Source organism: Candidatus Thiodictyon syntrophicum, assembly GCF_002813775.1.
GTDB lineage: Bacteria > Pseudomonadota > Gammaproteobacteria > Chromatiales > Chromatiaceae > Thiodictyon > Thiodictyon syntrophicum.
The window spans coordinates 4410984-4526326 of record NZ_CP020370.1; the positions used below are offsets into that span (position 1 = coordinate 4410984).

93 protein-coding genes, 2 tRNA genes and 2 pseudogenes (2 of these 97 cut by a window edge) are annotated in these 115343 nt (G+C 65.1%); 41 read left to right on the plus strand and 56 right to left on the minus strand.

Annotated elements, in window-relative coordinates:
* The 7 genes and pseudogenes from THSYN_RS36040 to THSYN_RS18555 form a co-directional block, all read right to left on the minus strand.
* Window positions 1-397, minus strand: partial view of a hypothetical protein gene (locus tag THSYN_RS36040; RefSeq protein ID WP_236848612.1) — the 5' portion only. The gene continues 77 nt to the left of window position 1, outside the view; 397 of the gene's 474 nt are visible here — the first part of the coding sequence; it begins with the start codon at window positions 395-397; its stop codon lies beyond the left edge, outside the window.
* Window positions 398-829: 432 nt separating this feature from the next.
* The gene (locus tag THSYN_RS18530; protein WP_100920427.1) at window positions 830-2935 is read right to left on the minus strand and encodes a UvrD-helicase domain-containing protein; all 2106 of its coding nucleotides are present in this window, start codon (window positions 2933-2935) and stop codon (window positions 830-832) included.
* Window positions 2935-4683 carry an ATP-dependent nuclease gene (locus tag THSYN_RS18535; protein WP_100920428.1) on the minus strand — a complete coding sequence of 583 codons (1749 nt, stop codon included), beginning with the start codon at window positions 4681-4683 and terminating at the stop codon, window positions 2935-2937. The genes THSYN_RS18530 and THSYN_RS18535 overlap by 1 nt, the downstream gene beginning before the upstream one ends.
* A gap of 54 nt (window positions 4684-4737) precedes the next feature.
* Window positions 4738-7773: a site-specific DNA-methyltransferase gene (locus THSYN_RS18540; protein WP_100920429.1), complete on the minus strand. Its 3036-nt coding sequence runs from the start codon at window positions 7771-7773 to the stop codon at window positions 4738-4740.
* 10 nt (window positions 7774-7783) lie between these two features.
* On the minus strand, window positions 7784-8185 hold the full coding sequence (locus THSYN_RS18545; protein ID WP_100920430.1) for a type II toxin-antitoxin system VapC family toxin: 402 nt from the start codon (window positions 8183-8185) through the stop codon (window positions 7784-7786).
* Window positions 8186-8388: 203 nt separating this feature from the next.
* Window positions 8389-8532 (minus strand): annotated as a pseudogene (locus tag THSYN_RS37370) (type II toxin-antitoxin system VapB family antitoxin); the annotation flags it as partial.
* A gap of 168 nt (window positions 8533-8700) precedes the next feature.
* Window positions 8701-11757, minus strand: a pseudogene (locus THSYN_RS18555) (BPTD_3080 family restriction endonuclease); the annotation flags it as partial.
* 926 nt (window positions 11758-12683) lie between these two features.
* Here THSYN_RS18555 and THSYN_RS18560 point away from each other — a divergent pair.
* The 3 genes from THSYN_RS18560 to THSYN_RS34085 all read left to right on the plus strand — a co-directional run bounded on the left by THSYN_RS18560 (window position 12684) and on the right by THSYN_RS34085 (window position 14746).
* Window positions 12684-13880 carry a tyrosine-type recombinase/integrase gene (locus tag THSYN_RS18560; RefSeq protein WP_216644575.1) on the plus strand — a complete coding sequence of 399 codons (1197 nt, stop codon included), beginning with the start codon at window positions 12684-12686 and terminating at the stop codon, window positions 13878-13880.
* Window positions 13881-14053: 173 nt separating this feature from the next.
* Window positions 14054-14233, plus strand: a complete 180-nt coding sequence (locus tag THSYN_RS37375; protein ID WP_100920433.1) for a helix-turn-helix transcriptional regulator — start codon at window positions 14054-14056, stop codon at window positions 14231-14233.
* Between the two features lie 30 nt (window positions 14234-14263).
* Window positions 14264-14746, plus strand: a complete 483-nt coding sequence (locus tag THSYN_RS34085) for a hypothetical protein (RefSeq protein ID WP_157817773.1) — start codon at window positions 14264-14266, stop codon at window positions 14744-14746.
* Between the two features lie 728 nt (window positions 14747-15474).
* Here the strand turns inward: THSYN_RS34085 and THSYN_RS34090 are convergent.
* The 5 genes from THSYN_RS34090 to THSYN_RS18585 form a co-directional block, all read right to left on the minus strand.
* Complete coding sequence (locus THSYN_RS34090; protein ID WP_157817774.1) at window positions 15475-16386, minus strand: hypothetical protein; 912 nt, start codon at window positions 16384-16386, stop codon at window positions 15475-15477.
* Window positions 16387-16956: 570 nt separating this feature from the next.
* A tRNA-Ser gene (locus THSYN_RS18570) sits at window positions 16957-17046 on the minus strand.
* Window positions 17047-17333: 287 nt separating this feature from the next.
* Window positions 17334-17915, minus strand: a complete 582-nt coding sequence (pgsA, locus tag THSYN_RS18575) for a CDP-diacylglycerol--glycerol-3-phosphate 3-phosphatidyltransferase (protein ID WP_100920434.1) — start codon at window positions 17913-17915, stop codon at window positions 17334-17336.
* A 16-nt stretch (window positions 17916-17931) separates the two neighbouring features.
* Window positions 17932-19788: an excinuclease ABC subunit UvrC gene (gene uvrC, locus THSYN_RS18580; protein WP_100920435.1), complete on the minus strand. Its 1857-nt coding sequence runs from the start codon at window positions 19786-19788 to the stop codon at window positions 17932-17934.
* Window positions 19766-20419 carry a response regulator gene (locus THSYN_RS18585; protein WP_100920436.1) on the minus strand — a complete coding sequence of 218 codons (654 nt, stop codon included), beginning with the start codon at window positions 20417-20419 and terminating at the stop codon, window positions 19766-19768. Before THSYN_RS18585 ends, uvrC begins: the two co-directional genes overlap by 23 nt.
* Before the next feature lie 832 nt (window positions 20420-21251).
* Here THSYN_RS18585 and THSYN_RS18590 point away from each other — a divergent pair.
* From THSYN_RS18590 to THSYN_RS34095, 14 genes are all read left to right on the plus strand, one after another.
* Window positions 21252-21797: a chemotaxis protein CheW gene (locus THSYN_RS18590; protein ID WP_157817775.1), complete on the plus strand. Its 546-nt coding sequence runs from the start codon at window positions 21252-21254 to the stop codon at window positions 21795-21797.
* Window positions 21798-21850: 53 nt separating this feature from the next.
* Window positions 21851-24109 carry a methyl-accepting chemotaxis protein gene (locus THSYN_RS18595; RefSeq protein WP_100920438.1) on the plus strand — a complete coding sequence of 753 codons (2259 nt, stop codon included), beginning with the start codon at window positions 21851-21853 and terminating at the stop codon, window positions 24107-24109.
* 9 nt (window positions 24110-24118) lie between these two features.
* The gene (locus THSYN_RS18600; RefSeq protein WP_100920439.1) at window positions 24119-24571 is read left to right on the plus strand and encodes a chemotaxis protein CheW; all 453 of its coding nucleotides are present in this window, start codon (window positions 24119-24121) and stop codon (window positions 24569-24571) included.
* A complete protein-coding gene (locus tag THSYN_RS18605; protein WP_100920440.1) occupies window positions 24568-27369 on the plus strand; it encodes a hybrid sensor histidine kinase/response regulator in 2802 nt (933 codons plus the stop codon). Before THSYN_RS18600 ends, THSYN_RS18605 begins: the two co-directional genes overlap by 4 nt.
* On the plus strand, window positions 27362-28462 hold the full coding sequence (locus THSYN_RS18610; RefSeq protein ID WP_172965309.1) for a chemotaxis protein CheB: 1101 nt from the start codon (window positions 27362-27364) through the stop codon (window positions 28460-28462). Before THSYN_RS18605 ends, THSYN_RS18610 begins: the two co-directional genes overlap by 8 nt.
* Window positions 28463-28496: 34 nt before the next feature.
* Window positions 28497-29888 carry a CheR family methyltransferase gene (locus THSYN_RS18615; protein WP_100920442.1) on the plus strand — a complete coding sequence of 464 codons (1392 nt, stop codon included), beginning with the start codon at window positions 28497-28499 and terminating at the stop codon, window positions 29886-29888.
* On the plus strand, window positions 29881-33024 hold the full coding sequence (locus tag THSYN_RS18620) for a response regulator (RefSeq protein ID WP_100920443.1): 3144 nt from the start codon (window positions 29881-29883) through the stop codon (window positions 33022-33024). The genes THSYN_RS18615 and THSYN_RS18620 overlap by 8 nt, the downstream gene beginning before the upstream one ends.
* A gap of 172 nt (window positions 33025-33196) precedes the next feature.
* On the plus strand, window positions 33197-34540 hold the full coding sequence (locus THSYN_RS18625) for a GGDEF domain-containing response regulator (RefSeq protein ID WP_100920444.1): 1344 nt from the start codon (window positions 33197-33199) through the stop codon (window positions 34538-34540).
* 485 nt (window positions 34541-35025) lie between these two features.
* Complete coding sequence (locus THSYN_RS18630) at window positions 35026-35436, plus strand: hypothetical protein (protein WP_100918903.1); 411 nt, start codon at window positions 35026-35028, stop codon at window positions 35434-35436.
* The gene (gene tnpB / locus THSYN_RS18635; protein WP_100918902.1) at window positions 35424-35780 is read left to right on the plus strand and encodes an IS66 family insertion sequence element accessory protein TnpB; all 357 of its coding nucleotides are present in this window, start codon (window positions 35424-35426) and stop codon (window positions 35778-35780) included. Before THSYN_RS18630 ends, tnpB begins: the two co-directional genes overlap by 13 nt.
* Window positions 35781-35851: 71 nt before the next feature.
* Window positions 35852-36544 (plus strand): hypothetical protein, encoded by a 693-nt coding sequence (locus tag THSYN_RS18640; protein WP_100920445.1) that lies wholly within the window; start codon window positions 35852-35854, stop codon window positions 36542-36544.
* 11 nt (window positions 36545-36555) lie between these two features.
* A complete protein-coding gene (locus THSYN_RS18645; protein ID WP_100917404.1) occupies window positions 36556-37566 on the plus strand; it encodes an IS1 family transposase in 1011 nt (336 codons plus the stop codon).
* A 59-nt stretch (window positions 37567-37625) separates the two neighbouring features.
* A complete protein-coding gene (locus tag THSYN_RS18650; RefSeq protein WP_100920446.1) occupies window positions 37626-38708 on the plus strand; it encodes an IS66 family transposase in 1083 nt (360 codons plus the stop codon).
* Window positions 38709-39377: 669 nt separating this feature from the next.
* The gene (locus THSYN_RS34095) at window positions 39378-39830 is read left to right on the plus strand and encodes a hypothetical protein (RefSeq protein WP_157817776.1); all 453 of its coding nucleotides are present in this window, start codon (window positions 39378-39380) and stop codon (window positions 39828-39830) included.
* Window positions 39831-40010: 180 nt separating this feature from the next.
* Here THSYN_RS34095 and THSYN_RS18655 read toward each other — a convergent pair whose 3' ends face one another.
* Window positions 40011-41054, minus strand: a complete 1044-nt coding sequence (locus THSYN_RS18655) for a reverse transcriptase domain-containing protein (RefSeq protein ID WP_216644576.1) — start codon at window positions 41052-41054, stop codon at window positions 40011-40013.
* 453 nt (window positions 41055-41507) lie between these two features.
* Here THSYN_RS18655 and THSYN_RS18660 point away from each other — a divergent pair, with 453 nt between their 5' ends.
* The 5 genes from THSYN_RS18660 to THSYN_RS18685 all read left to right on the plus strand — a co-directional run bounded on the left by THSYN_RS18660 (window position 41508) and on the right by THSYN_RS18685 (window position 45931).
* Window positions 41508-42905 (plus strand): IS1380 family transposase, encoded by a 1398-nt coding sequence (locus THSYN_RS18660; RefSeq protein WP_100918249.1) that lies wholly within the window; start codon window positions 41508-41510, stop codon window positions 42903-42905.
* Between the two features lie 615 nt (window positions 42906-43520).
* Window positions 43521-44138: a hypothetical protein gene (locus THSYN_RS34100; RefSeq protein ID WP_157817777.1), complete on the plus strand. Its 618-nt coding sequence runs from the start codon at window positions 43521-43523 to the stop codon at window positions 44136-44138.
* 467 nt (window positions 44139-44605) lie between these two features.
* Window positions 44606-45049 carry a PIN domain-containing protein gene (locus THSYN_RS18670; RefSeq protein WP_100922489.1) on the plus strand — a complete coding sequence of 148 codons (444 nt, stop codon included), beginning with the start codon at window positions 44606-44608 and terminating at the stop codon, window positions 45047-45049.
* A 439-nt stretch (window positions 45050-45488) separates the two neighbouring features.
* Window positions 45489-45686: a DUF4258 domain-containing protein gene (locus tag THSYN_RS37380; protein ID WP_100920450.1), complete on the plus strand. Its 198-nt coding sequence runs from the start codon at window positions 45489-45491 to the stop codon at window positions 45684-45686.
* Window positions 45687-45694: 8 nt separating this feature from the next.
* A complete protein-coding gene (locus THSYN_RS18685; protein WP_100920451.1) occupies window positions 45695-45931 on the plus strand; it encodes a YgiT-type zinc finger protein in 237 nt (78 codons plus the stop codon).
* Between the two features lie 143 nt (window positions 45932-46074).
* On the opposite strand, the gene THSYN_RS18695 is transcribed toward THSYN_RS18685, so the two are convergent.
* Both THSYN_RS18695 and THSYN_RS18700 read right to left on the minus strand, forming a co-directional pair.
* On the minus strand, window positions 46075-49164 hold the full coding sequence (locus THSYN_RS18695; RefSeq protein WP_100920452.1) for an MdtB/MuxB family multidrug efflux RND transporter permease subunit: 3090 nt from the start codon (window positions 49162-49164) through the stop codon (window positions 46075-46077).
* A gap of 205 nt (window positions 49165-49369) precedes the next feature.
* On the minus strand, window positions 49370-50665 hold the full coding sequence (locus tag THSYN_RS18700; protein ID WP_100920453.1) for an MdtA/MuxA family multidrug efflux RND transporter periplasmic adaptor subunit: 1296 nt from the start codon (window positions 50663-50665) through the stop codon (window positions 49370-49372).
* Window positions 50666-50724: 59 nt separating this feature from the next.
* Here THSYN_RS18700 and THSYN_RS18705 point away from each other — a divergent pair, with 59 nt between their 5' ends.
* Window positions 50725-53040, plus strand: coding sequence for a GmrSD restriction endonuclease domain-containing protein (locus THSYN_RS18705; RefSeq protein WP_216644577.1), 2316 nt, complete (start codon window positions 50725-50727; stop codon window positions 53038-53040).
* 31 nt (window positions 53041-53071) lie between these two features.
* Here THSYN_RS18705 and THSYN_RS18710 read toward each other — a convergent pair whose 3' ends face one another.
* From THSYN_RS18710 to THSYN_RS18740, 6 genes are all read right to left on the minus strand, one after another.
* On the minus strand, window positions 53072-54046 hold the full coding sequence (locus THSYN_RS18710; protein ID WP_100920454.1) for an Rpn family recombination-promoting nuclease/putative transposase: 975 nt from the start codon (window positions 54044-54046) through the stop codon (window positions 53072-53074).
* Between the two features lie 359 nt (window positions 54047-54405).
* Window positions 54406-56373: a hypothetical protein gene (locus THSYN_RS18720; protein ID WP_100920456.1), complete on the minus strand. Its 1968-nt coding sequence runs from the start codon at window positions 56371-56373 to the stop codon at window positions 54406-54408.
* Between the two features lie 108 nt (window positions 56374-56481).
* On the minus strand, window positions 56482-56841 hold the full coding sequence (locus THSYN_RS18725; RefSeq protein ID WP_100920457.1) for a hypothetical protein: 360 nt from the start codon (window positions 56839-56841) through the stop codon (window positions 56482-56484).
* A gap of 157 nt (window positions 56842-56998) precedes the next feature.
* Entirely contained in the window at window positions 56999-57907 is a 909-nt protein-coding gene (locus THSYN_RS18730; protein WP_172965310.1) for a hypothetical protein, read from the minus strand.
* Complete coding sequence (locus THSYN_RS18735; protein ID WP_100920459.1) at window positions 57844-58650, minus strand: hypothetical protein; 807 nt, start codon at window positions 58648-58650, stop codon at window positions 57844-57846. The genes THSYN_RS18730 and THSYN_RS18735 overlap by 64 nt, the downstream gene beginning before the upstream one ends.
* 367 nt (window positions 58651-59017) lie before the next feature.
* Window positions 59018-60079, minus strand: a complete 1062-nt coding sequence (locus tag THSYN_RS18740) for a helix-turn-helix domain-containing protein (protein ID WP_100920460.1) — start codon at window positions 60077-60079, stop codon at window positions 59018-59020.
* 438 nt (window positions 60080-60517) lie between these two features.
* Here THSYN_RS18740 and THSYN_RS18745 point away from each other — a divergent pair, with 438 nt between their 5' ends.
* Both THSYN_RS18745 and THSYN_RS18750 read left to right on the plus strand, forming a co-directional pair.
* Window positions 60518-62305 carry an Hsp70 family protein gene (locus THSYN_RS18745; protein WP_100920461.1) on the plus strand — a complete coding sequence of 596 codons (1788 nt, stop codon included), beginning with the start codon at window positions 60518-60520 and terminating at the stop codon, window positions 62303-62305.
* Window positions 62306-62310: 5 nt separating this feature from the next.
* Window positions 62311-63288 carry an alpha/beta fold hydrolase gene (locus THSYN_RS18750; protein ID WP_100920462.1) on the plus strand — a complete coding sequence of 326 codons (978 nt, stop codon included), beginning with the start codon at window positions 62311-62313 and terminating at the stop codon, window positions 63286-63288.
* 256 nt (window positions 63289-63544) lie between these two features.
* On the opposite strand, the gene THSYN_RS18755 is transcribed toward THSYN_RS18750, so the two are convergent.
* The 9 genes from THSYN_RS18755 to THSYN_RS18790 form a co-directional block, all read right to left on the minus strand.
* On the minus strand, window positions 63545-63955 hold the full coding sequence (locus THSYN_RS18755; RefSeq protein WP_100920463.1) for a BON domain-containing protein: 411 nt from the start codon (window positions 63953-63955) through the stop codon (window positions 63545-63547).
* 251 nt (window positions 63956-64206) lie between these two features.
* Window positions 64207-65079, minus strand: coding sequence for a hypothetical protein (locus tag THSYN_RS18760; protein ID WP_216644578.1), 873 nt, complete (start codon window positions 65077-65079; stop codon window positions 64207-64209).
* Window positions 65080-65366: 287 nt separating this feature from the next.
* Window positions 65367-65684, minus strand: coding sequence for a hypothetical protein (locus THSYN_RS18765; protein ID WP_100920464.1), 318 nt, complete (start codon window positions 65682-65684; stop codon window positions 65367-65369).
* Window positions 65685-66064: 380 nt separating this feature from the next.
* Window positions 66065-67042, minus strand: coding sequence for an AAA family ATPase (locus THSYN_RS18770; RefSeq protein ID WP_157817778.1), 978 nt, complete (start codon window positions 67040-67042; stop codon window positions 66065-66067).
* Window positions 67039-68913 (minus strand): hypothetical protein, encoded by a 1875-nt coding sequence (locus THSYN_RS34105; protein WP_157817779.1) that lies wholly within the window; start codon window positions 68911-68913, stop codon window positions 67039-67041. Before THSYN_RS34105 ends, THSYN_RS18770 begins: the two co-directional genes overlap by 4 nt.
* Before the next feature lie 63 nt (window positions 68914-68976).
* Complete coding sequence (locus THSYN_RS18775) at window positions 68977-69381, minus strand: hypothetical protein (RefSeq protein WP_100920466.1); 405 nt, start codon at window positions 69379-69381, stop codon at window positions 68977-68979.
* 321 nt (window positions 69382-69702) lie between these two features.
* The gene (locus THSYN_RS18780; RefSeq protein WP_100920467.1) at window positions 69703-73809 is read right to left on the minus strand and encodes a formylglycine-generating enzyme family protein; all 4107 of its coding nucleotides are present in this window, start codon (window positions 73807-73809) and stop codon (window positions 69703-69705) included.
* 60 nt (window positions 73810-73869) lie between these two features.
* Window positions 73870-74682 (minus strand): Fic family protein, encoded by an 813-nt coding sequence (locus THSYN_RS18785; protein ID WP_100920468.1) that lies wholly within the window; start codon window positions 74680-74682, stop codon window positions 73870-73872.
* 2 nt (window positions 74683-74684) lie between these two features.
* Complete coding sequence (locus THSYN_RS18790; RefSeq protein WP_236848615.1) at window positions 74685-76535, minus strand: autotransporter assembly complex protein TamA; 1851 nt, start codon at window positions 76533-76535, stop codon at window positions 74685-74687.
* Between the two features lie 199 nt (window positions 76536-76734).
* Between THSYN_RS18790 and THSYN_RS18795 the strand changes: the two genes are divergently transcribed.
* Window positions 76735-77514: a bestrophin-like domain gene (locus THSYN_RS18795; protein WP_100920470.1), complete on the plus strand. Its 780-nt coding sequence runs from the start codon at window positions 76735-76737 to the stop codon at window positions 77512-77514.
* Window positions 77515-77518: 4 nt separating this feature from the next.
* Entirely contained in the window at window positions 77519-78691 is a 1173-nt protein-coding gene (locus tag THSYN_RS18800; RefSeq protein WP_100920471.1) for a RuBisCO large subunit C-terminal-like domain-containing protein, read from the plus strand.
* A 170-nt stretch (window positions 78692-78861) separates the two neighbouring features.
* Here the strand turns inward: THSYN_RS18800 and THSYN_RS18805 are convergent, their stop codons facing one another.
* The gene (locus THSYN_RS18805) at window positions 78862-78999 is read right to left on the minus strand and encodes a hypothetical protein (RefSeq protein ID WP_157817780.1); all 138 of its coding nucleotides are present in this window, start codon (window positions 78997-78999) and stop codon (window positions 78862-78864) included.
* A 52-nt stretch (window positions 79000-79051) separates the two neighbouring features.
* Window positions 79052-79414 (minus strand): NAD(P)/FAD-dependent oxidoreductase, encoded by a 363-nt coding sequence (locus THSYN_RS18810; protein ID WP_100920473.1) that lies wholly within the window; start codon window positions 79412-79414, stop codon window positions 79052-79054.
* Window positions 79415-79779: 365 nt separating this feature from the next.
* On the opposite strand from THSYN_RS18810, the gene THSYN_RS18815 reads away from it, so the two are divergent.
* Window positions 79780-80208 (plus strand): CopG family transcriptional regulator, encoded by a 429-nt coding sequence (locus tag THSYN_RS18815; RefSeq protein ID WP_216644579.1) that lies wholly within the window; start codon window positions 79780-79782, stop codon window positions 80206-80208.
* 27 nt (window positions 80209-80235) lie between these two features.
* Complete coding sequence (locus THSYN_RS18820) at window positions 80236-81396, plus strand: extracellular catalytic domain type 1 short-chain-length polyhydroxyalkanoate depolymerase (RefSeq protein ID WP_100920474.1); 1161 nt, start codon at window positions 80236-80238, stop codon at window positions 81394-81396.
* Between the two features lie 266 nt (window positions 81397-81662).
* On the opposite strand, the gene THSYN_RS18825 is transcribed toward THSYN_RS18820, so the two are convergent.
* The 6 genes from THSYN_RS18825 to gvpA all read right to left on the minus strand — a co-directional run bounded on the left by THSYN_RS18825 (window position 81663) and on the right by gvpA (window position 85437).
* Window positions 81663-82427: a GvpL/GvpF family gas vesicle protein gene (locus THSYN_RS18825; RefSeq protein ID WP_100920475.1), complete on the minus strand. Its 765-nt coding sequence runs from the start codon at window positions 82425-82427 to the stop codon at window positions 81663-81665.
* 42 nt (window positions 82428-82469) lie between these two features.
* Window positions 82470-82700 (minus strand): hypothetical protein, encoded by a 231-nt coding sequence (locus THSYN_RS34110; protein WP_157817781.1) that lies wholly within the window; start codon window positions 82698-82700, stop codon window positions 82470-82472.
* A 25-nt stretch (window positions 82701-82725) separates the two neighbouring features.
* Window positions 82726-83118 (minus strand): hypothetical protein, encoded by a 393-nt coding sequence (locus THSYN_RS18830; RefSeq protein WP_100920476.1) that lies wholly within the window; start codon window positions 83116-83118, stop codon window positions 82726-82728.
* Between the two features lies 1 nt (window position 83119).
* Entirely contained in the window at window positions 83120-84103 is a 984-nt protein-coding gene (gvpN, locus tag THSYN_RS18835; protein WP_100920477.1) for a gas vesicle protein GvpN, read from the minus strand.
* A gap of 178 nt (window positions 84104-84281) precedes the next feature.
* Window positions 84282-85052, minus strand: coding sequence for a hypothetical protein (locus THSYN_RS18840; protein ID WP_100920478.1), 771 nt, complete (start codon window positions 85050-85052; stop codon window positions 84282-84284).
* 166 nt (window positions 85053-85218) lie between these two features.
* Window positions 85219-85437, minus strand: coding sequence for a gas vesicle structural protein GvpA (gene gvpA, locus THSYN_RS18845; protein ID WP_020503491.1), 219 nt, complete (start codon window positions 85435-85437; stop codon window positions 85219-85221).
* A 434-nt stretch (window positions 85438-85871) separates the two neighbouring features.
* On the opposite strand from gvpA, the gene THSYN_RS18850 reads away from it, so the two are divergent.
* The 8 genes from THSYN_RS18850 to THSYN_RS18885 all read left to right on the plus strand — a co-directional run bounded on the left by THSYN_RS18850 (window position 85872) and on the right by THSYN_RS18885 (window position 94715).
* Window positions 85872-87527: a DUF4062 domain-containing protein gene (locus tag THSYN_RS18850; protein ID WP_172965311.1), complete on the plus strand. Its 1656-nt coding sequence runs from the start codon at window positions 85872-85874 to the stop codon at window positions 87525-87527.
* 503 nt (window positions 87528-88030) lie between these two features.
* Window positions 88031-88282 (plus strand): UPF0175 family protein, encoded by a 252-nt coding sequence (locus THSYN_RS18855; protein WP_100920480.1) that lies wholly within the window; start codon window positions 88031-88033, stop codon window positions 88280-88282.
* The gene (locus THSYN_RS18860; RefSeq protein WP_100920481.1) at window positions 88275-88775 is read left to right on the plus strand and encodes a PIN domain-containing protein; all 501 of its coding nucleotides are present in this window, start codon (window positions 88275-88277) and stop codon (window positions 88773-88775) included. Before THSYN_RS18855 ends, THSYN_RS18860 begins: the two co-directional genes overlap by 8 nt.
* Before the next feature lie 92 nt (window positions 88776-88867).
* A complete protein-coding gene (locus tag THSYN_RS18865; RefSeq protein ID WP_100920482.1) occupies window positions 88868-90982 on the plus strand; it encodes a hypothetical protein in 2115 nt (704 codons plus the stop codon).
* 189 nt (window positions 90983-91171) lie between these two features.
* Window positions 91172-92356: a pyridoxal phosphate-dependent aminotransferase gene (locus tag THSYN_RS18870; protein WP_100920483.1), complete on the plus strand. Its 1185-nt coding sequence runs from the start codon at window positions 91172-91174 to the stop codon at window positions 92354-92356.
* A 107-nt stretch (window positions 92357-92463) separates the two neighbouring features.
* The gene (locus THSYN_RS18875; RefSeq protein ID WP_100922494.1) at window positions 92464-93027 is read left to right on the plus strand and encodes a GspH/FimT family pseudopilin; all 564 of its coding nucleotides are present in this window, start codon (window positions 92464-92466) and stop codon (window positions 93025-93027) included.
* Between the two features lie 240 nt (window positions 93028-93267).
* Window positions 93268-93343: transfer RNA gene (locus THSYN_RS18880), tRNA-Asn, on the plus strand.
* Window positions 93344-94088: 745 nt separating this feature from the next.
* Window positions 94089-94715: an EF-hand domain-containing protein gene (locus tag THSYN_RS18885; protein WP_100920484.1), complete on the plus strand. Its 627-nt coding sequence runs from the start codon at window positions 94089-94091 to the stop codon at window positions 94713-94715.
* A 358-nt stretch (window positions 94716-95073) separates the two neighbouring features.
* Here the strand turns inward: THSYN_RS18885 and THSYN_RS37015 are convergent, their stop codons facing one another.
* The 9 genes from THSYN_RS37015 to THSYN_RS18925 all read right to left on the minus strand — a co-directional run bounded on the left by THSYN_RS37015 (window position 95074) and on the right by THSYN_RS18925 (window position 103029).
* Entirely contained in the window at window positions 95074-95235 is a 162-nt protein-coding gene (locus tag THSYN_RS37015; RefSeq protein ID WP_335582519.1) for a Thivi_2564 family membrane protein, read from the minus strand.
* 25 nt (window positions 95236-95260) lie between these two features.
* Window positions 95261-96976, minus strand: a complete 1716-nt coding sequence (locus THSYN_RS18890) for a hypothetical protein (RefSeq protein WP_100919025.1) — start codon at window positions 96974-96976, stop codon at window positions 95261-95263.
* 578 nt (window positions 96977-97554) lie between these two features.
* On the minus strand, window positions 97555-98721 hold the full coding sequence (locus THSYN_RS18895) for a radical SAM/SPASM domain-containing protein (RefSeq protein ID WP_100920485.1): 1167 nt from the start codon (window positions 98719-98721) through the stop codon (window positions 97555-97557).
* Between the two features lie 7 nt (window positions 98722-98728).
* Entirely contained in the window at window positions 98729-99550 is an 822-nt protein-coding gene (locus THSYN_RS18900) for a hypothetical protein (protein WP_100920486.1), read from the minus strand.
* A 93-nt stretch (window positions 99551-99643) separates the two neighbouring features.
* Window positions 99644-99937: a hypothetical protein gene (locus THSYN_RS35430; RefSeq protein WP_216644580.1), complete on the minus strand. Its 294-nt coding sequence runs from the start codon at window positions 99935-99937 to the stop codon at window positions 99644-99646.
* 171 nt (window positions 99938-100108) lie between these two features.
* Complete coding sequence (locus tag THSYN_RS18910) at window positions 100109-100861, minus strand: DUF3313 domain-containing protein (RefSeq protein WP_100920487.1); 753 nt, start codon at window positions 100859-100861, stop codon at window positions 100109-100111.
* Window positions 100862-101343: 482 nt separating this feature from the next.
* Window positions 101344-101985: an EF-hand domain-containing protein gene (locus THSYN_RS18915; RefSeq protein ID WP_100920488.1), complete on the minus strand. Its 642-nt coding sequence runs from the start codon at window positions 101983-101985 to the stop codon at window positions 101344-101346.
* A 5-nt stretch (window positions 101986-101990) separates the two neighbouring features.
* Window positions 101991-102542 (minus strand): DUF2202 domain-containing protein, encoded by a 552-nt coding sequence (locus THSYN_RS18920; protein ID WP_157817782.1) that lies wholly within the window; start codon window positions 102540-102542, stop codon window positions 101991-101993.
* A gap of 100 nt (window positions 102543-102642) precedes the next feature.
* The gene (locus tag THSYN_RS18925; RefSeq protein ID WP_100920490.1) at window positions 102643-103029 is read right to left on the minus strand and encodes a hypothetical protein; all 387 of its coding nucleotides are present in this window, start codon (window positions 103027-103029) and stop codon (window positions 102643-102645) included.
* A gap of 397 nt (window positions 103030-103426) precedes the next feature.
* On the opposite strand from THSYN_RS18925, the gene THSYN_RS18930 reads away from it, so the two are divergent.
* Complete coding sequence (locus THSYN_RS18930; RefSeq protein WP_236848616.1) at window positions 103427-103831, plus strand: hypothetical protein; 405 nt, start codon at window positions 103427-103429, stop codon at window positions 103829-103831.
* Between the two features lie 65 nt (window positions 103832-103896).
* On the opposite strand, the gene THSYN_RS18935 is transcribed toward THSYN_RS18930, so the two are convergent.
* From THSYN_RS18935 to THSYN_RS18945, 3 genes are all read right to left on the minus strand, one after another.
* Window positions 103897-104139, minus strand: a complete 243-nt coding sequence (locus tag THSYN_RS18935) for a hypothetical protein (protein WP_100920491.1) — start codon at window positions 104137-104139, stop codon at window positions 103897-103899.
* Window positions 104140-104349: 210 nt separating this feature from the next.
* Window positions 104350-105432 carry a coiled-coil domain-containing protein gene (locus THSYN_RS18940; protein ID WP_100920492.1) on the minus strand — a complete coding sequence of 361 codons (1083 nt, stop codon included), beginning with the start codon at window positions 105430-105432 and terminating at the stop codon, window positions 104350-104352.
* An 8-nt stretch (window positions 105433-105440) separates the two neighbouring features.
* Window positions 105441-105986: a C39 family peptidase gene (locus THSYN_RS18945; protein WP_157817783.1), complete on the minus strand. Its 546-nt coding sequence runs from the start codon at window positions 105984-105986 to the stop codon at window positions 105441-105443.
* A 121-nt stretch (window positions 105987-106107) separates the two neighbouring features.
* Between THSYN_RS18945 and THSYN_RS18950 the strand changes: the two genes are divergently transcribed.
* Window positions 106108-106821, plus strand: a complete 714-nt coding sequence (locus THSYN_RS18950) for a response regulator (RefSeq protein ID WP_100920494.1) — start codon at window positions 106108-106110, stop codon at window positions 106819-106821.
* Window positions 106822-106831: 10 nt separating this feature from the next.
* Window positions 106832-108160, plus strand: coding sequence for a HAMP domain-containing sensor histidine kinase (locus THSYN_RS18955; protein ID WP_100920495.1), 1329 nt, complete (start codon window positions 106832-106834; stop codon window positions 108158-108160).
* A 34-nt stretch (window positions 108161-108194) separates the two neighbouring features.
* On the opposite strand, the gene THSYN_RS18960 is transcribed toward THSYN_RS18955, so the two are convergent.
* From THSYN_RS18960 to THSYN_RS18990, 6 genes are all read right to left on the minus strand, one after another.
* Entirely contained in the window at window positions 108195-108500 is a 306-nt protein-coding gene (locus THSYN_RS18960; protein WP_100920496.1) for a TusE/DsrC/DsvC family sulfur relay protein, read from the minus strand.
* 300 nt (window positions 108501-108800) lie between these two features.
* Window positions 108801-109865, minus strand: coding sequence for a hydrogenase maturation protease (locus THSYN_RS37020; RefSeq protein WP_335582463.1), 1065 nt, complete (start codon window positions 109863-109865; stop codon window positions 108801-108803).
* Entirely contained in the window at window positions 109849-111552 is a 1704-nt protein-coding gene (locus THSYN_RS18975) for a nickel-dependent hydrogenase large subunit (RefSeq protein WP_216644581.1), read from the minus strand. The genes THSYN_RS37020 and THSYN_RS18975 overlap by 17 nt, the downstream gene beginning before the upstream one ends.
* A 72-nt stretch (window positions 111553-111624) precedes the next feature.
* Window positions 111625-112758 carry a Ni/Fe-hydrogenase cytochrome b subunit gene (gene hybB / locus THSYN_RS18980; protein ID WP_100920498.1) on the minus strand — a complete coding sequence of 378 codons (1134 nt, stop codon included), beginning with the start codon at window positions 112756-112758 and terminating at the stop codon, window positions 111625-111627.
* A complete protein-coding gene (gene hybA / locus THSYN_RS18985; RefSeq protein WP_100920499.1) occupies window positions 112751-113764 on the minus strand; it encodes a hydrogenase 2 operon protein HybA in 1014 nt (337 codons plus the stop codon). Before hybA ends, hybB begins: the two co-directional genes overlap by 8 nt.
* Window positions 113765-113782: 18 nt before the next feature.
* A complete protein-coding gene (locus THSYN_RS18990) occupies window positions 113783-114976 on the minus strand; it encodes a hydrogenase small subunit (protein WP_100920500.1) in 1194 nt (397 codons plus the stop codon).
* 355 nt (window positions 114977-115331) lie between these two features.
* Here THSYN_RS18990 and THSYN_RS18995 point away from each other — a divergent pair, with 355 nt between their 5' ends.
* Window positions 115332-115343: the start of a cytochrome c3 family protein gene (locus THSYN_RS18995; RefSeq protein ID WP_100920501.1), read on the plus strand. The gene runs 972 nt beyond the window's last position; 12 of the gene's 984 nt are visible here — the first part of the coding sequence; its start codon is at window positions 115332-115334; the stop codon falls past the right edge of the window.

A 115343-nucleotide genomic window follows, 5' to 3' on the forward strand; every position in this document is an offset into this window, starting at 1 on the left:
TGGCGGAACTACGATTGTCGGGCTGGTGGGCGCATTCATCGCTGGCCGTCAGCGCTCCGATAAATAGGACAAGCCGACCACCCGCGACCGGAATTCCAGGGATCCCCGGAGCATCTTCGCCTACTCTGACGCCGCGTCTTCCCTCATTATCTCCATACAATTGTAGAGTCAGCAGGTTCATGCCATCGCCGATGGCATGGAGCAAGACGCTCGGGTCCCTGAGGCGCGGCAGGTAGAGGTTGAGATCCTTCTGTTCGGTCAGGGTCGACACCCACGCGAGATACTTGCGCGCCGCCTCGTCCAGGTCCTGCAAGCGGGTCTTGTCCGCCGCCAGAAAGACCAGGGTGTTGCGGTAGAGCCGCGGCGTGTTGCCGCGACTCTCCAGGCGAAGTCCCAAACCATTGGCAATGCCTGCCTACCAGATGTCGCTACAATCCGGTCCATTCGGTGTTCCCATAAACATAAGCTTGAATTCCGATTACATGCCTTGCTTTGAGCAAACGCCAAATATACTCCGATCGCCCGAGCATACGCCGTCGCACCAAAACCGCATGTCTCCAAGGAGTGGTGTACCCGGCCGATTGCGCCCGTCGCAGAAATCCCCAGGGCCAAGGCGCGCACCGTTTGACCCGCCGCGCCTGGCGTCAAATAATCCGCTGGATTAGAATTTGCCCATGCCGAACGAAACGAACTGGCCGGCCTGGTCGATACACTGGTGTCGCCTACACTTTTCTTGGTTATTTATGCGTTAGCGTTTGATTGATCTATGAGCTGAAGTTTACGAGTAGCCGCTCGCCGGTGGCCTTTCTTAGGGCGATCTTGGATTCGGTCATAGCGTTCTGGCTGTTACGGACGGCAAAGGGGTTTGAAGATCGTCAAGGAACTCTGACGCCGGCTCGACACCGCTGACCAGCAGATGATCCCGCGCCCGCGTGCACGCGACGTACAGCAGGTGGCGCTCGGTGTTGTAGACCTCTTCCAGATCGCTGTCGTCGGTCACAGTCTCGATGCGTGCCTGCAAGGGAATGATCTCGTCGTCGCAGGCCATGACGGCCACGGCCCGAAACTCCAGACCCTTGGCCAGGTGCATGGTACCGACGCAGAGGTGCCCGTGGCTGGTTTCGACTTGCTCGTCCAGCATCTTGAACGGGAGACCAGCCCCGGCGACGGCCTGGCGGGCGCGGTCGAGTTCCGCCGCGGAGCGCACGAAGACGCCGATCTCGTGCGGGGCGACACCCGCTTGGACACATTCGGCGATCCAGGCACCGACGGCGGCGATCTCCCCTTGCGGGCTGTCGAAGGCCATCACCCGGGGTGTCGGCCCGTTGAACGCGGAGACGGTGCCGCGCCGGTCTTGCGCATTGCCATCGACATCAGACACCTCAGGCCCCAGCAACCGATCGGCCTGGGTCCTGATCTGGTGGGAGGTGCGGTAGTTGACATGCAGGGTGCGTGCGCGGCCCCGGATGTCGACGCCGAGCGACCGCCAGGAGAACGGCGGATGGAAGATGCGCTGACCCAGGTCGCCCGCGAAGAAGAGGCCGCTCGGGCGATCGGCGCCCAAGGCGGCGAGGAACCGCAATTGCGGCACACTGACGTCCTGCGCTTCATCGACGACCACGAAGTCGAAGGGCCGCTGCCGGCGGTTCGCCAGGTCGCTCGCGAGCTGGCTGAACAGCGCCGCGCGCGTCATCAGGCCGGCGTCCCGCAGACCCGCCCGCACGGACTCGAAGATCGCCCAGAGTGCGGCGCGCTGCGCCTCCGGCAAACGGGTCTTGCGACCCAGCCGCTTGACATCGCGATAGGACTCCCAGCGCTCCAGTTGCCAGGCATCAACCAGTTCTTCCCACTCCGTGCGCAGGAAGCCCAGGCTGAACTTGTGGCTCGCCGCGGCCTCACTCGCCTTGGCGAGCAGGCCGGTCGTCAGATCACGCGTGGCGAGGTGCGGGGGGCCGAGGTGGCGCTCATAGAGCCGCTCGCCGATGGCATCCAGGGCCTGGACCTCAAGGCGTTCGGCCAGGCGCGGCTCGTTGCTGATCAGGCGCCGTAGCTTGGTCCGCAGCGCGTTCGCCAGCGTCTCGGAAAAGGTGGTCAGCAGGATGCGGCTGTCCGGGTGTTTGCGGGCGAGGAATACCGCGCGGTGCAGCGCGACGATGGTCTTCCCCGTACCGGCCGAGCCGCAGACACGCGCCGGTCCCGCGAAGTCGCGCTCCACCCATTGGCGCTGGGCCGGATGGAGGAAGACGGTCCACTTGTCCCAGGGGTATTCCAAGGCACGCTCAAGCTCCTCCAGATCGCCCATGAGGCGGAAGCGCCGCTGGGCGTCCGGATGGGCGAAGGGATCGCTGCCAGGAGCGACCAGCGGTCGGGGTGTGGCCGGCTGACCGCCGGTCGCCAGTTGGAGCAGCGCCTCTGCCGCCTCGGCCGGGAGATGGCCGACCAACTCCAGCAGGCTCTCCTCAGTGGCCTGGCGCACGTCGGCAAGCCATTCGGTCGGGACGCCGTAGCCCAACAACTGCGCGTCGGAACGCTGCGCAAACAAGGCGGGCTTGGGCGGTGCCGATGGAGCGACCTCGACATAGCGCGGGACCGCGATCTCTTCGACACGCTCGCGAATCTCCACCAACTGCGCAGCGCCAGTCTGGGGATGGGTCTCAAGCCGGCGCCGCTCGCCCCAACTGTAGGCACGGTCGTGGTGGTCCACGTAGCAGAGCAACAGGCTCGCGGATGACCGGTGCACGATCAGCCGGATGTCACCGCTGGCTCGTACAGACCAGAAGTTCTTGTCCCGCGCGTCATCCAGCTTGTGGAAGCTCAGTCCGGGATTGGCCGGATTGACCTGGAGGTCGAACGCCGTGGTCTTGACAGCCTTTTGCTCCTCGCCGGTCAGGCGGGCGAGACTGTCAGTGAAGGTGTCGGCGATGCGGAAGTCCATCAATGAGTCCCAATCAGTGAGACCAACTTACCAAAGAACTGATGAACGTCTTCGTGAATTTCGTCTGCCAGCATCACCATGGCGACCTCCTCCCGTATCAACTGGACGGGCTCCGCCGCCTTCTTAAGCTGCTGAAAAAGCGAATCATCGTTTTCAAACAATATCCGCTTTCCATCCACAACATTGAACACGTTTGCAGCGACACTGCGCCAAGATTTCCCCGGCGGAAGGGTTAAATTCTCGCCAGCGAAGAAGGCGTCGATAGCTTGTATGGTCGGCAGCGCGAACAATTCGTCGTCAGCGTATCGAAGTTGCGCCAATGCTGCGCGCTTCCAGGCATCAGGCACAAGCAAATAGTTCTCGATGTTCTTGCGCTTCCACTCGAGCACTGATGGGTTGTCAGCTGACGGGTGCCAAGTCGCGTGGTCATCGTAATCGAATATCATCATCCGCGAGACGCCTGGAATGATCTGCTTTAGTGCGGCATAATGTTCATCCGCTTGTCTTTTCATGTTGTCTTTGCCGCCACCGCCCATGCTCTTGAAGCAGATACGATCCATGGCGGCCTGACCATTGCACTGAGCCGCCCACGCCCGCAACATCCGTTCGTCACTCTCGCCCTCCAGATAAAGAATGTAGGGCGATTCCATCAGACGGGTTATTTCCTCATTTGAAACTTCCGCCATTGCGCGCAGCACTTCAGGCGTAGACTGAATTCGGCGGGGAACCTGGCTCAGGAGCGATACAATCTGAGCGGCATCGACTCCGCGTGCAAACTCCTCGGCGTGGGTGGCGATCAGAAACTGCGTGCCCATCTGACTCGCTTTACGCTTGAAGTAATCGAGAATCTCGCGTTGCAGATTGACATGCAGATGCGCGTCCGGCTCGTCGAGCAGCATGGTTGTCGGGTGATAACCATAAAGGAAGGCCAGTAGCGTCAGCGTTTGGTGAAATCCGCTGCCGCCGGCTATAATGTCGTAGTTCTTGCCGTGCTGGCGGTATTCGACGGTAATATAGACATCCTTCGCCGATTCGTATCTTGGCTCGCGAATCTTGACCGAGAACCAACGATCGATAACGGCAGCGACTTCCTGCCAGTCGGCCGGCGGACCCATGTGCTTTTTGCCTTTGTCTTCTCCCGGTTGATCTGAGGATGGGGAGCAAACCCGCAAGAGCAGATTTCGCAGCACGCTGCCGGGCTGCCCCTTGCCTATCTGTTGACGGATGGGCGAAACATCCAGCCACTTCTCCGCCGGCTCTAAACCTGAGAAGGGCGGCACATAGGCGATTCTGGGGAGATGCCCGGATCTCTCGCACTCGCGGAATTTCGACCAGCCATCTCTGGGAATCGCATAAATTGTTTGCGGCGAGTGGTAGCGTAACTCGACACTGAAGGAACCCCCTCCCCCGGGGTCGGTTCGCCACTCGACATCAATGTGAATCAGAATGTACTCCTGCTTCTTCTTTCCATTCACCAATGGCCAACGACGATCTGTACGATCTTTCCATAGCAAATTGAATTCCGGCAATGGCAGCGCCGTAAAGTTGGGGAGTACGACCTGAATGCCCTTGGTTCCACTGCGTTGAGAGCGATGGAACTCATCTACGCAGAACTGCCAGATGGCGAGTGCCTGAAGTACCGTGCTCTTACCGCTGTTGTTGCGTCCGACCAGCAAATCGAACTGAGTGAACTCATAAACTTCCTCCACGACGCTCTTGAAGTTTCGCAGGGTCAATCTTGTGATCATGTAGGCGTCTTCTGGTAGTCGGGCCGCAGCACACGGGATAAGTCGGCATTCATGTCATCCCACCCGAAACACTTTCATCACCTCATCCCCCAGATGGTTGATGATCTTCACCGCGATGCGCCCGGAGGCGGGTTTGGGGAAGGGGCGCGAGGTGTCGCTGTTGAGGGTGGCCCAAGCATCCTCGTTGATTTCCGCCTTGAGGGTGATCTTCAACGCCTTGTAGGGGTCGGCGGCGCCCAGGAAGTAGGCGTGGCGGACGAAGAAGCTCTCCTCGTTGTAGTCGGTGTCGATGAACCAGCAGGCGATGCCCTCGGGGCCGTCGCTGCGGACCTCTCCGGTACTGGGGTGGAAGACATCAACGCCGTTGATCTTGATCCGGACCTGGCCGTCCGCGGCGGGCAGGATCGCGATGTCCGGCTCGCCGAAGATCACGAACAGGTTGCCCTTGCCGGTGTTCTTGAGGTCCTCGGCCATGTGCAGGTCGGCGTTCATCCGCGCCTTGAGCACCGGGATGCGGCCGAGGGTACTGAACTCGGTGGCGTGCGCCTCGTAGTTGAAGGCGCAGGCGATCAGACAGTCGAAATCGGCATCGCCGGCCTCGCGCGCGGCGGCGACCAGATCGGCGCGGGTGACGGTGCCGAATTCGGGGCCGATGAAGATGGCGGCACGCTTCTCGGTACCGATCTCTCCGCCGCCTTCGATATAGCGGCCATCGGCACAGACCAGACCACCGGGCCAAGGTGTCAGCGAGGTGAAGGTGATGCGGTCCTCCTTGTGGGCCTGCTGCACACCGGCTACCTTGAGGTTCTCCAGGATCATCTGCGGGAAGGTCTGCTTCGCCTCGTAGGAGGAACCCGGATCGGCGACCTTTTCCTCGTTGGGATCGATCAGCTCGTCGTTCTCATCCACGCCAAGCACGCGGTGGGGGGACAGACTCTCGACGGTGAAGGGGCCGGCGACGCGGACCTTCTTGTTGTCGGTGTAGGGCTTGTCGTAGAGATATTCGGAATCGGCCTTGGCGGCGATGGAGGCGTCGATCGCTTTCTGGCGGTCGATGCGGGCCTGCCACCAGTCCGCGTGCAGCTTGGCGGGGACTTCCGGCCAGGGATCGACCGGGCGTTCCGGCAAGGTCTCGATACTGTAGTCCCGCTTGAGGACCTTGTTGATCGCGCGCAGGCCGTCTTCGATCTTGCTTGCCCTGGCGTTCACTCCTTTCGCCTGCTCGGCCCTCACCTCGTCGAAGAGTCGCCGGGGCTCGGTCGGCCAAGGGTCTTCGGCCGCGCGCGGTATCTCCCACTCCTGCCACTGCTTCTTCATCGCGGCATTCAGGTCTTCGCGCAGCGGCTCCAGGATGGCCTGCCACTTATCCCAGATGGTATCGATCTCGGTGTTGTTCGCGATGGACTTGAGCGTGATGTGCGGCACACGTTCATAGACGAAGCCATGGCGGATATCGCCGCGGGTCGGCTGGGAGGATGGTGCGGTGCGGGCGACTTCGGCCTCCTTGATCTGGCCGTCGTGGGAATCGGCGAGCAGGTAATAGGGATAGCGGGCGCCCATGATGCGGGCGCGGGCGAGCGCAAGTGCGACGCGCGAGGTGTCGATGGTGATCCAGCGGCGGCCCCATTGCTCGGCGACATAGGCGGTGGTGCCGGAGCCGCAGGTAGGGTCGAGGACCAAGTCGCCGGGGTCGGTTGAAATTAGAAAGGCCCTTTGTACGACAGCCGCGTTTGTCTGAACGACGTATACTTTGTCAAGGGAAAAGCTGCTTGCGGTATCCATCCAGTAAGCCGTTGTCTCAATGACCGGATAGTCTTCGTGCATTCGCACATACATTATTCCGTTTTTCAATACTTGGTAGCGGTTAGCTTTTACAATCCGCTCGATTCCATCCTTCGTTGTTGACCACCCTCGATTGCCTCCTGGAAAGAATTCACGTCCATTAGCAACCACCGGAAAATACATTGCGCTTCCCGGCCCCGCTGCACGCCCTTGGCGTTGGGAACTCAAATCGCCAAGTGCGAAAACTTTGCAGTCAGTCTCCTTACACCATCGCGAGATCCAGTCTTCGCGGCTCATCGCGAAGCGTTCTCCGTTTTGTAGCTGAATGCGGCTATAAATGGTCGCCCCCTGCTCAAACGGTTCTTTTCGCAAAAACGTCTTTCTGAATTTTACATGAGGTTTGCTCTTTGCAAACCAGACCAGGAAGTCGTGAGGCACAGAAAGCAATTCGGAGGTTTGACTACTTGTTGTCGCGAAAGCAATTAAACCACAAAAATTATCATCACCGAAAACCTCATCCATTAACGCCCTAACACGATGCACATTCTCATCTCCAATCTGCACAAAGATCGACCCCGAATCTGTCAGCAAGTCTCGCGCCACGGTCAGCCGATCCCGCAGATAGGTCAGATAGGAATGGATACCATCCCGCCAGGTATCCCGAAACGCCTTCACCTGTTCCGGCTCGCGGGTGATGTGGCCCACATTGCCGTCCTTCACATCCCGGCTGGTGGTGCTCCACTGGAAATTGCTGTTGAACTTGATGCCATAGGGCGGATCGAGATAGATGCACTGGACCTTGCCGCGCAGCCCCTCGCGCTCGGCGAGTGATGCCATCACCTGGAGCGAGTCGCCCAGGATCATGCGATTGGACCAGTTCTGATCGTGCCGGTAGAACTCGGTCTTGTCCACGCCCTTGGGTACGCCGTTGAAGTCGGCGAAGAGGTCGAACTGTTCCCCCTCGCCCCCGGACGGGTCGGGGAGACTGGAGTGGCGCAGCAGGTCGTCGATCAGGACCTTGGGGTGGACCTTCTCCTGGATGTAGAGGGGCGGCGCCTGGACGATGAGATCACTCCAATCCTGCTGATCCTTACCGCGCCAGACGAGTTGCGGGTCCAGGTCGCGGTTGCGCTGCTCCTTCTCCTCTTCAAGTCCGGGCGTGCCGCGGGCATAGGTTACCGGCACCGGGTCCTGCTCGTCCTTCTGCATCACCGACTGATATTCGGCGGTCGGGATGTTCCTGCGGGTGGCCTCGTCGTGGGTGAGGGTTGCGACGGTGACTGACGGGGTCTTTGATTTCGGGGCCATCGTAAGAACCTTATTTCAAGAGACGGCCGGTCAGTTCCGGGTAATGGACAAAGAGACCGTCGATGCTGGCGAGCATGGCGCCATGCTCCAAGGCTGTTGCAATAATCATCCGGTCGAATGGATCGCGATGGGCTGGAGTCAGGTGGACTGCTCGTGTTGCTATCGCGGGTGTCAGCGGGAACAGCTCAACTCCGGCAGGCTCCAGTGCGTCTGAAAACCACTCATCCACCGGACACTTTAAGCTGATTCGTCCGCGCCTTTCCGCCAAAGCGATTTCAAAACAGGAGACGGGCGAAACGGCTACGCGTCTGGCCGTAGCGATACGCCCGACCCAGGATTTGGGATATTGGTCCGTATTGCCGTTGACGTACCAGAGCCAAACATGGGTATCCAAGATAATTATTTCAGGCATTCCCAGTCCTCCTCATCGACCAGCGGAGCCACAATGTCACCAAGAATCTCCACCTTCCCGGCCAGCGATGCGGGGGGAGAACGGCGCTCCGGCTTGCCAGCGTTTTCGATTTGGGGCTCGCTGCCGCCCGAGAGAGCCAAACGTCTGGCACTCTCCCGTGCGATCAATGCCTTCAATCCCTCTTGGATCAAGGCCGCGCGTTGAGTAAGGCCCGTAAGCCGCTGTGCCTCGTTTAGTAAGCCTTCGTCAAGATTAACGGTGGTTCGCATGGTGACCTCTATTGCGCTGGCCCTCGCGCGATGCCGGCTCGCACGGGCGTTCCGGCCGCTGAGCGGCCAAGACTGCATTCCCACGCGGAGCGTGGAAACGAGAAGAAGACCCTGGGGTCGGGGAAATCATCGCTCATTCATCGCTTCCCGCGTGACTGTTCGTCCGCCGGTATCGATCTTTCCGCTCAATACCTCGATAGCGGCCATGGCATCATCGACTAGCCGCTGGCGTTGCGCATAGTCTGCCGGGGTCGGCGCGACTGTCTCGATCATCTTGTTGAACTCGCTCTCGACCTTGGCCTTGAAATCGGCCTCGATCTGATAGACCTCGGTGAACTCCGCAAAGGCCCAGCGGCCATGGCTTCCGAGGTTGTTCACGCCGGGCACCCAGTAGGTGTCCATGGTCGCCTTCTTTTCCTTGGCGTCCTCGCGCCGGTAGCCCTTGATCTCGACGGTCAGATGCAGCAGGTCATCGTCGCCGTGGCCGTCTTCGACCAGGCAGATGAAGTCCGGCAGGTATTTGCGCTGCTCCGATCCGTAGCGGTAGGGCACCTCGAACCCCAGGTTGTGATTCTTCACATAGGCGCGTACCCGCGGGTGGGCCTCCGCCACGCGGCAGAACTCGGCCTCCCAGTCGCTATCCAGGATCACCCAATTGAGGTGGCAGCGACGCGCGTCGGTCTCCCAGCGCTCGGTCTTGCTGGTGTTGAAGCGGACATGGGCGGTGGAACCGACCGGGTTGTAGGGGTCGAGCAGGGCCAGGATCGGGCGTTTGCCGATGAAGGCGCGGGTGATGCCGGCCGTGATCCGCTCGCAGGCCATGTCTGCCAGCATCTTGTACTTGAGCTGCGCCGGGAAGGTGCCGCCCTTACATACCAGATAGCCGTCGAGCCACTGACGGGCGATGCGCTTGAGTTGGCCGAACAGGTTGAGCCGGGGATCGCCGTTGGCATCGCGCCATTTGTTCAGCACCAGATAGGAGGTCAGCTCGTAGACCAGTTGGGATGGGCGGACGTCCCCGGTATGGACAAGGTCGAGGTCGACCATCTCGCCGATGATCCCCGCATTCTGGGTCCTGGTGGCGCCGATCAGGTCGGGCGTGAGTTCGAGCACGGAGTCGTCGTTGAACTCGGCGGTCAGACGCTCCTGCGGCAGCTCGGTGCGGTAGCCGGCGACGCGGGGAAAGCGGATTTCGAGCGCATCGCGGTCGGGGCGCACGGCGCGGACCTGGATCGTCTCGCGCGGCGGCTGAGGCGGCGCAACGACGGGCTTGGCGTTGAAGTCGAAGGGGATGCCGAGGACATCGGCGTATTCCACGTTGAAGAGTCCGTCCTCGTTCAGGTCGTAGGACTGGCGGCGCAGTGCCCGGCCGATGACCTGCTCGCACAGGAGTTGGGTGCCGAAGGCGCGGACCCCCAGAACGTGGGTGACGGTGTTGGCGTCCCAACCCTCGGTGAGCATGGAGACGGAGACGACGCAACGGATATCGGCCCCGAGTCGGCCGGGCTTGCCCACGGTGTTCATGACCTCGCGCAGGAGGTCCTGGTCGGTGAGGTTCTCGGCCTGACGCGGATCGCCGGTGCGCTCGATGATCTCGCGGCGGAAGCGCTCGATCTCATCCGCGGCCATGGCGCGGAAGTTGTCATCCAGGGCCTCGCCGGACTCCAGTTGCTCACTGTCGATCAGGAGGGTGCGGGGACGCGGGAGTGCGTTTCCGTGCTCGTCGTCGTGGTTGCGAAACAGGGGCAGCCGACCGGGCACCAATTCGGTGGTGCCATCCTGCTTCGTGCGGTCGAAACCGGCGATGTAGTCGTAGACCAGCTTGGAGGCGGAGGTGTTGTTGCAGACGACGATGAAGCAGGGCGGTGACGCAACCCCCGCCTGCTGCCAGAGGGCGAAGGTCTTCTCATAGTGCCCGTAAAGGGCTTCCAGCGCGGTTTGCAGTTGTGTCGGCAGGTCCAGAGGGTTGAGCGCTTCCGACTTGCCGCGACCCTTCTTGGGCATCTTGGCGCGGATATGCTCCCACAGGTTGCGGAACATGGGCATCTCGCCGCCGGGAATGTTGTCGGCAACCGGCACACGCGGCAGCTTGACGATGCCGCACTCGATGGCGTCCATCAGCGAGAAGTCGCTGAGCGTCCAGGGGAAGAGGGTCCCTTCGGCATAGCCGGAGCCGCGCAGGAAGAAGGGGGTAGCCGAGAGGTCGAAAACGCGAGCCAGGCCCAGGTTGCGGTTGACGGCCTCCAAGCCGGAAATCCACTGGCGGGCGGCCTCGTTGTTCTTCTCGGCCTCCTTCTTCTCGTCCCCCTTCAGGTCCCCTTCCAGTTCGTGGTCGGGCTTCTCGCGGTAGCAGTGGTGGGCCTCGTCGTTGATGGCGAGAATATTCTTCAGGCCCATCAGGTCGGGCATGACGCGCTGGAGCATCTGACCCTCGGTCTCCAGGGTGTCCAGAGCCTCGCCGCCGCGCCCCTGGAGTAACAGCCGTCCACCCTTGGACAGTTCGATGCGCTCGCGCCGCCGGAAGGCATGGTAGTTGGTGATGACGATCTTGGCACGTCTGAGGTCATCCAGGAGGTCGCCCGGCACCAGTTCGCGGTCGGCGTAGTAGCTGTCCGGATCGTTGGGCTGGAGCACGCGCAGGCGGTCCTTGATCGTGAGCCCCGGGGCGACGATGAGGAAACCGCGAGTGAACTTCCTGGACCCGGGTCGGCGCACGGCGTTGACGGTCTGCCAGGCGATCAGCATGGCCATGACGGTGGTCTTACCCGCGCCGGTGGCCAACTTCAATGCCAGGCGCATCAGCGCAGGGTTGGCGTCGTGGTTGGCGCTCTCCAGGTGCTCAAGAAATCGCTGCCCCGCCTTGCCGAGCTGGGGCGCAACCTCGGTCAACCAGATAGCGGTTTCAACGGCTTCGATCTGGCAGAAGAAGGGGCGCAGGCCGCTGAACGGGTGATGTCGCCAGTGCGTGAGGAGGCGCGCGGTCTCAGGGGTGACACGCCAAGCGCCGGGGTCGGGGATCAAACGCCACTTGTCGACCTCGCGGCGCACGGCGTTGATGATGGCTGTGTGGTCGTAGCGCTGGGCCTCGGTGCTCAGGCCCTTGCCCTCATCGAACAGGAACTCGCCCTGCTTGGGGGCGTCTTTGCGCTTTTTCGGCTTGGGGATCGGGGTGATAAACTCCGCCAGGCGCCGGGCCTCGATGATCGCTTGGGTTGGCTGGCCCGTGTCATCCAACTCCCAGTGGCGCCCCGGGTAGGCGTACGGGGAGTTGAGGATCGGCCGGTCGAAAAACGGGTTGCTCACGGCGGTTCCCTTGCGGTTGGTGAAATTAAGCGACCAAGATCGGCTTCCCGTCGACGTCAGGGCCGCTTGCGTCCCGCACGCAGCGGTCGCGAAGCTGCGCGAGACGAGCGCATCGCACAGGAATCCCCGTCAGACATCGCTCGGGTTGCTCAGGAGGATGCAAGGCTAGAGCATTCAAGCGGACTTGACAAACCCGCCCGCTCTACAGGGGACGAGCACGCCGGCCAAGGGCCGCGGCCTGAACTGTGACGTTTCGCGCCGCCGAGGCGCCACGCAGTAAGCGCACGGAAGCCGCACGGCATCATCCAGGCGCCGACGAGCGCCCGAACCGATCGCGGCTACTCGAAACGAAGACCAGGATTGGACCAGAGAGCACAGAAAAAGGGCCTAGTCTTGCGGCTAAGCCCTTGTCTTTTTGATGAAATGGCGGAGAGGGTGTCCTTAAATCCTTTGTCCAGCTTGGTCCCAAAGCGTGCAGCACGGACATTTTTGCTATTAAATAACAGTAAGTTAGTGCATCTTACGTCCGCGTTTGTCCGGATTTGATCAGCTACATCCGGGAAAAAAATGTAGGCTGGAGTGTAACCAGGATACCGCCCTCCCACAACACCCGCTTCGCCCGGTCCCGCTCGCTCGTCCCCGTCGCTGATAGCCTACCATTTCTGTCTGTTTCGGCGGAACAGAACAGATGCGTTGCAATACCTTATTCGTCTATACGAATGAAAATCTATTGAACTGATGCAGGGCGCCTGTAAACAGTAATTGCTGTCGCGTAGTCGCTGAGAAAGCTGCACATCTGAATATTCGATAGCGTCACTTAAAATGAAGTGAAAGCAAAAATCGTATCGAAAAAAATCCCGTTTGACGTTTGGCGGAAAAGAATGTAACATTACCACACAATTTAAGAAACAATAAGGGGAGCTACATTGAAATTAACAGCCACATTTTGCAAGAACACCAAGGAAAAAGGGATGCATCTGGATGGACACGGTTTGTATTTACGGGTTCAGGCGTCAAAAAAGGACACACTCCAAGTGAGCAAGTCCTGGCTTCTGCGTTGGGGCTCTGGCGGCAGGAATACGATGGGTTTTGGACGTTTCCCGGAGATTGGCTTGGCTGATGCTCGCGCTCTTGCGGCTGATGCCATGCAGAAGGTTGCACTCGGCATTGATCCACGGGCGCAACGAGACGACGCGAGAAGGAAAGTACAGATTCAACAGGACACTTTGACTTTCCGGGAAGCCTGTAAGCAATATATTGAAAAGGAGTCTCCCGCCTGGAAGAACGTCAAACATGAACAGCAATGGAATTCCACATTAGAAACTTATGCCTTGCCGATCCTCGGAGACAAGACTGTTGAAGTTATTTCCCTAAAAGATGTATTGTCCGTTTTGGAACCTATTTGGAACATAAAAAACGAGACTGCTACGCGGGTTCGTTCTCGATTGGAAAATATTCTTGACTGGGCGATTACACATGGTCATCGAACTTCGGATAATCCTGCACGATGGAAAGGAAGATTGGAACATGCACTTCCGGCAATCAACAAGCGACAAAGAGTAAAGCATCATCCAGCTCTTTCATATCGTGATTTGCCCGATTTCTTAAACCAAATCAAAATGATGAATTCGCTTTCCGCAAGAGCGCTAGAATTCACTATACTGACGGCTTGCAGAACGAATGAGGTCATCGGCGCACGATGGGAAGAAATAGACCTTGAAAAAGATGTCTGGACAATTCCAAAAGAGCGAATGAAAGCCGGTGTAGAACAACTTGTTCCAATCTCCAAGCCAGCAAATAAGTTACTGAAAAAGCTGAAAGAATTCTCGGGAAGCAAATATGTTTTCCAAAGCGATTTCATTAGGAAAGAGCAACATATATCCAATATGGCGATGCTTCTTCTTCTAAAAAGAATGAATCGCCAGGACATTACCGTTCACGGTTTCCGATCAACCTTTCGAGATTGGGGTGCTGAGCAAACGGAATTTGCAAGAGAGGTTCTGGAGCACGCGCTGTCGCACAGGCTTGCTGATGGCGCTGAGGCGGCTTATCAGCGGGGGACCATGCTTGATAAGAGAAGAGAATTGATGAATGCCTGGGGTGGTTATTGCTTTAGCAAATAGCTATTGACTGGTGGCAGCCATCAAGTCATCAGCTTATAGGTGAATATCAGGATTTCCCTGGTGAAATGCCGGGGTTGTTGCATATAAAACGGAAGATGAAAAGCCCGTGCTGTCGGGGCATTATAGACATAACGTAAGGACATTTTTAGCAAATACAATAAGAGAGTTTAATTATGAATATCATTCGGATTGGAAAAGTAACTGAGCTGACTAGCCTTGGGCGTTCAACCATTTACGAGATGATCAAGAAGGGTCACTTTCCGGCTCAAAAGAAGATTTCAACAAGAAGAGTCGGATGGCTATTGGAGGACGTAGAAAATTGGATCAGAGATCTTTCAAGCGGTGGAAAATAAAAAAAGGAAGCTAATGAGGAGATCATAATAATGGGTAAAAAATATCATAAAAATCAGCTTATTGAATTCTGCGATGACTGCAAGCGTGGATTTTTCATAACGATCAACAGCAGCATAAGAAAGCCGATAGCTGAGTTAAGCGAAAATCAGTTCAACCAATTTCGCAATGACGTATTGGATATCAGAAAAGCGCTAAACATCTATTGCTATGGAAAACACTTCAAAGAACGACAGAGGAGCTTTAAAGGTTTTACAGCAATAGAAGTCGGTTGGGAAGGTGATTTGCTACATGCGCACTTACTTTTGCTTAATCACTTGGCCACAAACCGAACGACAGAGGATATTGAGCGAAGACTAAAAGATAAGATTCGTCCTTACTGCACTATTGCAGAAAGTAACAACTCAATTCAAGTAAAAAAGTACGACCCGGGAAAGCTGGAAAAATGTGTTGATTATTGTATAAAGCAACAATATTTGTTTATCGAGCGATTTCGCGAAAGTAATATTACATAAATAACAACAGGGATGCCGAAGCGTGGGGTTCGTAAATGAAGACCGCGCTTTTCCCTGTAACGGACAGAATAATAGATGTCAGTTCGGCTGGTCTGGTTAGAAGATACAATGGAAATTTCTTGTCGAAAGCGGTTATCGGAAATTTTATCTTTTTGAATTTGCAATTTTTGAATTTTAAAAATGCGCTGATCCAGGGTGTAGAATTTAGTATTGCCTAAAGATTGATAAATCAATATTAAGAATACAGATCAAAGACGATAGCAAAATGATCAAGATGCACAATTTAGTATTACCTGAAGATCAATAGTACAGATAAATTGATTAGACAGATCAGATAAGGATTTAGACTCGATATCAGAGGGAATAGGAATGTAGACACTACATTATCGAGAACGACATCGACACGACGTTACCGTATCGGGATGGAATTAAGTTTTGTTTGTTCCAGACAAAACTTGAACCAAAAACTGCCATTGGAGTCAGTTCGTAATCGACAACACGAAAACCTCGCAAGATAATGATTTAGCTCTTCACGACGGGATTTTCATTTCTTGTGTTAGTAGCAGTGTCTTGGGTGGTTGAATGGCGATCAACCACCCAAGCAGCGCATAACGCGGCGACACCAGCAGGAAACTCTCGGACGTGGGCAAAGCTAGGCTGCCCCACCTGCACTCCTGCAATCACGCTTAAGTTGCGACTTAACGGCAATACAGTTATCCGTGTTCATTTTACTGAGACACGGTGACATAGATTCCATTATCATCTGTGTACTGTGCCGTGTAATCGATGTCGCTCTCTGTCGCCTCAGACAACAATTTCGCGCTACACTCGCATTTTTTTGCCACATCGTCTTTGCCGTCAGTTCTTATTAAATCCAGCGTAAAGTTCTTACTCGCAGCCGCTTTGGATGCTTCCTGCAAGATACTTTTGATATCTTCATTATTCAATTTCTTATTAAGCGCGCTTAGCGATTTATAGGTTGTCGCACCACTTTTCATCGCCTCCGTTAGCACTGATTCAAGCTTCTCTTGTACCTCTGTAGGCTCGCTATCGTTCTGAGCAAACTTGGCGAGGATTGCAAATTCAGCAAGTGCTACCGTGCCATCTCTATCTCGGTCTTGAAGCAATTTAATCACCAATTCTTTCACCGCGCGATCGGAGCATTGTGGTGCATTCGAGGTATTTGTCGCATTCGAGGTATTTGTCGCATTTGAAGCATTCGTCGCATTTGAAGTTTTTGGCTTGCCATCAGACAGATGGCCAATAAGTATGAGGATAAGAAGCAGTAGCAGCAGTATTGACGCTGCAATTCCCAGAGGTCTTAGCCAAGGCTTTCGGTTATAGTTGTTATTGAGCCTTTCTTTAACATATTTTACCTGAGGTCTCGCATACACAAAATTCCATACCAAAAGATACAAAAGAACAATTACACCCCCCTTATCTAAAAAAAGTGATATGAATGAAACGGCTATCCCGCCGTAAGCCCAATACATTGATAATTTTGCTTTTTCTTCATCGCCAATCTCTGTCCAATTCTTAGAATGTATCCATGCGCCAAATATAGGAGAAAACAATAGACTCCACCACGAAGCAGCATTTGGATTCCAAAGAGATAAGGGGCTTTGGTTTTCGTTGTTCATTGTTTAGCTCCGAAATTCGTTCCTGATGGGGTGCATATGACTTCGGGTCACTTGCACGATTGTTCTTGAATCCGCTACGTTGCCTGTGTTAATCCCATGACGTGACGCCTTGGACAACAGCGAGAAATCAAGTCCACACAGCGTAAGCATCAGAAACTTCCCTGTCAACGTTAGCAAATTAGAAATTCGCCGTTCCGTGAGCGCGGTCACGAAGGCTTTTCATGAGTAACTGCGGAGACGCGCTCCAGAGTCGACCAGAATGGCCCAGGTCGCGTTAGGAGGGTTGGGCTGGGGTTTGCAACCGCTGGGCTGCCACGGACGCATTGTGGAGGCACTGGGCGCCGTTTGGAGCGGTTCAACCAGGACGGGAAGCAAGGACCGCGAAAACCGCGCTCAGTGTAGGTTACCAGAGCGCACACTTTCTGAGTAGAGTGTCTTTGGGTTGCGCAACAGCCCGTCGAGTCCACTGGTGTCCAGGGACAGCCAGCCATTTAGTGTATGCTGGAGTGTATCCTGGAAATTTCAGTCAACAAAAAATACAATGTAAATCAATTACATGGGGCTGTTATTTGGCGGAGAGGGTGGGATTCGAACCCACGGTACGCTCACGCGTACACCTGATTTCGAGTCAGGCCCGATCGGCCACTCTGGCACCTCTCCGGGACTCGCCGCCAGGGCGGCAGCAAGCGACGTAGTTTAGGTCCGGAGCCGGCCTTTGTCCATGTCGAGCAAGTGCGCTTCTAAGGAGTGCGTCGCGTTCGCCCCCAGTGCCGCCACCCGCGATGACTCGAACGTCTGGCGTAGGGTGCGCCGTGCGCACCTTCAAAGGCAGCGGTTGAACGAAGCGACGCGGGTCTTGGCGGCGCCGCGGTGCGCACGGCGCACCCTACGGGTACCGACGATGTTCGCGGGACGGGCGTGACGGCCCGGACCAGGACCGGCTCAACTCAGCGCGGCTCGCCCGGTGCCTGATTCGCCTGCCCGGACAGGCTGGGCCAGGCGGCGCGCAGATACATGACCATCGACCAGAGGGTGAGCACCGCCGCCAGGTACAGGAGCACCAGGCCGAGCCCGTAGACCCAGGGGCCCAGGGCCGAGTCGTGCAGCAGCATCAGGATGATGGAGACCATCTGCGCGGTGGTCTTGAACTTGCCGATCTGCGACACCGCCACCTCGGCGCGGGCGCCGATCTCGGCCATCCATTCGCGCAGCGCCGAGACGGTGATCTCGCGCCCGATGATGACGATGGAGGGCAGGGCCACCAGGGTCCGGTGGTCCTCCTGCACCATCAGGACCAGGGCCGCGGCGACCATCAGCTTGTCGGCGACCGGGTCGAGGAAGGCCCCCAGCGGCGAGGTCTGGTCCCAGCGCCGGGCCAGGTGGCCGTCGAGCCAGTCGGTGGCCGCGGCCAGACCGAAGATGGCGGCGGAGGCATAGGGCGCCCAGGGCGCCTCCACATAGAAGACGCCGACGAACACGGGGATCAGGCCGATCCGCAGCATCGTCAACAGGTTAGGTGTATTCCACATAGCTTCGGGCGACGGTTCAGGGGGCGGGCGCATCTGGATGAAAGGAGTCGTGGACGCGCTGCGCCAGGTCGCGACTGATACCCGCGACCCGGGCGATGTCCTCCACCCCGGCGCTGGTCAGTCCGCGCATACCCCCGAAGGCCTGGAGGAGTTGCTGCCGCCGCTTGGGACCGATACCGCCGATCTCCTCCAGGACCGAGGCGGTGCGCGCCTTGGCCCGGCGGCTGCGGTGGCCGGTAATGGCGAAGCGGTGGGCCTCGTCGCGGATCTGCGCGATCAGGTGCAAGGCCGGCGAGTCGGCGGGCAGTATAACGGGCGTCCCCTGCCCCAACAACCAAAGCTGTTCGGTGCCGGGGCGCCGATCCGGACCCTTGGCGACCCCGACCAGGGTGAGGGTGCCCAGTCCCAGTTCCTGGAGCGCCCCCGCCACCGCGCCGAGCTGGCCCCGACCGCCGTCGATGAAGACCAGGTCCGGCACCGGATACTCGCCCTGCTGCACCCGGGTATAGCGCCGGGTCAGGGCCTGGTGCATGGCGGCATAGTCGTCGCCCGGGGTGATGCCCTCGATATTGAAGCGCCGATAGTCTGACTTGCGCGGACCGGCGTCGTCGAACACCACGCAGGAGGCGACGGTGCGCTCGCCCATGGTGTGACTGATGTCGAAGCACTCCATGCGGGTGGGCGGTTCCGGCAGGGCCAGGGCCTCTTGCAGCGCGGTGAGGCGCAGGCTGTAACCGGCCTGACTGCCGAGCCGGGACTTGAGTGCCACCGCGGCGTTGCCGCGCGCCATCTCCAGCCAGCGGGCGCGCTCGGCGCGGACCCGCGAGCGGATCTGCACGCGGTGACCGGCGTGCTCCGCCAGGGCGGCCTCCAGCAGGTCCAGGTCGTCGGGTTCCGCCGAGCAGATCAGTTCACCCGGCACCTCCTTGTCCGCATAGAACTGGGTGAGGAACTCGGCCAGCAGCGTGCCCTCCTGCGTGTCCGCCGGGGCGAGTGGAAAAAAGGCCTTGTTGCCCAGGTTGCGGCCGCCGCGGATGAAGAAGACCTGGACACAGCACTGGCCGCCCTCCTGGGCGCAGCCGATGATGTCCAGATCGCCGCCCTCCCCGCTCACATATTGACGCTCCTGGATACGGCGCAGGGTCGCGACCTGGTCGCGCAGCACGGCGGCGCGCTCGAACTCCAGGGCGGCGGCCGCCCGCTCCATGGCGACGCCCAACTCGGTGATCACCTCGTCCGTGCGGCCCTCCAGGAACTTGGTGGTGTGGGCCACGTCCTGCGCATAGACCGCCTCGCTCACCAGCCCGACACAGGGTCCGGTGCAGCGCTTGATCTGGTACTGGAGACAGGCACGCGAGCGGGTGCGATAGAAGCTGTCCTCACACTGGCGCACGGGGAAGAGTCGTTGCAGCAGTTGCAGCGTCTCGCGCACCGCCCAGGCGCTGGGATAGGGCCCGAAGAAGCGCCCGGGCCCCTTGCGCGGACCGCGATAGAAGGCGAGCCGCGGGAAGGCATCCTGCGTGCTCAGGCGGATGAAGGGATAGCTCTTGTCGTCGCGCAGCAGGACGTTGAAGCGCGGCTTCAGTGACTTGATAAGGTTGCTCTCCAGGAGCAGGGCCTCGCCCTCGCCGCGGGTCACCGTCACCTCGATGTCCGCCACCTGGCCCACCATCACCAGCAGGCGTTGGTTCAGTGCACGGCTGAAATAGCTCGCCACCCGGCGCTTGAGGTTCTTCGCCTTGCCGACATAGAGCACCGTCCCCTGCGCGTCCAGCAAGCGGTAGACCCCAGGTCCCTCGGGCAGTTGCGCGAGGCGTTCGCGGGGGTCGGAGCCCGGCGCCGGCGCGCCCTCAGAGACTCCCGGGGTCTTCACGGATCAGGCCGTGGCGCATGGCCAGGCGGGTCAGATCGACGTCGGTGTGCACGCCGAGTTTTTCGTAGATCCGCTGCCGATAGGTACTGACCGTCTTGGGGCTCAGGGAGAGGGTGCTGGAGATGTCCTGGGTGCGCTGACCGTCCAGGATCATCACCGCCACCTGCAGCTCACGCGCCGACAACTCCTTGAAGGGGCTGCCCGCCCCGCCATCCCAGTCGGCCAGCATCCGCGCCTGGGCGACCGATGAATCCACATAGGGCCGGCCGCTCGCCACCGTCCGCACCGCCTTCACCAGTTCCTCGGCGGGGCAGCCCTTGGTCAGGTAGCCCATGGCCCCCGCGTCCCGCAGTTGGCCCGGAAAGGGATCATCGCCGAGCACGGTGAGCGCGATGATCCGACAGTTGGGGACCAGGCGCAGCAGCCTGCGGGTCGCCTCGATACCGCCCATCCCGCCCGGCATTTGCAGGTCCATGAGACAAATGTCCGGCTCCAACCGCTTGGCCACCCGCAGCGCCTCCTCGCCGCTCGGCGCCTCACCGACCACCTCGATCTGGTCCTGCTGGGCCAGGATGAGCCGCAGCCCGGCCCGGAACAGGGCGTGGTCGTCGACGATGATGACCTTGATCATGTTTGATTTTCTACTCCGCGGCAGGCGCCCTCGGGGGGGCACCCAGGGGTTGCTGAAACCGGGTCCGGGTCCGGGTCCGCGCCGACCGACCGACACCCGAACTGCCCGCCCCGGACGCCTTCCAGGACGCCGCGCGAGCCCCGCACCTTGGCACGGTCGGCCACTGATCAACACCGGGTCCGCACCCGCCGGTACCGGTTGAGCAGGTCGGCAGGAACCAGCCATTCCCGATAAGGTTTGTCTTCCTCGACAAACTCAAAGTCGGCGATGTCCGGTGCCGAACCTCGCTACCGGTTAGGTGGTGATCAGGGCCCGGGGCGGTGCCGGCCGTCCCCGTGGACCTGGCTGCTTTTCGCTGCGGCAAGGCGTCGCGGCTCGCCCGGTCCAGCGCGACCGACGCCAGTCCTGGACTCACGTCGACAGGCTGGAATTTAACCTGGATAGCCGCACCTTTTTCCCCGCTCCCCGGGCCTGCACTCGCTCTGCTACGGATCGCACAGTCTAGCATTTCTGTCTGTTACGGCGGCAACAGTCCGCCCCCCGGGGTGCGATCAGAACCGTTGTCGTTGTCGTTGTCGTAATCGTGGTCGGATTATTCGATTACGATTACGATTACGATTACGACAACGACAACGACAGCGTACCCGGGATCTCCCGACCGCGCGCAGCGGCCGCGGGATGCCGACACCCCCGCCGCGACACCCCGGGAAAATTTTCCGCGGGCGATCCGCGAATCTGCCGACGGCGCATAATGCACGCCAGCCTGAGAAACTTCCGAGGTCATTGCTCGCTCGGCACTCACTTGAATCCTGCACCAAAACAACCGCCCGCCATGTCCGATCCAGCCGCCATCGCCCCCTCCGCCGCGCCCCTGCCCGCGACCGAACTCGACCATTGGACCGGGCGCTATGCCCAGGCGCTCGACCCCGTGGAAAGTTCTACGGATCGTGTGTTCGTCATCGTGCGGGTCGCGGGTGAACGCTTCGCCCTGCCGATGCAGGCCTTGGATGAGGTAGCGAGTGTCACCACCGGGATCGCGCTGCCGCACGTCAGCGCCCTGGTGCTCGGACTGGCCAATGTCCGTGGCGAGTTGTTGCCCCTGCTCGATACCGGCGCCTTGCTCGGGATCAGTGCCGGCTACCGGCTGGGGCCGGCCAATCGGACCCTGGTGGTCCGCGATCGGCGCGGTCGCCGCACCGGGTTGCCGGTCGACGCGGTAGAGTCGGTGGAGGCGCTGGACCCGGACACCTTCCAGCCCCAGGCAGCGGCGGCCGCGGGTGCGCCGATCCGCCGCGTCGGCGTGGGTGAGCACAAGGGCCGGTCGCTGACCCTGCTGGACCTGGGCCCCCTGCTGGCCGCCGGCTTCAGTCATTTTTGAGTCCCTGGGGCGCGGACCCCGGACCACACCCACATTCACCACGAGGACCACTCATGAGTGCCGACCAGAAGGGCGACCACGCCCGCGACCCGAGCCAGGCCCAGCAGTCCGAGCACGCCGGGGATTTCGTCGTTCCCGAGCCCGACGGGGTCCAGAGCGGGATGCCCTTCCATGGGTCGGACGACGCCGACCCGGGGTCGCGCGCAACGAGCGGCCGGCCGTCTTCCGGGGGCCTGATGAAGGGGTCCGCCGCAGGCGGGCGCGCCGCCGTCCGCGGCCTGAGCCTCAAGCGGAAGCTGAACCTGGCGCTCGGGCTGCTGACCCTGGTGATCCTGGTCCTGGGGGCGGTGTCGGTGCGGACCCTGCACGGGTTGACCGCGGACGGGATCCCGGAACTGGGACACCATGCGGACCTGGCGCGGGTCAGCGAGGAGATCAAGACCGCGGTCTATCGCACGATGCTCGCCCAGAGCGACTATCTGCTGCTCGGCGACCAGGGCGCCCAGGATCAGGTGCTGCGGCTCATGGCCCGGGCGCGGGAGCGGGTGGAGCAGTTGAAGCCCCTGGCCGGGCAGATCACCAGCTCCGCGGGGACCAACGTGACCACCCAGCACCGCGCCCTGACCGAGGCCTTGGACGAGTTCGAGACCCGCTTCACCTCCCAAATCAAAGAGATCGATGTCTTGCGCAAGGCCCTGGCGGAGCAGGACGCGGCGCTGCAAGGCAGCGAGCGGCAATTGGCCGGTCACCTGGATGCGGTCATCGCCGGCGCCCGGGACCTGACCGCCGCCGCCTGGCCGGAGCAAGGCACCGCCAGTCCCGGCCAGGTGGCCTTGGGGCGGACCCTGGATCGACTGACCCGGGAACTGCTCACGGAGCGCGTCCAGCTCGAGACCTTTTTCGCCTCCCACAGCCCGGCGCTCAATGACGCCGCCCGCACCAGCGCGGCGGAACTGGCGGCCCAACTCGAGGCCTTGCGGGCGGATGCTGCTGCCGCCGGACTGGCCTCGGGTTTGGCCGACCTGCGCAAGGCGCTGGGCCTCTACACCGCGCAACTGCGTGAGATCGGGACCAGACTGACCCAGGACACCAGCGCCGGGGCCAACACCCAGGCGCAGATCGCCACCCAGAAACAGGCCTTGGTCGCCGCCGCCGACCGCATCCTGACGCTGGCCGAAGAACTGACCACGAGCGCCTGGCACGACATCGACCTGGAGAGCACCGGTCTGCAGGACACCGGCGCCCAGGCCCTGTGGCTGGTGGGCGGCACCGCCCTGGTGGGGTTCGCGGTGGGGCTCCTGGTGCTGGTCACGGTGCCCAGGCCCATCGTCGCCGCGATCGAGGCCCTGATGACCGGGGCCCATCAGATCGCCCGCGGCAACCTGACCTACATGGTGGAGGTCGCGAGCCGCGACGAACTGGGCGCCCTGGCCGACTCCTTCAACCAGATGCGCGAGAACCTGCTCGGCCTGGTCCAGCGGATCCAGCGGGCGAGTGTGCAACTGTCGTCCTCGATCAACGAGATTCAGGCCGCGTCCACCGAGCAGGCCGCGTCCTCCGCGCAGCAGGCGAGCGCGGTCAACGAACTCTCCGCCTCGCTGAACGAGATGTCCCAGAGTGCCGCCACCCTGGTCGCCTCCTCCGAGACCGTGGGGCGCAACGTGGGCGAGATCGCCGGCATCGTCACCGACAGCAACCACAAGTCCACCCAGATGATGTCCTCCATGGACGCCATCGGGCTCTCGACCCGCCAGACCGCCGAGCGGATCAAGGCCCTGAACGACAAGATGGACGACATCAACGAGGCGGTGGCCACCATCTCCATGGTCGCTGACCAGACCACGCTGCTCTCCCTCAACGCCTCCATTGAGGCCAACAAGGCGGGGGAGATGGGCAAGGGGTTTTCGGTGGTGGCCCAGGAGATCCGGCGCCTGTCGGACCGCTCCATCGACTCCGCCGGCAACATCAGCGGCATGGTGCGCGACATCCAGCGCGCCACCGAGTCCTCCGCGCTCGCCATGGACAAGTCGTCCGAGGAGATTCACCACGGGGTCGCCCTGGTCGGGGAGACCAGCCAGGCGCTGGTCGCAATCAACGCCGCCATGGACCGTATCCAGGAGCAGATGACCATGATCCTGGAGTCGGTGCGCGCCCAGGCGGACGCCGCCCGGATGGTCCAGACCACCTCCACTGAAATGCTCTCGTCGGCCAACATGGTCGCCAAGGCGGCGAGCCAGACCCGCTCGGTCACCTATGAGCTCAATGCCATGGCGACCCAACTCGCCAGCGCCGTCGCCGTCTTCCGGGTCTGAGTCAAGCCGATGGAGGCCCTGCTCTTCACGGCCGCCGGCGGGCGGTTCCTGACCCGGCTCGCCGCGCTGGACGAGATCCTGATGCCGGTGCGCCTAAGCCCGCTGCCCGGCGCCCCGGGCTTCATCACCGGGGTGCTCAACCTGCGCGGCGAGGTCCTGCCGGTGCTGGCCCTGGCCGAACGCCTGGGCGGCGTCCACCCGGCGGGTTGGCAGCGCGGCAACCGCATCCTGCGCTTCGCCGCCGCCGGACACCCGCTGGGGCTGATCGTGGACACCGTGGCGGGGATCAGGACCCTGGGCGATGACCAGCGACGGCCGCCGATCCTGGGCGCGCGGGTCGGCGGCTGTACCGACCTGTGGCTGATCGAGGGGGTCATGACCCAGGAGATCTGCCTGTCGGAGCTGCTCGCGCCGACGCAGTTGGGCCTGCTGCGGGACCTGGCGCCCGGGGCGCCGACATGAACGATCTGATCGAGATCTTCCGCGAGGAGGTGGCGGCCAACCTCAAAGAGGCGACCCGCCTCGCCCTCGAGTTCGAGCAGGGCCCCCCGGATCGGGCCGGCATCGAGGCCCTGATGCGGGTCTTCCACACCCTCAAGGGGGCGGCCCGGGCGGTGCAGTGTGATCAGGAGCGCGACCTCGCGCACCGTCTGGAGGACGTCCTGCACGACCAGCTCGACGGCAAGCTGCCGTGGCGAGCGGCGACCGTGGACCTGTGCCTGATGGCCGTGGACCTGATCCGCGAGACCCTGGCCGCCCGGCTGGCCGGCGCCCCCTGGCCGGACCTGGCGGAATTCACCGCGCGGGTCGAGGCGGAGCGGGCGGCCCCCCCGGCGCCCTCAACGGCACCGCCAGAACCCCCGGAGCCCCTGGACCGCGCCACCGATGGGGACGGCGGATTGGACCTCTTGGGCATCTTCGCGCAGGAGGTCACCACCCAGGTCGCCGCGGCCCGCATCCTGCTGGCGGGGGCGAGCGGGACCAGCGGCGATGATGACCTGCCGCGGGTCTTCCACACGCTCAAGGGCGCGGCCCGGGCCGTCGGTTGCGACGCCATCCGCACGGTGGCCGGGACCCTGGAGGACCTGCTGCACGGGCCACTGGACGGTCAGGCCCAGGACCTGTCCGCCGGCCTCCCGTCGGCCCTGGACTGCGGCCTGCGCTGGATCGAGTCGCTGCTGGCCGGCCTGCGGCAAGGGGCCGCGACGCCGCCGCTCGAACCCCTGCTGGAACAGTTGGCCCGCCTGCGTGAGAGCGGTCAGTTCGCGCCCTGTGCGCCGCCGGCGTTGACCGCCGACCCGCTGCCCGCGTCCGCCGACCCGGCGGTCGAACCACCACCCGCCCCGCTCCACCCGGCACCCTTTGATGCCCCAGCCGGTGCGCCGCCGACGGTCGCGACCGCGCCGAGCGCCAGTCTTCCCGCCAACCTCCCCGCCGACCTGCCCGCCGGCGGCCAACGCACCCGGCTCGCCTACGAGCAACTCGACCGCCTGCATCGCCTCTCCGGGGAGTTGACGGTAGCCGTGGCCTCGTTCGCCGGGCAGCGCAATCAACTGCGCGGCCTGACCCGGGAGCTGACCCGCGCCGGTCAGCGCCTCAACCGGCTGCTGGCGGGCGCGCTCGGCGATGACCTGGACCGGGAGGCCCTGCACGAGGCGTTGCGCCAGGTGACCCAGCGGTTGGCCGCCACCACCGGCGGACTCGATGGACTCACACAAACCCACGATCGGATGGAGAGTCGCTTCCATTACCTGGCCGACGGCCTGGCCGATGAGGTCACCCAGGCGCGCCTGCTGCCCTTGTCTGACCTGTTCGACGACTACCCGCGCATGGTCCGGGACCTGGCCCAGGAGTTGGGCAAACGGGTGGAACTGCACCTGGAGGGCCAGGACAACCGCATCGATCGGGCCGTGCTGGAGCAGTTGCGCAACCCCCTGCTGCACCTGCTGCGCAACGCCCTGGACCACGGCATCGAGCCGCCCGCCGTGCGGGAGTCGCAGGGCAAGCCCGCCGCCGGGCGCCTGACGCTCACGGCGCACCGCGTGGGGGCACTGATGCGCCTGCGGGTCGGCGATGACGGGGCCGGCATCGATCTGGAGCGACTGGAGGCCGCGGTAGTCGCCGCCGGGCATGCGACCCCGGCCCTGTGGGCGCAACTGGGGAGCGAGGAGCGCACACAGTTCCTGTTCCTGCCGGGATTGAGTACCGCGCGCAGCCTCTCCACCACCTCGGGGCGCGGCTTCGGGCTCGACATCGTCAAGGCGGGGATCGAGTCCAGCGGCGGCACCGTGGCGGTCCGCAGTGAACCCGGCCGCGGCACCTGCTTCGAGCTGCACGTACCGCTGAGCCTGTCGCTCACCCGCTGCCTGCTGGTGGTCGGCGGCCGTCACCCGCTGTTCGGCGACCAGCGCTACGCCTTCCCGATGACGGAGGTGACCCGGATCAGACGCCTCGCCCAGAGCGAACTGCGTGAGTTGGAAGGCCGCCTGGCGGTCCATCTGGACGGCGAGACCCTGCCGCTGTTCCAACTCCACGGCATCCTGGGCCTGGCGCCGATCCAGCAGGAGGTGGGACGCAAGCACCTGCTGGTGCTGGAGGAAGGGGGGGGCCGCTTCGGGCTCCTGGTGGAGGCGGTGATCGATGAACTGGACATGGTGGCGCGCCCGCTGGACGAGCGACTGGGCAAGGTCGCGGAGGTCTCCGGGCTGACGCTCCTGGACGACGGCGGGGTGGCCCTGATTATGGATGTCACCGATCTGCTGCAGCACCTGCGCGAGGGGGTCGGCTATCTGGCGCCCGCGGGGCTGCAGGCCGCGGCGGCGCTGGACCCGGGCCAGGAGGCCGCGACGGCGGCCCAGGTCCTGGTGGTCGAGGACTCGGTGACCGTGCGTGAGGTCGAGCGGCATTTTCTGGAACAGGCCGGCTACCAGGTGACCACCGCGGTGAACGGGGTGGACGGGCTCAACAAGGCCAAGGCGGGTGACTACCGCATCCTGATCACCGACATCGACATGCCGCGCATGAACGGCATCGAGCTGATCCGCACCCTGCGCGGCCTGGACCGCTTCCGGCAGTTGCCCATCATCGTGGTGTCCTACAAGGATCGGGCCGAGGACCGGGACAAGGCGCTCGATGCCGGGGCCGACCGCTATGTCACCAAGTCCGAGTTCGACACCGACGCCATGTTGGCCCTGGTCGCCCAACTGCTGGCGAGCGCCCCGGCGCGCCCCGCCGCCCCCGGGACGGCCCGTGATGCCTGAGCGCGCCGCCGCCCCCGGCGTCCTGATCGTCAACGACTCGGCCGTCGCCCGGGCGGTCACCAGCGCCGTGATCCAGGCGGACGGGGGCTTCCGGCTGCTCGGTCAGGCGCTTTGCGGGGCCGACGGCGTAGCGGCCGCGCAGCGGCTGCGCCCGCAACTGGTGCTGCTGGACATGCACATGCCTGATATCAATGGGGTTGAGGTGACGCGGCGCATCATGGCAACTTGCCCCACGCGCATCCTGATCAGCAGCGCGACCATCCGGCGCAACACCACCTATGTCTTCGACGCACTCAAGGCCGGCGCCCTGGACTACACCCGGACCCCCGCGCTGCAGGCGCGCCCCGGGGAGCGGGTCACCCGTGAGGCCCTGCTCGCCGCCGGTGAGGGGCTGCTGGCCAAGATGCGTACCGTCCTGACCCTGAATCCCGCGGCCGCCGGGAGCGGCGGCGGTTTGGGGGCGCAGCAGGCGTCGGCGGCGCCCGCCGCCAGACCGGCGCCGCCCCCGTCCATGCACCCGGCCGGGACTCGCGTCGTCGCCGTGGGCAGTTCCACCGGCGGACCCACCGCGCTCGCCAACCTGTTCGCCCGGGTGACCCGGGGGCTCGATGCGTCCTATCTGATCAGTCAGCATATCGACCGGGAGTTCAGCGACGGCCTGGCCCTGTGGCTCAGCCAGGAGACCGGGCACCCGGTGGCCGTGGCCAGGCATGGGGAGGTGCCGGCGGCGGGCCGGGTCTATCTGGCGGAAGGCGGGCGGCGTAATCTGGTGCTGACCCCGGGCGGCCGGCTGCACTGCGAGCCCGCCGGCGAATCGGTCTATGCCCCGAACATCAATCGCATGTTCGCGAGCGTCGCCGCCGCGGCCGGGGTGCGCGCCTGCGGGGTGGTCCTGACCGGCCTGGGGGACGACGGCGCCGAGGGCCTGGGCCTGATCAAGGCCGCGGGGGGTAAGGTCCTGGTCCAGGACCCGGCCACCGCGGCGGTCGACGGGATGCCGGGGGCACCCATCCGGCGCGGCATCGTCACCCAGGGCCAGCCGCTCCCGGAACTGGCGCGGCTGATCGTGCGCTGGGTGGGAGAAGGACGATGACGCCAGCGATGAGTCTTGTCCGGGATGAACGCACATGACCGACGCCAGCAACGGCCGCGTGGTCGGCGAGACCCTGCGGGCCTGGATCCGCGGCCGCACCGGTATCAGTATCACCGAGCAGAATCAGGCCCCGGTGGAATTGGCGGTGCGCCTGGAGGCCGAGCGCCACGGACTGGACCCGGTCATCTATCTGGACCGGCTCCAAGGCGGGGTCCTGCCGCCGCAGGCCTTCATCGATGCCATCACCACCAACGAATCCTATTTCTTTCGCGCCCAAGACCAGATGCGGGTCACCATCACGCGCCTGATCCCGGAGCTGATGCGTTGCCGTCCCGGCCAACCGGCGCGTATCCTGTCGCTACCCTGCGCCAGGGGGGAGGAGCCGTACAGCCTGGCCATCCTGTGCGAGGAGCACCGCATCCCGCCGCGGGCGGTGGAACTCGTGGCGGGTGACATCTCCGCGACCTGCCTGGCCGATGCGCGCCGCGGCGACTACGGACCGCTCGCGTTGCGCCGTACCGACCCGACCACGGCCCAGCGCTGGTTCACCCCGTGGGGTCCGCGCACCTATCGCCTGGAGCCGGCCCTGTTGGGGCGGGTGAGCTTTCATCAGGTCAACCTGCTGGAGGACGCGGCGACGGTCCTGGCCCGGCGCTTCGACGTGATCTTCTGCGAAAACCTGCTGATCTATTTCGATCCCGAGACCACCAGCCGCGCGCTGGCCGTGCTCGGGCGTCTGTTGGAGCCGGACGGCTGGCTGTTCGTTGACCATGCGGAGTGGAACATCCCCCGGGAGCAGTTCCGGATGCAGGAACTCGACGGCTGCGTCGGTTTCCGCCCCCTGGGCCCGGCCCACCCGGCCCCGGCCGGGCATTCCCGCCGGGACCCGGCCCCCGGCGCCGCGGTCCCGCTGCCAGGCCCACGGTGGACGGCCGACGGCGACCGCCCGCCCCCCCCGGTCACCCCGACCCCGACCGCACCAGCGCGTGCGGCCCAGCGGCCGGCCGCGCCCGCCGCGGCCCGGCCCGCCCCGCCGTCGCCCCCGCCCGCCGGTCAGCCACGCCTGGCGCACGCGCAGGCCCACTATCAGGCCAAGCGGTTCGCCGAGGCCCTGCTCGCCTTCAATGCGATCCTCGCCGGCCATCCCGCGGACGCCCGCGCCCGGCTCGGCAAGGCGCTCGTCCTGGCCGACTGCGGTGAGGACTTCGAGGCCCTGGAGGTGACCGAGACCCTGCTCCACGCGGTGGACGAGGGCGAACTGGACTTGAGCCCCCCCGACTATGTGGAGGCCCTGGCCCTGATCGCCCTGCTGCTGCACAAGAAGGGCCTCAAGGACCTGGCCCAGGGCTACCTGCGGGAGATCGCGCGGCGCGCCCCGGGGCACCCGAGCCTGGGACTGCTGCGCCCGGGTTCCGACCATGCCTGAACAGACCCGCTTCCGCGTCCTGATCGTCGATGACTCGCCGACCATGCGCGCGGTCTGTACCCAGTCGCTCAGCGCCGCCGGGATGGCCTGCAGCGCCGCCGGCAACGCGCAGGACGGCTACCAGTTGTTGCTCGCGGCCCTGGATGGGGGCCAGCCGTTCGACGGGCTCCTGCTGGACTGGCTGATGCCCGGCATGAACGGCTGGGAATTGCTGGAGCGCATCGGCGCCGAACGGCGCCTGGACCAACTGGCGGTGATGATCTTCACCGAGCAGCCGGATGATCGCGCCTATCAACTCGCCAGCCACCGCCCCAACAACGATATCCAGCTCAAGGAGGACCTGCGGCTGTTGCCCTACCGGATGCGTAAGTTTCTCACGACTTACAGCGAGGCCGGCGGCCTGGGCGACTGGCGCGCCCGCCAGCTCCTGCGCAACCGCGAGCAACTGGGCGGGTCCATCCTGTTCGTCGACGATTCCCCGACGGTCTGTGCCAAGTATGGGGACCTGCTGCGCAACAACGGCTACGCGGTGGTGATCGCCAATTCCATGGATGAGGCGGTCGCGGTGGCCCAGCACCATAAGCCTCAACTCGCGGTGGTGGACTATTTCATGCCGGGGGGCAATGGCGATGAGTTGTGCCGCGCCCTGCTCGCCGACGACCGCACCCGCGACATCACGGTGGTGATGCACTCCCAGCGCAAGGACGTGATCGAGCATGCCCTGGACGCCGGGGCCATCGACCTGATCTGGAAGGACGACCCGATCAACATCTTTCTGATGCGCATCGCCTCCATCATGCGCACCCTGCGCGCCAACCGCCAGGCGCGGGACCTGGACATCCTGTTTACCGCCACCCAGGCCCTGGATATCGGGGTCATGTCCGCCACCCCCGAGGGCTTCAAGGCCTTCAACGCCACCATGGACCGCTTTGCCCGGGAGTGCGGCGGCCTCACGCGCTTCGACCCGCAAAGTCTGGGCGCCCTGCCCCACCGGTGTGAGGATCAGGACGGTCGCCGCCGCGCCTTCAATGTTCAGAGCGTGGATGGGGAGTCCGGGGACCGGGTGGTGCTGGTGCAGGACGTGACCGCGAGCGCCGACCAGGCGGAGATCCTGGAGCAGGCGCGGGACCGGGCGGTGGAACTGGCCAACGTCAAGAGCCAGTTCCTGGCCAGCATGAGCCACGAGATCCGCACCCCTTTGAATGGCGTCCTGGGGATGCTGGAGCTGCTCAAGGGCACCGAGCTGACCCAGGAGCAGGACCACTACGTGGACACCGGGATCAGCTCCGCCGAGGGCCTGCTGGGGGTCATCGGCGACATCCTGGACTTCTCCAAGATCGACGCCGGCCGGCTGGAACTGGAACGGACCCCCTTCAACCTCCCGGAACTGGCCGAGGAGACCATGCAGATGTTCGCCGGCAAGGCCATCGGCAAGGGCCTGGAGGTCATCTGCCACGTCGAGCCCGAGGTCCCGACCAATGTCATCGGCGACCCGACCCGACTGCGCCAGGTCTTGATCAACCTGATCGGCAACGCCATCAAGTTCACCGAGCGCGGGGAGGTGGGGCTGCGGGTGTGGCTCGATGAGCCCGAGGCCGCGCGCCCGGCGGTCGGTTTCGCGGTCTGCGACACCGGTATGGGGGTCAGCCCCGCGGCGCGTGACCATATCTTTGAGGCCTTCCGCCAGGCCGACAACACCACCACCCGGCGCTTCGGCGGCACCGGCCTGGGGCTTGCCATCAGCAACCAGTTGGTGCAGATGATGGGCGGCACCCTGGACCTGGAGAGCGCCCCCGGCGCGGGCAGCAGCTTCAGCTTCGTCGTCACCTTGGAGACCAGCGCAGAGCCCGCCGCGCCCCCCTGGCGGATGAGCGACCTGGGGGTGCTGGCGGGCCGCACCGTCCTGATCGTGGACGACAACGCCACCAACCGGCTCTACCTGCAGCGCATGTGCAGTGCCTGGTCCATGGGCTGTACCGAGGCGCCCGACGGGCCCACCGCGGTCCGGCTGATCGAGGAGGCCAAGGCCGCGGGGCGGGCCTTCGATCTGGTCCTGCTCGACCGCATGATGCCGGGGATGGACGGCTTCGCGGTGCTCGCTTACCTGCGGGCCGACCCGGCCCTGCGCGCCGTCCGGGTGGTCCTGCAGACCTCGATGGACGAGGTGGGAGAGGGCCGCAAGGCGCGTGAGCAGGGCGCCGACGACGCCCTGGTCAAGCCCATCCGCCGCACCCAATTGCTCGAGGCCCTGTCGCTGCTGTTCGGGGGCGGCCATGCCGATCCGGCCGAGGTGGAGCGGACCCCGACGCGCCTGCGACTGGACGGCTGCCGGGTGCTGGCGGTCGAGGACAATCACGTCAATCAGATGGTCTTGAACGGCATCCTGCGGCGCGCCGGGTGCGCCATCCGCATCGCCAGCGACGGCCAGGAGGCGCTCGACACCCTGGCCGCCGAATCGTTCGACGTGGTGCTGATGGACTGCGAAATGCCCGTGCTCGACGGCCTCACCGCCACCCGGGCCTTGCGCGAGCGCGAGGGCGCGACCGACGGCCGCCACCAGATCGTGATCGCACTGACCGCGCACGCCTACCCGGCCGAGCGCGACCGCTGCCTCGCCGCCGGCATGGACGCCTACCTGCCCAAACCCATCCGCGCCCCGGACCTGCTCGCCACCCTGGACCGCTGGTGGCGCCGCCCCCAACCCCCGGCCGCGGCGGCGCCGTACGCGGACGCGGTGACCGCGAGCGGGTCTGAGCTTGAGACGGCGAGCGAGCCCCCCGCCGTCAGCCCGATCGACCAGCGGGCGATCGGGGCACTGCGCGAGGCCATCGGCGACCTCAGTGTGGTGATCGAGGCCGCGCTGGCGGACATCCCAGAGCGCGTGGCCGAGTTGCGGCTGGGGGTCGAGACGGCCGATGGGGAACGCATCCGCATTGCCGCCCACACCCTGGTCGGGTCCGTCGCCAACCTGGGCGGCCGCGAGTTGGTCCGCGTGGCGCGCGCCCTGGAGGCACTGGGCAAGTCCGGGGAACTGGGCGCGGCACCGCCCCTGCTGGCGGCGCTGGAGGCTGAGACACAGCGGTTCCTGGCGGCGCTCGCCGCCTTGCCGGGGGCGGACAGCGGGGCCTGCGCCTGATCCTGGAAAGATCTTTTATCCACAGATGAACACAGATGAACACAGATGAACACAGATTATCCCAATAAGAGTATTTGGCCGCAAATGAACGCAAATAAGCGCAAATAAATCCGCGCATGACGCTTCAGAGAAAATCTGTGTTCATCTGTGTCCATCTGTGGATTTTAGGGTTATGTTGATCGCCGATCGAGGCGGGCCTTACCGCGCGCTGGTGGTGGATGACGATGGCGTGCTGCGCGCCGCCATGCAGCAGTTCATCTCCCAGCTCGGATTCGAGGTCCAGACCACGGACAATGGCCAGCGCGCGCTCGAGCGATTCCAGGCACAAGGGGCCGACATCGTCCTGCTCGATGCGGCCATGCCGGTGCTGGACGGCTTCGCCGCCTGCGAGGCGATCCGGGCGCTCCCCGCCGGGCGCCATGTCCCGATCATCATGATCACCAGCTACGAGGACGAGGAGTCAGTGGATCGGGCCTTCAAGTCCGGGGCCACCGAATACGTCACCAAACCCATCCACTGGGCCGTACTGCGCAACCGGGTGCGGCAATTGGTGGAAGCGGCCGAGGCCGCGCGCCGCCTGCGTCAGGACCGCGCCTTCTTCCAATCCCTGGTCGATGCGATCCCCGATCCGACCCTGGTCTGTGACCGTGACGGGGTGGTGCGCTGGATCAACCAGGATGCCGCCCGCCATCCCCTGGTGGCGGAAGCGGCGCTGGACGCCCCGCTGCGGCTGGCCCCGGGGGTGACCGAGCCCGATTCCGGGGAGTCGGACCCGTCGGCGATCCTCGCGCGCATCCGCGCCGGCGCGGCGGCCGCCGACACCCCGCTCGAGCTGCTGCTGCACCGCGTCGACCCCCTGGCCGGTGAGTTCTATGCGGAGGCCCACGCGCGGGCCCTGCGCGGGGTGGACGGCGCCAACTTCGGCCTGATCCTGCGGCTTCAGGACGTGACCGCGCGGGAACTGGAGGACCAGCGCCTGCGCCGCCAGGTGACCCGCTACGGGGAGCTGGCCCATCGCGACAGCCTGACCGGACTCGCCAACCGCCGCCGGTTCGAAGACCTCCTGCACGAGGCGGTCGCCACGGCCGGCCGCACCGGCGAGCGTCTGGCGGTGATCTTCCTGGATCTCGACGGGTTCAAGGCAGTCAACGACACCCGGGGTCATGCCGCCGGCGATCAGGTGCTGTGCCAGGTGGCCGCGCGCCTGCAGTTGGTGGTGCGGCGGCCGGACACCGTGTCCCGGCTCGGCGGCGACGAGTTCGCCGTCCTGTTGCGCGACGTGCCCGGGAGTTCCGCGGTGCTGGATCTGGGTGGGCGCCTGCTCGCGGCGATCTGCGCGCCCATCGAGCTTGCCGAGGGACCGGCCGCGCTCGGCGCCAGTATCGGCGTCAGCCTGTTCCCGGACCACGGGCCGGACGGCGCCACCCTGTTGCGCTGTGCCGATGAGGCAATGTACGCGGTCAAGAGTCGCGGCAAGCGCGGCGTGGCAATGGCGCCGTTACCCGCCGGTCGGTGAGCGAGGCGGTGCGTCAGCCCCCTGCGGGTGGCGCAGCTTCCAAGCCGAAGCGCCGACCGGTGCGTCCGCCGCGAGCGGCCGGGCATGCGCCCGGCGCACGCGACGCAACCGACAGCCGCTGAGGCATCCGGTAGGGTCCGCTGTGCGGACCACACCCCTCACCGTCGGCTGATGGGCCGGGATTAAGACCAAGGCCCATCACGTCGAACCGCCGCATCATCCCAGAAAGGTTAGTTCTCACACAGAGACACAAAGATCACAAAGATTTTCAACGCGATCTGTAGGTCGAGGAGGTCACCCGCGCGGTGATTGGCCCAACGCCTTCAATAATTTGTTTTTCTTGGTGTTCTTTGTGTCTTTGTGTAAGTGATCCCCGGACTTGGGTGTTCCAGCGGAGACTGTGTCCTTCCGGTAAGGCTGCATGAAATCCCGTCCCTAGCCCGGTAGCGTAGGAGCCCCGTTTTTGGTGATCCGGAGGCTCCACGATGTCACTGTCACTTCCCGCCGCGGCCGATCTGGCACAGACGGCCGCGGCCTTTGCCCACTGGCGCAACACCACGTCCCAGGGCGCGCGCATTCCCGCGGAACTGTGGTCGCGGGCGGTTGAACTGGCCGCCCGCCATGGGGTAAGCAAGGTCGCCACGACGCTGCGACTGGACTACGCCGGTTTGAAGCGGCGGCTGACGGCGCGGACAGCGCCCCTGCCGGTGCCCACCACGGCGCCGCCGGCCTTTGTGGAAATGATGCTGGGCTTACCACCGTCGGGGCCGGGCTGCGTGCTGACCCTGTCCGACGCCCGTGGTCGTTCGTTGCGCATCGAGTGGACCGGGGCGGCGACCGGCGAGGTCGCGACGGTGGCGTGTCGCCTGTGGGAGGCGGCGCCGTGCTTGCCCTGACCCCGCAGTTGCGGGTCTTGGTCGCGACGGACCCGGCGGACTTTCGCCAAGGCATTGATGGTCTTGCCCGGCGGGTGCGCCAGGTGTTGGCGGACGAGCCCATGAGTGGAGCACTCTTCGTCTTCCGCAACCGCCGCGGTACCGCGATCAAGCTCCTGGTCTACGACGGCCAGGGTTTCTGGCTGTGTCAGAAGCGCCTGTCCGAAGGCCGCTTTCGGCACTGGCCGAGCGGCCCGCCGGGGCAGGTGCTGGCCCCCCAGGAACTGGCGGTATTGCTCGCCGGTGGGGATTGGCGCGCCGCGGCGGGGGCGCCGGTGTGGCGGGCGTTGACGCCGGGGGCGTGACGTGGCGGTGTACGATGCGGTATAACGCCGTGTATGAACACGACGCTCCTGCACCACCGGCCAGTCGCGGCATGAGCCGGCGTAAGAACCCGCGCACCCCGCGGGTGTCGGTCCCCATCGCGCGACTCGATGCCATTGTCGAGCGCACCCGTACCCAAGCGCTGCCGGTGGATGACCACGCCACCCTCAAGGCGGCGGTCGACACCTTGGCGCGCCTGACCGAGGAACTGGAGACCACGACCACCACCCTGGAGCGGGTGCGTCGGCTGATTTTCGGACCCCGCACCGAGACCACGGACACGGTCCTGGGCAAGGACCAGCCAGCGCCGCGCGATGCCCCGGCGCCGCCGGCCGACGCCGACCCGGCGGCGCCGGGCGCCAGCGACGGCGATGCCACGCTGCCGCCCCACCAAAAGACACGCACTGGCCACGGCCGCAACGGGGCCGACAAGTATCCCCGCGCCCCGCGCATCCCGGTTGCCCACGCCACCTTGAAGCAGGGCGACCCCTGTCCCGAGCCCGGTTGCACCGGCCGGGTCTATGTCCAACGCCAGGAGCCCGCCGTCCTGGTGCGCGTCACCGGCGTGGCGCCCCTGCAGGCGCAGGTCTACACCCTGGAGCGGCTGCGCTGTGGGCTGTGCGGCACGGTGTTTACGGCCGACCCCCCCGCGGGGGCACTGGTTCAGTTTAATTCCTGTTTACAAGACATTGAAATATATGTAATATATCTAGTTCGGCGCGGGTTTCCGTCACTTTTTGAATAAGTGAGAACTTCTTGAACGGACAATGGACATGCCCTCATTGCAATTCACAGAATTGTCGGCATCACAAGACGTATCAAACCGGTCATAACGGTACGCGTTTGCTGTGGCGATGTCAAAGTTGCAATAGGCTCTTTTCCGAGACCAAAGCCACCCTTATCGAGGGGCTCAGGAAACCGACCAGCTTCATCATTCAAGTGCTCAAAACGCGCACTGAGGGGATCGGCTTGAACGCCGCCTGCCGGGCCTTCGCGATTGCGAAGAATACGTTGCTCCTATGGGAGCGTCGCCTGGCCGATTGCAAGGATGTGCTGGTCATATATGCCCTGACGCACACCTTTATTGAGCAACTGATCGAAGGTGATGAGCTTTATACGAAAGTGAATAGGAATGTCCCCCCGGAGGATTGTGAAGGCTGGACGATCGTACTGATGGAAAGGGCAAGTCGATTTATCTGGGCGCTTCAGTGCGGGAAAAAGGATCGCAGCCTATTTTCATATGCCATACAAATACTTAGAGATGTCATCCTGCGTACTGGCGATGTCACTCTAGTCACCGACGGGGAACGTCGGTATGGCAATCTCCTGTTTGAAATTTGCCACGAAGTATTGCGAACCGGAAAACGCGGCCGCCCACCGAAAGTGCTTCGTCGCGGTGTGAAGGTGCGCCTTAAGAATAAAGGGAAAGGAACTGATAGAACGGGGCACTCGCGTCCCAAATACGAAACCCCTCATCCGGAGCATCCAGAAACCGATCAAGATGTGACGCCAGCCGATATTCATGCTAATCATTTGGAAGCATCGAACGCTTCATTTCGGCGAAAGAATTCTGCTTATCGCCGCCGAACGAATACGTACGCGAAGAGCATTTCTGGTTTGCAAAGAACATTGGATATGTTGTGGATTGTCCATAACTTTATTCGCAGCCACTTCACGACAAAACAGGTTCCTGCGGTGGCTCTGGGGATTCTCCAGCAGGGACTCTCGTGGGATGAGGTCCTTAGAGTTCGACAGCCCAGGTTATAAAAATACTACAAAAACATAAGGATAAGGAAGAACCAAACTGAACCAGTGCCCCCGCGGGCGTGGGCGCGGCGAAATACGACGCGACCGCCGCCGCCATGATCGCCTTGCTGAAATACGGCTGCGGGCTGCCGTTTCATCGCATCCAACGCCTGGAGCAGGCGCTGGCCATCCCCCTGCCGGCCACTACCCAATGGGATGTGGTCGCGGCGGCCGCGCCGTGCCTCGCCCCCGCGGTGGAGGAGCTGGCCCAGCAGGCGGCGCAGGGCACGGTGCTCTATAACGACGACACCACCATGCGCATCCTGAAATTCACCGCCGAGGCGCGGGCCGAGGCGCTGCCCCCGGGAGCTAACGCCGAGCGCACCGGGGTGTTCACCAGCGGCGTCGTCGCCGAGACCGTCAATGGCCCGATCGCCCTGTTCAAAACCGGACCTTGTCATGCCGGGGAGCACCTCGCCGAGGTCCTCAACCGGCGCCACGACCCCGTGCCCCCGATCCAGATGTCCGACGCCCTGGCGCGCAACACCCCGGGGGATCATCCCACGCAGGCCGCGTCCTGTATTCCCCATGGGCGCCGCAAGTTCGTCGAGGTCCATGACGCCTTTCCCGACGAGGTCGCCTTCGTGCTGGAAACCCTGCGTCCCGTGTTCCACACTGACCACCAGGCCCAGCACCAGGGACTCGACCCGCACGCGCGCTTACTCCTGCACCAACAGGAAAGCGGCCCGCGGATGCAGGCGCTCCACGACTGGATGGCCACGCAGTTGGAGACGCACGCCGTGGAGCCCAACTCGGGGCTCGGTCAGGCGATCCGCTACATGCAGAATCATTGGCAAAAAATGACCCTGTTTCTGCGCGTACCCGGCGCCCCGCTGAGCAACAACATCTGCGAGCGGGCGCTCAAGAAGGCCATCCTGCATCGCAACAATTCGCTGTTTTATCGCACCTTGAACGGCGCCAAGGTCGGCGATCTGTTCATGAGTCTGATCCATACCGCGGAACTGCACCAAGTGGCGCCGTTTGATTACCTGGTCGCGCTGCAGCGCCATCCCGCCGCGGTGGCACTCGACCCGCCGGCCTGGATGCCCTGGAATTACACCACGGCGCTGGCGCGCCTGGCCGCCGAACCCGCGCCGGACTGATCCCGCGGCGGCCCCGTGCCGCCCGTGCGGGCCTCCTCCCCACACCGCCCAAGGTCCCGACCCGTCACCGCGCTGGGGCGTGGGCGCGCACGGGCAGGCAGACGTCATCCCAGCTTGCTACTGGCGGCTCGCCCGCTCCGCCAACAGCGACAACGGCGGGCCTTGGGTTCGCCAATGACGCGGGGCTCCCACGCTACCGGAACCGCGCTCGGCATTCATGCAGCCTTGCCGGAAGGACACAGCGGAGACTTGACTTAGATCAATTGACACTAGTTGCAACGAGTCAGCCGTTTGACGATACTACCATCCACTAGGCCGGGATTGCCTCGACACCTCTTGGCGGCAGCCCGTCAACTGCGCAGACATCAGCCGGGACAGGGACTTCGGGCGCAACGCCTTCAGAAACGCCGCGACCCGGCGCCGGAACCAAGCGGGCATCGTCCGCGGCACGACGCGGCAGATCAGCGCATCCAGGTTGCGGTCCCGGTTGGAGCGGTGTCTTGGCGGCGCGGCGGTGTCGGCAGGGCGGATTAGGATACTGATTCGCTCGACTGCACCCAGTCTAGCGCACTAGTTTACTGGTCCGATCTAGCCCACTAGTATCCTGATGCAGGGTTTAGCATGGCGATCCTCGTCCAAGCTAGAACACTTTAGGCGATAAGAATAACTATGGAAATTATAAGTGCCTTTGTCGGAGCAATCATCGGGGCGTTAGTTTCTTTCGCTCTGGCTGAATTCTCGAACTCTCGCAATGAGAAAAAGAAAATAATTACGGCAATAAAATCCGAGATCAAGCTTAATATTGATATTGCGAAAGATATATTGGAGGTGAACCGGAAAATTGAATTCGACGCCAAAGATGAAAGACGATGGGAATGGTGCGACATCATTACCATGTCAGATTTGGCATGGGCCGCAATGTTGAGTACAGGTACTCTTTCTCATTTAACACAAATTCAGATTGATCCTCTTTCGTCTGCATACGGCATGGTTCGCAGAGCAAACTTCGCAGCAGAGAAAATTAAGGCCGGGAAATACCAGCCTAGAGAAGGAAAAGAATACAATAAGCGTGTAGAGTATGCTCTAGAGTCATTAGAAAAGGCACTGGCCGTTTTGGGATAGGTTTGTGCGGTTCCGGTGGCGGTTCCGGTGACAGTTTACTTAATGCGCGCATCGGCGAAGAACCACATTGCCTCCGGCGTAGGGACTCCGGTTGCCAGGAGCCCCCGCCACAGACCCGGACGTGCAGTTTTCCCGCATCCGGTTCCTCGGTCGTACTCGCTTTCGCGCGAGCGCGAGGTTTTACGCAAACACCAGTTCGTATTGCAAGCAGCGCGACTCGGTGATGCGGGGTTTGGCGATACCAAGCTTTTCGATGGCGCGACCGAAGGCCGCCCATGTGAAGCTCTTACGCTTACCCCCGCGCCGGTTCAGCCACTTGAACGCGCAGACGACGGCCGTTCGGTAGAAGCGCCACAGGTCCGCCGAGTTGCCCCGTAGACCATAGTAATTGTAATGCCCTACCAGCCGCCGATTGAGTCCTGTGACAAACTCCATGCCCGGCAGGTGCCGGTGGCTCTTGATCCATTCCTTCACGCGCCGAATCGCCCCTTGCAAGCGCTTGCGGGCGGTGCGACGCTTCACCCGTGGAATGCCTTCGCGGTCGATAAACCAGAACAGCTCGAAACCCAGAAAGGTCACGCGCCGTTGCATACTCGGATGGATGCGGCTAAAACGCAAAACCTGCGTCTTCTCGGGCGCCAGCGCCAGGCCGAATTTCTCCAGCCGTTGCGCCAACACCCGATAGAACCGCCGCGCATCCGCCTCGAAGCGGAAGGCGCAGACGAAATCGTCCGCATACCGGCACAGCAGCACCTCACCCCGACAGCGGGGCTTCACCACCCGCTCGACCCAAAGATCGAGCGCATAGTGCAGATAGAGGTTCGCGAGCACGGGCGAAACGATTCCGCCTTGGGGAGTCCCTGTTTCGGGATGGAGCACCGTTCCGTCGGTGTCCAGAATGCCCGCTTTGAGCCATTTGCAGATGAGATTGAGAAAGGCCCGGTCGTCGATCCGTAACGAGAGCATCTTCAGCAACCAGTCGTGGTCCATATGCTCGAAAAATCCTCGGATATCGGCTTCAACCAAATAGCCGAACTTGGCCGTAGTGAGCGCAAGGCTCAGATCGCGCACCGCGTCCTTGGCGCTGCGACCGGGGCGGTAGCCGTAGGAGCAGTCGAGGAAATCAGCCTCGTAGATCGCCCCCAGGAGTTTCGCCACGGCCAGTTGGACGAGCTTGTCTTCGCTCGATTTGCTATTCCCCGCAGGGAGGTTGGCTCGCGGCATCCCGATCCTGCTTGTCCGGCGCGAGTTGCCTGTACGGGCTGCGTACTTCCGTCCGGTCCTTCGCCATGTGGCTGGCTTTCCCAGCCTCCGACTACTATGCCCGATAAGACACCCCAGGGGCATGCGGCCGTCTCCGGCCTGCCCGGACGCTCCATGCTCCACGCCTCCACCCGTGCCCACGCTGTTTCAGGGCTCATCGCCTTCTCGTGTCCCAACACTGACGGTTTCATCGTTTCACCTCGTCCGGGAGCCCTCGGGGCTTCCCGAGTTCTCCAGCGTCTCTGTTCCTGCATGCCACGGCCTGAGGACTCCCTTGCCATTGCGGGTGGTTCGTGTTGCCTTCCAGCAAGTTAACCCGGATTATTCACAAAGAGGGGCGACACTCGTTCAACCAATTGATATAATTGGTGTTACGCCAATAACGCTTCGGAAGAAGCTAAACGAGGTCGCCCCATGGCAGAGTCTACCCCAGTCCAGTTGCGTTTTCCTCCCATCGACGGCTTGACCGTGCGCGGGGACTTCGATGGCGGAGCGCTGTCGTCGGATTTCGGCCCCCTGATCCTGCGCGGTGTCGACCGCCAGATCGGGCTGACCGAGCGCCTGGCCGCCGCCTTTGACGACCAGCGTCACCCCAGCTACATCACGCATCCAGCGCGTGACCTCATCGCCCAACGCGTGTATCAGATCGCCTGCGCCTATGAGGATGGCAACGACGCCAACGCGCTGCGGAGTGATCCGATGTTCAAGCTCGCACTGGAGCGTCGGCCCCTGGACCGCGAGAACGATCTGGCCAGCGCCCCGACGATCTCACGCCTGGAGAATGCGGCCACCACCAAAGACATCTACCGCATGGCCCAGGGCTACGTCGATCAATTCATCGCCAGTTATGCCACGCCGCCGAGCATCATCGTGATCGACATGGATCACTCTGAGGACGCCACGCACGGTCAGCAGGAGTTCAGTTTCTACAACCACCACTACGGCAGTCATTGCTACCTGCCGTTGTTTCTCTTCGAGGGACTCTCCGGGAACTTCATCACCGCCGCCCTGCGTCCCGGCAAGCGCCCGACGGGGGCCGAAAACGCCATGATCATCCGGCGCGTGCTCAAACGCTTGCGGGCGGCCTGGCCGCAGACCCACATCGTGCTGCGCGGCGATGGGCATTTCTCCAACCCGGAGCTGATGCAGCTGGCGCTTGACGACCCGCACGCCGACTTCATCTTCGGCCTCAGTAATAACAAGGTGTTAGCGCGCTTCGCACAGCCGTATCTGGAGGCCAATCGCCGCACGCATGCCATCCGGTGTCAGAATGCCGAACGCCTGGGCCAGTCGGAGCCGGTGCATACCCGCACCTACCATGAACTGGACTATGCGGCCGGCTCCTGGCCGCAACCCTTCCGGGTCGTGCTCAAGGCCGAGGTCATGGGTTTCGACGACAATCCCCGCTTCGTCGTCACCTCCCTGCGCCTGCCCACCCCGGAGAACCTCTATCGCGATCTCTATTGCGCGCGCGGCCAGGATGAGAATTTCATCAAGAAGATGAAAAACGACTTGGCCAGCGACCGCACCTCCGACCACAGCTTTCTGGCCAATCATATGCGCCTGTTCTTCTCCTGCGGCGCCTATGTGTTGCACCAAGCGCTACGCACCGAGGTCCTGGTCCATACCGAACTGGCCCAGGCCCAGCCCGCCACGGTCATCATCAAATTGTTCAAGATCGCCGTGCGCGTGGTGCAATACAAAGACCGCATCCGCCTCCAGCTGCCGACCCACTGCCCGGTCAAGGATCTGTTGCATCGGGTGACCGAACTCTTGTTCTTGGCCCGGCCGCCGGGACCGCTCATCTCCTGACCCCACCGATCCATTCGGTCTTCGTATTGCTGATGCTCACCCGGGCAGGATGACCTGTGCGCGTCGGTCCACTTTGGGCGGAAATGATGGACCGAACGGCAGCGAAACGCCTTCGCCTGCGATTCCCGCTGATCTCCTGCGCGCCGTTTTGGTGGCTGCCGGGCTCGTCGCTAGGGTTATTCTCCAAGTTCCGCACTCGGGTACTGGGGCTCGCGGCGCCCTTATGAAACATTCGGGTTAAGACTGTCGGCTTCCGCATCTTGGCCTGTCGAAGCTGCCCCGATCTGAACCAGGTCACTTCAGGGAGCGCGACCTCCCCTGCGGCCTACAGGATTCTCTATGTACGCTTGCCCCGTCTGTTGTTCGCAGGTTACCCTACTCCGCAATGGGACCAACACTCGATACGGGCGGGCGGCTAACCCTTACCCGACCGGGACTTTCACCCGGCAAGAGACGCCGAGCTTTGCTCGGCGCGATAACCTACGCCTAAAAAGCGAGCGCGCGCCACAGGCGTCTTGCTAATTCGCAAGCTCATCAGGGCCGCGCGCCGCTTTAGGCTTTACGTTAGGCTACCCAAAGGGGCCGCAACAAGTGAACACTACGGCGAATATGAACATGATACCGAAACCGAGACTCTCGATTAATCGCAAAGCTGCGTTCCGCCCCTTGTTGATAATCGGTTTACTGCTTTTCTGTAACGCAACATCTGCTTCGCTATTGGCCTCGATAACTAACATTTCAAACGATAGCTCAGGTATTGCGGTCGTCACAAATGTAACGCCAGTAATTGCATTTGCACCTTCCGCCCTCTACGTTTTTCCTCTATTCGATGAGCTATTCTTAACGGAATCGGATGTGGGCAAGACCTTCTACATCAGCTCAAACTCTGAAGACCCCGACTTTTCTTCTTTCGTCGATATCTTGACTAACGGCAATGACGACATTATAGGCATTGGTTACATGACTGGTACGACATCATATAACAATGAGTCCGTCTGGTTTAGCACTACGCCTGACTTTGCCGATCACACAATTACAAGCATTGCCATCACGCTCGACAGACTTACCTTGGATAGCAATGGTGTCGGGACTGACGTGTCGTCTAGCTACTCTGTTGGCATTTGGGGTAATGCTGTTCCGGAACCCCCGACAATTGCCCTCTTAGCATACTTTGCAGTCTTGCTATTGTTTGCGATCAGGGTAAAAAGTGCAATAACAAGTAATAGGGAATAGTCCACGGTTTCCCGGTGAGTTCCCTGCCCCAGCAGCGAAGAAGACAAAGAACGCCTCCGGCGTAGGGACTCCGGTTGCCCGGAGCCCCCGCCACAGACCCGGACGTGCAGTTTTCCCGCATCCGGTTCCTCGGTCGTACTCGCTTTCGCGCGAGCGCGAGGTTTTACGCAAACACCAGTTCGTATTGCAACGTTACGGTGACAGTTTACTAAATGCATTAATTACGGTGACAGTTTACTAAATGCACCGAATACGGAAACGCAAGGGGAAGCGGAGACCGGACTTGCCTCTTGCCGTGGCAGGCCCAATCATGAATCCTACGCGTGCCTAACGGGCGGCCAAAGAGCGAGCGCGCGCCATCAGGGTCGGAGTTAACTGGCCGGTGTCGTGCAGGCGCGCGCCTGCCTTGGCCTTTGACGTTAGGCGCTTCGTCTCCATAGCTAATTTGCGAAACAATGGGTTGTTTGATGCGAATATATTTGGACGTATGCGCTTTTAATCGGCCGTTCGATGATCAGAAGCACATCCGCGTACGCCTCGAGGCGGAAGCCAAATTGTATGTTCAAGGAAAGGTAAAGGCGGGCGAAGTTGAGTTGGTGTGGTCATATATACTTGACCTTGAAAATGATCAGAATCCATTTAAAGAAAAGAGGTTGGCGATTGAAGAGTGGCGTAAATACTCGATCACTTACATTGATGAGTCAGACGAAATTATAGATAAGGCAAATGAGTTGGTAAGAATAGGAGTAAAGCCGAAAGATGCATTGCATGTTGCATCAGCAATCGCAGGGGAAGCCGGTTATTTTATGGCAACTGATGATAAGTTGCTCAAAAAAATGGCACCCGAATCGCAGATTTCGGCAATCAACCCCGTAGCTTTAGCGGCAATCATTGATGAACACACTAACTGATACAGAGCTTAGGGTCCAGGGAGTCAAAGCGCTGATTGATGCGCTAGGCGAGGTAATGGCTGAGAAATTCATTGCCCTGCTAAGTAGAGAACCGTTTGATTACACGGAGTGGCAGCGCGATTTGTGGCCTCAGATGAGCGTTGAAGAACTTAGCAAGTTAGCGATGGCAAGGCGCGGTCAGGCTAAGATCTCTGGCAGTTAAGGGAGGATAGGGTCAAGTCTTGCCGTTTTCCCCAGCAATAAAGAGCCTCCGGCGTAGAAAAGGCTGGGGTCAGGTCTTGCAATCATGCAATTTTTGAGTATGATTGATTGCAAGATCTGCCCCTCGTCACCTGAGCCTCGTTCCTCGATCTATTGAAGGTAAATGTCTACCCTTCAGAAAATTCGACAGCGCGTTATTGATCGCGACTAATTCCTGTCGTCACACGCGGAAGAAGAGATGCTTGATGACGACCTTGACAGGAATGACGTAGAGAACGCGATTCTGAAAGGAAGGATAGAGAAACAGCTTACGCATGATTCCAGGGGCACAAGATATCGAATCAAAGGGCCGTGCTTGGACGGGCGTATAGTTCACGTTATTTGCCGGTTCCGAGAGGAATCAAGTATACTGTTAATTACTGTGTATGCGTTATAGGTACCATCATGCAATGTGAATTTTGTGGTGGCGAAACCAAGAAAAGGAACGTCAAGCGGCAGCATTGGTTCCAACGGCAACTTTACATCGTTGAGAACGTAGAAGCTGAGGTTTGTACTGAGTGTGGAGAGCGGTATTTTCATGCCAAGACATTAGACGCTGTGGATGCGCTCTTGTTGAAACAACACGCGGTCAAAGAAAAGCTCTGCGTTGAAGTCGTGGAATTCACTAAGGCGGCAGCCTAGAAAGCCTCCGGCGTAGGGACTCCGGTTGCCCGGAGCCCCCGCCACAGACCCGGACGTGCAGTTTTCCCGCATCCGTTTCCTCGGTCGTACTCGCTAGGCGTGCTCTTTCTCGGAGAATGCCTTCAGTGTGTTCATGGCTCGCCTCATCTCTCGACCGCCGTACCGCCCCGCGCCCCCATCCGCCGCCCCAGCCGATCAAAGGCAAGATAAATGACCGGGGTGGTAAAGAGCGTCAGCACCTGGCTCAGCAGCAGCCCCCCCACCAGGGTGATCCCCAGCGGCTGGCGCAATTCGGCCCCCATGCCGCCGCCGAGCATCAACGGCAGCGCGCTCAGGAGCGCGGCGAAGGTGGTCATGAGGATCGGGCGCAGGCGCAGCAGGCAGGCCTGGTGGATCGCCTCGCGCGGGGTCTTGCCCTCGCGGCGCTCGGCGTCCAAGGCGAAGTCGATCATCATGATCGCGTTCTTCTTCACGATGCCGATCAGGAGCACGATGCCGATAACGGCGACCACCCCCAGGTCCTGGCCCGCGACCATGAGTGCGAGCAGTGCCCCGACCCCGGCGGACGGCAGGGTCGAGAGGATGGTGATGGGGTGGATATAGCTCTCGTAGAGCACCCCGAGCACGATATACATAGTCACGATAGCCGCCAGCAACAGGAAGACCTGATGACCGAGCGAGGCGCGGAAGGCGAGCGCCGTGCCCTGGAAGCTCAACTGCACACTCGCCGGCAGCGCCAGTTCGCGCTGTGCGGCCTCGATCGCTGCCACCGCCCCCCCCAGCGAGGCCCCCGGGGCCAGGTTGAAGGAGATGGTCGCGGCCGGGAACTGGTCCAGGCGGTTCAGGATCAGAGGCGCGGTGCGCTCTTCCACCCGGGCGAGCGCCGACAGCGGCACCTGAACGCCGTTCGCCGCCGGGACATGGAGGTTCGCGAGCGCCGCGAGCCCCGGCGCCAGCCCCGGGTCGACCTCCAGCACCACGCGATATTGGTTCGCCTGGGTGAAGATGGTGGAGACCAGCCGCTGGCCGAAGGCGTCATAGAGCGCATTGTCGATGGCCGCGACCGTGACCCCGAGCCGGCCGGCGGTCGCCCGGTCGATGTCGACATAGGCGGCCAGTCCCTGCTCCGCCAGATCGCTCGCCACGTCCGCCAACTCCGGCAGGGCGGCGAAGCGTTCCACCAGGCGCGGCACCCAGAGGCCCAGTTCGCGCGCGTCCGCGTCCTGGACGGCGAGTTGATACTGGGTCCGGCTCACCCGGCTCTCGATGCTGAGATCCTGGACCGGCTGCAGAAAGAGCCTGATCCCCGGTACCGCAGCCAGCCCCGGCTGGAGCCGGCGGATGACCTCTTGGGCCCCGGCGCGCTCGTCGCGCGGCACGAGGTTGACCAGGAACCGGCCGCTGTTGAGCGTCGCGTTGGCGCCGTCCACCCCGATGAAGGAGGACAGGCTCGCGACCGCGGGGTCGGCGAGCAGGACCGCGGCCAGCGCCTGCTGGCGCTGCGCCATGGCGGCGAAGGAGACCGACTCGGGGGCCTGGGAGACGCCCTGGAGCAGGCCGGTGTCCTGGACCGGAAAGAACCCCTTGGGGATCATCACATAGAGGACCAGGGTCAGGACCAGGGTCGCGGCGGCGACCAGCAGGGTCGCCGGCTGGTGGTCCAGGACCCGGTCGAGCAGCCGGCCGTAGCCGGCGATCACCCGCTCGAAGAACCGGCCGCTCGCCCGGTAGAGTCGCCCCTCCTGCTCCGGCGGGCGATGGCGCAGCATCCGGGCGCAGAGCATCGGTGTCAGGGTCAGAGAGACGACCGCGGAGATCAGAATCGCCACCGCGAGCGTCACCGCAAACTCCTGGAACAGCCGGCCCACGACCTCGCGCATGAAGAGCAGCGGGATCAGCACGGCGATCAGCGAGAGGGTCAGCGAGACGATGGTGAAGCCGATCTGACCCGCCCCCTTGAGCGCCGCCTGCAGCGGCGACTCGCCCTCCTCGATATAGCGTGAGCAGTTCTCGATCATCACGATGGCGTCGTCCACCACGAAACCGGTGGCGATGGTCAGTGCCATCAGGGTCAGATTGTTGATACTGAAGCCTGCCAGGTGCATGACCCCGAAGGTGCCGATCAGGGACAGCGGCACCGCCACGCTGGGAATGATGGTCGCGGGGATACTGCGCAGGAAGAGAAAGATCACCATCACGACCAGGGCGGCGGCCAGCACCAGTTCGTGCTGCACGTCCTTGATCGAGGCACGGATGGTGACGGTGCGATCGGTCAGGGGCCTGACCTCCAGGCTCCCCGGCAGGCCCGCCTGGAGTTCAGGCAGCAGTTGCTTGATACGGTCGACCACCTGGATGACATTGGCGCCGGGCTGGCGGCGGATGTTCAGGATCACCGCGGGGGTCTCATCCGCCCAGGCGGCCAGATAGACGTTCTCCGCCGCCTCGTCCACCGCCGCGAGGTCGGACAGGCGGATCGGGGCACCGTTGCGGTAGGCGATGATCAGCGGCCGATATTCCGCAGCCGAGGTGAGCTGGTCGTTGGCGTCGATGGTCGAGGCGCGGGACGGCCCATCGAAGCTGCCCTTGGGCGCGTTCACGTTGGCATTGCCGAGCGCGGTGCGCACGTCCTCCAGGCTCAACCCATAGGACGCGAGCGTCAGCGGGTTCACCCGCACCCGCACCGCCGGGCGCTGGCCGCCGCTGATACTGACCAGCCCCACCCCCGGCAGTTGTGAGATCCGTTGTGCCAGGCGGGTATCGGCCAGGTCCTGGACCTGATACAGGGGCAGGGTCCGCGAGGTCAGGGCGAGCGTCAGGATGGGCGCGTCGGCCGGATTGACCTTGCTGTAGATAGGCGGGCTCGGCAGGTCCGCCGGCAGGAAGGTGCCGGCCGCGTTGATCGCCGCCTGGACCTGCTGCTCGGCGATATCGAGGCTGAGATCGAGCCCGAACTGCAGGGTGATGACCGAGGCCCCGCCCGAACTGGTCGAGGACATCTGGTTTAAGCCCGGCATCTGACCGAACTGGCGCTCCAGCGGCGCGGTCACGGTCGAGCCCATCACCTCCGGGCTCGCCCCCGGGTACAGGGTCACGACCTGGATGGTCGGATAATCGACCTCCGGCAGGGCCGACAGGGGCATCAGGCGGTAGGCCAGCAACCCCGACAGCAGGAGCGCGACCATCAGCAGCGAGGTCGCCACCGGGCGCAGGATGAAGGGGCGCGACAGGTTCATCCGCGACCCCGGAACATGGAAGTTCCTTGTGGGAGCGGCTTCAGCCGCGACGAGGCTGCGGTAACCTGCGACGTTGCGGGAGCTTGCGAGGCCTCGTCGCGGCTAAAGCCGCTCCCACAGCGTCGCTGCGCGACTTTCACGGTGGCCGGAGCGACGGTCAAGACCGCACGGTGCAGGCGCCGCGGCGGCGTCCCCGCGCCCCGGCTCATGGCACGCCGGGGCGCCGACGGCGGCCCTCGGCGGGGGCCGGCTCCGGCGCGGCCCCCATGGGCGTGCCCTGCCCCGCGGGCTTGGCGGCGTCACGCTCCTCGACCGCGACCTTGGCCCCCTCCCGCAGCTTGTCGGTCCCGTCGACCACGACCAACTCGCCGGGCGCGAGGCCCTCGCTGACCGCGACCTCATCGCCCTCAGCGGCGCCGAGCGTCACGGGCCGCACACTCACGGACTGCTGCGGCCCCACGACATAGACATAGGTCCCCTGGACCCCGCGCTGGACCGCGGCCGTGGGGATCAGGGTCGCGTCGTGCAGGGTATCGACCAGCAGGTGCGCATTCACGAACTGGTTCGGAAACAGCCGTCCGTCCTCGTTCGGGAATTCCGCCTTGAGGCGGATGGTCCCCGTCGTCGGATCGATTTGGTTGTCCATGGTCAGCAGGACACCGCTGGCAAGCTTCGTCTTCTGGGCCTTGTCATAGGCGTCCACGGTGAGCCGGGTGCCGGCGCGGACCTGCTTGAGCACCGTCTGCAGGTCATCCTCCGGCAGGGTAAAGATCACCAGGATCGGCTCCACCTCGGTGATCACCGCAAGCCCCGTCGCATCTGCGGCCCGCACGATGTTGCCGGCATCCACCAGCCGCAGGCCCACCCGCCCCCCGATCGGGGCCTTGATGCGGGCATAGGTAAGTTGCAGCTTCGCACTCTCGATCTGTGCCAGGTCGGTCTTGATCGCGCCCTCGTATTGGGCCGCCAGCGCCTTCTGGGTGTCCCACTGCTGCTTGGAGCCGGAATCCTGTTGATAGAGGGTGCGGTAGCGTTCCAGGTCGACCCGCGCATTGTCGAGCAGCGCCTGATCGCGGGCGAGCGCCCCCTGGGCCTGCAGGAGCAGGACCTGGAACGGACGGGGGTCGATCTCGGCCAGCAGGTCGCCGGCCTTGACGGTCTGGCCCTCAGTGAAGGCGAGACGCATGAGCTGACCGTCGACCTGGGTCCGCACGGTCACGGTGTTGCGGGCCGTCACCGTCCCCAGGCCCCGCAGATAGACCTTGATTGCGCCGGTACGCGCAGCCGCGGCGACCACGGGGACCGGCCGTGTTTGCGCGCCGCCCCGGCCGCCGGGGTTGCCCGCGCCGCGGCCAGGGTTGCCGCCTTCGGCGCTGCCCTGGCCGGCAGGCCCCCCGCCGAACCAGTGCCAGTAAGCGAACGCGGCGGCCAGCCCGGCCAGGACCAGGCCCAGCAGCGGCAGATAGCGGCGGCGCTTGGCGCCGGTTTCCTCCGAGGTCATCGATGGTTACCTGCTGGGACCCTGACGGGGCGGGGGCGGCGCGCCGGTGGGCAATGTTCATGGACCCCAAGACGCGGCGGCGGCGCGGCGGCGATCCGGCCGACCGACCCGCGGGCGGACTGTCTTGGCCCGGGGCACAGATTAACCGCGTGAGGTGCAAAAATGGAGAATTCTGCAGCGGGCGGCGGGCGCTGCGTCCCGGCGGCCAGTCGGCATGGTTTGCTGCCGACGCTCGATCCGGGACGGCGCGGTCCGCTGGTCGTGCGTGCCCGCACCGAGTCCGGACGCAATGCGGGGCAGCTGTCGAGGTTACCGTGAACGTCGCGCAGCGACCCTGTGGGAGCGGCTTCAGCCGCGACGGGCCGCGCCGGGAACGCGTTATGATCAAGGCCGAGAATCTCTACAACCCAAGGATGATTGCGGTCGATACCTCGGCCCTGATGGCGACCCTCTTGGACGAGCAGGAAGCGGATGCCTGGATCGCCGCACTTGAAACCGCAGACGAGATACTGATTTCCGCCGGCACGGTGACGGAGGCACTGATCGTCTCGGCACGACTTCGCGGGAACCGATATCGAAGGCGTGCTTTGAGGTTGAGTTCTGTATACTGTTCCCGGAAATCGAATTATCATGCAACAATCAGAGGTCCCGCTATGTCCAGTCAGCAGACTCTAAAGCAGTTCTTTGCGGTAAAGGTACTGGAGATCCCGAGGTATCAGCGCAGCTATGCGTGGGAGAACCAGAATGTTCGCGAGTTGTTTGAGGACATAAAGGAGGCAATCGAGACGAAATCTCAACACTATCTTGGCACGGTGGTCCTCTCGAAAACGCACAATCCGGGTGTCTACACCGTGGTGGACGGTCAGCAGCGACTAACCACTCTCCTCATGTTTATCGCCTCCATCATCCGCAAGTTACCGAAGGTTAATGATCAGGAGTTTTATCACCGCCTGTACATTAATGATGGAGAGACATTCAAGCTGACCCCGCTGGAGCGCGACCGGGATTTCTATTTTCAGTTGCTGGATCTTAAGCCGGCTGTGGCGCATCAACTGGAGCCCCGGAATAAGAGCCAGCGATTGCTGTTGAATGCGTTTGAGGAAATCGAGAATCTCACCCAGCACCATATCCCGGACCCGCGGGTTTTCCTGGCGTCGGTCGAAGCCCTGTCGCTCCTCGAGTTCATTGAAAAAGACGAATCTGACGCCATTCGGATTTTTCAGACGGTAAACGATAGAGGCAGGGAGTTGTCGCGCATGGATAAGATGAAGAGCCTCCTGTTCTACTTTTCTGACAAGTACCTCGACCGCAAGTATGATGATGAGATCAATCGCGGCTTCGCCGAGATCTTTGAGTTGTATGACGAGATCAAGCTGATCGCTGAGCGTCAATCCGTCAACGTGCTCAGTTCAAAACAGTTTGCCGAAGACGATCTGCTTCGCCACCATCACATCTGCTTTTCCGAAGAAAGCTACGATCCTACCGGCCAAGAGGTTCTGGATAACGTCAAGCGTGGGCTATATGAGTTGAGAAAGGGCAAGAACGCCAAGGCGCAACTCGACGAATATATATCCGCGTATTTGGAGAGCCTCGTGGGCTATGTCAAGGCGTTCAGCCAGGTAGTTCGAGGAGTCGAACAGCACGGCGAGTATTACAAGCTGTTTTCCATCCAGGGCCTCTCAGCCGTCCTGTATCCGGTCATTGCGCAATTGGAAAAATGCGGATTCCTTGATCAGTTGTTACCAAAGCGTGGAGTCAGCGTGCTCCGGATGCTGGAAGTCATCGACCTGAGGGTTTTCAAGGTCAGAGAGTATGCGGGAAGAAAGCATGTCGCGGAGTTTTCATTTCGCCTCAATAACGAGGCTTGGTCCATCCAGGAAATCGAGGACCATCTGGTGTGGTTCAACGCATTTGAAATCGGCGATGCCCGCTTCAAGGACTATCTGACGAACTTCGACTACTATAAGCAGACGGGGCTGCTGCGGGCCTTGTTCGTCGATTATTGCGAAAGCTTGCGCGGACAGGACTACTCGTTGACCGAACTACAGAGCCTCATGGAAAAAAATCCGACGATCGAGCATATCTTGTCACAGTCGCCCAGGTTTAAGCCTAAGTCTTTCGGATTCAGTAATGACCAGGATTTCGAGGAACATCTGAATCTCTTAGGAAATTTGACGCTCTTGGAGAAAAAGCTGAATAGCTCCGCGCAAAACGCGGATCTCGGTGCAAAAGCAAGCGTCTATGCGAAAAGCACTTTAAAAATGACGTCGTCGCTCGGAACCGACCTTGCGACCCTGAAAGTATTTGGGAAAAAGGAGTTAGCGGCTAGAGGCAGGGACTTGGCAGACGATCTTGCGAAGCGTTGGCCGGCATGACCGAACAGCGCGATCGACGACGGTAAGCTTGTCATGATTCGGGTCGGTCCGCGAGCAATCGTTTCAGCCGTTCGTTCTCGGCCAGGGCTTCTTCCTTGGCTGCCCGCTCCTGCTCTTTGGCCTCCCGCTCTTGCTCCTTGGCCTCCCGCTCTTGCTCCTTGGCCGCTCGCTCTTGCTCCTTGGCCGCCCGCTCTTGCTCTTTGGCCGCCCGCTCTTGCTCCTTGGCCGCCCGCTCCCGCTCCACGGCCTCCCGCTCCCGCTCCACGGCCTCCCGGGCCTGCTCCACCTCCGCGCGCAGGTCGGCAAATTCGAGCTGGATGCTCTGCTGTTCGCGCAGATAGTCCTGCCGCGCCTGGTACGCATAATAGGCGTGCTCTTTCTCGGAGAAAGCCTTCAGTGTGTTCATGGCTCGCCTCATCTCTGGGGTCTGCATCCACGCGGGCAGGGCGTCCTCGTCCAGGCGCTCCGCCTCGTTGAAGAATTTCAGCCAGCGCTGTTGCTCGGTTTCGACCGCGTCGGCGGCGAATTTACTCAGTTCCAGCAGCCAGATACCGCCATGGTCCAGAAAGACGCGACCGTGTTGGTCGCGCAACCGGAACTCGTGGGCATACTCCGGGGTATCCGGCAGCAGCGTCTGGCCCAGCAGCCAGATCGCGTAAGTGGGGCGCAGCTTGCGGTAGCTCTCGCCTTCCTTGATCTGGCTGCGATAGAGGTTCGCCCAGCCGTAGAGGATACGCGCCGGCAGGTCGCGGTGATTGAGCAGTTGGATCTCGACCTGGAACATCTGGCCGGTCGCGTCGCGGGCCTTGACATCGACGACGGTGAGCTTGTCATCAAGGAATTCCTTCTCGTTATAAGGGTTCTGGATCTCTACCGCGACGATCGGTCGGGGGAGGTCCGCGCCCAGGACGGCGTTGAGGAAATGGATCAACAGGTCGCGATTGGACTCCGCCCCCAGCAGGGCCTTGAAGACGCAGTCAACCTTGGGATCGATGGGATGGCGCATGTCGGCAGTGTAGACAAGCGTCACCGGGGCGACAAGCGCAGGCGTCGGTTACGCTTCGCTAACCCGACCTACCCGATTTCACGCAAATCACCCTCGCGGATGACCATCGCGCTGGAGATCAGCGGGGTCCCGGTCGCTCCGCGAGTTGCGCCCCCAGGCGGGCAAGGGCTTCTTCGGCGTCCCGCGCCCGCCCCTCGGCCGCGCGGCGGGCCTCGGCCGCGGCGTCCGCTCCTCGCCAACACCGCGCGGCCCCAGCCTCAAGAGGGCTGGAGAACATCATGCGAACGGGGCACGACACGCCGACGGCGTCCGCGCCCCGCCCGGCGCCCATTACACCATTGCAGCGGTTGGGCAGGTGTTCACCACCAAACCGAAGCGCCCGCGCCCCGCCGGTCGTCCGGGGAGGCGCGGCGGCGGCCGGCGAGGACCAAGGCCCCCAGCACAATCAGGAACAGCGGTGCCGGAGCGGGAACCCAGACCAGCCCGGCCAGGTGCTCGGCATCGTCGTAGTACACTTCATAGCCGGTGGGCAACCCGACTGGTGTGAAGCGGCCGGCCCCGGCCCATTGGCCCCACCGCGCGAAGACATAGGTGCCGTCGTCCGGGATCTGATCCCAGTTGAACGTCAGAAGCACCTCAGAGTCCAATAGCAAGGTCCCCGTGACCTCCAGGAGGCTGATGGCGCCGGTATCGGTCGGGTCGATCATCACGGAGAGCATACTGCCCGCGCGCATCGTCAGGCTGCCCTCGACCGTCAAATCGGCCGGGGAATACCTGCCGAGCCGAAACAGGCCGCCGGACTCCAGGATGACATCGCCCCGCAAGGTGCCGTCGCCCCACGCGGTGACCTCCTGTCCGGCCAGGACTGAAAAGCCGCCGACCACACCGGACGCGTCGATGATCCCGCCCCCGTCCAGGTCAAGCCAATGGACGCTGGAGATATCCGCGGCAGCGCCCACCACCAGGGTGCCTGAATAGGCCCCCAACGCATCGACACCCGCGACCCCGCCCGCGATCAGCGTGCTGCCGCTGCCGGCGTTGAAGACGTCGTGGTAGTCGTCAGTGTTGATCGGCGACATGTCGATATCGCCATGGATCTGGAGCCTGCCGGAGCCCCAATTCGCCATGCTCGAATTCCCCACCGAGTTGGCCATATCCACCTTACCGTTGACGATCAGGTCGCCGCCGTAGACGTCCAGCGCCGCGAAGGACCCGACGCCGGTGTGGGTCAGCGTCACCTTGCCGTCGATGGTCGTCGTCGCCGGTCCGAGCGCGAGCACCCGCGCCTGGGCAGCGGGCGCGCTGAGCGCGATGGAAATGTCGCCTTGGACCAGCACATCGCCGGGGCCGCCCACCCCCAGGATGGCCTGGGTGGCGCTCGTGTCCGCGGTGACGCCGCCGGTGACCTTGAGGGTCCCACCCAGCGAGACGAGCCCGAACTGGTTGAAGGCCGGGTCCGGCCCCGACGAGAGCCCGATCGGCCCGGCCAGGGTATTGTCACCTTGGCTGATGACCTGCGGCCTCTTGGTCGGGTCTTGCAGGGTCCGGTCGATGTCCCGACCGAGGAGGTTCAGGGCCTCGGGGACCGCGATATCGCCGGTGAGCCAGAGTGCCCCGGTCCCGGCCACGGTCGTGCCGACCGCGGGCGCCCCGAGTGCGTGGCCGCTCTGGACCTCGACCACCCCGGAACTGATGAGGGTGCTGCCGGTGTAGGTGCTGGCACCATTGGTCAGCACGATGGTGCCCTCCAGACCAGTGCCCCCGAAGGTGACCCCACCCGGGGTACCGGCGGCCGGATCGACCAGCGCGGCGTCGATGGCGAGCACCGTGCTGCTATCGGCGGCCTGAAAGGTGCCGCCGCCCTGCGCCAACGCCACGGCGCCCGCGAGCCTGACCGTGGTCGCACCGAGCGACGCATCGGCATCGACGATGCCGCCATTGAGCCTGAGGTCGGTGATGGTGGTCGTCGCGGCGGGGTTGAGCAGCTCGAGCCAAGCCCCGTTCGCAATCGTCAGGGACCGGCCGGCAAAGGTAACGTCGCCGCTCGTCGGGGTGCGCGTCAGGCTATCCTGCTGATCGTTCACATAGTCGTATCCGGCGGTCGGTGCGGTGCCCGCGGGCGGGGCGCCGCCGGGGACGCCGGCGCCCCAGTGTTGACCTTCGACCAAGGCGCTTTGGTCGGCCGCGTCGGACTGCGTCTGGGTCACGACATCGGCCGCGGCCCAGGTGCCGACGAGCAGCAAGCCCATCACCATGACCCACAGCGCGGTCGTTGCCCAGCGCGGGCCGGGAATACCGAGACGCGGGTTCATTGCGTCGCAGATCATCTTGATTACCTCACAGCACGATAGCAAGAAAGCGCGCCCGGATGCCGCGGGCACTGCCGACCCGGACACACGCAACGCCGACGCCGCCCGGGCCCGGCCTGGCCGCGATCAGCGCAGGACATCGATGCGCGACACGAAGCAATAGCCGTTGTGCTGCTGCTCGTTGGTGATCACCACCTGCACGCGCTTGCCGTTGGCCAGCGCGAGTTGCGCCTGGTCGAGCATGCGATAGGCACGCAACTCAGTGGTCAGTTCGCCGCTGCAACTGAAGGTCACCCAGTTGGCGCCGCAGCCGGGCAACCGCGTCGCCGGGTCGATGGACAGGGACGCCATACAGCCGCCATCGGTGTCGTCCGCGGTCACCATCACCGCATTGACGTAGGCGTTTTGAATGGTGACCGGCTCGGCGCCCGCCGGTGGGCCGACGAGCAACAGGGCGGTGGCGAGCGAAAGCGAAAACTTGGTCATAGTGGTTACTCCAGGTAAAGACGAAGCCGAGAGCGGGCACCGCTGGGGACTGCCCATCCACCGCGGTGGCCAGTCGGTCCAGCTCGGCGGCAGTTCGTTCTCTGATGCGTACGCCATTGCGTTGCCTGCATTCGCGGTCGGGACCGGCGCGCCGACCCTACCGCTTGATCGAGCGCCAGCCGCCGGATTGCGGCAGGCAGCCCCAGCAAAATGCCTTCTTGCCGATCGGGACCGCGGCTTGCGGCTGGTTCGGATCGGCGTCCGACGCCGCCTGGGTGCCGTCGTCGCCCTGAACAGGACCAGCGTGCAGCCCGGCCTCGGCGGGGGCCGCCGCCGCGCTCAACAGCAATGGCGGCACGTAGTGCGTGATGCTCTGGATACGCCAAGTGATGATCCAGGGGAGCGACGTCTTAGGCCGGAACGGCATCGGCAGGCCGATCTGATTCTCACCCTTACCGAGCGTCGGGTCGGCCAGCAAATAGGGCTCCGAGTACAGGTCCATCTGGTCGACGATCAGGCGATCGACCCTGGCCACCTCCGTGTGACCGAAGGTCCGGTGACTGAAAGGGTAGTTGATAATGGTCGGCTTGGCGACGATCAGTATGCCATAGGCCCCGTCGAAATTATCGCTGACATTGTCAAGCGTCTTCTGTAACGTAAGCGTATTTTCCGTCTTGGACGACCGAGCCAGATCGAGGCCATAGGAAAGATCGGCGGTCACCGGAAAGGACGGCACCTGGGACCCTGGCGACAACGAAACCTCCGACTTAAAGGAGTTGACGACCTTGACCTCAGTTGATTTCGAGTCCTTCTGTTGGAACGAAACGCTCGCTTTCGGGACGCTCCCGGTCGTGCCGTTGCGGGTAAAGGGTGGAACGCCCTCGATGACCCCCACGATGCTCCAGGCCGAGGGTACCTGCGTGGCGTCGCGAGCGGTATCGACGGCAGCGCTTTTGTCCAGCGCGATGTAACGGTCAGATGGGTAGGTGATCACCTGCAAAGTCAGCACCCGCGGATCGAATAATCTCGTCTGGGCGCTGCCGGTGACGGTAATGTATTGCCGCAAGTTGCCCGCCGAGTCCTTCTCATAGCCGGGGACGGCGGCGAAGGCACGCGACGGGTGGACCCAGCCAACGTCCGCGGGAAACAGGGTGCTCCCGACACAGTTCTGGTCGGCGCCGCCGTCTTGGCAGTCCCCCCCGTGACCCAATCCGTGAACTGCCCTTCGCCGTAACGGCCCACGAGTTGCCATTCCCCACGCCTGACGTCGGCGGCCAGATTGGAGGCATCGCTGAGAAATAGCTGCACGGTGCGGCGCCCTTGCTCCGTCCGCGCGTTATTTCGGCTCTCGATGCTCCCCGCGACCAGGGCGATCTCCGTCTGCGGGTGGACGCGCAAGGGCACATGGGGCTGTTGTGCCCAAGTCAATTTGCCATGGTCGTTCTGGTAGAGGGTCTGCATCGTGAGATAGCCTTGGTGGGTTGCCAGGGCCACCAGAATGGCGGGGCCGCTATCCGTCACAATGGGTATGGTGGCGCATTGCGTCACCCAGCCTCGCGGGGACTGGAAGGCGGCCTCCGGCACATCGATGAGCGTCATGGAGAAATCCTTGGTGTACCGGACATTGAGGGCACCGTCTTCCCCGCGAGTGAAGAACACCAGCCATTCCTCGCCGGCGCTGCCGACCGGGAGCGCACTGACGGCGAGACAGCTTCCCGTGCCGCCAATCACCTGGCTTGGCGGAGAACTGTTTTTCGGGAACCAGCCGTCCAGTACCGGGTCGTCCCCGAAGGGATTGAGCGTGTACATCCAGTACAATCGAGCGCCCCCCCCCGTATAGTCCGTTCAGGGTGAACAGGTAGAGGCGATCCCGCCAGGTCGCCATTGCCGGTATGCCAGACGGAGGGTACGCATTGGGTGACTCCTGGTGACGAGCGGGTTGGCGGGCGCAATCCGCACCCCGGGCGAACCCACCGCGGTGGGCTCGCCCCGGGGCCGCGCGCGTCCGGGCCGACCAACTAAGCGTACCCCGACATTCGTAGCGTTGCTTTCCTCGGGGTCCAGGATCTTTGTGCTGGCCGTCTCGGGTTTGTGGCGCGCCCGCAACACCCCATCTCCGCGGTTTGCACGGCGGCCGGGCCGCACGCGGTGCGCCGGTCCTGATCCCGGCGATCGTTCAGAGGCTCAAGAGCCAATCGTGGTAGGCGGGCAGGTCCGGCCGCGGGTCGGCGCCGAGCGCTGTGACGCCGCGTGCCTGGTCCGCGCCGCCCAGGGCGTCGCGCGGCGCGACGCCGAAGACCTCACGGAACAGGCGGGAAAAATGGCTGGCATTGACGAACCCCCAACGGCCGGCGATTTCGCCTACGCGCGGCCGGTGATTGCCCGGCCGCGTCAATTCACGGTAGCAGCGCAGCAGGCGCCGTTGCTGGATGTGGCGGGCGACGCCGCCTTCGCTCGCAAAGAGCCGGTAGAGGTAGGCACGGGAACAGTGAAACGTCCGGCACAGGTGCTCGGGATCGAGATCGACGCGCTCCAGATGATGCTCGATGTAGTCGCGTATCGCCACCGCCGTCGCCGCGGGCAGATAAGGGTCGGTCCGATCCGTGGTGCCGCTGCATTGGGAATCGATACAGGCGGCCAGGACGCCCAGCAGCGCCTGCGCGACATAGGGGGCCTCGCGACCGGGGAGCCCGGGCAGATTGCGCCAGGTGGCGGTGAGATGGCTGTTGAGGATGCGGCCCAACGCGGTGCTGCCGGCGATCACCGTCCCCCCGCAATCGAGGTGCTTGACGAAGGGGCGCAGCGTATCGCGGGGCACGACGAGCGTGAGGCACCGGAATTCAAGGTCGTTGGTGTGCGTCTCCGCGCCCAGGTCCAAGACCCCGACATCGCCCGCGCCGACGCGGACCGCGAGCCCCGCATGTTCTCCGCGATAGCCGCCCTCCAGATAGAACTGGACGAGGAAGTGGTCGACGCCGTCACGGTTGCGCATCCGCCGGTCGCGTCGAAACACCTGGGCGGCAGCCCGCGACTGTGCGAGCACGATCCCGTTGAACAGGCAGGCATCCACGGCACCATAGAAGTCACCCGGCCCCACCGGACGCGCATCGAACAGCGGGGCAATGCTGTCACGCCAGACCTCAATGGCCTCTTGCGGCGGCAGACCCATGGTATTGAAACTGCTGAAAACAATCGGTGAAATATCCTCGCCCGTGCCGGCGCTGGCCTGTTCGGTCATGTTGTCACCTGCGCTTGTGCTCCCGTCTGGCTTTCAGACTCAAGGTTGGTCTTGTAATGGTAGCGGGATCGGTGGTTTTGGGCCTTGATCATCGTTGCGGCCGCCGCCGGGGGGACGCGCCGGCGGCGAGGCGTTTGCCGTGAAAGTCGCGCAGCGACGCGGTGGGAGCGGCTTCAGCCGCGACGGGCCTCGCCGGCCGCCGCGCCGTTACAGGTGATCGCGACTTCACAGCGCGGCTGAAGCCGCTCCCACGGAGGATTCTCATGGATCACGGTGACGAACCACCGGTCACGGCCCTGAGCCGGACCAGGGCCGCGCTGACGCGGGGATCGACCGTGTCACCGTCAGCGCACATGCAACATCGCACCGCCCCCGTTCAGGCGGTAAACTCTGCGCCCTTTTTCCACTCCGACCGGCCCCGACCCGACACAGGACACCATGAGCGACATCATCATCGGCATCGACCTCGGCACCACCAACTCGGAGGTGGCGGTGGTTCAGGACGGCGTCTCGCGCGTCATCGAGGTGGACGGGGCCAGGCTCCTGCCCTCGGTCGTCGGTCTGGCGGACGACGGCACCCTGCTGGTGGGCCAGGCGGCCCGCAACCAGTTCGCCCTCTACCCGGAGCGCACCGTCCGCTCGATCAAGCGGCGCATGGGCGAGGACACCAAGGTCGCCATGGGGCCCGAGTCCTACACTCCGCAAGAGATCTCGGCCCTGATCCTGAAGCGCCTGAAGCAGGCGGCGGAGGTCGACCTGGGCCAACCGGTGACCAGGGCGGTGATCACGGTCCCGGCCTATTTCTCCGACGCCCAGCGCCAGGCGACCCGCGACGCCGGCGGACTGGCGGGGCTCGAGGTGGTGCGCATCATCAATGAGCCCACCGCCGCCGCGCTGGCCTACGAGGTGGACCACCCCCAGGGCAAGACCATCCTGGTCTATGACCTGGGCGGCGGGACCTTCGACGTGTCGGTGGTGCGGGTCGCCCGGGACGTGACCGAGGTCCTGGCGAGCCACGGCAACAATCACCTGGGCGGCGACGACTTCGATGACCGCATCATCGACCACCTGGTGGAGCACCTGCGCGCCCAGGGCCATGACCCGCGCGCCGAGCGCTCCGCCATGGCGCGCCTGACCCGTGCCGCGGAGGCCGCCAAGATCACCCTGTCCGACGCCCCCTTCGCCCTGATCCAGGAGGAATATCTGCTGGAGCGCGACGGGGCGCCGGTCCATCTGTCGCTGGAGCTGGCGCGCGAAGACTATGAGGCGATGATCGAGCCCTATCTCCGGGAGACCCTGGAGGCCGTGCATATCGCCGTCAACGGGGCCGGGCTTACCGTCTCCGACTTAGACGAGGTACTGCTGGTGGGCGGGGCGACCCGCACGCCGCTGGTGCAGCAGCGCCTGGAGGCGGCCCTGCGGATGCAGCCGCGCGCCGAGGTGGACCCGGATCTGTGCGTCGCCACCGGGGCGGCGATCCAGGCGGCGGTGATTGCCGGGGTCCAGGTGGCCAGCGTGCTGGTGGATGTGACGCCCTATACCTTCGGCACCAGCGCCCTGTCCATCCTCAATGGGGAGCCCTATCCGTATACCTATTGCCCCCTGATCCGCAAGAACACCCCGATCCCGGTGACCAAGAGCGACGTCTTCGAGACCATGCACGACGGCCAGCGCTCCATCATCGTCCAGGTCTACCAGGGCGAGGACCCGGACGCACTCAACAACACCGAGATCGGCTCCTTCCGCATCGACGGACTCTCCGACGTGCCGGCCGGCAACCTGATCATCACCACCTTCTCCCTGGACGTGAACGGCATCCTGCATGTGAGCTCGCGCGAGAAGCGCACCGGGCTGGAGGCGCAGATCACCATCGACAACGCCACCGCCCGCTTCACCGGTGACGCCTTGACCGCCGCCCGCGACCGTCTGTCCGCACTCATCGACGGGTATGAGTACGAGGGCGCGACGGACGCGGACCAGGACGGCGCCACGGACGCGGATGGCACCGCGGCAGGGGACGTCGCGGGTGAGCGGCGCGAGGCGGTCGCCGCTCGCGCCCTGGTGGAGAAGGCCGAGCGCCTGCTGGGCGAGGCCAACGCGCAGGACCGCGACGACCTGGTAGACGGCATCGAGGCGGTGCGCGACGCGCTGGCGCAGGACGACCCGCGGACACTGGAGTCGGCGGTCGCCCAACTCGCCGATCTGATCTTTTACCTGGAGTCCTGACCGGAATGGACCGCTGCCCGAACTGCCGGGCCCGCCGCGAGGACGGGGAGACCTGTCGCCGCTGCGGCATGGAGCTGGCGCCCCTGCTCGCGCTGGAGCAGGCCGGCGATGAACTGATCAGGCGCGCCCTGGGCCAAGTCGCCGGGGGCGAGGTGCCCGCGGCGGTCCGGGCCCTGGAGGAGGCCCGCACACTCCACCCGGACCCCTTCATCGACCGCCTGTTGGGGTTTGCGCAGACAGTCCAGGACCAGCCGCCGCGCGCCGACGCGGACCGCGGCCGGTGGGCGCAGGTCAATGGCCACCCGCTCTATTACCTGCGCGCCGGGACCGGCGCGCCGGTGCTGCTCCTGCACGGGGGGGGCGACTCGGGCGAGCACGCCTTCGCCAATCAGATCGAGGCACTGATCGCCGCCGGTCACGAGGTCATAGCCCCCGACCAGGTCGGCCAGGGCCGCACCCCGGACCTGCCGGGGCCGCTCTCCTACACGGCGATGATGCAGGACACCGCCGCCCTGCTGGAGCAGTTGCGTCTCCCGCCCAGCGCCGTCGTGGGCTTCAGCGACGGCGGCATCCTGGGCCTGATGCTCGCCGCCCGCTATCCGGAACTGGTCGAGCGCCTGGCCGTGAGCGGCGTCAACCTCTCACCCGCCGGCCTGCCACAGGACCACCTGGACGCACTCCAGGCCGACAGCGACGCGGCCGGTCCCGCGGCGCGCGAAGAGTTGGGGGCCAAGCTGCGCAAACTCTGGCTGCACTCCCCCACCGCGGACGAATTGAGCCCCGCCCTGCTCGCCGCGATCCGCCACCCGGTGCTGGTGATGGCCGGCGACCAGGACCTGGTCCGGCTCGAGCACACCCTGGTCATCTACCAGACCCTGCCCAGAGCGCAGCTCTTCATCCTGCCGGATACCGGGCACGGGACCTTCGACACCCGGGCGGGCCTGGTCAATCCGGTGTTACTCCAATTCCTGGCGCGGTCGTAGGGTCCGCTGTGCGGACCGGCGGCGGCCGTAGGAACTCCGGATAACTTTGCACCCACACAACAGACCGGAGGTCGAGGCTTCAGCCAGATGCGGCGCCGCTGTCCGCTAAAGCGTCGGCCTCCGGTCGAATCGCCCCGGCCATCGTCGGTCGAGCCTCCCGGGCCGGATGGGGCATGCGCCCCGTCCGAAACCGGGCTGGACGGGGCATTCGCCCCGTCCGAAACGTTTTCTCGCTCCCAAGCAAAACGGCCTGGTGTTACTTGACGCCCTTGACGACCAGCTCGCTGGTGACGGATTTCACCTGGTTGACGCGAGCGGCGAGCGCAGTAGCCCGCTCGATGCTCTGCGGTGAATCCACCTCGCCGCTGAGCCGGACCACACCGTCGGTGGTGGTCACATGGATCTGCAAGACCTTAAGCAGTGGATCACCCAGTATCTCCGCCTTGATCTTGGCGGTGATCGCGGCGTCGTCCAGATAGTCTCCGGTCTTGGCGGCCTTCTCGCCGAGCGCCTCCTTGGCCTCCTGCATCTTCGTTCCGGTCTTTTCAATCATCTGATCGATTGATTTCCCCGCATCCTCGGCGGTTGCCGCCTGTACCAATCCAGCCACTGCCAACATCAGGGCCGGGAAGCCGACGCTCGCAAGCCGTCTGTGAAATAGATTCATCTTCAATCTCCTCTCGTGTTGTGTGTTTGCCTGTCAGAAAATCCGAATCACCCATCAGCAACGGCGCTTGATTCGGTGGACTGCGCCAGCGCTTGTCCACCCTAGGGCTGCAATCTCAATCAAGGCGCAGGAGTACGACGGGCGAGGGCCGGTGCGTGCAGCTACCTCATGAACAGCGCGATCAGAATGATGATCGGAATGGGGACGCCAAGGAACCACAGGAGCAACGAGCGCATGATAATCTCCGCGGGTTAAATTGCAGGCGGCGGTGAGAAGTCACGCTGCCGTCCGCCGTAGATGGCCACCAGGCTGGCACAGAAGGCCCCGGCGAGCAGCGAGACGAAGAGCCACAGTGAGGCATCGGCGGTCGCTTTGCGCGCCGTATCGGCAGCCTCTGTTGCCGTGGTTTGCGCCTCCCGCAACGTCGCCTGCAGGCGCGCGAAGGCTTCGGTGACCCGCTGCTCGGCGGCGGCTTGCGTCAGGCCGGTGCGCAGCGCGACGACCTGACCGACATAGCGAGTGTCTTGCTCCGGCATAGTCCCCGCCCGGATGTCATTGATGAAGATGCGGGCCACTTCCGCCGCGGGTTGCTCCGCGGCACTGGCTGCCAGGGCATCACGTCGGTCGGGCACAGCGGCGGCAGGCGCTGCGTTCAGGTCCTTGCGGAACAGGGAATCGACGAAATAGCCCATTGGACCACCCTCGCGGTCGGACTCTGCCATCGTGGTCGCTGCGACTGCCGTACCGGCGTCCTGCGCGGCGCCGACTTGAATGCCACTGCCGACGATGGACGTAATGACGGAAGCCAGTAGCGCGGCGGTCGCCAGCGAGGCGATGGCCCAGGCCAGAAAGCCATGCGCGGTGTCGCGGAAATAGACCTCGTCCGCCGGGACCGCGATCCAGCGCGTTCTCAGCCGGCCGGCAAGATAGCCGCCCAGCGCGGAAGCAAGGATCTGCGTGAAGATCACCCACAGGATGGTGGAGACACCGAAGGTATTCGCGCTGATCCCCCGATTCATCCAGGGCGACACCGCGGACAAACCCAGACCGGTTCCCAAGATCAACAGGATCAGCGACAGCGCGGCGGCCGCCGCGGCACCGGCCAGGATGGCGCCCCAGGCCACGGCGCTGGCGCCGGCTTGCAGGGCATCCGGTTCGACACCGGGCGCGAGGCGTCCATTTTCAAATCGATTGAGGACGACGGCTTGCGAGCTGGGCATGGTGAATCCTCGTGGTGATGACTATCGCAAGTGGAGAGCATGGAACCGGGGCCGCCGCGCATCTGTACGCCAGGGCACATAGCGGCAAGGATCTTCTGTTCGCTGCACAGTGTCGGCGCTTCCAGACCTAACGGTGCCCGGCCGCTGCTGCAAACGGTGCCTGTGCCCCTCTCCTACCACTGTCGGTAGTGCTAAAAGGCAACGCAAACACCTACCTGCCCCGACTCACCCGCATCTACCCGCACGACTCGCCCATCCACGACCCGCCCCTCGCGCCAGGCATCGGGCTTGGCGGCAGCGTCGGCTGGAGCAGCGGGTAACACGAGGGCAAAGCTGATTGGTTGATCCACCACCATCCGGCGATTCGTCTCGAAATACGCGCCCGAACCACTGATGTTGCGCGTGATGGCGTCGCAGTCAGCCAGCAGGACCGGATAGCGCAGCGGGCGGCGCACGGCGCAACGACGGTTATCGACGGCAAGCAGGGTCTTGGAAGTGGTGGGTATCATGACTTGGCGCTCGGGAATTCATGGATCAGGTACGGTAGGCCGGGCAGCGTGCGGCGGTCTGTTCGCTGAGCCACGCAGGGCAGTGGGTCGCCGCGCAGTGCCTTGAGATACCACTTATCGATGGAAGCCGGCGGCTCGCGCCGGCTTGGAGGGGGATCGGAACTGATGTGGTGACCGCGATCCCGGGTACGCTGTCGTTGTCGTTGTCGTAATCGAATAATCCGACCACGATTACGACAACGACAACGACGCCCGGTCCGTGAGAACGTCCGGTAGGGCCGTAGGGTCCGCTGTGCGGACCAGCAACCTCGCGGCAAGCAAGTCGGCAGAGTCACCAATGCCCCGCCCGCCCAGACCCCACTCAGCGCCGCCGATGTAACTCAACCGCCCTGGACGCCGCCCCCCAGGGTCTCCTCCAGGTCCTTGTGGTCTTTCAGCAAGGCGCCGAGATAGGGCATCCGCGTCAGGTCCTGGTCCTTCAGCGCCTGCTCCAGGCGGCTGCGCTCCACCCCCATGGCGAGCGCCAGCACGCGCAGCCACAGCAGCAGCTCGCCGGTCGCCGGACGCTTGCGCAGGCTGCGCCGGCGGATGGCGAGAAAGGCGCGGATGGCAAGCTCCGTCAGCTCGGGGCCGAGCGGGTCGAACTGCCCGGCGCGCACGGCCATCGCCTTCCGGACGACCTCGGGGTCGAAGGCGATGTGGTGATAGACACAGCGGCGCAGGAAGGGCTCCGGCAGGCGCCGTTCGCTGTTGGAGGTAATGAAGAGGATGGGCGCCAAGGTGCGCTCCGGGCGGATGCGCTCGCCGGTCTCGACCACCAGGAACTCCATCTGGTCCAGTTCGTGGAGCAGGTCATTCGGAAAGTCCCGGGGCGCCTTGTCGATCTCGTCGATCAGGAGCACCGCCGGGCGGCCCTGCTCACGGCCGTCGTCGAAGGCCTGCCACAGGGCACGGGGCTCCACATACTTGCTCTTGTCCAGCGGCGTCCGGTCCGCCCGGATATTGCTCAGATGGGCATCGTGGAAATAGCGCACCGTGTCGAAGTGGTAGAGCAGTTCGCCGGCGGTAGTCTCGGACTTGACCTGGAAGTGGAAGACCCGGGTACCGAGCCGGTGCGCCGCGTAATAGGCGGCCTGGGTCTTGCCGGTGCCGGGCTCGCCGGTGATCAGCAGCGGCTCCGCGACCGCGATGGCCGCGTTCATCGCCGTCACCAGGGCCTCGCCGGGGATGAAGAAGGGCGCCTCGGCGGCGAGCGAGCGGTCGGTGGTCACCCCCGGGCGACGGCTGAGCACGGCCGGGTCCGGCAGCGGCCCATCGGTGTCCGGGCGGATCAGGTTGAATGGATAATCCGGGTTCAATAGTCGTCCTCCTCTTCGGCGGTCGCGGGGGGGCCCGGCTCCGGCTCGGTCCAGGCGCGGTCCATCAGGGACCGCAGCTTCTCCACGGTCTGATCGTAGTTGCCTTCGGTGGCAACCAGTATCTGCCCCAGGACCTTCTCGGTCAGCCGCCGGGCGTGGGGAATGCGGTGGGTCTGCACAAAGGTCAGCAGGTGGTGCGGGGCCAGGCGCTCCAGTTCGTCCAGCAGTTGAAACACGGTCTCCTCCAGACGCAGTTCCAACAGGCCCTGTCGGCGCACCGACTCGCGAAACCCGGGCGGTTTCTCCACCACGAAGGAGATACCGACCAACAGGAACTGGCCCTCGTCCAGCAGGCCCGCAAGGCGGTGGTCGAGCCATTGGAGATACTGGCGCAGACGCCCCGGATCGATCAGGCGCTTGCCCAGGACCGGCTGATGGCGCAGATAGACCAGCACCCGCGCGCCATAGCCGCCCTCCGCGCGCTGCCGGATGCGCGCCGGGACCTCGTCCAGCCCCTGGACACCGAAGGCCTCACAGAGCATATCCTCAAAAGAACGTGCCGGGTCCGCCAGGTCATCGGGCCAGCGCGGCGCGATCTCCAGCAGTCGGGCGCTGTCCAGGTCCTCACGCAGTTGCACGTTCAGCCGGGTGTGGAACAGGTCCACGCCCTCCCCCGCCCGCCCGTACCAGACGAAGGCATGACAGCGCGGACGCCCCTCGCGCACCATGCGGCGCGCCTCGCCGGCCACCGTGTGGTATTGGCTCACGCGGTCGATCTTCAGATGCCAATAGGGGTCGTGGTCGGCCGCCAGGCGGACCCCGGGGGGCTCCGAATGCCAGGTGCCGTAGCCCGCGTGCAGCACCGGGGTCATCCAGCGGGCATCCGCCAGCGACAGGTCCGGGCCGCTGCGCCGGGCATAGAGGGTCGCGAGCGCGCGGTGCGGGGACTCGCCCTTGAGCAGCAGGGCGTCCCAGAGGGCCAGGGCCTGACCGCGGGCGGCGGCGATCATCGCCACGGTGCGATTGGTGACCACGGCCGGGATGCAGCGGGCGAGTTGGCGCCCGGCCCCCAGCAGGCCGCCCGCGTCCCCCTGGCAGCAGTTGATATAGGCCAGGAGCGGCGGGGTCTCCAGGTTGCCGAGTACCTGCGCCAGATCGGCCACCGGGCGGTCGTCCCGGCGGCCTTGCGCATCGGCGAACACCAGCCGGGTGCTCTCCAGGCCAGTGGCCAATCCATGGCCGTAGTAGTAGACCAGTTCGGGGCGGAAGTCGCGGCACTGCGTCAGAAACGCCTCCCAGGTCCGCGCCACCTGCAACTGACGGCCCTGCCGCAGGGTCGGCAGCCCGGCGCTGAGCAGCGTCTCCAGTTCATCCAGATGGGCCGCCGCCTGGGTCGGCGAGACACCGCCGGGCTCGGGCATCACGAGCAGCAGCCGCGGCTGGGGCGGCAGCCGGACCTCCGCGCGGCGCGCGCCGGAGCCCAAGGCCACCGACCAGCCGTTGGCGCAGCAGAAGACCCCGTCCCGGTACAGCAGCGGCCAGGGGAGGCGCGTGATGTGCTCGTCGTCGGTGTCGATCTGCAGGCGCGCCTCGTCGGCGTCGATGCGCTGGTCGCCGAAGACCTCCCGGTAGAGCCAGGAACCGATCTCCAATTGGCCGCGCTCGTCGAAAAACAGAGCCAGATCGGCGGGCTCGTAGTCCACCAGCGCCCGGACTAGGTCGCCCAGGGAGCGGGTCACGCCTTTGAGCGAAAGCAGTTGGGCTGAACCCAGGCGCATGTTGCCCAGGGTGCGGCTGAAAGGCTCGTCCGAACGGCGGACCAGTCCGGTCCAGCCGCCGTTGCGGGCGCGGATCTCCACGGTGATGTCCATCGGTTCCCCTCGGTGTTGGTTTCCGTCGCTCAGGCAGGGTAATACAAGAGCGCGCGGCGCGCGTCAACCAGCGGTTTCCCCTGCTGCCCGCGCGGCGCGCGGCAACCCGGGCCGGGCGCGTTGTCCTCTGGCTCCCACGCTCCTGCGTCCAGTTGGCCGACCGGACGCGGGGACGCCCGCTCGACACTCCCCTGCTTCCGCGTGGGAGCGAGAAGAGAGTTGCCGGTAGAGCCAGGAACCGATCTCCAATTGGCCGCGCTCGTCGAAGGCTTGGGCCAGGTCGTCGGTTTCGTAGTCCACCAGCACCCTCACCAGGTTGCCCAGGGTGCGGGCCCCACCTTTGAGCGGAATCGCCTCGACAGGCCCGAGGCGCGGGGCGTCCAGGCTGCGCGTGAATGGCTCATCCGAGCGGCGAACCAGACCGGTCCAGGCGCCGTCGCCGGTGCGAATCTCGACAGTGATCTCCATTGGTCTCCCGGGGTTTAGTTGCGGTCGCGGAGGCAGGGTGATACAGGGGCGGCGGGTGCGCGTCAACCCGCGACTGAGGCCAATCCTGGCCGGAATGCCGCGTTCCCAGTCCGAAACGTCTTCTCCAGAGGCAACCGGCTCGCGGCACGAATCCGCAACGGAATAAAGGTTCGGGACCGGGCGAATGCCCCATCCCGCTCGAGCAGGAATCGACCACCAGGGTGAGATTGATCGGGCAATTATCATGCCTAGAATTATGTAAATACCAGTACAATAAGAAAAAAGAGGGGCGAAAAGGGAAAAATAGAAGAGGGAAAAGGGTTATAAGTCCTGGGCGAGGCGGAAACCAAGATTGTCGAACCGGTACGACGGCGAGTACCCGCTCCGGTTGGCGGAACGCACCCACGCGGGCCTGCTGCTCCACGAGCCGCCGCGGAACACCCGGGGCAGTCCAGACTTGACATCATTATTGCTTATACAAACCTGCTCCTTCCCGTCATAGGAGGCGACATAGGCCGAGCAGGTCCATTCCCAGGCATTGCCCGCCAGATCGCAGAGCCCCCAGGCGTTGGCCTTGAAACTGCCGACCGGCAGCGTCTTGACAGAATAGACGCCGGTCTTGGCACTGCAGTTGTTGTAATCGCCAGTGCCGTTGTAGTTCGCCTGCTTGGTCGAGATGCAGTCGCCGGTGAAGAAGGGCTTGGTCGTCAGGGCACGGGCGGCATACTCCCACTGCGCCTCGGTAGGCAGCCGATAGGTCTTGCCGGTCTGCTCACTGAGCCATGTGGTATAGGCCCGGGCGTCGTTCCAACTCACGCAGACCACCGGGGAATCATCCCCCTGCGCGAAACCGACCGCGCGCCAGGAGAACGCCTTGACTTGCTGCCAGGTGCCGTTCTTCCAACCATAGCAGCCGTCACCCCGCTCCGCCTCGGTGCGATAGCCCTTGCCCGCCTCGGCGAAGCGCCGGAACTCGGCCACCGTCACCTCATACTTGCCGATGGCGAACGGCTGCTTGATCTGCACCTGATGCTGCTCCTCGTCATCGTCGCGCTCGGGCTCGGGCTCGTCCTTTGGTGAGCCCATCAGGAAGCCCCCGTCCGGAATTCGGACCATCGCGGGTCCCTCGCCGCCGGATTTCAGGGGATCGCGAAAGACTGCGAAGTCCACAACGACCGGCTCGAGCGCCACTTCAATGGGCTTGGATGACGTCTCCGGCCCCACGTCAAGCGCAAAGGACTGGGGCCGGCGATCGGCAGCCTCGACCCGCACCTGCCAGGCGCCGGAGTCCAGCATCACCGGCTCACCATGGCGGGCGGCGATAACCCGCCCCCCACGCGCCAGCGCGATACGCGCGTCCTCGGGGTTGGTGTGGAAGACCACGGCGATCACCCACTGGGCGGGACGGATCAACACCACCGGTGCGCCACCGCCCCGTAGCGCCGTCTCGGCCCCAACGGCGGCGAGCAGGTCCGACTCGAGCACCGGCCCCGCCTCGTCGGGCTCCAGCAGCCGCAGGACAGGCGCATACGCCAGATCCCAGGCGCCGGGCGCACCGGGCAGGATCAGCCAGGCCTGGAAACCCCGGTCGCCGGCGGAACGCCGCAGCGCCGCCCGGCCCGCGCCGTCGAGCATCGCGGCATCGCCGTAGATCAGCAGTTGGGCGTGACCCAGCCCGGGCCCCAGGTCCGCGGCGACTTGCCCCAGCGCGCCGTCCAGGGCCCGCGGGTCACGCGGGTCCGCGGTCAGCCGATAGACCCGGTCCACCGAGCCGCTGGCCAGCAGGCGGGACCCCAGCGCGTCGGCGGCGTCCGGCCTGCCCGGCGCCTGCACGGCCAGGGCGATGCTGAGCACCCGCCCCTCCGGGGCCAGGCTGCCGAGACGTTGGCGCCAGCCGGCGCGCGGGGGCGCGTCCGGCGCGATGTCATCGGGACAGTCCCGGCGCTCCAGCTCCAGCCCCGGGGCGCCCGCGGGTTCCCGGCAGGGCCGGGGGCGCTCGCCCCAACCGAGGGCCACCGTGAGTCGCTCGGTGGGGTCCGAAAGCTCCGCGACCGGATGGACGGTGCCGTTGGCGACCAGGGCCAGGCGGTATTCGCGCTCCGCATCCCAGGGGGCGGCGTCGATGTCGACCGGCAGACCCGGCGCGGCGGCTCGCTCCCGCCAGGGCTCCCCGGGCAGTCGCTCCTCGATCAGGGTGTAGAGGTTGCCCGGCGGCTCCCCCTGGGCCTGCCAGTCCAGCGCGATCCGGTCCGGGCCGACCGGGTCCCGCGCCTTGAAGTACCCCAGTCCACCGGCACCCAGGGCCACCGCGGACAGGAGTCCGACGACCGCCCAGCGCCCTGGCCCCAAAGGTTGGCGCCGCACCCGCCCCAGCCGCAGCCGCAGCGGGTCGCCGGCGATGCCGGACAGCCAGGCGCGGGCGCGGGGGTCGCTGGGCTGGCCCAGGAGCGGCAGCCGGCGTTCGCCGAAGGGCGCGAGCGCGTCGCGCAGCCCGTCCCCCAGGCTGGTCTGCGCCAGCGCGGCCAGGCGCCGGGCGTGGGCGGGATTCTCCGGCTCGCCCTCCAGTGCCAGGCGTTCCCGGGCCAGTTCCCAGGCGAGGAGGCGCAGGCTGTCCGGGTCCGCGTCCGGGCGCGCCTGGTCGATCTGTGCGAGCAGGAACTCGATGACCGCCCGGCGCCGCGCCGGGTCCCAGCGTGCGGCGAGCCCCCGGCGCAGTGCCCCCTGGACCTCCAGCGAGAAGTGCAGACCGGCCACCGAGCGGCCGGTGCCGGGCAGCGTATGGAGCCGCTCGATGGCCGCCGCGGGCAGGTCCGGAAAGAACCGCTCGCGCAGCCGCTCGGCCAGGCCCGGGGGGATGGGCTGCACCAGGGCGCAGGTCTGGGCCCAGGGGAGCGCGTCGCCCAGAGACTGCTCCAGGTAGGCGGCGAGGCCGGGCGCGTCGAGGCCCAACTCGGCGCGGCGCGGCGGGCTCGGCAGCCCGGCGCGCACGCGCGGCCCCTGGTCCTGTTCCGCAAGCGCCCCGGCACCCTGCTCGCCGACCAGGGCCAGGACCGCCCCCAGCACCCCGCGCGGGGTCGCCGGGTACAGCGGGATGCCGGCGGCGGCCGGGACCTGCGTGAAGGCGTCCCAGGCGCGGGGTTCGCGCGGGTCCAGCCAGGCGAGCAGGGGCCAGTGGCGCAGGCGCTCCAGGACCAGCCGGCGCCGGGCCGGGTCGAGCCCGCGCGCGTCGCTGACGATCAGCAGCAGGTGGCTGGTGCGGCGGTCCTCCCAGTCCTCCAAGTGGTGCGCCCGGCCCTCGGGGGTGGTGAATCGCTCCGGGTCGCCGCGGAAGCGGCCCAGGGTGCAGGCAACCCCGCGCGGCCCCAGGCCGGCGGCCAACTCCTCAGCCACCGGGTTCCACTGGACGGCCTGCGCGTACTCGTCCAGCAGCAGCAGGACCCCGCGGGGCCGGCGGCGCCGCGCGAAGACCAGGTGCGGGATGCCGTGGTGGGCCAGGGTCGCGCGCACCGTGGCGGCGACCGCCAGGCGCCCGCCGGGGGCCGGACCCAGGGTATGGCCCAGGGTGTCGGCCACCGCGTCCAGGGTCGCGGCGTCGAAGCGCGGTGCCGGTGCGCCGCCGACCTCGGCGATGGAGAAGAGGCGCGGCTTTTTGGGGTCTTCCTCCGGCTTCACAATGCGCGGGATGCGCACCCGGCGCCAGACCCAGACGCCGTAGAACAACAGGGCGAGCAGGGCGGCGGCGGCCGTGGCCGCGGGGGCGTGCCAGGCCTGGTCGGGCACGAAGGGGACCCGGGCCAGGGTCATCTCCGGGTGGTGGAACCTGGCCGTGGGGATGGGCGCGGGCGCGGGCTCGGGCTCGGGTTCGGGCTCGGGCTGGGACGGCGGCGGCGCTTCGGGTGCCGGCTTGGGTGTGTCCGGGAGCACGGGCGTCACCGGACCTGGCTGCGGCGGGACTGGGATGGGCACGGAGACCGAAGGCGGTGCCGGGCGGAGCAGGACCGCGATCCACAGGACGCCAACCAGTGCAATCAGGCCCAGCAACACCGCCAGTGGTCGCGGGAAGCGGTTGGGGTCCTTGGGCTTCGGGGTCGGCGCCGCGGACGGCACGGGCCGCGCGGGTGCCGGGCTCGGAGGGGCCTCGACCAGCGCGCGCAACTCGCTCAGGAGCAGTTCGAGGTCCAACGGCTCCCCGGCGGGCGGCGGCCGCTGCGCGAAGAAGCGGTCGAAACGCCCCGGCAGCGCCAGGGCCTGCTCCCGGTCCCGCGCCAAGAGCGCGGTGAGCAGGTCACGCAGGCGCGCGAGGGTCCAGTCCTGACGTGCCTGAAGGGCGGTGGCGATGCGCCGGTAGTCGGCGACCCCGACCCGGATGCCGTGGGTCGCGAGCGAGGCGAGGAAGGGCTCGAGGAACGGCGGCTCCTCAGCGGCCATGGGTGCGCTCCGCGACCCGCGGCCGCCGCACCGCGACGGGGTTCATTGCCGGCACGCGCATCACCGCATCCTCTGCGCCTGCTGGACCTGCGCCTGCTTGACCAACGCGCGGGTCGCCGCATAGGCGTCCCGGCAGAAGTCCCGGAACGGTGCTTCCAACTCAGGCCTGGGCCAGACACCACCCGGCGGGCGCAAGGGCCCGGCGGCGAGCTGATACTCGGCGATGCGGTCGATATAGCGCTTGCGGTCCTTCACATCGATCACCAGGGGCAGATAGCCGGAACGCAGGACCGGCACATTGGCGAGCAGCCGCGCCAGGCGCCCATTACCGTCCCAGAACGGATGGATGTGCACGAAACCCAGGTGCAGCCGCGCGTAGGCGTCGATCGCCGCGGGCTCGCCCAGACCGCCTTGGGACAGCCGATTCAGTTCCGCGAGCCACTGGGTCATCAGTGCCGGGACGTCCCCCGGAGCGGCGTACTCGATGAAGGTCTGGCGCCCGTCGGCGGTCACCGCGTAGGCCCCGTTGGGCTCCAGCTTCCAGGCCCCGAAGGGCTTGAAGATGTCCAGGATCACCTCGGTCTGAACGGCCCGGTGCAGGTCGAATAGCCGGTCCTGCGTATAGCCGGTATCCAGCCAGCGGTAGATCAGCTCGATCGCACGCGCATGACCCATCACCTCCTGATGGTCCTTGAGCGGCTTGCCCGAAACCGTGAGACCCTCTTCGATGACGAACTTGGTCTCACCGAGCGTCAGCGTATTGCCCTCGAGGGCCGTGGAACCGTGGGTCCAGAGGTCCCGGACCTGGGCCAGAAGGGCGCGCCGCAGGTCCGGGTCCAGTCCGGCGAAGGCCTTGAGGTCATTGATGTGCATCGTCACAAATCCGGCCCGATCACAAAATGCAGCCGCGCCGGCGGCAGGCCCCAGGTGCTGGGGCCCTGGTCCTTGGTCAGGGCAAAGGCCAGGTCCAGGCGGACCTGACCGATAGGGGTGCGATACCGTACGCCGAAGCCGACACTCTGGTTGTATTGCAGTTCATAGTCGGGGTCGAAGGCATTGCCGAAGTCGGTAAAGACGGCCGCGCTCCAGTTGCCGATGACCTTACGCTCCAGTTCCAGGCTGCCCACGGCCAGGAAGCGCCCGCCGATGGTCTCGTCGTTGATCGGGTCATTGGGACCCAGGGCGTCGAAGCCCCAGCCGCGGATGGAGCTGTCGCCGCCCGCATAAAAACGCCGGCTGGCCGGCAGGTCGTTCACGTTGCCGGCCCAGGTGGCGCCCAGATCGGCACGGGTGAGGAAGCGATAATTGCGCGTCAGGCGCTTGATCCATTTGAAGTCGATGACACCGGTCAGGTAGGAGGTCGGCGACACCACCCCCGCCACCGTCCCCAACACGCTGAATTTGATGCGATACCCCTTGTTGGTGTAGATCGGGTCGTCCGAGACCGTCTTGGACCAGGAGGCGATCGGGACCAGCTCATTGACCGCATCCTGCTCGACGTCATTGATCCGGTAATCCTCATAGCGGTAATCGATACCCAGATCCTGCCGCCAGCCGCCCGGGGTCACGATGGAGTGACCGAAATGGATCAGGGCGATCCAGCCCGACCGGGTGGTGGTGTCATAATAGCTGGCATCGGGATTGATGCGCAGATAGTCCCGCAGGGGGTCGCGGATCGGGATGCGATAGTCGAAATTAAAGCGTGAGAAGCCCTGGGACAGGGTCAGAAAGGTGCGGAAATTATCACCCCACCGGGTGATGTAGCGGCGCCGCCAGTCCAGGCTGACGCGCGGGCCTACATCAGTGGCAAAACCCGCGCCGACCCGAAACTTATTGGCCTTGTTGCGCGTTGCGATGACCTCGATGGGCACCACCAGGCTCTGACCCGTGAGGTCCTTGTGGGGCAGGATCTCCACCTGGCTGTAATACTCGGAGCCGAGCAGGCGCGCTTGCAGGCCCACCAGTTTATCCGGGTTGAAGACGTCTCCCGGCTTGAAGCGCAGGAAGCGCCGCAGCAGGGCGTCTGCCAAGAGATCCTGGGTGAAGGTGACCGGGCCGAAGAAATACAGCGGCCCGGTCTCAAGCGCGAAGTTCACCACCGCGGTGTCGCGCACGGGATCGACCAGGACCTGGTGCTGCACCAGTTGGTAGTCCAGATAGCCCTGGGAGGAGGCGGCGAAGCGCAGGTCGGACTTGGCCTGCTCATAGCGGCTGTGCAGCAGCACGTCCCCCACCTTCATGGGGAACTCCTTGGGGAAGGCCGGGTTCTCCGCCCCGGGGCCGGTCACCCGGTAGTTGATCGCGGTGATCCTGACCGGCTGACCGGGGTCGACCCGGTAGTCGGCGACCCAGGCCCCGTCGCGCCCGGCGGGCGCCGTCAGACTGTCCTTGACCTGCACCCGGTAGAGGCCGAAGGGGGTCAGGGCCTCGCGGATCTGATCGGCGGCCAGGCGGTGCAGGGCCAACAGGCGGGGCTCGGTCAGGCCCGGCTCATTGCGCTCCTGATAGATGGCGAGCAGGGCCAGCACGTTCGCCTGCTGGGCCCCGGCCAGGCCCGTGACGCGCACCTCGAGCCGCAGGGCCGCGGCCTCGCCCGCCCCCAGCAGCAGCCCGAGCAGCAACAGGTGCCACGGCCACCGCGGCAGGATGCGCCGACGCGGCACAGACCAGGGGCGGGACCCCGCGGCACCCGGACATTCGCACGGTCCGACCCCAATCAGTTTCACGAGTCCGGCACTGTTTTCCGAATGTGACAGGAGTTCTATCGTAGCAGAAACGGCCGCGCGTCCAGCAGGTCCGCGCGGCACCCAACCACCTGCCCGGGACCAGGCCGTCGAGTCGGCGCCGGGCGCGTCAGGGTCCCCCGCGAGGCGGCCATTTCTTGTACGATCAACCCCTGCGCAACCCAACCGGAGCCCCCCCGCCATGAACCCAGTGGTCGTGTCCGCCGCCCTCGCCGGCGGGCTCTTCGTCGCCCTGCTCTTGGCCCAATATCTGGGGCGGGCCTTGGGGAAACACCGCCAGGAGCGTTACGGTGACGCGGACGAGGCCGGCGCCGGGGCCGTGGCGGGGGCGGTCTTCGCCCTGCTCGGGCTGCTGCTCGCCTTCACCTTCACCGGCGCCGACTCCCGCTTCGAGCATCGCCGTGACCTGGTGGTCCAGCAGGTCAATGCACTGGGGACCGCCTGGATGCGCATCGACCTGCTGCCCGCCGCCGACCAGCCGCCGATCCGCGACCTGTTTCGGCGCTATGTGGACGGTCTGCGGCAGGCCACCACCCACGCCGACGACCCCAGGACCGTCGGCAGCATCGGCACCGGGCTGCAATCGCTCCAGAACCAGCTCTGGCGCCGCTGCGTCGACTCGGCCAACCGCGACGGCCGGCCCCAGGTCGCAACCCTGCTCCTGCCGCCCCTGAACGACAGCTTCGACCTCACCACCACCCGGCTGGCGGCGGTCCGCATCCATGTCCACCCGGGGGTCATCCTCCTGCTGATCGCGCTGGCGGTCCTCGCCGGCCTCCTGGCCGGCCACGCCCAGGCGATCACCAAGAGGCCCGACTGGCTGCACATGGTGGTATTCGCCGCCCTGATCTCGGCCACGCTCTATTTTATCCTGGACTTCGAATACCCGCGTCTGGGGCTCATTACCCTCGATTCGGTCGATACCTTCATGAACGAATTGCGGGCAAGTCTGAATAACTGAGCCGATGACCACCCAAGACCGCCCACTGACCCTGAGCGGTGAGCGCTTCGCCGCCGTCTACCACCTCGCCGGCGCCCCCACGGCGGCGCAGGCGCGGCAGCGGGCGTGCGACATCTGTTTCGAGCAAACGGTGGAATTCCCCGATGAGCTGATCCCGAGCGCGGCCATCCGCGAGCAGATCGTCGGTCAGGTGGCCGCCCTGGAGCCCCTGGGCGCGGACCGCTGGGAGGCGGTCATCCGCTATCCGGTCGAGGTCGCCGGCCGGGAACTGACCCAGCTCGTCAATTGCCTGTTCGGCAATATCAGCATCAAGCCCGGCATCCGGCTGATGGGCCTGGACCTGGGGGAGTCACTGGGACGACTCTACCGCGGGCCGCGCTTCGGTCAGGCGGGGCTGCGCGACCTGCTCGGGGTCCGGGACCGGCCGCTGCTGTGCACCGCGCTCAAGCCCATGGGCCTGAACCCAAGCGAGCTGGCGGGGCTCGCGTATCGCCTGGCCCTGGGCGGGATCGACCTGATCAAGGACGACCACGGGCTGACCGATCAGGGCTTCTGCCCCTTCGAGGAGCGCGTCGCACGCTGTGGCGAGGCAGTGGCGCGCGCCAATCGCGAGACCGGCGGGCGCTCGCTCTATCTGCCCAATGTCACGGCCCCGGCGGCGGAGATCGCCCGGCGCGCCCGCCGCGCGCAGGGGTGCGGCGCCGGGGGCCTGCTGTTCTGCCCGGGGCTGGCCGGACTCGACGCCATGCGCGCCCTGGCCGACGATGACACCCTGGCCCTGCCGATCCTGAGCCACCCGGCCTTTCAGGGCAGTTTCACCCTGCACCCGGACGCCGGCCTGGGCCACGGGGTGCTCTACGGACAGCTCAACCGGTTGGCCGGGGCGGACGCGACCATCTTCCCGAGCTACGGCGGGCGCTTCGCCTTCACCCCGCGGGAGTGCCGGGACATCGTGGACGCGGCCACCAGGCCCATGGGGGCCTGGCGGGCCATCTTCCCGGTGCCGGCGGGGGGGATGGGGCTCAAGCGGGTCCCGGAACTGATCGGCTTCTACGGGCGCGACTGTTGCCTGCTGATCGGCGGGGACCTGCATGCGCAGGGACAGGACCTGACGGCGACCTGCCGGGGTTTTCTGGAGGCGGCGAAGGCTGCTGCCAGTGCCGCACGATGGAAATGACCGCAGCGCGACCCTAGGGTGCGCCGTGCGCACCATAGCGCCATCCGAAACCCTGGCTTCGGCGATGAACCGCAGCCCCTTAAGGTGCGCACGGCGCACCCTACGCCAATGGTCCGAGCAATCGAGTCAAGGTGGTACGAGTGACTCGCAGGAGCGGGCGTGACGGGCCGCTAATCGGCTTGCCGCCCCAGGCCGGCGCCGGCCCGGTCGTCGGCCGCGACCGCGAAGCACCAGTCCAGACCGTCACCGAGACATTGGCCGACCGGGGACACCGCCGCCCGCGCCGAGCGGCCCGGCCAGTTGATCAAGCGACGCACCGCTGGGGGGTTTACCGAGGTGGGGCCGAGCCGCAGGACCAACTCACTGATGGTCCAACGCCGACCAGGCACAGCCGACCCGGGCGATGGTGGGTTCGCAGTAGACCACGCCCAGGCCGGCCTTGGCCTTGCACCCGATAGGTGTGCGGTGGCAGGCGTTGTAGCCCGCCACCCGCCCCTGCTGCGCGGCGCGCAGCAGCCCGCCCTCACCGCCGACGGCATCGCCCGCGATATAGATGGGCAGGCGCACCAGGCGCAGGTGTTCCGGGTGATGGAGCGGAACGCCCTGCCCGTCCAGGGCACAGCCGACCTGGAGCAGATTCAGACGCCCCAGGTCCGCGTGGCAGCCGACGGCGACCAGGACCCGATCGACCAGGGCCTGGTGCGAACCCGCCCGCACCAGCACCGCGGCCGGGGCGCCGCGCCACAGTGGAAACTCACGACGATGGCATCCGCCTGGATGGTCTCACCGCCGGCCCGCAGCGTCGTGGGGCCGATGAAGCGGGCCTCCCCCTGAATCAGCGCGGCAGGCGGAACCTCAGTGTGTCGTCCGGCGACCGGGAGTCCACGGCGACCTCGCGTGTTTCCCACGGCAGCGCCGGACACCGCATCTGATCCATCCAGGGCCCGGCCCCGATGGTACCGCAACAGTGCCACTAGCCGCGCGGACCGGCATCGTCTGCACCGGATCTACGCAACCCGGGGTAGAAATATTCCAATTGACAAGGCGAGTGCAGCGCCTAGAATACCATCCACTTGGATGATATACGGATGGTCAAGCGCCCAATGAGCGTACACGATATTCGTCAGAAAGTCAGCGAGACCGAGAAGATCACGATCAATCTGGGGCTCGTCGACCTTGGTCAGATCGACCTGCTGGTGCAGGAGGGTTTTTACTCCAATCGCACCGACCTGATTCGCACCGCGATCCGCAACCAACTGAGCACCCACGCCGAGGTCGTGCGCCAGACGATCGCCCGCAAGAGCCTGGTGCTCGGACTGCAGCACTACTCGCGCGCCGATCTGGAGGCGGTGCAGCGGGCCGGAGAGCGACTCCAAATCCAGGTCCTGGGCCTGGCCAGCATCGGCGCCGATGTCTCACCGGAACTGGCGCTCGCCACCATCGAATCGGTGGTGGTGCTGGGCGCCCTGCACGCCAGCCCCGCCGTCAAGGGCGCGCTTTCCGGACGCATCCGCTAACCACCAAACACGCAAGGCTGAACCACAATGAACGAACAAATGCTGGCTGGAATGCGCGAGGCGATGTCGCTGCTGCAACGCGACGGCCCCGTCGCCGCGACCGACAAGATCCAACAAACGCTGCTGCGCCTGATGCCGGCCGCTACCCCGGGGGGCCAAGCGGCCTGGCGCGGCGATGGCGCCGCGGCTCGCCCCGCGAGGCTGCCGCCGGTGGTCGAACCCGTGGGGTTCCTGCCGGACTTGCTGGCCAGGTTGCGCACTGAGGCCCCTGGGATCGGGACGCGCTTGGAACTGCCGACCGCGCCGCGGACCGACCGGCAGGAGCCCGACAGCACCCAGGCACCGGGCCGGTTCCTGACCGGCTCATTCACCAATCAGGCCGGCACCCGGGCCTACAAACTCTATGTCCCCACCGCCTGCCATGGCCAACCGCTGCCCCTGGTGGTCATGCTGCACGGCGGCGGCCAGAGCGCGGATGACTTCGCCGCCGGCACCCGCTTCAATGAGATCGCCGAGGCCCAGCCCTGTCTGGTCCTGTATCCGACCCAGTCGGCGGCGGCGAACGCGACGCGGTGCTGGAACTGGTTCAAGGCCCCCGATCAGCAGCGCGACCAGGGCGAACCCTCGCTCATCGCGGGGATGACCAGGGCGGTCATCGAGCAGTATCACGTCGATCCGGCCAGGGTCTACTGCGCCGGCCTGTCGGCGGGCGGCGCCATGGCCGTGATCATGGGCGCCACCTATCCCGAGGTCTATGCCGCGGTCGGCGCCCACTCCGGAATGCCCTATGCGGTGGCGAGCGATTTCACGTCGGCCTTCGCCGCGATGAACGGTGCCGCCGCACCGGCGGCCGGCGCGTGCCTGAAGGGGGTCCCGCTCATCGTGTTCCACGGCGAGCGTGACGAGACGGTCCATCCGCGCAACAGCGATCACATCGTCGCCCAGGCGATCGGGCAACCCGCGGCGGCCCGGATCACGCAGGGTCGCGCCGGGACTGGCCACAACTACACGCACAGCACACACCAGGGACCCGACGGCAAGGTCCTGGCCGAACAGTGGCTGGTGCATGGCGCTGGTCACGCCTGGTCGGGCGGCAGCCGCCGCGGCAGCTTCACCGACGAGCAGGGACCCGACGCCTCACGGGAAATGATGCGCTTCTTTGCCGCTCAGTCGCGGCCGGTCGGCTGATCCCAAAAAGAGTATTTAGCCGCAAATGAACGCAAATGAACGCAAATAAACGCAAATAAGCGCAAATAAATCTGCTGGTTAGCATCGTCGCGGGCGTCACCCGGCCGGTGAACATGCAGCAAAGGCCAAGTCTCTGATTATTTGCGTCAATTTGCGTTATTTGCGGCTAAACTGCTTTTTCTGGGTTGATTGGCGTGCTGCGCCGCGGCGCCAGGCGGGCGCCGGACTGCCTTGATCAGCCTCGTACCGCGAAGCTGAATTCACGATTAAAGCCGGATATCCATCTCCACGAAGTTGTGGGGCGCCCAAGGGCCGTTGAAATCGAAGGCGTAGTTGTCGTCGAAGGGGTGCGCCGCCTGCTGCACCGCCTGCTCGAACCGCTCCAGGTCCGCCCGCGGCACCAGGCAGGCCAGGTTCATGATCTCGGTTTCGACCCGGCACTTGTTGCGCTTGATCTCACGGCAACAGGTACGCAGCACCGTCTCGACCTGCTCGGTGTAGTTCTCCCGGTCCTCGTCGAGCAGGCGCTCGAAGCGGCTGCCCAGGGTGATCATTTCATCCTGGGTCAGCTTGCCGCCGTCGCGGAAGAAATTGTCGCGCAGTTCCCGCAACTCGCCGTGGGTACCGACGAAGAACTCGAAGATGTTGGGCACATCCCAGGTCATGCGCAGACCCATCTCGACACTGCCCTCGACCCGTTTCAACTGCTCCAGGAAGACCTTGCTGTTGTCTTTCAGGATGCGCGCGATCGCCGCGTCATCGTCCGCCACCAGTCCGAAGGCGGCGGGCAGCGGCGTCACCTGTTGCAGCAGTTGCTTCAGCACCTCCTGGTGCGCCGCCATGTTGCGGCGCTGCGGGCGGATACGCGCGGCCTTCACGGCACTGACGACCGCGGCCACCTGCCCATCCCCGATGCTGTAGGCCGGCGCCTCCTCCAGCCCGATCGGCCCCAGGGTCAGGGGGCCCTGATCGGGGATGATCGCGTAGATATAACGTCCGGCCGCGGTGGCCTCTTTGTTTGCCTCTGGCATGGGTGAATCTCTCGCTGGGGGCCGGCGATCGCGACTTTCGGTCTACCGCGGCCCGCCTGGGGATGGGACTAAGGCCGCCGGCCCCGCACCCAACGGGGCCGGGTCCGGGTTCGGGGCGGCCTGGGGGCACGGCGCCATGGCGCGCAGTAGTCCGCGCTCGACGCGGACCATCATCACATTCTTGCACACCCGGCAGCGCACGGGGCCATGAAAGGTGTCGCCGCCCTGGTCGAGCGGGAGGCAATGACCACAGTAGAAACAGCGCAGGCTCATCAGTCTAGCCCCCGTCGCCCGCGGCTCAGTAGCGGATCTTTACCGGTTCGTAGTAGGGGGTCTCGGTCTGTTGCACCGACACCTCACCGCGGGCCCGGGCGTGCCGGGGGTCGGGGCGCGGCACCGCGCGCAACGCCCGGGGGGCGGCAGTCGGCCCGCCGTCCGCCAGGGACTCGATGGATTCGACCCCCAGGAGGGTCAGCAGTTGCTCCTTTTCCCGGTCGATCTCCGCGCAGCGCGCGTCGATGTTGGTCACCCGCTGCATGGCACTGGCGCGCTCCTGCTGGCGGCGATGGCGCTCCGTCTCCAAGGCGAAGAGCCGCATGTACATCTTGTGGGGGGTGTGCAGGTCATCGGCCCGGCCGGCGTGGGTCTTGATGTCGCGGACGGTACGTGACGGCTGACTGGATTTTGCCATGTCAAACCCCCTTCTCGACGGCCTTGGGTCGGCGTGATCGGCCACTGATGCGCGCGATCACCTCGTCGGCCGGTGATTCGGTCAGACTGTTGCCGTCGCGCCGGACCTTGGCGGAGTCCATGTCCAGGATGTCGCGGCAGATATCGCGGAAGAAGGTGTTGTCGGCCCGGGCGCTGAGCTTGCGGGCGGCCATCACGCGCGCGATGGCGATACAGGCGCGCAGGGTCGGGCGATGGTGGTTGACACTTTGCTCGCGCAGTTCGCGCACGATGTCGACCACGATGGCGACCTCGCTCAGGGGTAGGCCTGACTTGGCCTGGGTGACGCGGATCTCGGTCTCCCGGTCATAGTGACCGATCTTCATGGTGATCATGCGGTCCATCAGGGCGTCCTGCGTCTTGTGGGTGCCCGCGTATTCCTCCGGATTGGAGGTGAAGATCACCCGGAACTCGGGGTGGACCTGGAGATAGCCCGCGCCCTGGTGGCGCCGGTTGGGGAGATTTAAGATGCCCTCGCCCAGGATGCTCAGGAAGAGGTTGTTGACCTCCGGGCGGGAGCGGTTGAATTCGTCATAGATCAGGGTCTCACCGTTGATACAGGCGGTGGTGACCCGGTTGTCGATCCAGAAGGTGCGGACCTCTTCCTCGGTCTTGACCACGGAGTGGATGTAGTTGTCCACCAGGGTGTTGCGCCGGTAGCCGTTGTCCTGGCCGACCAGATCGGCGACCCCGAACTCGTCGTTGCCGTGGATCAGCTTGACCGGGCGCCCGCGCTTGGCGGCGGCATGAAAGGCCAGGGTGGTCTTGCCGGTGCCGGCGGGACCGGCCAGGTGCACCGGGTAGCCGGCGTCGAGATAGGCCGAGGCACGGTCGGCCAGGGATTCGACCAATGGCGTGCAGACGAACTCCGTGCTCGCCTCGGGCTGCACGTTGTCACTGTTCACCGTGAGGACCTCGGACGCCGGTTGAAGATTCTGCACGCTCATCGATTCTTATCCTGGCTCAAAGTGCGCGCGGCCCTGCCACTCGGCGGCTGACCCCACGCGGGTGTTTGGATTCTGGTTCGTTCGGGTTGGATGACGGCCCCGTCGCGGGCACCGTCTGCGGCACCGGTCCGGCGACGCGCAACGGGCGCACCGGACCGGCAATCGCTACTGCCAATCGCTATGGCATGGACTCGTCGCCCGCCCCATGGGTGGGACGCGCCTCGTCCATCATCGGCCGCTCCGCCGGCTTCTCCATCGGCTTCTCGGCTGGTTTCTCCATCGGCTTCATGACCGCCTCAGCCGGCGCCGCCGCCTTGTGCCGCGGCTTGGCCGCCGCCGGCTTGGCCGCTTCCGGTGCTGCCTGCTGGGGCTTGGCCCGTGCCGGGGCCGCGGCCTTGGGGGCCGCACCGCGCCAGGCCGCCCGACCCGCACTGCGCTCACCGGCGAAGTCACCGACCAGTTGCATGGTGTCGCGCTGGATGTCGGCCACGGCACCGACGATGCCGGAGACGAAGGACTGACCGGCGGCCCGCACCTCCATCGCCATCACGCCGCGCGCGTGCTTGAAACCGTCCTGCAGCGCGGCGACCTCGTCACGCATCTGCGCATTCGACTGGGCACGCTCGTCGCGCGCCTGCGCCGCGGACTCGGCCAGTGCCTCGCGCACGCTCGCCTGACGCTCGGCCGCGGCGACCCGGATGTCGGCGACGGCGCCGCCCAGACGGGCCAGAAAGGCGTTGCGGTCCGAGCGGGCGGACTCTGCCATGTCGGCATGTTCGGCCCGGAAATCGGCCTGCAGGGTTCCGACCGTGTTCTTCAAGTCACTGATGAAGGCGTGTGCGGCCTCCGTGACTTCTTGGCGGGTGTCGGCGATCAGGGTTTGACGGGCGATGCGCTCGGACTCGATCTCGTCGCGCAGCCGCCCCATATCTTCAGTAAAACGGCCCATGGCTTGCTCCTCGTACTAATTGCGAATCTCGGACCCGGAGCAGGCGGGTTCCCGCGCAGCCGTAAAACCGGGTTCGGCGCGGCTTGCCACCTGACCCGGCACAAGGTGCCGCTCAGGGTCGATGCCTAAGGCATCGGAGCGGCACCCCATTGGCGCGAGAGCGCGATCAGGCCGGCGCCGCCGCCGGGGCGGTGAGGCCAATCGCTTCGGCATACTTCAGGTAGGTCTCAACCGAGGCGATGACCACACGGGCTTCCACGGCGAGCAGCTCGATACCGACGAGCGAGACCTTCAACCACGCATCAATCACGATGCCCTTGTCCAGAATGCGGTCAACAACTTCGGCCAGGCTGGAGGAATCGGTGGAGTTGGCGACTTTTGCCATTTTCTTTACCCTCTGAGAGTGATTTGACATGCACGTGATGTGCGCCGAAAGCGAACCTACCGGGCCTGGGTCACATTGCGCCTCCCTGCGCCCCCACCCCGCCGGGGGAGTCCCCTGATCCGCTTGATACTGCCGGCGGGCTCAGGGCTTCCCGGTGTGGCATCCTGCCGACTCGGTCGCTTGATGGGTATAGAGCATGGCGCGTGCCAGCGGCGGATAGTGCCGACGACTTCTTTGAAATTACTTTAATATCAATGCCACCGATCGTCACGTCGCACTTTGGGGCGAGGCGATTCAGGGGGAACGCGCGGCATTTGCTATGGAATCCTTTCCATAACTCTGGCGCTGGACCCCTAGCCGCATCGCTGACCGACCACAGGTGCAGCGCGAGAGCGAAACCCATCCCCGCCGCGCTCGGCAAGCACGCACCGGCCTTGATCAGAACGCGTCTGTTCGTCTCCACCGTCAGCACCGAGCTCGCCAGTGCCCGCCGTCTGGTCGCGGACACCCTGCGCAGGCTCGGCTTCGACACCGTGACGCAGGACGACTTTCCCACCGGCCACGGCGAGCTGCGGGCTTGGCTGGAGCAGCAGATCGCGGGCTGCGAGGGCGTCTTCCAAATGGTCGGCAGCGCCTACGGCCGCGAACCGCCCCTGAGCGACGCCCCCGGGCGCCCCTGGCCTGACCCCGCCTTCGGGCGCTGTTCCTACACCCAGTTCGAGTTGCTCTACGCCCAGCGTCTGCGCAAGCGCACCTGGGTCATCGAGGTCGGCCCCGGCTGCCGGCGCGACCGCGAACCGGCGCAACTCGACCTGCCGCCGGTGCGCGACGGCGCGCCCCCGCACCCGGACCCCGCCGGCTACCAGGCCGAGCGCCGCGCCCTGCAACTGGCCTATGTCGAGCGCCTGCGCGCCGCCAACCACCTGCGCCATCGCGTCGACAGCGATGCCGAACTCGAAAACCGCGTGCTCCGGCTCAAGGACGAACTGGCGCAACTGCGCGCGCGGCAGGAGCGCCACCAGCGCCGGCTCGGCTGGGGTCTGGGCGGCGTCTTCGCCACGCTGCTGCTGGTCGGGGGCGGCCTGCTGTGGTCCAACCACTGGAACACGACGACCATCGTCGCACAGACCGCGGCCCAGCAGCAGATCACCACCGAGCGCATCCGCGCCCACCTCCTGACCGCGGTCGAAGACGCCTACCGCCGCGACCTCCAAGCGGCCGAGACCGTCGCCGACTGGCAGGCGCGCGAGCAACAACGCCAGGCCGCCGCGGCCCAGCGGGCGGCCCAGGTCGCCCGCATCGAGGACCTGGCCGCCTCCTTCGCCGCGATCGAGGCGCGCGGCGAGGCGAGCGGCGTGTTCACCGAACTCACCCGCATCCTGAAGGAACAGGGCGTCGATCCGGCCCTCGCCTATGTCGCCGCCAAGCGCGTCGGCATCCTCGACCAGGTCCGCAACCGCCAGGCCGCGGCACGGCAGCGCAACCGCGACGATTTGCAACCACTGCTCACCAGCGCCGGGCTCTATGCCGCCAAGGGCGAGGCCGAACCCGCGCGGGCGCTGTACCAGGAGGTGCTGGAACTGGAGCCGGAGTGGCCGACGGCACTCGATGGCAACCTGCGGTTCCTGATCGCGCAGGGCGACCTTGCGGTGGTCCGCGGTCGTCTGCCCGATGCGGGGCGGGACTTTGCGCAGGCCAAGGCCCTGGCCGAGCGGCTGGCCGGGCTGGAGCCGGACAATCGCGAGTGGCAGCATAACCTTGGGATGTGTCTGGAGCGCATCGGCAACACCAAGACCGCGCAGGGCGACCTCGCGGGCGCGCTGGCGGACTACGGGCAGTCCCTCGCTACCGCTGAGCGCCTGGCCGCCGCGGACCCGAGCAACGCCGACTGGCAGCGCGACCTGGCCGTGTCCCACTACAGGCTCGGCAAGATTGCCGACCGGCAGGGGTGCGAAGACCTGCTGCGGCAGCATTGGGGTGAGGTGCTCACGATCTTCGCGGCGATGCAGCAGCGGGGGCTGCATGTGTCGCCTGAGGACCTGGCGGGGTTGGAAAAGATTCGGGCGCGGGTGCAGGGTGCGGCGCGGTGAGCGGCGCCGCGCCGGGTCTCCCCGCGGCCACCCGGCACCCCCGGATGAGGGGGCTTACCGGTTCCCAAGTCACGCGACCGGGCAAGTCGCCGCCGCCGCGGTCTGCGCCCGCTCCGGGAGGTCTCGTGCGGCCCTTCCGGCTGAAGCCTCGACCTCCGGTTGGGGCGCGGGCCGCGACCGGAGGTCGGGGCCTTGCCGTGAACGTCCGGGACCCGGTGGGAGCGGCTTCAGCCGCGACGCGACCGCGCAAGCGGCCAGGGCCTCGTCGCGGCTGAAGCCGCTCCCACACGGGACTTTCATTGTCTTGCCGCCACACCTCGGCGCGACTACCATCCAGTCGTGCGTTACGGTGCCGTCACCCCGATGCGGGACGCCCCGGACTGTCGGCGATCCCAGGGCCGACACTGCACCACCACAGCTCACCGGCACGACCCAAGCGTCGCCTGATCGACCCGGCGGATCGTCTCAACGAGGGCGCGCAGGCTCCAACAGAGGTTTCAACCATGTCCCGCGTCGCCTTCGATATCCCCGCGGAAATCGCCCTGCAGCTGGGTGCCGATGACCGTCAGGCCGGCATCGCGTTGCGCATGATGGCCGCCATCAAGCTCTTTGAACTGGGACGGCTGTCCTGCGGGGCCGCGGCGGAACTGGCGGGCGTGCCGCAACCGCTGTTCCTCGCGAGGCTGGGCGATTACGGCGTTGCGGCGTTCGATCTCACCGCGGATGAACTGGCGCACGATATCGCCAATGCCTGAGGTCATCGCCGACACCTCGCCGATCCAATACCTGTTCCAGCTTGACCTGCTGGACCTGTTGCCCTGTCTCTACGGGGGTATCTTGCTGCCGCCCGCGGTGCGCGACGCGTTGGAGCGGGGTCGGGCGCTGGGTGTCCATCTGCCGACGGTGGCGGACTTGCCGTGGATACGGATCGTCGAGCCCCAGACCCGGGTTCTGTTGCCGCTGGCCAGCGGGCTCGGCGCGGGGGAGATCCAGGTGATGGCCCTGGCCAAGGAAACGGCCGGGCACCTCGCGCTTCTCGACGACCGCCGTGCACGACGCTTCGCCGACCTGCTTGGGGTGGTCTACACGGGAACACTGGGCGTGCTGCTCAAGGCAAAGCGGGCGCGTATGCTGGACGACTTGGCGCCGATCTGCGACACACTAGAGGACCGGGGCTTTCGATTGTCACCTGCGGCGCGGCGCGCCCTGTTGTCGCTGGCTGGGGAGCCTGAATCGCCGGGGCCCTGATGGATCGGTCAGGGCCGACGCGACCCGATATGTTTGTGAAGCCACGTGCGGGATAATCCCCGCCAGTGCCACCGACCCACAGGATGAGCGTCATGCCGCACCCCGCACCCGCGAACTCCCTCCCACCCCGCCCGCGGGCCCTGCTGCGCCTGGGCTTTGCCGGACGGCGGGTGCTGTCGGCCGCGCAAGAAGAGACCCTGGACACCACCCTGGCACAGGTGTTTGCCGTCATCGGCCGCCAGTTGGCGGCCCTGACCCCCGGGGTGCCGGTACAGGTCGGGCGAAAGCCGCCGGTATCGGCCTTCTACGCCCGCCGCCCGCCCCTGCTGCGCCTGGTGACGGGGCTGTGCGAGGGGGCGGATACGGTGGCGGCGCGGGTGCTGGACCGACTGCACATAGCCCCGGACGGTGCGGGGCCGGACGGGGCGGGCGACGACTGCATCGAGACCGAGTTGGCGGCGGTGCTGCCCTTCGATCTGCCCAGTTACCGCGCCAGCCGCGCGCCGGACTTCCACCCCGAGTTCGACCGCCAGGTGGCCCGCTGCGCCTACGTGGTCGTGGCGGACGGCATCTACGACAAGCCGGACCCGGACGCCGCAGCCAGTGAGCGCCTGGCGCTGGCCAGCCAACGCCGCGGCCGTGCCTATCGCGCCCAGTCGGCCCTGCTGCTGCGACACGCGGACCTCCTGGTAGCCGCCGCGGACCCCAACGCCCCGGCGAAGCCCGGCGGCACCTTAGAGACGGTGCCGGCCGCGCTGGCCTGCGACCTGCCCGTGCTGTTCATCAATACGGTGCGCGGCGGGGTCTGGCTGATCCGCCCGGCGGAGGATCTGGCCGGCGCACTGGCCGGTCCCCCCTGCACCGATGCCGACCTGGCGGACCTGGTCACCGCCATCCTGGTCGGCCCGGATGTGGGGCTCGCGGGCGCCGACCAGGCCGAGCGGCAGGCGCACCGTGAGGGGCTGCGCCTGCTCGAGGAGTATTTCGACGGCGCCGCCGCCCCGCCCAGATGGCGCCACACCGGTGAGCGCCGACGCACCTTGCGCGAGTGGGTGTGGGAGCAGGTGACACGCCGCTTCGCCGACCCCAAGACCCAGCCGCCAACGCCACCCAGACCCCGGGCCGCCTGGTGGGCGCGCGCCTGGCGCCGGCTCGCGGGCCGGTTTGCGGCGCCGGTCGCGCCCCCACCCGTGCCCCGGCCACCGGCCTTCAAGGACTATCGCACCCGCGCCACCGCGCTCAACTATCACTACAGTGGCCTCTACCGCGGTGCCTTTGTGCTCAACTACGGCCTGGCGGTCGCCGCCGTGGCCCTGGCCACGGCCGGCCTCGCCCTGCTCGCCGTTCACCATGGCGCCCACTGGCTGGCTTGGAGCCTGCTGGGCCTGGCAGCGGCCAAGCTCTGGCTGCTCATCATCATCTCCCGCAACACCCACCGTGCCCGGGATGAGCACTGGAACGACCGTGCCGTGGACTACCGCTATCTGGCTGAACGCCTGCGCGCACTGCTCTTCCTGCCGGCGTGCGGCGCCTATCGGCCCCCCGCCGCCGCCCCGCCCCGACACGCCGAGCGCTGTATCCACCAGAGCGCGGTGGACTGGCTGTGCGATGCCATCGCCCGCGGCGTCTCGCCGACCGACCCCACCGACCCCGCGCCCCAGATCCTGACCCTCGCCCCCGCCGCCGCGCTGGACCTGGTGCGCGGCGGATGGATCGCCGAGCAGATCACCTACCATGACCGCACCCAGGGCCTCATGCATCGCCTGGACCGCTTTGCCGAACAGGCCGGCGCCCGGCTCAGCCAGGCCGTGATCTGGGTCGTCGCGTTCGACCTCCTGCTGCTCGTCCTCTATCTCACCCACCGGCTGCCCTGGGCCGACTGGATCAAGCACGACCTGGCCCCCTGGCTGATCTTCCTCGCCGCCGTCCTGCCCGCCGCCGTCGCCTCCTGCAACGGCCTGCGCTTCCAGGGCGAGACCCGGCGCCTGGCCGAGCGCTCCAAGCGCCTGGCGCGCGTCCTGGGCGGGCGCGCCGCCGCGGCCCAGGGCCTGGCAGGACGCCTGGCGCAGGCGCGCGCCCAGCCCGCCACCGACCCCGGCGCCTGGTCGCTCGACATCCTGCGCCTGGCCGAGCGGGTGGCCGAGGACTGCCTGCACGAGGTGGCCGACTGGTCCGTGCTCTATGCCAAGGAATTGCCGGAGACCTGAGGGGGTATCCGCCAGGCGCGACGCCGACACCGCGTTCGCGGCGCGGCCCGGCGCGGCTGAAGCCGCCCCCACCGCGTCGCCGCGCAGCTTTCACGCAGTCCGGCACTGATGTTCGCGCCGCTGCAATCCGATATACTAAACGGTTACCAAGCCGATTCATTCTGATCTGTTCACCCGAGACCCTTGCCGATGACCATCAAGCTCGCCGCCCGCGTCCAGGCCGTCAAGCCCTCCGCCACCCTCGCCGTCGACGCCCGCGCCAAGGCCCTCAAAGCGGCGGGCAAGGACGTCGTCGGCCTGGGCGCCGGTGAGCCGGACTTCGACACCCCGGACCACATCAAGGAGGCGGCCGTGGCCGCGATCCACCAGGGGTTCACCAAATACACCGCGGTCGACGGGATGCCCAGCCTCAAGGCCGCGGTCGTCGCCAAGTTCAAGCGCGAAAACGCCCTGGACTATGCCCCGGAGCAGGTGCTGGTCTCCTGCGGCGGCAAGCAGAGCTTCTTCAACCTGGCGCTCGCGGTCGTCGACCCGGGCGACGAGGTGGTGATCCCGGCGCCCTACTGGGTCTCCTATCCGGATATCGTGCTGTTGGCCGGCGGGGCCCCGGTGCTGGTACACGCGCCGGCCGAGCAACACTTCAAGATCTCCCCGGCCCAGCTCAAGGCGGCGATGAACGACAAGACCCGGTTGGTGGTCATCAACAGCCCGTCCAACCCCACTGGGATGTCCTACAGCGCGGACGAATTGAAGGCCCTGGGCGCGGTGCTGCGCAACTTCCCGCGAGCCCTGATCGCCACCGACGACATGTACGAGCACATCCGCTGGGACTCGGCCCCCTTCGTCAACATCCTCAATGTGTGCCCGGACCTCGCCCCCCGCACCCTGGTGCTCAACGGCGTCTCGAAGGCCTATGCCATGACCGGCTGGCGCATCGGCTATGCCGGGGGCCCGGTCGAGGTCATCAAGGCCATGACCAAGATCCAGTCCCAGAGCACCTCCAACCCGACGTCCATCGCCCAGGTGGCGGCGCAGGCCGCGCTGGAAGGCCCCCAGGACTGCATCGGCGTGATGACCCGCGCCTTCAAGGAACGCCATGACCATGTGGTCGAGCAATTGAACCTGATCCCCGGCATCGAGTGCCTGCCCACGGACGGGACCTTCTATGTCTTCCCGCGGGTCCAGCAGGCCATCGAGCGGCTGGCCGGAGTCAACAACGACCTGGAGTTTGCCGAATATCTGCTGGAGAAGGTCGGGGTGGCCCTGGTGCCGGGCTCCGCCTTCGGGCTGGCCGGGCATGTGCGCATCTCGATTGCGACCAGCCCGAGCAACCTGGACCAGGCCCTGGAGCGGATCGGCAGGGCGATCGGGTAGCGCCGGCCGGCCGACTCGCGCGGCGCACGCGGCGCGACGCGCGACTTTCACGGTAAACCCGCACGGCAGCGACTAGACTTGCGCCAGGTCACAAGGAGCGAAATCCCATGACAGCAACGCATCGCCGCCGCCGCGGATTCACCCTGATCGAACTGATGGTCACCTTGCTGGTGCTGATCATCCTCCTGGCACTTGGGGTTCCGGCCTTCGCCGACCTCCTCTCCCGCACCAAACTGACCAGTACCGCCAACACCCTGTTGGCCCATCTCCAGTATGCCCGCTCCAGCGCGGTCAAACGCGGGGTTGGCCGGGTCGCCGTGGGACCCTGCAACGTTGCCGCACAATGCACGGACAACGCCAACTGGCCAGCGGATCAACTGTGGCAGGGCGGGTACATGGTCGCGACCGTCGACACCGCGTCGCCGCCCAATATTCTGCAAGTGCTACGGCGCGTGGACGCGGCCGAACTGGCCGCCGTGACGATCGACAAGAACGGCACCTCGCCGCGCTTTTTCTTCCATCCCGATGGTTCGGCAGGCGGTGCGGCAACCATCACGCTCTGCGATCGACGTACTCCCAGCTTCGGGCGTGCCGTGATCGTCGATGCCGTGGGGCGTGCCCGGGTCGCACAGTATGCGCCCGGCGGTGTGGCACTCCAGTGCCCCCCGTAATACCGCGTGATGCAAATGCCCGGACGACCGCGCCGCTGCCGTAGGGTGCGCCGTCCGCGACCCTCTGACCGCTGCGCTCGGGCGCAGCCTCTTGCGGTGCGCGCGGCGCACCCTAAGCCTATTGGTCCGGACAAGTGCGCCTGGTGGTGCCCGTCACCAGCGAACCGGCAAGGACAAGCCGACCGAATCTAGCGGTTGACCACAGGGCCTCGAGTGGCTAAAATAATGGGCTGTCGACATTCCCCGGTAGCTCAGTCGGTAGAGCGGATGACTGTTAATCATTAGGTCGGCGGTTCGAGCCCGTCCCGGGGAGCCAAAAAAATAAGGGGTTAGGTGAAAGCCTAACCCCTTTTTTTGTGCCCATGGCGCACTCATCGCCCAGTCGCCGATGATGATGGTCGTTTGCAGGACTCCCGCGCCGATGACCCAGCGGGTCAGGTCGGCCTTGGTTTCCGCAATGCGGGCGTTCGTCTCCGACAGTCTGGCCTCAAGTTCCAGTTTCGTTTCACGAATACGCGCATCTAACCGCAACTCGAGCGCGCGGATATCGCGGTCCTGCCGCGCGGCTTGCCCGGCGCCGACCGCGGCGGTCGGGGTGTCGGCCCGGTCCTGCGGCCCTGTCTCGTGGCGGAACATACCCTATCCTAGCACATTCACCGACCTTCACAGCGCAGGCGGCTTATTTACGATTCAATGACTTGGCGTTTTCGTTGACGACAGGGGAAGGCCGCTCGGCGGGGCCTCATGTGACTGTCGATCCTTAGGATCAGCGGTGCGAGCCCGCCCCGGGACATCGAATAGCAATGGGGTGGCGGCCGACGGCTTATGTACGTCAGCGCACCGACCCGGCAAGCGACCAAGCCTATAAGGAGAGGGTCCCGAAAGGACTTGAGTGTCGGCGCCAGGCGTCTGAGGCGATCCCTGAGTCCTGTCACGCCCCCCTCACGTCACAAGGCCCTCGTCAGGTTGCGTCCTTCCGACCAAGCCCCTTATTGCAGGTCTTGGTCGCGCCACGGTACCGGACGGCACGCCAACCCAACTTTTTTTCACAGAGAGTCATGATGAACCACAAGACCCGGATGCTTGTCCTTAGCCTGGCGATAACCGCCGCTTGCGCGGTCCAGCCCGCGCTGGCCGAGTCGGAGAACGTCATCGTCGGCGGCCCGCTGCCGTTCACCGCCTACGACCGGGATGGTAACGGCAGTATCAGTGCGCAAGAGTTCAACCGCGTTCACGAGCAGCAGACCAGTGAGCGTGCGGCGGCCGGCGCGCCCATGGGCGGCGTCGCCAACACGACGACCTTCGCGGTCTTTGACCGCAATAGCGATGGCCAGGTGACGGCCGCCGAATTCACCACGGTTCAGCCGCCCGCGCCGGCGAGTGGTCCCGGGACCCAGGGGTCCGGCCCGCAGATGGGGCTCAGTGATGGCGGCGGGGTCGGCATGGCAGGGGCACTGCCCGCCTTCGCCGATCTCGATGAGAATCACGACGGCGGCCTCAGTGCGTCTGAATTCAATGACGCACGGGCCAACCGCGTCGTGGAGAAGTCACAACAGGGCTTGCCGATCGGGAGTCTGCGCAATGCCCCGACCTTCGAGGCGATCGATCTCAATGGCGACGGACGGATCAGCGCGGAGGAATTCGCCGTGGTCCAGACCCAGCATTCGCAGCCGCAGCCCCAACGCTGAAACCAGGGTCGCGCATGACGCATCGCCCCCCGCGGCGGGGGCGACGCCTTAGTAACTAGTCAACAACAAATTAAACACAACACAACCGTTGTCGTTGTCGTTGTCGTTGTCGTTGTCGTTGTCGAGGTTAGCGTAGCCCCCCGGGCTTTCTCGCACGCCAGATTGCATCGCTTCTCCGAGTACGATTACGACAACGACTACGACAACGACGCGACAAGCATTCCCTGATCCGGGAGCACTTGGAAGAAATCGCGGTAACACAATACCGGCAGGTCGGACCTTGCGGTCCGACCTGCCGGTATTGCACATGCGTTGATCAGGACGGCGTACTGACCGCTAGTACGTGGCTGGCAGCACGCTATCCGACCCGCAGCCCCGATAGGGAGCCCAAGAGTCCAAAGAGCGACAACAGCCACAGTACCACGACGATGACGACGACCACATTCAAGATCGTCTTGATCTTCCCGTCCATCGGGATATAGTTGTTGATCAGCCATAGGGCGACGCTAGGGTGTTCAATATCTCACCTATATCGCAAATTAAATTCATGCAGTTTTCGTGTTTGACACAAAATCAATGAGAGCACGCCGACGCCGGGCCAGCATCGACGCACCGAGGTGCGTTGTCGCCCACTGCTCGACATCAATAGTACGCACCGATTCCATCGCCTCCTGAATCAACGGAGTCGCTAGGTCGGCGATGAAGGCAGGAATCGCAAGCACCAGCTTACCGATCTCCTTGAGCGGCCCCCTGGTGGTGAAGCATTTGTATTTCCCGAAGACCGATTCGATGATATCGGAGGAGGCCAGCCAGACACTATCAGTCGGGATCTTGGCGGATTCCAATGCGACCTTCGCGAGAATCTGTTGGGTAAAGGCCGCCGCCCGTGGGGTGAGCGTTGACGGCGGTGGCAGCGTGGCCTGGAGTGATTCTTGGGAGCCCTGCTGAAGACCCGTGGATTTGAGATGCGACTGAATCAGCTTGGATTGCGCCATCATTTGCGCGTAATCCACCAGGTCATCCCGGTAGGACAGTAGCCAGGCAAAGCCGTCAAGGAAGCGGCTGTACCCGGCGTCCGCTTGCTGCCAGAACACATCGTCGAGCGTATCACTCTCGAGGTCTGAGTGTGTCTGCAGTGCCTGGCAAAAAGCCGCCCGGTCGGGATAGCGAATGCCGACGATGGCCCGCAATGGGTGCGCCCGGGCGGCGCCGAACCGCGCGCACAGGTGCTCCCATGCCGACCACTTCAGGACGTATTGCGCGCGGATCGCGCTGAAGTCGCCGCGATCATGGTAGGCGAGGACGCGTTGTGCCCACCGCACATGGACATCCAGATTCATAAAACGCGCCTTGATGCGCTGCCGAGGCGGCAGCAAGAAGGCGAGATCGGTCTGCTGCAAGGACGACCACGCGCGGCGACAGTGCGCCAGCAAGGACTCCCAGCGCGCATCTCGGCCCATCTCGGCCTTGAGCCGCGTCGCAATAAGATGCGATATATCATAAGTATAGACGCAGGCAGTGGCGTGCTCCTGAAACAAGGCGATGCCCTTGTGCAGGTCGCTGCCGTGGTCGGCAACGATCTGGACTGGTGGACCGGTGCGTTGCGCAACGCGCCTGAGCACTTGTGCGACCCACGCTCCCGTGCTGTGTGTTGTGATCTCCACGGCCAGCACCTGCATGGCGCCGTGACACGGGCTGTAACCGCTCTGGGCCAGTGCACTCACCGGAATACCCAGGATGACGAGGCACTTGGACGCCCCCAAGGCGATCGTATGGTCGGCGACGTAGATCCAATCCGTGCGCCATTGCGGTTGGCGATTGAGAATCGCGAGACCGCAGCGATAGACCCAGTTGAGCACGGTGGTGTGGGCTGGCGCCGCCACCGGGAGTGACGCGCCGAACAGATTCAATACCCGCGCCACCCCGCGGCTGCCGAGCCCCGCGTGCAGATACAGCCGCATGGTTAACTGCATGACCATGACCGAATAGTGATGGCCGACCGGCGGGGACAGCGCAAGGTGTGGTGGCTCATCCGCTGGTTCGTCATCCGCCGGCGCCGCGGCCTCTTCGGCTCCCGTTCGCGCACGCTCCGCCTTTAGCGCACGCGCCTTCCACTGCGCGCGGCTGTGCTCCAGATCCCGAATCTTGACCTCCGCGGCCCGCAGGCGCTGCTGCCGCTCCAACGCTTTCGCCTTCCAGGCATCACGTGATCGCTGGAACAGGTTGGCCAGACGGCTCGCTGGGCTCTTGAATGCATTCATCACGTCGTGCGTGCTCCGGCAAGGCGGTCAGATCACCGCGCCAGTAGACTGATCAAGCGTTCGTCGTTTGTCAACGGCTTGGCATGAGAAAGTGTCGCACGCGTCATCGTACTCCCCCAAGCACAGAACCGACCGCCGGGCCTTCCAGGCAACACGCTTCTTGCATCGACTTTTCGGCGCCTTTTTAGGTCAGATTGAACACCCTAGGGCGACGCCTACGACGACGAGGGTAACAATCAAGGAAACCAATGGCATGACAATTCTCCAATCAGGTTGCAGCAGCAGGTATTCTGCGGTTGTCTTCGGTGCGATCGGCAGCGGCTTTGGTCGGCTCGCACCCTGCCTCGGCAATGGCTGAGGAGAGAGTCCGCTGCGATGTTCCCCACTATAGGCCCACGGATGGGCTCAGTCGGTGCGCCGCAGAACATAGCGCGCAGACCGCAACCAGGCCCGGAAACCGGAACACAACCCAGGGCGCTGCGTCTTAAACCCGGAAAAAGCAGTTTTAGGTTAAATGGCCAGATCAGGCCCCTGGAGGGCTCAGCATTGAGGGAGTTTCAGCGGCCTGTGGGGCTGCATCACTCCCCTCGCCCCCCGCCCGACGCCCCACTGCTATGGGCCGCGCTCGCGCGGGCCTGCCGCGCCGCGGCGCCCGCCAGGTGGCCGAACAGGGCCTGATAGAGGGCGCAATGGGGGTCCTTCTCAAACAGGGTCCCATGCACCGAGAAGGCCCGCACCGGGCAGCCGCCGTGGCACAGGGCCAGGTAGTCGCAGGCGATGCAGTCACGCGCGACCAGTGCCATGGGGCGTTGGTGAAAGCGCTCCACGACCGCACTGGCGGCGAGCAACTCGCTCAGGCTTGCGCACTCGAAGATGTTGCCGAACCGGTAGTCCGGGTAGCTCGTGACCCAACAGTCGCACTGGGCGACATGACCGCGGGCGTCGATACAGAGAATGTGATTGGCACAGTCGTCGGTCCAGATGCAGGGCAGGACCGTCGGCGTTCCGCTGAAATAGGCCAATAGCTCATCGAAGGGGCCGACCCGGACCCCATCGCGTTCGCCGCGCGCCAGCCAGACCTCGGCCAGGTCGATATAGAAGCCGATGAGCGCCGCGCTGCCCGTCGGCAACAGGCCCTTCGCCTGGTTGGACTCACCCCCGGGAAAAGGCGTATTGACCTGAAAGCTGCGAATACCGAGTTCATCGACGAAATGGCGGTAGAAGCGCTCGGCGCCGAGTTCCAGAGTCGCCGCGTTGGGCACCGCGATAACCCCCACCTCGATGCCCGCGGCGCGTGCCAGGCGCACCTTGCGCGTCCAGACCGCGTTGTAGTCGGCGGCGTCCTGCCCCCGGCGGCGCCGGTAGAGGTTGGGATAGTCCAGTGAGGTGCTGACGTTGTTGTCGAACATCTCGCGGATCACCGGATTCCACTTCGGGCTGTAACCAATCATGTTGGTCTGCAATCCGTGGGTCACGCTACGCCCGCGCGCCGCGGCGGCCGCCGCGATCAGGGCCTGGGCCCGGGCGAACCAGGACGGCGGCAGGGTCATGGCCTCACCGCCCTGCCAGTGGATCATGAGCCCGGCGATGTCCTGTTCGACGAGATGATCCAATACCTTGTCGATCAGTTCCTGTAGGCGCTCCAGGGACAGCCGGTCGTTGGTCTTGACCTCGAAGCAGTAGTCACAGTCAGCATTGCATTGGAGCGTCGGGAGGAGGATCAGTGAAAAGACCTTGGTACTCATGGCGCGGTCAACCCCGCGACGCGGCGAAAGCGGCGAGCCCGGCGCGCAGTTCGGCCGCCGCCGCGTGCAGTTCGGCGAACAGCGACTTCACACCGGTGCAGTCGGCGTCGGACCGGGGCCATTTGAAATAGGCGCCGCAGGGGGCGAGCCAGGGGCAGTCGCGACACTCGGCCCCGGCGGCGACCAGCCCCGCGCGCCACGCCGTCACGCACGCGGGACCTTGGTCGGGCGCTACCTGGCCCTGGTCGTCCAGGATGAGGACCTCGGCCTGGTCACGCTCCAGCAATGCCCAGAGATCGACCGGGGTGTCGTGCAGGAAGGCCAGCAACAGGCCGTGAAAGGGCTCCACCGGCTGGGCGACCGTGGGATTGTAGAGGTATCCTGCGAGTGCCTCCTGCAGTTCCGCGACCACCGCGGGAGACGCCTGATGCCCCGCCAGACGGACCGCAAAGCCGAGTGAGACCGCCAGCTTGACGGCCCGCGCCACCCCCGGGAGCAGCGCGATCGTCACGCGCACCGGATGGCGGTCCAGCAATCCGGTACATCGGTAAAGCAGGGGGAGTTGGGTTGCCGGGTCGGCCATCAGCAGGTCGATGGCCAGCCCCTCACCCCAGTGGACCAAGGGCCCCAGGTCCGCCGTCAGGTCCGTGACCTGCAGGAACAACACCCTTGATGGCACGGCGGGCCCGAGCAGGGTCCGGGCCGCCGCGGGATCGGCGGTGCGCAGGATCACGCGACGGTCGGGGCAGGCCTGAAACAGGGTCGCGGGAATGCTGAAAACGGTCTGCTCCGGATGATCCCCGGACGGGATCGGTGTCTGGTGTGACACGGTGGCCTGCTCCCCGCGGCGTCGGGGCGCCGCCTTGATGACTGGCCAGCCCCGGCGCTATCGCCCCGGGGCCGGGTGACAACCGGGCCTCGCTCAGCGCCGGTTGATCCAACTGCCGCCGCGGCCGCCGCCGTTGCGGTTGACCCAACCGCCGCCGCCACGGCGATTGACCCAGCCGCCGCCGCGGCGGTTGATCCAGCCGCCGCGGCGGTTGAGCCAGCCCGCCTCGGCGTCCGACTGCGGCACCGCCAGGCCGCCGAAGATGGCGGCGCCGATCACGATCTTCGACCAGCGGCCCATGCCGATCAGGAAACCCCGACGGCTTTGCAGTTCGTCGTCGGTCAGTTCGGCCTCTGAGCCGGAGTCAGTAACGGATTTGTCGCTCATAGTGATTCTCGTTAGGTGTATTGCCAAAGGGCCTCATCGCTCGTCTTGTGGTTCTGCGGCACCTCCACCCGGGCCAACGGCCGGGGGGATAAGGAACGGTTCACTAACAGGCAAACAGGTCTATTTAGAGAATGCCTTACTAAGCACTCACTGACGGCGCGGCGCCGCCCTTCAGTCCGGACGCCGGTGGACCCCGTCCAGCCAGCGGCGCAGATCCCCCGCCCAGCCGTCGAAGGCCTGGCGCGCATAGGCCCAGGTGGAATAGGACTTCACATAGTCCCCAACCCCGGTCGTGACGGCGCCGGTGAGACCCCCGCTGGTATCGACCACATATTTGCGCCCAACCCGGTTGTCCGCGTACTCCGCGACCACCTGCTGGTTCTGGGCGTCGATCAGCATCCCGGCGATGCCGGTGCGACCCAGGTAGGCGGTGGAACCCGCGGGGCGGCCGGCCACCGGACCGGACGCCAGGTCGGCGACCGTGGCATAGGGGACCACCAGTGCGGCCACACTATAGGCGGGCTTGGTCGGTACCAGGTCGGTGATGGCAATGCGCAGCTTCAGCACCCCGGGGCCGGGTTTGCTGACCACCTGGTAGGTGGGGCCCAGGGCCTTGGTGATCGCCTGCTGCAGGTAATCGGCCAGGGCCTTCAACTCAGCGGGATCGACCGTCTTGTAGGCGGCGTCGTCAGCCAGCCGGACCTGGATGGGCTCGATCAGGAACCGCTGGTAGCGCGCCAACTCCGCCCCGGGGTCGATCCACACCAGCGCCCCGCTCGCATTGGGTGCGGGGCGCAACCGCTCCGGCTGGCTCAGAAAGTCCGCGTAGGCCGCCCGGTGGCCGCCGCCGTGGGTGGTCGCGCAGCCCCCCGTCAGCAGCAGGGCCGCCAGCGCGATCGGGGTCAGCAAGGTCTTCAAGGGCATGTTCCGCTCAAGGTTCCGGGACGCCGCGGACCGCGGCAGTGCCGCCTCTGGCGTAGCCGACGCACGTACGTGGCACGCCGATCACGAGGCACGCCGCTCATTTTACGCCAGTTTGCCGCCGCACCGGGGCTGGGATGTGGCCGCCCGCGGCTGGGCACCGGCACGCGGCGGCGGCCGTGCACAGCGGCCCGCTGCCGTTAAGTTAAGCGCCGCCGCCCAATCGCCTGGAGTCCAAGGCTTCAGCTTTGGAGCGCGCCAAGGCTGAAGCCTTGGACTCCAGGCCGAGGCGACGCGGTCGGCGAGTACGCCTTAGCCTAATGGCAGTGGCACACCGCCCGCTACGTTACTGAATTGGCTTTTCGTTTCTCGCCTTTTCGTAACGCCTTATTTGCCAGCCCCCTCGAAAAACGAGGAACCGAAAATAAAAAACCGTTACGGCTATCCCAGGGCGCCGGCCGCGGCCGGGACTCCCGATCAGGATATCAGGGTTGCGACATCATTTGCCCGCGATGCGCGGCCTGGCTGGCGGCGAATTCGTCTGGCGTCACCTGGCCATTGCCGTCGGTGTCGATAGCACTGAAAGCAGGTGCCTTGCCGGCATTGCGCATCGCATACCCCTGGGCCGCACGCTCGGCCATGCGCTTGGCCCGCGCCTCATAGAATTCCGTTTCGGTCAGAGTGCCATCTCCGTTGAGGTCGAACTCGGCGAAGACCGGCATGTTGCGGCCCATACCCATTCCGCGACCACCAGGCCCCATACCACCGCCGGGGCCAGCCCCGGGTCCCGCGCCCATCCCCGGACGGCCCTGCATGAGCGCCTGGCGTCCGGCCTGGAACTCCTCGCTGGTCAAGCGGCCGTCGCCGTTGCGATCGAAGTCGGCGAAGGTCGGCGCCGTGGCCGCACCACGCATGGGTGCGCCTTGGGCCGCGCGCGCGGCCATGTGCGCCCCGTGAGCGGTCGTGAACTCCTGCTCGGTAACGGCCCCATCGCCGTTCTTGTCCAGTTCGGAGAAGGTCATGGGACCGGGTGGCGCCGGGGCCTGCGCCGCCAGGGTGCCGGGTAGTAACAGGCAGGCGATGGCCAGGATCAAGCCGCGGGTGATCGTTTCGGTTTGGTGTTTCATCTAGGTTATCCTCCAACGATCGCGTCGAAAAGCGCCTCGTCGATGTATTGTGGCTGGTATTGCACGCCGGCTGCCCGCAGCAGCTTGACAAAGGCACGCAGGTGGTTCTTCGACCCCTCCATGAGGTTCTGGTAGGTGGTCTTGAGCGCCGCCTGGTCGGTATCGGCGATGGCCGTCTGCAGGTCGCTGATGTCCATATCCTCGATGGTCGCACCCACCGTCAGCGCCTGAACCGGGGACGTCAACCCGCTGGCCGACAGTTCGTCATAGGCGTTCTGCAAGTCGGTGTTGGTGAAGTCGCCCTCTCCCGGCAGGGCGGGATCGGTCAATCCGTAGGTCCGGATCTTAGCACCGAGCGCATCGAAGTGGATCTGCTCCGAGGCGGCGATCTGCGAGAACACTGGTGTCTTCCAGCGCGCGTAGAGCTTGAAGTAGACATCGCGGGCGACCTTTTCCTCTTCGCGCATCTTGAGCAAGTCGTCAGCGGCAACAGTGCTGAGGCTGGGGACCGTCACCGGGATTTGCGACGCGCCTGGGCTGTTGGGTCCCTTGGCCATGACCGGACCGGCGCCAACGCAGGCGAGAATGACCAGGGAGCTTAGTATACGAGTTTTCATGATGGTTACCTTCCAAGAGTAGATTCTAGGGTGTCAACGCTCAGCGTCCCCGTCCCATGCCGCCCCCACGCCCGCCCCCGCCCCCGCCATGACCGTGCCTGGCCTCGTAGCCGGTGCCGTAGGGCAAGTCAGCGCGGTGACTGCCACTGCGCCCGACACCGCCGCCCCCCCCGACCGCGCCGGGACCGCCGGGTTGCTCACCCAGGGCCGGCAACCGTGCGGCATCCGCGCCAGTGGGCGAACCCCAGGTCCTGGTCAGGGAGCCGCTCGGCAAGCTGAGGTCCAGCGGTCTGCCTGGCGCCGCGGTCGGATCCTGGCCCCAGGTCGCAGCGGCGAAGACGCAGAGCAGCACGGAGAGGGTCAGGCGGTTGATGATCGGAACTGCCTCGATGATGACGGTACCGATTCTCGCCGGATCCTGTAGCACCGTCTTGTCAGCGCCGTAACGGCTTGTATCGGTGTGTAACGGCGTGTATCTGTGCGGCCGGCGACGGCTGGTTTGGGGCGCTGCGGCCAGGTTGGAGGTGCTGGTCCAACAGACCATGCCGAACGGGCCCCAGGCCCCCAGTCAGCCTTGGACCGAGAGGTGACGGCCGCTCACCTGTTGACGTCGGGGTGACCCGGATTACCTGACGCGGCTACTGTGTTGGATTCTGCATTTCCAACCGCTTGCGGTCGTCACTGCCGCGAGATGGGCCAGAGGCGTTACAATATTCAGCTATACTTATGGAGAGATGGTGTAAGTGGGTAGGTTCGCTGCTGCCTGATCGGCGTCGCGGCTACCCGGTGATTGGCGTCAACAGATCGTTCATGTTTGGAGAATCATGATGTTATCCAGCCGGCTTTCCCGAGCTTCACTCCTGGTAGCAGGGTTAATGCTCTGCGCATCAGCCTGGCAGGCCCAGGCGTTTGAAACCGTCATCCAGGTTTCGCCAAGCGCTTTGAATATTGGCAGCGCAGGCAATGTTGTGACGGTGCATACCGAAGTTCCCTATGGCGACGTGGAGGTCCACTCGGTCTATCTGAACGGTGTTCTGATCGCCAGCTCGAAAGCCGATGATCGGGGTAATTTCGTCGCCAAGTTCGACATCGATGCGATCAAGACACTGAATGGCTTGATTATCGGCGGCGATAATAAACTGACACTGACCGGTTTGACCACCTACGGGGAAGCCTTCTCGGGCACTGATTGGGTGCGAGTAATCAATATCTTGCCGCGCAGTCGTTGATCTTCTGCGAGCGCGGCTGCACTGCCCCCGGTGACGGGGGCGGTGCATCAACCACGGCTTACGGCCTATTTCTTGCCGTATTTCGGACCGGTGCCGTCAAGCTTCGGGATACCGGTGCCGGTGCAGACGCCGGTGCCGGGGCCCTTGCCACCGGCCACGACCTGGTCCATCTGTGCGGCGCTGAGCTGAATCGGGGCTGGCTGGCTGCTTTGCCCCTGAGCGACCTGGGTCGCAGTGGTCTGATCCGCCGCGGCTGCCGTGCAAGCGGCGCTGGCCAGCAGGGCGATCAACAAGGCTTTTGCGTTCATTTGAATTTCCTCAAGCGACTGTTGTGGAGCACATGGTTCGGCTATCAACCCATACTGACAGCCGCGTCCGCAAACGGCCCCTCGTGAACCGCGTGTCACTTGGGGCGTTTCTCCGTGTGGCGGTAGAGACATTATTCACTGAGGGTGTTTCGGCACCATGACCAGGGAGTATCGCTTGGTTTCCCATCGTGTCAGACTGTATCAGTGCCACTAAAAGCGGTACGGCAGTGACACCGAGACGATGAAGTCGTTGGCGTCGTCCGTGACCCCGGCCGCCGTCGAGAGGTTCAGAAACAGGTTCTTGCCCAGTGTAAAGTCGGCGCCCAGGTTGATGTAACCGGCCGTGGCGGCCGCGCTGCGGTAGGCCTCGCCGTCCAGCGGTTCAACCTTATCATTGCCTGGAAAGTCAAAGGACAGCCCCGCATCGAGTGAAATAGCGGGGGTCGCGGCCAGGGTGACGCCCAGGGTCAGGCCAAAGCGATCGGCCGGCGTGAGACGGCCGGTCTGATAGCCCGCACCGTCCCAAAAGGTCGCGGTTCTGGACCAGGCGTAGCCATAGGATACCGTGCCATACAGCGCCACCGGCTCGCTGCGCTTGACGGCTGACAGTGACAGCGTGAGCGAGCGCAAGCCGTCGCCAATCGGTACGGGGGCGAACGGGGCGCTGCCGTTGTCATGGGTGTAGGCAAGTCGCGCCACCAGTGACGGCCAGGATGCGGTTTCCTGCGTGAGCCGCTTGCCAAGACTGACCGATACATCACCCGTGCCGTCGGCTCGCCCCAACGGGTAGTCGCGTTGGATATAAGGCAGATACAGCGCGGCGGCCATGCCCCAGGGGAGGCCGGCCTCCAGACCCAGGCCATAGGCGATGGACTCATAATGGTCATCGCCCTGTCCGTCGTGGAACCAGGTCAGGCTCGGGGTAAGGCGGAAGGTGCCGCTAGGCAGCAGCACCAGCCCCTTGGTGACCAAGGCCTCTTCCATCGCGCTGTTCGCGGCTTGCGCCTCCACCGGGGGCTTGGCGGCGTTGGCATCGAGGCCGATGAGCGGCGACCCGCCGCCCCGTTTGCCGGCGGCCAGTTGTCCTTCCAGGGCCTTGACGCGCGTATGCAACTGCTGGTTGATCGCCCGCTGGGCCGCCAGTTGTTGCCGTAACGATTCGACGGTTGCGGTGGCGGAATCAGCGCCAGGCGCCCGGGAGGCCGCCGCGTCTTGCGGCGTTTGTGACAACGCAAGCGTGGGCACGGGTGTTGCGCAGCAGGCCAGCAAAAGGCGCAGGGCGGTGTTCTTCATGGTGATACTCAGGGAGACGGCGGGCGGGTAACGACAAAGGCCATTCCCTCCATCCAGACGGCAGTGAAGCCGGCGATGGACAGGGTGCGGTTCCCAAAGGCCGGGTCGGCGAGTAAGACCCGATCGCCCGTGACCCCGTTGAACACCACATAATGGTTGTAGCCGTGCTGATTGATGGGCACGATGGGGGCGTGAAAGACGCGCAGGTCATCGAATCCGAGGTGCTGGTAGGCACTGCCCCGATAACCGCGACCCGTGACGAAGTGCTGCAAGTCCAGCAAGGAGAACCCGCCGCGCGCCTTGACCTTGGCCGGGGCGGTCAGCTCCAGCATGCGCGCGGCGGCGAGGCGCTCGCTGACCGGATCGTTGAAGCCGTAGGTGAGCACCGTGGCCACCGCTGCCGCGGCACAACTGCTTTCCCACTGCTGCATGACGACACCGCGCTCTCGGATTTCCTTGAGGCTGCGAAACGGTTGCGGTGTCTGCGCCGGCGCCGGCGCCGCGGCCAGGCACAGGGTGGCGGTGAAAATACTCAGAACGGCCTTGGTGATCATGGTGCCCATGCTCGACCCGCCCTGTAGCAACACCTTGTCAGCGCCGTAGCGGCCTGTATCGGTGTGTAACGGCGTGTATCCGTGCGGTCAGCGACGCCGCGTTCTCGGCTAAGATGACGGCATGAACCCCAGCGCCCGCATCCTGGTGGTAGACGATGATCCCGCACTGCGGGACCTCCTCTGCGCCTATCTCACCGACACCGGCTTCGTCGTCGACCTGGCCGGCGACGGGGACGCGATGCGCCGCGCCATGCAACAGGCCATGCCGGATGCCATCGTCCTGGACCTGATGCTGCCCAACGAAGACGGCCTGGTCCTCACCCGCGCGTTGCGGACGCACTCCAGCGTGCCGATCCTGATGCTGTCGGCCCGCGGCGAGGAGATCGACCGGGTGGTAGGCCTGGAACTCGGCGCCGACGACTACCTGGCCAAGCCCTTCAGCCCACGGGAGTTACTGGCCCGCCTGCGCGCCCTGCTGCGGCGAGCCCAAGGCCCGGCACCGACGCCGACACCGCACCCGCAGGGGGAGCGCTTCGGCCCCTACCGGCTCGACCAGGGGGCCCGTCGGCTGCTGCGCGGGGACCAGGACCTCGGCCTGTCCGGCGCCGAGTACGACCTGCTCAAGGTCTTCATCGAGCGGCCCAATCGGGTGCTGTCCCGGGACCTGCTCCTGGATCTCCTCAAGGGCTACGAGCGCGATCCCTATGACCGCACCGTGGACATCCGGGTAGCACGCCTGCGGCGCAAGATCGAGCCCGACCCTGCCAATCCGGTCTATGTCCGCACCCTGCGCGGCGCGGGCTATCTGTTCAATCCGCGCGGCGCCGAATCCTAGGGCCGGTCGCATGTCCTGGAATCTGACGCTGCGCCAGCAGAACGCGCTGCGGCTCGCCCTGGTCTTCGTGTTGTTCGAGGTGCTGACGACGCTCGCCGTGGTCTTCCTGCTCATGCAGCCCCTGGCCCGGCGGGCGACCAGCGATCTGGCCGGCCTGATGGTGCTTGCCGCCCAGACCTGGGCCGAACTGCCGCCCGAGACCCGCCCGGCCTTCGAGCGGGAACTGACGGCGTCCCACGGGCTGACGCTGGCCGCCGCGCCGCCGCCGGGGGCGGTGTGGACGGCTTGGCACGGCATCTATGTGCGCGAACTGGAGGCGCAACTGACACAACGCACCGGGGCGCCCCTGGACTTGGCGAGCGTCGCCGCGGGGGCCGAGCCCTGGTTGTGGGCTGGGGTGCCGACGGCCGGCCGGACGCTATGGCTGGGCTTTGCGCGCAGCCGCGTCGGCCCCCAGCCGCTGGCCGCCGCCCTGCTGACCCTGTCGGCCGCCCTGCTCCTGGCTGGCCTTGCCGCCTGGTGGCTCGGTCACAGCACGGTGGCGCCGCTCAAGCGTTTTGACGCCGCCGCCGCCGTCCTCGGCCGCGGCGCGACCCCGGAGCTCCTGCCGGAGACGGGTCCACGCGAACTGGCGTGCCTGGCGCGCCGCTTCAACCAATTGGCCCGCCAGGTCCATGACCTGCTGGAGGCGCGGACCACCCTGCTGGCGGGCCTGTCCCACGACCTGCGCACCCCGCTGGCACGGATGCGCCTGGCGCTCGCGATGCTCCAGCGGCGCCCCGATCCGACCTGGATCGAGCGGCTGGAAACCGATGTGGAGGAGATGAACCGGCTGGTGGGGGACGTCCTGGAACTGGCCCGCGGCCTGGACGGCGAGGCCGCGGTACCGGTGGACCTGACCGCCATGCTGGAGGCCTTGGCCGGGCGCGCCTGGGAGGCCGGCGCCGAGGTCACAGTGCAGTGTCCGGACCTGTGCCTCAGCGCCCCGCCCGCGGCCTTGCGGCGGGTGCTCGGCAACCTCCTGGCCAACGCACAGCGCTATGCCGGCGCCGCACCGATCGAACTGCGCGCGCAATTGAGCGACGGCGCCTGCCTTATCGGCATCATCGACCAGGGTCCGGGCATCCCGGAGGACCAACTGGAGGCGGTCTTCCGGCCCTTCCACCGGGTCGACGCCTCCCGCAGCCCGGTCACTGGGGGCACCGGGCTGGGGCTGGCCATCGTGCGCCAGTTGGCCCAGGCCAACGGCTGGCAGGTCTGGTTGGAGAATCGCCGCGGCGGCGGCTTGGCAGCCTGGGTGAGGGTGCCGACACCCATTGGCGAGCCGATGGCGCAGTAAACTACCACGATCGGCGAAGGATCACCCCAAAGGTTCAGACACAACCGGTCGGCTTGGGCAGACCACCCCATTTGCAGATGAGCTTCATGGGTCCCTTCTTGAAGATCTCGTAGAGGTCCTTGGTGGTGACACCCTGCTTCTTGGCGAAGATGCGCAGCGGCGGTACCACGCCGTCTTGTTCGTACATCGCACGGGCCTCGTTGATGAAGTCGCGCACCTGCTGGGTCAGTTCAAAGCCGTCGCCGCGGGCAAGCGCCGCGGCAATCTCCTCGCTCCAGTCGTCGCGGTCAACCAGGAAGCCCTCACCATCCACAGGGACCTTCAGCACAGCCGTTGACATGATTTTCGCTCCTCATGATCGGGGGTACGGTTCGATGTTGTAGGAAACTGGAGGCGGACCCTGGGGAATCAATGCGCGGCGGTTTGGTGTGAGCGCGCGCGGGCGTGCCGGGCGGGGATGATGAGTCGGCCTGGCGCCCGCGGCGACGAACCGGCGAACGCCTACCGACCCCCCGGGTAGCCGTTCAGCCGCCCGCCCCAGCCCTCCCCCACAAGGGGAGAGGGCGTTAGAAGATCAGTCGGTTGCGTTGACCTGGCAGGTGGCGGCCGAGGGGCACTAGACGGCTGCCGCGCGGTGCGCTCAATAGACGCCGTGGGACTGGGTGATGTACTTGGTGAGCTCCACGTACTCGGCGTTCATCCGGCGCAGGATACCATGCCCTACCTGAACGATGTTCTGCATCACCCGATAGATCATCCAGGGTTCGTCGGTCACCAGGTCCTCGAACGCGGCGCGCTCGAAACTGCACACCTGGGTGCAACCCAGGGATCGCAGGGTCGCGGAGTGCGGCCGACCGGTGACGAAGCCCATCTCCCCGGCCATGTCGCCCGTGCGCAGGACGTGGATCGTGGTGTAGTCTCCCTTGCCCAGGTTCCGGGTCACGGCCAGGGCCCCCTCGGTAATGACGTGCAGACTGTTGTCGATCTTGCCCTCTTCGATCAAGACCTCGTGGTCCTGGAGGCGCCGGCAGCAGGTAATGCCGGTCAAGGCCCGCAGTTGATCATCCGTCAGGCCCTCACTGAGTGGGGAGCGGCGCAGACAGGAGAAATTGTCGATTGCGTTCATCGAATGATCCTCGTTGGTTGGGTTGGTCAGGTTTGCGCGCCGGCACACTTGCTGCCCTGGCGCGGCGACCGGGTCAAGGCGCACCCCCCACCCGGCCAGAACCGATTGCACGGCCGCGATGACCACGGGGATGGCCGCGGTGATGGCGGGCGACAGTTCGAGGTCCAGGGCCATGCGTTGCGGCGCCACGCCGATCAATACCAGTTCGGCGGGCATCTCATCGAGCAGAGCGAGCAGCGCCAACACCTCGGCGAGGCCCAGATGATGCAGGGTGAGTTTGACCTCCAGGGCGCGCCGGATGTCCTGATCGCGGATCAGGCTGACCGTGCCCGGCGGCCGGTCGCTGTCCAGGGCATCGATCAGCAGAATCCGGGCATGGTCCCGAAACAGCGGCAACAATTCCAAACCGGCCGTGCCGCCATCGATCAGGGTGATCGGCGGCTCGCAGTGGTATCCGGCGACGAGCCGCCGCAGCACATGGACACCCAGGCCCTCGTCGCCCAAGAGCAGATTGCCCAATCCCAGCAGCAAGATACCGCTGGTGCCTTGCGGTCCCGCCGATTCAGACAGTGCTGACACGGATCACCCGTTGCCGCTCGTTATCGTGCAAATGGATCGCGCAGGCCAGGCAGGGATCGAACGAGTGCACGGTGCGCAACACCTCCAACGGGCGTTCCTCGTCGAGGACGGGATTGCCGATCAGGGCCGCCTCGTAGGGTCCGCGCGCGTCGTCCTGGTTGCGCGGCCCGGCGTTCCAGGTCGAGGGCACCACGGCCTGGTAGTTCTTGATCTTGCCGTTCTCGATCACGATCCAGTGCGACAGGATGCCGCGCGGGGCCTCGTGGAACCCGAAGCCCATCTGTTCGCCCTTGGGAAAGATCGGCGGATTGAAACTGGTGTAGTCGCCGCCGGCGATGTTGGCGATCAGGGCCTCGTAGTTTTCCAGCAGCATGTCATAGAGCACCTGGGTGCGCACGCAGCGTGCCGCGTGCCGGCCCAGGGTCGAGTGCAGCGCCGTGACCGGCACCGCGGAGCCGGTCACGGCGGCGATGCGCGCAAGCGCCAGATCCAGATAGCGCTTGGTGCCTTCATGGCCCGCGGCCACCATCGCCAGGACATTGGCGAGCGGGCCGACCTGCGCCGGCAGGCCGGCGAACGAGGGCGACTTGACCCAGGAATAGGCGCCTTCCTGGTTGAAGTCGGTATAGTGGGGAACGGTGTCCTCCTCATAGGGCGAACGGGTCCAGTCCCCCTGATACCAACTGTGCTTGATGCTCTCCTTGACATTCTGCTCGAAATAGGGGTCGCCGAAGTGGGTGAGCGGGTGAAACCGGGCGAGATCGGCATTCGGGATATAGCCGCCCGGCATGCCGAAGTCGGTACCCTTGGCATCGCGCGGAAAATCGGGTGCGGAAAGATAATGGGTGACGCCCTCGCCATAGGGCAGCCAGGCCGCGTAGAGCCCCGCGATGGCGGTGACATCGGGCAGATACACCTCCCGCACGAAACCGCCTAACTCGTCCATGAGCGTTCGGACATAGGCGAGCCGCTCCATGTTCAAGGCGGACTGCTCATCCGGGTTGATCGCGTTGGCGACCCCGCCGACCGCCAGGTTCTGGATGTGCGGGGTCTTGCCGCCCAGGATGGCGACGATCTGGTTGGCCCGGCGCTGATAGTCGAGCGCCTCCAGATAATGGGCGACTGCCATCAGATTGGCCGCGGGCGGCAGCTTCATCGCCGGGTGTCCCCAATAGCCGTGGGCGAAGATCCCGAGCTGCCCGCCGGCGACGAATTTCCTGACCCGCCCCTGGACCTCGGCGAAGTGTGCGGCGCTGTTGTTGGGCCAGTTCGACAGACCTTGCGCCAGCGTTGCGGTGGCCTGTGGATCGGCGTCCAGCGCGGAGACGACATCCACCCAGTCCAGCGCGGAGAGTTGATAGAAATGCACGATATGATCATGAATGCCATGGGCGGCCATGATCAGGTTACGAAGCAACTGGGCGTTGAGTGGAATCTCCAGCCCCAGGGCGTTTTCCACGGCGCGCACCGAGCAGATCGCATGGACCGTGGTGCAGACCCCGCAGATACGTTGCGTATAGAGCCAGGCGTCGCGGGGATCGCGCCCGCTCAGGATGGTCTCGATCCCGCGCCACATCTGACCGCTGGACCAGGCATCGACGACCTTGCCGTCCCGGATGTCACAATCGATCCGCAGGTGTCCCTCGATACGGGTCACCGGATCGATAGAAATGCGTTTGGTGCTCACGGTCGGGGTCTCCAATTGGTTTGCGGGTGGCGCCCAGGCGCCGCGCATTGGGGAATACTCGTCGCGTCGTTACTAAGGCTTCGCGGACAACACCGGCGTCTTCTTGACGAAGAACAGATAAGCCATGATCCCGAAAGCGAAAAAGCCCAGGGTGATCATCATCTCGCCGACCGCCGGAAAATAGTGCCAACCGGGACCCGGATCATAGGCGATCAGGAAGGCATTGAAGCGATAGAGCGCACCGCCCAGTACCACCGCCAGAGCGCTCCAGAAGAGGGCGCTGGGTCGGATGCGTCGGTGCGGGTCGAGCAGGATGAAGCCAGCATAGATGAACAGGGCCGTTTCCGCCGCGAACAGGATCGGCTCAGGTCCGGGCTGTAACAGCAATCCGAGCTTGCCGGCGAGGCCGAGATCCCCGATCCGCAGCACCAGCCAGACGATCAGCAGCCAGGGGATGATCGCGCCGATGCGCGCGAGCATGGCGGTTTCGAGCCGACGCCCCAGATTGACCGCGGCGTAGAGCGACTCGAACACCACCATGCCATAACCCATGGCCACGGCCGTGATCAGAAACAGCAGCGGGATCAGATTGCTCTGCCAGAGGGGATGGACCTTGTACCCGGCGATGATCAGCAGCGATCCCAGCGACGACTGGTGCATGGTCGGCAGCAGGATGCCGACCCCGATGAACAGGAACAACAGGTGGCGCATCAGCCGCAGCAGGCGGTTGGCCTTCATGGCCTCCAGGATCGTGGGTGAAAATTCGATCCACAGCACCAGGGTATAGGTGGTCACGCACAGGGCCACCTCCAGCATCACCGAGCGGAGATTGATGTATTGCGGCAGGAAGACATTATAGAGATTCCAGTAGCGCCCGACATCCACCACGATCGAGGCCCCCGCCAGGGTATAACCGAAGACACTGGTCAGGAGTGCCGCCCGAATCATCGGATGGAATTGGCAGCGGTGGAAGACATAGACCAGGATCGCCATCGCATACCCGCCGCACGCCAAGGCGGTGCCGACGACCACGTCATAGGTAATCCACAGCCCCCAGGGGAAGCCGTCACTGAGATTGGCGACGTCGCCGATCCCAAAGACGAAGCGGCGCACCAGGAAGTAACCCGCGATCAGTGCCAGGGTCCCCATGAAATAGAACTGCGGGGTCAGTAGCCGACCGCCGACGGGACGATAGACCTCAGTCATGGTGATCCTCCTGCGGCTCAGTGTTTGCATCGGCCGGGGGCGCCGGGTCCTCGCAGCCCTCGCGGGCGTTGCGGAAGACCGTATAGACCAGTCCGCCGAACAGCAGCGCGGGTGCGACCATGCCCTGATACAGGGTGTGCTGAATGGTCTCGGAGAGCCGGGCGCGCGAGTCGTTGCCGAGCGGCGGCAGTCCCAACTGAGCGAAGGGCACGCCCGCCATCAGCAATTGCTGGGTGCCGCCGGTCTCGGTCTCGCCATAGATGCTCGGCACATAGCCGGTCACCCTGGCCGTGCGCTGGTCACCGCTCCCCAGTCGGTGCAGTGGATAGTCCTGGGACTCGCCGGGCTGGAAGGCCAGCCGCCGATGTCCCTCACCCAAGAGATCAGTGACCGGCCCGAACAGACAGGCGCCGGTCGGACAGGCCGCGCAACAGGCCGGGATGTCGCCGTCCGCGACCCGCTCGGCACACAGTTGACACTTGACGATCTTCGGGAAGGGCTTGTCATACTCGAACTTCGGGACGTTGAACGGACAGGCCAATTGGCAATAGCGGCAGCCGATGCACGCATCGGGGTTATACCGGACGATACCGGTCGTGGGGTCTTTGGTCAGGGCACTGACCGGACAGGCCGACACGCAGTTGGGATCGACACAGTGCATGCAGGCACGCTTGATGAAGCTGAACCCGCCTTGGCCCCCGTCACCCGTAGCAAGGAGCTTGATCTTGCTCATGGTCTGGCTGTTCAGGTCATCCGGGGCATCCCAGACCCCGCGCACGCCATGGACCTGCTCGAGGCCCGAGTCGTGATCCATCGGCATCTGGTTGGCGGACTTACAGGCGACCTCGCAGGCCTTGCAGCCGATACAGAGCGTGGCGTCGTAGAGGATGCCCACCGCCCCCGGCGCCAGGGCTTTCGGGGGGCGCGCCTGGGCCGGGACTGGGGCGAGCGCGGTCGCGGCCCCCGCGGCCATGAGCTTGAGAAAATCGCGACGATTGGTGTTCATTGGCTGCCTCCGGTCCGTTCAAGCCTCGTCATCCGTGGCCGGTATGGATTGGCGCTCCGCCTGTTTGAGTTTGTTGCCGGCCTCCAAGGCATAGACCAAGGCCCCGCCGCCGATCGCGCCCGCGACCGCCGCCGCGGCCAGCGTGACGCCGCCGGGGTGCTCGGTGAAAACCCCGGGGAAGAGCGAGGTCGGGGTGACCGACAGGACCTTGGCCTGCTCATGCAGGGCCTTGTGAAAACCCACCCCCTGTTCCGCGCAGCCGAAACAGGGATGACCGATCCCGACCGGCCAGGCGTTGGCGCCGACATCGCCGAACTGGATCGCCGGACAGTTGGCATAGGTCTCGGGACCCTTGCAGCCCAGCTTGTAGAGACACCAGCCTTGACGATGGCCGGCGTCGCCGAACTGCTCGGCGAAGCGCCCGGCATCGAAATGTGGCCGGCGCTCACAGTTCTCGTGGATCAGGCGCGCGTAGGCGAACTTGGGCCGGCCCTTGGCGTCGAGTTCGGGCAGGCGGTGCAGGGTCAGGTAATAGAGCAGGGTCGCCAGCAGGTTGTAGGGCGAGGCCGGACAACCCGGCAGATTGACGACGGGCAGGACGCTGCCATCCGCCTTGAGGATGCCTTCCAGTCCCAGTGCCTCACGCAATCCGACCGCGCCGGTCGGATTCGGCGCGGCGCTCTGCACCCCACCCCAGGAGGCGCAGGACCCGATGGCGACCGCCGCGACCGCCTGCGGGGCAATCGCGTGCAGCATGTCCTGGGGCGTCCGGCCGGCGACCTTGCAGAAATTGCCATGGTCCGCGGTCGGCACCGAGCCCTCGACGACCAGGATGAACCGGCCCTGGTTCTGCTCCATGGCGTCGTGCAGCGCCCGTTCGGCCTGATGGCCGGCCGCCGCCAGCAGGGTCTCCGAGTAATCGAGCGAGATCAGGTCGAGGATCAGGCCCTCGACGGTCGGATGGGTCGCCCGCAGCAGGGATTCGGTGCAGCCGGTGCACTCCTGAAAATGCAGCCAGATCACCGAAGGCCGTGCGGAAGGCCGCTCCAGCGCCGCCATCACCCGCGCGGTCATGCCAAACGGCAGACCCATGGCGGCGGTGATGCCGAGCACAAACTTCACGAAACCGCGGCGACTGATCCCGCGGACCTCCAGTTGATCGGCCAGAAAGGGGCCGATTGCCTGCTCGTCTGCCCGTGGTTCGGTGTTCATGCGTGCTGTCCCACCTTGCGCCTCGACAAAGTTACAACCGCCGGTCAGCGCATCCTCCGACACGCCGACCCGAAATCACGTTGTCATTGACAACTGTCAAGCTTATGTGAATATAATTATATTCTGATGTTCTGCTAGACTAGTTATAGACCGGATCTTCCAACTTGTCCAATTTTTGATTGCTGACCGCGACAGCCCGCTGATCGAAGGGGTCTGAATCCAAGGGAGCCGCGGGGCCGCGGGGCAGCAGGTGAATCGCCGTGTGCTAGTCTTGGTCTGACCCCATGGCGTCGACTGCCCGGCCGGTCCGGTCCGCGACCGCTTTTCGCCGCGAGGAGCACTCGAGGAACACTCAATGAACGACACG

Coding starts and splice junctions, on each gene's coding strand:
- THSYN_RS34090 (WP_157817774.1), bottom strand. CDS start 16,386: ATGAACAACGAAAACCAAAGCCCCTTATCTCTTTGGAATCCAAATGCT.
- THSYN_RS18860 (WP_100920481.1), top strand. CDS start 88,275: ATGCCTGAGGTCATCGCCGACACCTCGCCGATCCAATACCTGTTCCAG.
- gvpN (WP_100920477.1), bottom strand. CDS start 84,103: ATGAGCGTGCAGAATCTTCAACCGGCGTCCGAGGTCCTCACGGTGAAC.
- THSYN_RS18895 (WP_100920485.1), bottom strand. CDS start 98,721: ATGAGTACCAAGGTCTTTTCACTGATCCTCCTCCCGACGCTCCAATGC.
- THSYN_RS18755 (WP_100920463.1), bottom strand. CDS start 63,955: ATGAATCTATTTCACAGACGGCTTGCGAGCGTCGGCTTCCCGGCCCTG.
- THSYN_RS34110 (WP_157817781.1), bottom strand. CDS start 82,700: ATGAGCCTGCGCTGTTTCTACTGTGGTCATTGCCTCCCGCTCGACCAG.
- THSYN_RS18630 (WP_100918903.1), top strand. CDS start 35,026: ATGTCACTGTCACTTCCCGCCGCGGCCGATCTGGCACAGACGGCCGCG.
- THSYN_RS18910 (WP_100920487.1), bottom strand. CDS start 100,861: ATGCCCTTGAAGACCTTGCTGACCCCGATCGCGCTGGCGGCCCTGCTG.
- THSYN_RS18695 (WP_100920452.1), bottom strand. CDS start 49,164: ATGAACCTGTCGCGCCCCTTCATCCTGCGCCCGGTGGCGACCTCGCTG.
- THSYN_RS37380 (WP_100920450.1), top strand. CDS start 45,489: ATGCTTGATGACGACCTTGACAGGAATGACGTAGAGAACGCGATTCTG.
- THSYN_RS18720 (WP_100920456.1), bottom strand. CDS start 56,373: ATGATCTGCGACGCAATGAACCCGCGTCTCGGTATTCCCGGCCCGCGC.
- THSYN_RS18605 (WP_100920440.1), top strand. CDS start 24,568: ATGAACGATCTGATCGAGATCTTCCGCGAGGAGGTGGCGGCCAACCTC.
- THSYN_RS18800 (WP_100920471.1), top strand. CDS start 77,519: ATGACCACCCAAGACCGCCCACTGACCCTGAGCGGTGAGCGCTTCGCC.
- hybA (WP_100920499.1), bottom strand. CDS start 113,764: ATGAACACCAATCGTCGCGATTTTCTCAAGCTCATGGCCGCGGGGGCC.
- THSYN_RS34105 (WP_157817779.1), bottom strand. CDS start 68,913: ATGGACATCACCGTGGAGATCCGCGCCCGCAACGGCGGCTGGACCGGA.
- THSYN_RS18840 (WP_100920478.1), bottom strand. CDS start 85,052: ATGGGCCGTTTTACTGAAGATATGGGGCGGCTGCGCGACGAGATCGAG.
- THSYN_RS18765 (WP_100920464.1), bottom strand. CDS start 65,684: ATGATACCCACCACTTCCAAGACCCTGCTTGCCGTCGATAACCGTCGT.
- THSYN_RS18915 (WP_100920488.1), bottom strand. CDS start 101,985: ATGAAACACCAAACCGAAACGATCACCCGCGGCTTGATCCTGGCCATC.
- THSYN_RS18640 (WP_100920445.1), top strand. CDS start 35,852: ATGAGCCGGCGTAAGAACCCGCGCACCCCGCGGGTGTCGGTCCCCATC.
- THSYN_RS18670 (WP_100922489.1), top strand. CDS start 44,606: ATGCGAATATATTTGGACGTATGCGCTTTTAATCGGCCGTTCGATGAT.
- THSYN_RS18620 (WP_100920443.1), top strand. CDS start 29,881: ATGCCTGAACAGACCCGCTTCCGCGTCCTGATCGTCGATGACTCGCCG.
- THSYN_RS18950 (WP_100920494.1), top strand. CDS start 106,108: ATGAACCCCAGCGCCCGCATCCTGGTGGTAGACGATGATCCCGCACTG.
- THSYN_RS18535 (WP_100920428.1), bottom strand. CDS start 4,683: ATGATCACAAGATTGACCCTGCGAAACTTCAAGAGCGTCGTGGAGGAA.
- THSYN_RS18890 (WP_100919025.1), bottom strand. CDS start 96,976: ATGAATGCATTCAAGAGCCCAGCGAGCCGTCTGGCCAACCTGTTCCAG.
- THSYN_RS18530 (WP_100920427.1), bottom strand. CDS start 2,935: ATGGACTTCCGCATCGCCGACACCTTCACTGACAGTCTCGCCCGCCTG.
- THSYN_RS18750 (WP_100920462.1), top strand. CDS start 62,311: ATGGACCGCTGCCCGAACTGCCGGGCCCGCCGCGAGGACGGGGAGACC.
- pgsA (WP_100920434.1), bottom strand. CDS start 17,915: ATGTGGAATACACCTAACCTGTTGACGATGCTGCGGATCGGCCTGATC.
- THSYN_RS18920 (WP_157817782.1), bottom strand. CDS start 102,542: ATGGCCAAGGGACCCAACAGCCCAGGCGCGTCGCAAATCCCGGTGACG.
- THSYN_RS18795 (WP_100920470.1), top strand. CDS start 76,735: ATGAACCCAGTGGTCGTGTCCGCCGCCCTCGCCGGCGGGCTCTTCGTC.
- THSYN_RS18540 (WP_100920429.1), bottom strand. CDS start 7,773: ATGGCCCCGAAATCAAAGACCCCGTCAGTCACCGTCGCAACCCTCACC.
- THSYN_RS18960 (WP_100920496.1), bottom strand. CDS start 108,500: ATGTCAACGGCTGTGCTGAAGGTCCCTGTGGATGGTGAGGGCTTCCTG.
- THSYN_RS18585 (WP_100920436.1), bottom strand. CDS start 20,419: ATGATCAAGGTCATCATCGTCGACGACCACGCCCTGTTCCGGGCCGGG.
- THSYN_RS18830 (WP_100920476.1), bottom strand. CDS start 83,118: ATGGCAAAATCCAGTCAGCCGTCACGTACCGTCCGCGACATCAAGACC.
- THSYN_RS34100 (WP_157817777.1), top strand. CDS start 43,521: ATGATACCGAAACCGAGACTCTCGATTAATCGCAAAGCTGCGTTCCGC.
- THSYN_RS34085 (WP_157817773.1), top strand. CDS start 14,264: ATGGGTAAAAAATATCATAAAAATCAGCTTATTGAATTCTGCGATGAC.
- THSYN_RS18825 (WP_100920475.1), bottom strand. CDS start 82,427: ATGCCAGAGGCAAACAAAGAGGCCACCGCGGCCGGACGTTATATCTAC.
- THSYN_RS18725 (WP_100920457.1), bottom strand. CDS start 56,841: ATGACCAAGTTTTCGCTTTCGCTCGCCACCGCCCTGTTGCTCGTCGGC.
- THSYN_RS18935 (WP_100920491.1), bottom strand. CDS start 104,139: ATGAACGCAAAAGCCTTGTTGATCGCCCTGCTGGCCAGCGCCGCTTGC.
- THSYN_RS18735 (WP_100920459.1), bottom strand. CDS start 58,650: ATGTACACGCTCAATCCCTTCGGGGACGACCCGGTACTGGACGGCTGG.
- THSYN_RS18855 (WP_100920480.1), top strand. CDS start 88,031: ATGTCCCGCGTCGCCTTCGATATCCCCGCGGAAATCGCCCTGCAGCTG.
- THSYN_RS18705 (WP_216644577.1), top strand. CDS start 50,725: ATGGACCCCAAGACGCGGCGGCGGCGCGGCGGCGATCCGGCCGACCGA.
- THSYN_RS18940 (WP_100920492.1), bottom strand. CDS start 105,432: ATGAAGAACACCGCCCTGCGCCTTTTGCTGGCCTGCTGCGCAACACCC.
- THSYN_RS18545 (WP_100920430.1), bottom strand. CDS start 8,185: ATGCCTGAAATAATTATCTTGGATACCCATGTTTGGCTCTGGTACGTC.
- THSYN_RS18740 (WP_100920460.1), bottom strand. CDS start 60,079: ATGACCGAACAGGCCAGCGCCGGCACGGGCGAGGATATTTCACCGATT.
- gvpA (WP_020503491.1), bottom strand. CDS start 85,437: ATGGCAAAAGTCGCCAACTCCACCGATTCCTCCAGCCTGGCCGAAGTT.
- THSYN_RS18870 (WP_100920483.1), top strand. CDS start 91,172: ATGACCATCAAGCTCGCCGCCCGCGTCCAGGCCGTCAAGCCCTCCGCC.
- THSYN_RS18945 (WP_157817783.1), bottom strand. CDS start 105,986: ATGATCACCAAGGCCGTTCTGAGTATTTTCACCGCCACCCTGTGCCTG.
- THSYN_RS18610 (WP_172965309.1), top strand. CDS start 27,362: ATGCCTGAGCGCGCCGCCGCCCCCGGCGTCCTGATCGTCAACGACTCG.
- THSYN_RS18660 (WP_100918249.1), top strand. CDS start 41,508: ATGGCAGAGTCTACCCCAGTCCAGTTGCGTTTTCCTCCCATCGACGGC.
- THSYN_RS18990 (WP_100920500.1), bottom strand. CDS start 114,976: ATGAACACCGAACCACGGGCAGACGAGCAGGCAATCGGCCCCTTTCTG.
- THSYN_RS18820 (WP_100920474.1), top strand. CDS start 80,236: ATGAACGAACAAATGCTGGCTGGAATGCGCGAGGCGATGTCGCTGCTG.
- THSYN_RS18590 (WP_157817775.1), top strand. CDS start 21,252: ATGTCCGATCCAGCCGCCATCGCCCCCTCCGCCGCGCCCCTGCCCGCG.
- THSYN_RS18780 (WP_100920467.1), bottom strand. CDS start 73,809: ATGGCCGCTGAGGAGCCGCCGTTCCTCGAGCCCTTCCTCGCCTCGCTC.
- THSYN_RS18775 (WP_100920466.1), bottom strand. CDS start 69,381: ATGGAGATCACTGTCGAGATTCGCACCGGCGACGGCGCCTGGACCGGT.
- THSYN_RS18600 (WP_100920439.1), top strand. CDS start 24,119: ATGGAGGCCCTGCTCTTCACGGCCGCCGGCGGGCGGTTCCTGACCCGG.
- THSYN_RS18595 (WP_100920438.1), top strand. CDS start 21,851: ATGAGTGCCGACCAGAAGGGCGACCACGCCCGCGACCCGAGCCAGGCC.
- THSYN_RS18885 (WP_100920484.1), top strand. CDS start 94,089: ATGAACCACAAGACCCGGATGCTTGTCCTTAGCCTGGCGATAACCGCC.
- THSYN_RS18785 (WP_100920468.1), bottom strand. CDS start 74,682: ATGCACATCAATGACCTCAAGGCCTTCGCCGGACTGGACCCGGACCTG.
- THSYN_RS18875 (WP_100922494.1), top strand. CDS start 92,464: ATGACAGCAACGCATCGCCGCCGCCGCGGATTCACCCTGATCGAACTG.
- THSYN_RS18710 (WP_100920454.1), bottom strand. CDS start 54,046: ATGCGCCATCCCATCGATCCCAAGGTTGACTGCGTCTTCAAGGCCCTG.
- hybB (WP_100920498.1), bottom strand. CDS start 112,758: ATGACTGAGGTCTATCGTCCCGTCGGCGGTCGGCTACTGACCCCGCAG.
- THSYN_RS18700 (WP_100920453.1), bottom strand. CDS start 50,665: ATGACCTCGGAGGAAACCGGCGCCAAGCGCCGCCGCTATCTGCCGCTG.
- THSYN_RS18955 (WP_100920495.1), top strand. CDS start 106,832: ATGTCCTGGAATCTGACGCTGCGCCAGCAGAACGCGCTGCGGCTCGCC.
- THSYN_RS18615 (WP_100920442.1), top strand. CDS start 28,497: ATGACCGACGCCAGCAACGGCCGCGTGGTCGGCGAGACCCTGCGGGCC.
- THSYN_RS18655 (WP_216644576.1), bottom strand. CDS start 41,054: ATGCCGCGAGCCAACCTCCCTGCGGGGAATAGCAAATCGAGCGAAGAC.
- THSYN_RS18930 (WP_236848616.1), top strand. CDS start 103,427: ATGATGTTATCCAGCCGGCTTTCCCGAGCTTCACTCCTGGTAGCAGGG.
- THSYN_RS35430 (WP_216644580.1), bottom strand. CDS start 99,937: ATGAGCGACAAATCCGTTACTGACTCCGGCTCAGAGGCCGAACTGACC.
- THSYN_RS37375 (WP_100920433.1), top strand. CDS start 14,054: ATGAATATCATTCGGATTGGAAAAGTAACTGAGCTGACTAGCCTTGGG.
- THSYN_RS18745 (WP_100920461.1), top strand. CDS start 60,518: ATGAGCGACATCATCATCGGCATCGACCTCGGCACCACCAACTCGGAG.
- THSYN_RS18815 (WP_216644579.1), top strand. CDS start 79,780: ATGGTCAAGCGCCCAATGAGCGTACACGATATTCGTCAGAAAGTCAGC.
- THSYN_RS18685 (WP_100920451.1), top strand. CDS start 45,695: ATGCAATGTGAATTTTGTGGTGGCGAAACCAAGAAAAGGAACGTCAAG.
- THSYN_RS18865 (WP_100920482.1), top strand. CDS start 88,868: ATGCCGCACCCCGCACCCGCGAACTCCCTCCCACCCCGCCCGCGGGCC.
- THSYN_RS18625 (WP_100920444.1), top strand. CDS start 33,197: ATGTTGATCGCCGATCGAGGCGGGCCTTACCGCGCGCTGGTGGTGGAT.
- THSYN_RS34095 (WP_157817776.1), top strand. CDS start 39,378: ATGGAAATTATAAGTGCCTTTGTCGGAGCAATCATCGGGGCGTTAGTT.